Genomic DNA, 114,074 nt, shown 5'->3' on the forward strand with positions numbered 1-114,074 from the left:
GGTGGGGGGTGGGGCGGGTGAGGTCGCGAGCAGGCGGCGAGGGTACCCGTGGCGCGGTAGGGAACTCCCGGCTACCCGATCCGGCGTCAAGTGGCTCGCGAGGCGTAGTGCTGCAAGTCTTCGGAGGAAATACTGGCTCCCGGGACAAGTTGGTAGTGCCGCTCGTCGACTACTTTGATGTCGCCGGACTTCACTGTCAATTCAAAGAGGGCGATGCGCTCTTCGGTCATGAACTGTGCCGATACTGCGCGGCAAATCAGGTGCGGAAACTTCTCGGCGCAGCACAGGATATCTTGCTGAGTTTGAACCACGCCGTGCTTGTCGTTACCGCCTTTTGCCTGAACCGGAACTACAAATTGCCGACCATGGCGGTCGAGACCAACGTAGATTTCGTCGATCTCGATTTGTCCGACGTTCTTTACGGTAGTTCTCAAGTGGTTCTGGAGGGAAAAGGCGGTAATACCCAAGAACACGTCGACCAAACGGTTATACCGCACCTTGGCCAGTAGGGCCTGTTCGTCGCTCAATGCGTAGGCGGCGATGATTTCGGGCGTCGCGTCGGGAACTTTGATCGTGAGCAGTTCCTCACGCGGGACGATTCGATTCAGTCGTACCTGCTTGAATCGATAGCGTGCTCGCCCGGCGCCTTCAATGATCCATTCGAGGTCTTTTGCGGCAGTTTTGCGGATAGCTTCAGGTAATTCGCATCGGTAACGGAACGAGTAAATCACGTCGCCGACGTTCTTCGGCAGCGTGATCGTCAAGGATGCTGCGATAGCGACGAACTCGTCGCGAGTGAACTCAAACTCGGTTACGTTCCGGGCGTAATGGTCGCGAAATACCCGCTCGATAATGGCTCGGTATCGATTCGGTTGCCGTTCTGCGGTATGTTCGTCAGACATGTGCCTCGTTCCAAAAATCTTGTTGGTTTGGATTCGCGCCGCGGGCGCGTTGTGCGATGGTGTTTCGCGGCACACGGAAATGATGAGCCGCATCTCCCATATCGAAAGTCAGTAGGTCGGAAGCGCCAAGAGGAACGACTTGCCGTGGTTTTCGTGGTTTGACACCAAGCGCCTTGGTAATCTCGCTCGCGATGGCACGAGCTAACAACGGCGGGACGCTGTTGCCGATCTGGCGGAAACCATGCCACTTTGTCGAATGGAACCGGAACCAATCGGGGTAGGAATGCAAACGAGCGGCCTCGCGTACAGTTACGACGCGAGGAAGGTATGGGTGAATCGGGCGGGGCGAGGTGAACGCTCCACGTGCGCTGTCGGTGCCTGCGCGTAGGGTATTGCACAGACCGTCGGGCGGGAGCTTGCGGAAGCGACTAATGGGCTCGGTCTGGCCGTGTTCGGTTGCCATAAAGCGACTCTTGGAAAGCTCGGTATGCTCGGTGCGAAGGCTTGAGGTGAGCGCGTTTGGGTCGAATTCGCGCCTGTAACCGTAGTCCGTTGGGTCGCGTTCAAGGCCCCTTAGTCGGAGGGCGTAGGGTGCCGTGGTGGTCCAGGCTATTTGAATCGAATCGCTCGTGTTCAATTCGTCGAATCCATCGGCATCCGGTAAGTCCCCAATCGCCTCCCAAACGGTTGTTCGCGATTCGATTCCCGTCGGATATTTCGGCAAGGTTAAACCGCGCCGTGCGCCGACAACGAACAAGCGCTTGCGGTCTTGTGGTACGCCAAAATCGGCGGCGTTGAGTACTTGATATGGAGATACCACGTCGTAACCGGCGCCACCTAATGCTGCTATCAGCTCATTCAAGAATGCGACGTGTTTGCCAAGCGTTAGCCCCTTCACGTTTTCGAATACGAAATACTTCGGCTGCAACTCGGCCACGATGCGGACATAGTGGAGAACGAGCTGGTTCCGTGGGTCGTCGAAGGCGCGCTTACCAATTAGCGAGAAGCCTTGGCATGGAGCACCACCAAATACGACGTCGATTTCAACGTCCCCGAGATTGGCTCTGCGGCGGATGTCGTCGCCGCCAACGTCTACTACGCTCGCGCAGATCGTTTTCGCGTATGGGAAATTGTGTTCGTGAGTCGCACAATGGATGGGGTCTATTTCTACCGCGGCCGCGATGTCGAATCCTGCCTGCTCGAAACCGAGCGACAATCCGCCCGCACCGGCAAATAAGTCGATTCCGATTGGGCGTCGTTTAGTCGAATTCGAGAAAGTCATATAGTTTGTTCGCCAAGGCTTCGATGGTCTTCAGTTCGCACTGCCAGACGGTAAGAACGGTCCAACCGCTGGCTTCCAATAGGGCAACGTTTCTTCGATCTCTGGTACGGTTGTTCTCGATCTTGGTTCGCCAGAAATTCACCCTCGTTTTCGGTAGATGTGCATATCGGCAGCCTGTGTGACCATGCCAGAAACACCCATTGACAAAAACTATTTTACGTCGGCCCGCAAACACTAAATCTGGCTTTCCGGGCAATCGCTTGTCGTGCAATCGATAGCGATACCCCATGCCGAAAATTAGCCGCCGCACAGTCAACTCAGGCGTGGTGTCCTTCGATTTGACGTGGCTCATAAGCCAGCCGCGATGTTCAGGACTCAGTCTATCCACACCGCCATCTTACCTTGCCGGGAACCGGCTGCGCCCTTGACGCCCAACGATCCGCGTTTACCGCGCGCACCTGGACGAAGATTGAAGCCATGATTGCCTCCCGCGCAAGATAAACCAGGTTCGACCGACCCGCCTGTGGAGGCAGTCACGATAGGGTTTGAAAGCGGTGGCCCCTTGCCGCAGCCGTGCCAGTGCAATGCCCAATCCGCCATGGTCGAATCTCCCAGCGGTCAAAACCGTCGCCGCGTCCAGGCATTGTCCAGCACCCTCGCAGCCTATGCGCTGTCCTTCTTTCAGCGCGTTGCACCAACCGGGACTGCAAGCGCCGCCGAATTGTTCGCAGCTGTTTGAGCCTGTCCGGTGGCCTCGCTAAACCGTATCAGACTGCACCCGCTTTCCTTGGCCTTGTACATCGCTGCATCGGCCCAGCGCAGAAAATCTTCCTGCGTGCCTTCACTGTCGATGAAGACCACAACGCCGATGCTGGCGCTGCACCGGTGCTCGACCGTGTCAATGGCCTTGTCATCGTGTTTGACCGGTAGAAGATAGGGCGCGGACAAGGCATTCTGGATTTTCCTGGCGATGAAGCCGGCCTGGATCGTGGATTCGGCCTTGTCCTTGCTCAAGTCACCCACCACAACCACAAACTCATCGCCGCCCAGACGCGCCACGGTGTCTATTTCGCGGACGCAGTTCCGCAGTCGATGGGCCACCTCAACAAGGAGCAAATCGCCGGCGCCATGGCCATGCGTGTCGTTGAGGGATTTGAAGTTGTCCAAATCCAGGAACATCAGCGCGCCATGGTAGCCACTGCGCTTGGTCGCGGCAATCGATTGGCCCAGATGCTCGTACAGCAGGCGACGGTTGGGCAGCTTGGTGAGCGGGTCGTAGAAGGCCAGTTGGCGCACTTCCTCTTCTAGTTGCTTGCGCTCGGTGATGTCGAGGTAGGCGGTGACAAAACCGCCGCCGGGAACCGGCTCGCCATAGATCTCAAGCACTCTACCGTTGGGGCGCTGGCGTTCGAACTTGTGCGCCTCGAATTTCCTGGCGCGTTCGACGCGGGTTGCCACCTGCGACTCGATATCGCCGGGACCGTACTCACCGCGCTGCGCGTTGAAGCGCATGATGTCTTCCAGGTTCAGATCGGGTTTCTCGAACAGCGCGTCGGGAAATTCCAGCATCTGCTTGAACTGCTTGTTGTAGGCCGTCAGGCGCAAGTCGGCGTCCATCATGGAGATGCCGCCCGGAAAGTTTTCGATGATGGCGGACATCATGTTGTCGTGTTGCAGCAGTGTTTTTTCCGCCGTCTTGCGTTCGGTGATGTCGATGATCACGCCGATCAGTCCGTGCTCGGTGCCGTCGGCGTCGGTAAAGCGCTTGCCGCTGAGGTGGCCCCAGAACTCGGTCTTGTCGGCGCGCCAATAGAGCCGATCCGCTTCCACCGCCGGAATGTCACTGGCCAGCAACGCCAGCATTTTTTGCCGGGCCACTTCACGCTCCTCCGGGTTGACCAGGGCGACGTACTCAAGCCCCAGCAGGGTTTCCATGGGGTAGCCGAACATCTCGGCCATGCGTTGGTTGGTTTGCGTGACGCGGCCCTGCAGATCGACCAGGAAGATGGCCACGCTGGAGGTATTGAGGACTTGCTTGAACAGTGCCTCACGGCTGGCCAGATCCGAATTGGCCACGGCCAGCGCCTTGGTGCGCTCGGCGACTTCTTCTTCCAGCTTTCCCTGGTGTGCCCTGAGCCGGGTCACCAGCACCGCCACGTAGGCCAGCAACAGGCTGCTGGACAAACCAATCAGCGCCTTCAGTCCAAGCCCCAGCGGGTCGCCCCAACCTTTGACCGGTGCGGCACTTAGGGTCCAGTTGCCGTAGGGCAGTTCCAGCAAGACATTGACCGGCTCGTTCAGCGCAGTGGAAGACGAGGCGGCGATAGTCTGCTTCCTTCCGGTCCGTGGGTGCGCGCGCCAAAGATCGTAATTGAAGCCGCCGTTTTCCAACTGCGGCAGCCGGGCGCCCACCAACGCATCGGGAAAGCGAATCACGACGCAGGTAAAACCCCAAAAGAAAGGTTTGTGATCGGCAGCGTCGAGAAACACTGGCAGCACAGCGATGGCGGCAAAGCCAGCTTGTGCCAGTTGAAGCGGGCCGGCGAGAACCAGGTTGCCAGTGTCTCGCGCCAGGGTGGCCTCCCGTTTCGTCGCCGGGTCGGTCAGCAGATCGAGGCCAACGGCTTTCTCGTTGTCGGCCAGGGGTGCGATGTGGCGGATGATGCCGGCGGGCGCCATGGTCAGGATGGTGGCCGCCGGGTAATGCGGCAGCAGGTTGCGGGCCACTGCATCAAAATCGGGCAGGCTGCCATGACCATGACGTACCAATGCCGCCAGGGCATAGGTCGCAGACAGGGATTGTTGAATGTTCTGCCGTAGTGCTTGCGCATGGCCACTGACCCGGTTCAAGGCTTCGGCTCTCTCAAATTCCCGCCGATGTTGTTCCTGGTTCCAGATGACGGTCGCCGCCACAACCATGCAGAGCAGAAAGACGCACAAGCCTATCAGCCGCGCCATGGAGGCGCGTAGCGTGAATTTTGTTGAGGGCGGAGTCATCTCGGCGCGGACGGTTGCTTGATTATTGCGCGAAACACCAGCGGATTCGCGTACTGTCGCCGTGTCGGTGCGATACTCGATGCGCCATGGTTGAATCACCCAGCGTTCAGCAGCGTCGCCGCATCCTGGCCTTGTCCAGCGTCGTCGCGGCGTATGCGCTGTCGTTCTTCCAGCGCTTTGCGCCGGCCGGGATTGCCAGCGATCTGGCGGCGGCGTTCAATACCACCGCTTCGTCACTGGGCGCGCTGGCGGCCACTTATTTCTATGTCTACACGCTGATGCAGGTGCCCACCGGCATCCTGGTCGATACCCTGGGGCCGCGCCGCATTCTGCTGATCGGCGGCCTGGTGGGCGGCGCCGGCAGCCTGCTGTTCGGGCTGGCGCCCGGGCTGGAACTGGCGCTGGTGGGGCGCACCCTGATCGGGCTGGGCGTGTCGGTAACCTTCATCGCCATGCTCAAGATCATCGCCCAGTCGTTCGAGGAACGGCGCTTCGCCACACTGATGGGACTGGCCATGCTGATTGGCAATCTGGGTTCGGTGCTGGCCGGCGCGCCGCTGTCGTGGCTGGCGCAGGTCACCAGTTGGCGCGGCATTTTTGTCGCCCTGGCGGCGGTCTCCGTGTTGCTGGGCGGCGCTTGCTGGCTGCTGGTGCGCGAGCGCCCGGCCGTGGCCGGCAAAGCGGAGCCCAAGCCGCAGTTCGACCGCGCGCTGGTGCTCTCCGGACTGCGCTCGGTGCTGAAGAACCGCGACACCTGGCCCACCGTGTGCGTCAATTTCGGTCTGTGCGGCAGTTTCTTCGCTTTCGCCGGCTTGTGGGCGGCGCCGTTTCTGATGCAGGCACGCGGCCTGACGCGCGACGTGGCGGCCAATCACGTCAGTCTGTATTTCGTCGGTTTCGCGTTGGGCTGCGTGCTCATGGGCGCGCTGTCGGACCGCCTGGGCAAACGCAAGCCGGTGCTGATCGTCAGCAGCCATCTGTACCTTTTGTGCTGGCTGCTGTTGCTCACCAGCCTGCGGTTGCCGCTGACGGCAAGCTATTGCCTGTTCACCGCGATGGGCCTGGTCACGGCCGGCTTCATACTGACCTGGGCTTGCGCCAAGGAAGTCAACGCGCCGCAACTCTCGGGCATGTCCACCAGTGTCACCAACATGGCCGGCTTTCTGGCCGGTGCCGTGCTGCAGCCGCTGGTCGGTTGGGTGATGGACCGGGCCTGGCAGGGCGGCCGCACCAGCAGCGGTGCGCGTCTGTTCAGCCCGGAGGATTACCAGGCCGGTCTGCTGCTGCTGGTGGCAGTGGCGGCGTTCGGCACCATCTCAACATGGTGGATTCGCGAAACCGGTTGCCGCAATATCTGGAAGCCGCCGGTGTAGCAGCCTTGGGGTTCGCGCTCAAGCAAATACCAGCATCAGATGCCCGACGGGACGGGCTGTTGGCTTGACTTTGATTTCGATGTCGTAGCCCAGCCGGTTCAAACAGTCCATCAGTTTTCGTTCCGACAAGTTGGCAAAGTCGCCACGCAGCATGGCCGAAACCTTGGGTTGAGGAATACCCATGCGTTGAGCCGCCGCCTGTTGTGTCAGGCCGAGCTGGCGTATCGCCTTCGTGATCTCGATGACCAGACCCGATTTGATTTTGAGCTTGTCGGCGTTGGGCAGTTCCAGGTCGGCAAAAACATTGCCAGACCCGATTTCAACCTCGACGCCGTTAACGTTGCGTTTTTTCATCTCTCAATTCCTTTGCCAGGGCCTCGGCTACCTTCAGCCGTGTGCGAATAACATTCATATCTTCCTGCGGCGTCTCGATTCCGCGCTTGCTCTTTTTACTGAAACAGTGCAAAACAAACACGGCCTCAACAAACTTCACCGTGTAGACCGCCCGGTAGGTGCCATCCTGGTCGCTTTCCACAAGCTCCAGCACGCCGGCGCCACCGAAACCCTTGAGTACCTTTGCCGCGTCATGTTTTTCGCCACGCTGCGCGAAGTCCAGGGCATGGCCGAAGAATTTGCGCACCTCCACCGGCAACGCCATCAAGTCCTTCTTGCTGCTACCTATCCATCCCAGTGGCTTGTCTTTATCGAGCATGCCCGACTATACCCGAACAGATATATTTTGTCAGATGTTGTTGCACGGGACGCCGGGCTATGAACAGCGTCAGTGCTTGAGCCGCAAGATAGGTCAGCCGCGGGCCTGGGCTTTGGCGTGCAGTTGCGCGTCGGGGTTGACGGCGATGGCGCGCTCCACGGCCTTGAGCAAGGGCAGATCTTGATCGAATCGCTGTAGGCGGTGCCGCCGAAAGCTTCAGGTATCACGACAGGGTTGCAGGGCCGTACAACTGGTATCCGACCACCACCGCGTTGTAAATGGCATGGGTCAACATGGGCGCCATCAAGGCTTTGGTGCGCTCGTAAGCCAGGGCGGTGCAAATGCCCAGTGCAAAGACCGGCAGGATGGCCATTGGCGGATGCACCACCGCGAATATCGCGGCGCTGGCAACCACCGCCGGAAGGATGCCGACGGAGCGCCGCATGCCGCCAAAAATGAGGCCCCGAAAAATGAACTCCTCGAAGATCGGCGCCGCCACGATGGTTAAGGGAAGCAACCACGCGGCAAGCGACGGGTCCCTGGTATTGCGCATGGGCGGAAGATCAAGCACGCCGAAGCGCTGGACCGCCCAGACATAAGCAACGCCGACCAGCGCTGCGATGGCACCCGCATAAATTCCGGCGCTCCAGGGCGAATGCTGCGCGCCCTTGAGCATCGTGGGAACCTGGGTGGTCTTGCTGCGCCAATAGACCAGGCGAACCAACAGATAGGTCAGCGCGCCCGAGCCGCAAAAAGAGATCAGCACACTGGGCCCGCCGACCTTGTGCTTGGTGATAACCCCCAGCAGGACCACGATCATGATCTGGACGACAAAGAACATCATGGCGGCGATCAGGCCGTCCGAGGTCGAGACGCGGGCTGGCGGTGCCGCCGCAGGGTCCAGCAGAAACGGCAATTGATCCGCCGCCTTCTGCCACAAGGCCAGTGCCAGCAGGATGGCGAGGACCACAAAGACCAGCGATTGCCACCAGACCGCCGCTGCGATGGCATAGATGTACATGCCCGACAGAAGCATGAACAGGTACAGGTAGCTGGGGCGCACCTTGGCCCCCTGTTCCTGGGCCAGAGGATTGCTGGCAAACACTCCCAGCGCCACCGCGATGACGGCATAGATAGCGACGCCCAGCAGCGCCAGCGCCGAGTACCACAGGTAGCGCAACGCAGAGTCAGCGTTGAAAAATGCGCCGGCGAGCAGGATCAGACCCGGATAGGCCAGCGCCAGCACCGCCCAGAGTTGGGCTTTCTCCTTGAGAACGCTGGCAATGCTGCGCGGAAAAGAAAACAACAGCCACAGGGCCGCGCCTTCGGTGTTCAGGTTTTGAAAGGCGGAGAGCATCAGCATGTAGGCGGCGATGCCGAACGCCACCGAAGCCGTGGTCGACGTGCTGCTCCAGATGTAGGCCAGCGAGTCCAGCCGGCCGTTCATGGCGATCTGCCCGCCGACGATGACAAGGGGCAACAGCAAGGTCTGAACCATGAAATTGCGGTCGCGACCCAGCAGCGTCAACTCGCGTCGCTGCACCGCCGATTTGAGACGCCAACCGCGCCGGCTTGATGCTGGCGCGGAGGCACTTGGCGCATGGCGCGCGCTTTCCCGCGATCCGCTAGCCACCAAGCCGTGGCGCAACTGGTGGCGCAGCCAGCGCACGCCCAGGCTCAGGAGCAAAAACAGTTGGGCGGCGAGCAGCAGGCCGTACCCTAAAGTGGCGCCAAACTCTTGCGCGTTGAGGCTGCGCACCAGCAAGCCTGGCGCCAGCCAGGTGGCCCATTCAGGGAAAACACTCGCCAACTCCATGCCGTAGCCGCCTTGACTGGACCCCACCGACAAGGCCAGGTAGAGCCCCAACATGCCAAGCACCGACATCACGGCTTGCAGGTTGCGCAGTTGCGGCGGCGACAGTGTCAAGCGAAACCCGACATCGACCATGGACCGTCCCAGGGCCGCCATCAGCAGCAAGGGAATCATGGCCACGGCGCCTGCCAGCAAGGACCACCAGCCGTAGCCGGAGTACCAAGCGATCATTCCACACAGGGGCCAGAACGCGATCAGTCCGAAGGCACTGCTGGCACTGCGCTCCACGATCCGGCCCCATAGCAAGGTGTCGATGCGGATAGGCAGCGTTACCAGCCATTCCATGTCCCAATCCGCTTTGGCCAGTTCCCTGGCACCGATATCGGAAAAAATGCTGACGCACAACAGCAGCGACAACATCATGGTCAGTCCGGTCGTCAGCGCCGGACTGAAGGCGCCGGGCGTCAAGTTTGAAACATGAAGGTGGGTGTTGCGGGTGTCGGCTGGGTCCGCCGCGCGTTCCTGCTGAAGCAGCGGCGCATCCAGCTGCGTGTGCAGGTTAAGCACGCCTTGGCGCGCCATGGTGGCAAACGAAAACAGCATCATCAGCAGCACCAGGACGGCGACCAGCGGCCCGGTCTTCGATTTGGTGGCGCTTCCCTGCCGGCCCTTGCCCTTTCGAAACGCCGAAAAGCGCATTTGTGTTCCGGTGATATTGAGCAGCCTGACCAGGCGTAGCCGGGTCAGGAGCCAGAACATCCTGGCCGCACCGGGGGCGGCGTTCATGTGGCCGCCCCGGAGGCACCGTCAGCGCTGGAGTTGGATTGTGCGGTGATTTGCAGGAAGGCGTCTTCGAGCGTGCCGTCGTTGCCCTCGGAAAATTTCTGTTTGATCTGTTCCGGGGTGCCCGAGGCGGCCAACTGGCCGCGGTGGATGATGCCGATGCGACTGCACAAGCGTTCCGCCATGTCCAGCAAGTGGGTGGAGACGAAGATCGTCCGGCCTTGTGCTGCGATGTCGCGCAATCGGTCCTGCACGTCCCGTGAGGCGCGGGGATCGAGTCCGTTGATGGGCTCATCCAGAATCAACACCTGCGGCTCATGAATCATGGCACAGGCCAGCCCGAGCTTCTTCTTCATGCCCATGGAGTAATTGACCGCATACTCCTGCGCCTCTTCGGTCAGTCCAAATTCTTCCAGCATGCGGTCGGCGCGGGCGATGGCGTCGCGGCGCGACCAGCCGTGCATCTCGGCGACAAATTGCAGGATTTCCCGTCCCCGCAGGTAGTCGTAGAAGATCGGATTGTCAGGCAGGTAGCCGACCCGGAGCTGCACCTGCGCGCGATCCACATGGCAATCGATGCCGTCGATCGTGACCGTGCCGCTGCTGGGCACCAGGATTCCCATCATCATGCGAATGGTGGTGGTCTTGCCGGCGCCGTTGGGGCCCAGGAAGCCAAAGACCTCGCCCTTCTGAACTGTCAGCGACAGATTCTTGACGGCATCGAATTGTCCATACGTCTTGGACAGCGCGTGAAAGTCGATCAAAGAGTGTTCTCCCCGAAACTATTATTTGTATCGGATGATACCCACAAGGACGCCACGCGGTCATCCACTGGATGACAGTTAGCTGCCTTTCCCCGGCGGTCCGCCGCTCACTCAGTGCTTGAGCCGCAAGATGGGCCAGCCGCGGGCCTGGGCCTTGGCGTGCAGTTGCGCGTCGGGGTTGACGGCGATGGCTTGGTGCACGGCCTTGAGCAGCGGCAGGTCGTTGATGGAATCGCTGTAGGCGGTGCTGTCGAAGTCCTTGAAGCGGTGGCCGCAGCCCTTGAGCCAGGCGTGCAGCCGGGTCACCTTGCCTTCGCGCATGTTGAGGGTGCCGGTGGTGCGGCCAGTGAAGCGGCCTTCCTCCATCTGGGGCTCGGTGGCAATCAGGTGCTCGATGCCGAAGTAGATGGCGGTGAGCTCGGTGATGAAGCGGTTGGTGGCGGTGGTCATCACCACCAGGTCGGCGGCGTCCAGGTGGCGGTTCACCAGGTCCAGCGCCGCCGGCCCGATGCGCGGCACGATGGTGGTGGCCAGAAACTCCTGGCGCAGCGGCTCCCAGTCGCGCCGGGTGCGCCCGGCCAGGGTGCCGACGTAGAAGTTGGCGAACTCTTCCAGCCCCACGGTGCCGGCCTGATAGCGCTGGTCCATGTCGGCGTTGCGCGCGGCAAAGCTGGCGTGCTCCAGCACCCCCTGCCTGATCAGGAAGTCGCACCACAAGACATCGCTGTCGCCGTTGAGCAGCGTGTGGTCGAGGTCGAACAGGGTTAGCTTCATCGTTTACCTGGCGCCACTGCGTCCGGTCAGCCGGCGCTCCGCAGATGCCAGGCTTTCGGTCGCGTGAAGGTCTGGATGCCGTAGGTCGACAGGGTCAGGCCGACGCCGGAGTCGCCATGCCCGCTCCAGGGCAGGCGCGGGCTGACGCGGTCGCAGCAGTTCCAGTAGACGCTGCCGGCATTGACCTGCGCCAGCAGGCCTCTGGCGCGCGCCTCGTCAGGCGTGAAGACGCCGGCGGTCAGGCCGTAGCGCGTGTCGTTCATGAGCTTGACGGCCTCGGCGTCGCCGGAGACTTTCTGGATGCCGATGATCGGACCGAAGCTTTCTTCCCGCATCAGTTCCATGCTGTGGTTGACGTTACTGAAGACGGTAGGCGCAAACCAGTTGCCGGGGCCCGGCAGGCGCGTGCCGCCGCACAGCAAGGTGGCGCCCTTGGCCTTGGCGTCGGCCACCTGGGCCTCCAGCACGGCCAGTTGCGGCGCGCGCGTGACGGCACCGATGTAAGTGTCCTCGTTGGTCGGGTCGCCGACCTTGAAGCCGCGCACCGTCTCCAGGAAAGCGGCAACAAAAGCGTCGTGAATCTTCTCGTGTACGTAGATGCGCTCGACCGAGCAGCAGCTCTGTCCGGTGTTGTACATGGCGCCGTCGGCCAGCGACTCGGCGGCGGTTTTGGGGTTGGCGTCTTCGCAGACGTAAGTCGGGTCCTTGCCGCCCAGTTCCAGTTGCAGTTTGACCATGCGCGGGCCTAGCGTCTGGGCAATCCGGGCGCCGGTGGAGTAGGAGCCGGTGAAGAAAAGGCCGTCGATTTTTTGCGCCATCAGTGCGGCGCCGACTTCGCCGCCACCGACGACGGCGATGAAAACATCTTTCGGCACACCGGCCTCGTGCAGCAGGCGTGCCATTGCCAGTCCGGTCAGGGTGGCGTATTCGGACGGCTTGTAGAGCACCGCATTGCCGGTCAGCAGGGCCGGGATATAGACGTTGCCGCCAACGAACCAGGGGTAATTCCAGGCCGAGATGTTGACCACCACGCCCAGCGGTATGTGCTGGATCTGCTCGGTCATGCCGCCCTCGGCGAAGACGGTTTCGGTGACCAGTTGCGCGTCCACCTCTTTCAGGAAGAAGTCGATGCGCCCCAGCAAGCCGTTGAGCTCGTTGCGCGACATCTTGATTGGCTTGCCGGTCTCGCTGGTCATGATGGCGGCCAGCGACTCCAGCTGGGCCACCACGGCAGCGCGAAAGCGAACGATGCATTCCTTGCGCTGGGCCAATGGCACTGCCAGCCAGCCGGGTTGCGCGGCGCGCGCCTGGGCCGTCTTGGCGGCGACCGAGCCGGCATCGTCGGCCGGCACCTGGCTGATCAGGGCCGCCGTCGCGGGGTTGTAGATCGATAGTTGGTTCATCAGGTAAGTCCTTTTTTCGTTTTGGCGGCCTGCGCCGCATTTAAAAAATCGGTCAGCAGGGGCGTGTCGTCCAGCGTGCCCAGCTCCGGTTTGTGGAACTCGGGATGCCACTGCACGGCCGCCACATAAGCCGGCCCGCTATGGCGGATGGCCTCGATCACGCCGTCGTCCGGGCAGCGCGCCTCCACCACGAAGCCGCTCGCCAGGTCCTTGATGCCCTGGTGATGAATGCTGTTGACCTTGCAGCTCTGGGCATCCGCCAACAGGGTTTGCAGCCGCGTGTTGGGCACGATTTCAAGCTGGTGAAAGTTGTGGTCGTAACGGTCCGCGTCGCGGTGCACCAGGGCCTCCGGTTGTTGCGTGGAAATGTCCTGCAACAAGGTGCCGCCAAAAGCCACGTTGATCAGTTGCAGGCCGCGGCAGACGCCGAACACCGGTTTGCCGGCGGCCACAAAAGCTTTCACCAGCGCCTGCTCGTACTCGTCGCGCAGGCGGTCGCCGCTCCAGCGCTCCTGCAGCGGCGTTTCGCCGTAGCTGCCGGGCCAGACATCGGCGCCGCCGTGCAACACCAGGCCATCGAGCCACTGCGCGTAGTCGTCGAAATGGACTTCGCCGCGCGCCGTCTCGCCGGCCGGCGACGGAATCATGACCGGCAGCGCGCCGGTCGACATGACCCAGTGCGCCATCGACTGCTCAATGTATTGCAGCGTCTTCTTGGCGAATACCGTGCGCGTCGGGTCCGGGTGCAAGAAGCAGGCGCTGATGCCGATTTTCAGGCGTTGAGGTGAGGACGTCATGACATCGCCTTCAAGGTCATGGAATTTTCCGACGGGCCGCCCCTAGGAAAATTAGCCCCCATGGGGGGCAGCGCAGCACACGAAGTGGCAAGCGTGGGGGTCATATCACATCGCTGCCTTGAACAGCGCATCGAAGTCGGCCGCCGTGCAGGGCCGCGGATTGGTCTGGTGGCAGATGTCGGCGGTGGCAATCTGCACCAGACGCGGCAGCTGTTCCGGCTTGACGCCATGCGCGGCCAGGCCGCCCGTGATGCCCACGCTGGCTTTAAGTTGTTTCAGCCAGGGCACGAAGGCCTTGCCGCCGCCCGCCACCTTGCAGACATGGGCCAGTTCGTCGAACTTGGCCGGCACTGCCTCGAAATTCCAGGCCATCACGGTGTCAATCATCAGTGCGTTGGCCAGACCATGGTGCAGGTCGCACACGGCACCCAGCGCATGGGCGCAGGAGTGCACCGCGCCCAGGTCTTTCTGGAATGCGATGGCGCCCATCATGGAGGACATCATCATGTCGCTTCTGGCCTGCAGATTGCCCGGCTCCTTGACCGCGCTGAGCAGCGCCGCGGCGGCAATGCGCGTGCCCTCCAGCGCGATGCCGTCGCACAGCGGGTGGTAGGCCGGCGACAGGTAGCTCTCGATGTTGTGCGTCAGCGCGTCCATGCCGGTGGCGGCGGTCACGGCAGTGGGCAGGCCCAGCGTCAATTCGGGATCGGCGAACACCACCTTGGCCAGGATCTTGGGGCTGAACACGACGCGCTTCAAATGCGTGTCGTTTTCGCTCACCACGCTGGAGCGGCCCACTTCGGAGCCGGTGCCGGAGGTGGTCGGCAAGGCGACGAAATAAGGCAGTTCGCCCGCGATCGGGCGCACTTGCGGGTGGTCCCAGACGTATTCCAGGATGTCACCCGGGTGCGTGGCGGCAATGCCCACCACCTTGGCCACGTCCAGCGCCGCGCCGCCGCCAAAGCCGATGATGCAGTCGGCTTTGTGCGCCTTGTAGGCCGCGCCGCCGTCCATCACCTGGCTGCAGGTCGGGTTGCCGAAGACGCCGGCGAAGACGGCGACGTCCAGTCCGGCCAGATGGCTCTTGAACTCGGCCAGCACCGGCAGCGCGGCGAGCGCCCGGTCGGTCACGATCAGCGGCCGCTTGAAGCCGAGTTCCAGCAGATGGGCGGCCACCAGCTTGCGCGCGCCGGCGCCGAATTTGATCGGAGTGGGGAAGGAAAAAGAGGTAATGCTCATAGTGGACTCAGTTGAAGGTACATATGTGTTTTATCGAAGGCGTGATTGTCGACCTTGATGGCACCGGGTTCAATGCCAAATGGCACAAAACCGGCACGCCGGTACAGTTTTCCTGCATGTTGATTGACGCTGGTAAAGGTCAGCACCAGCAGTTCGATGCCGCTGGCGCGGGCTTCGGCGATCAATGCCGTCAGCAAGGCTTGCGCCACACCCTGTCTGGCATGCTCGGACGGCACGTACATGCCCACCACGGTGGCTTTGTGGCGGTTCTTGATGCGCGTCTCCCGGTCCAGTCCGACCGTGCCTATCAGTCTTGCGTCCGGTCCCTCGGAAAACGCACCCCAGAACTTGGCGTCGGGGGCGCCACTCAGGCGCTGCTGTGCCGCCGCCAGCGGTTTCTGCGATTCGGTTTCGTAGTCCGAGGTGAAGGCTTCCGGGTGCTCGCGAAAAGCGCGCAGCCGCAATTCGCGGTAGGCCAGCGCATCGCTGGCAGCCAGACGCCGGATTTGCATCTCAGATGATCTCGAAATAGCGCTTCATTTCCCAGTCGGTGACGCCGTCCAGCCACTGGCGCCACTCCCAGTCGCGGGTGGCGGCGAAATGGTCGACGAAGCCGTCGCCCAACCAGTCGCGCGCGATGCGCGACTGCTGGAAGATGCGCGTGGTTTCGATCAAGGTGCGCGGCGCGCGCGCAATGTGCTCGGCGCCGACGTTGGTGCCGGTGATGGCCGGCGTGGTCAGCTTCAAGCCCTTCTCGACGCCGTCCAGGCCGGCCGCAATCACCGCCGCCATCGCCAGATAGGGGTTGACGTCGGCGCCGGGGCAGCGCGTCTCCAGCCGGGTCGCCTTGGGGCTGCCGGCAATCACCCGGAAACTGGCGGTCCGGTTGTCTATGCCCCAGGTCGGTTTGACCGGTGCCCAGAAGCCGTCCACCAGGCGCTTGTAGCTGTTGATGGTGGGCCAGATCATGGGCGCGAAGTCCATCATGCAGGCGATCTGGCCGGCCAGATAGCTCTCGAACAGCTTGCTCATCTTGCGCGGATTCTTGGCGTCATAGAAGAGATTGGTTTTGCCGTCCGACAGGCTCTGGTGGATATGCCCGCTGCAACCGGGCAGCTTTTGATTTGGCTTGGCCATGAAGCTGGGCATGATGCCGAAGCCGGCGCCTATCTCCTTGGTGCCGGTCTTGAACAGGATGGCCCGGTCGGCCTGCTCCAGCGCCTCGCTGAAACCGATCGCCGCCTCGTAGACGCCAGGGCCGGTTTCGGTGTGCAGGCCCTCGATCGGCACGCCGAAGGCCAGCATCTGATCCATGATGGCGTTGAAAAACTCCTGGTTCTGGTTCATGCGCAACAGCGAGTAACCAAACATGCCGGGCGTCAGCTGGGTCGGCGCCACGCCTTGCTTGGCGGCCCAACTCTGTGGCGTTTCCAGAAAGTTGAACCACTCGAACTCCATGCCGGTCATGACCGTAAAGCCCATTTTTTCGGCGCGCCTGAGCACGCGCTTCAAGGTCTGGCGCGGGCACTGGGCGTGCGCCGTGCCATCGGCGTTGACGAACTCGCCCAGGAAGAAGGGCACGTCGTTATCCCATGGCACATAGCGCGCGGTGTTGAAGTCGAGCCGCGCCAACGCATCGGGAAAGCCGTGCTGCCAGCCGGTGGCGGTGGTGTTGTCGTAGGTGTTGTCCATCATGTCCCAGCCCAGCACCACGTCGCAAAAGCCGAAGCCGCCCGCCGGATAGGGTTCCGCCGCACCGAGGAATTTGTCGCGGTGCAGGTACTTGCCGCGCAGGATGCCGTCGATGTCGCTGACCGCCACCTTGACCTTGGGCGCCAGCGACCTTTGAATGGCCTGCACTGCCGGGTGCAGGGTGCCTATCGTCTTTGCTTTGCTTGTCACTTTTCAATCTCCTTGCTTGTGTTCCTGAATGTCCTGCCCTCAGGCCGGTGCACCGGACGCAATACCCATGTCTAGCAGGGCCAGCGCCATGGCGTGTACCGCCTGCTCGATCTCGAACGAGGCAATCGCGCCAATGCAGCCGACGCGGAAGGTTTCCAGCTGCGTCAGCTTGCCGGGGTAGAGGATGAAACCCCGGGTCCGGGCTGCCGCATAAAAAGTCTTGAAGTCGTATTTCGGGTCGGCTGGGGCATGAAAGGTGACGATGATGGGGGCCTGGATCGCCGGGTCCAGAAACGGTTTGAAGCCCAGTCTTGCCATGCCCGAAATCAGTGTCTGGTAGTTGCCGGTGTAGCGCGCCAGGCGGGCCGGCTGGCCGCCCTCTTGCTCGAACTGCGCGATCGCCTCGTGCAAGGCCACCACCACGTGCGTCGGCGGCGTGAAACGCCATTGCGTGGTTCTCTCCATGTAGACGTACTGGTCGTGCAAGTCCATGGCCAGCGACTGGCTGCGCCCGGCGCAAGCGTCCAGCACCGCTTTGCGGATGAACACAAAACCCATGCCCGGCACACCTTCCAGGCACTTGCCGCTGGCCGCTACCAGGGCATCAAAGCGGGTCTTGCGGGCATCAATTTCAAGGGCGCCAAAGGAACTCATGGCGTCGACGATCAAGCCCTTGTCATGCGTCGCGCAGACGTCGGCCACCGCTTGCAGGGGATTAAGCACGCCGGCGCCGGTCTCGCAGTGGATCAGCACCACGTGCGTGATGGACGGGTCGTATTTCAACTGCTGCGTCAGGACGGCCGGATCGACTTGAACTGCATCGTCGAAACCCAGCACGCTACAGCGCCGCCCCATCAGTGTCGTCAGCTTCGCGGCGCGCTTGCAGTAAGCGCCGTTGTCCAGCACCAGCACGTGGCCATCGTGCGGCACCAGGGTCGCCACCGCCGCCTCGACGCTGAAGGTGCCGCTGCCTTGCAGGGGCACCACCACGTGGCTGTCCTGGCCGTGCAGAATCGCCAGCAGGCTCTTGCGCACGCTGGCCGTGACGGCGTTGAAGTCGGCGTCCCAGGAACCCCAGTCCTTGAGCATCGCCAGCTTGGTGCGCAGCGTGGTGGTCAGCGGCCCGGGGGTCAACAGGATTTTGTCGCGGTCCATTGCATTACATCCTTCAATTATTGAGGGTTCCGAAATTTACGAGACCGTTGTAGCCATGCCTGCCCGATGCAGATTGCTTTCGCGAGTCCAAGTCCAAGCCCAAGTCTCAAGCGTCGGTGGTTTGCGCTGCTCGCACACCAACCCTGCTTGCAGGATCTTGCTGGTGGGGCGCTCAGCGCAGCGGCATAAAGGAGGAGGCCGAAGGCCGGGGGACAGCCGCGGAGCTGAGTGCCCCGGCAGCAAGATCCACTCACGGCATGTTGAACGCAAGGGGGCCTCATCTCCCTCTCCAGGCTTGGGTACGCCGGTTGGTCCACCAGGCCAGCGCCATGAACAGCAGCGTTGCGATCGAGGAGGACAGCGCAATCAGCACTGCCATGGCCGCCGCCGCGCCCATCTCGCCGGCCTCGTCCAGGTTCAGGATCGCAATGGAGGCCACCTTGGTCTCGGGCGAATACAGGAACACCACCGCTGAAATAGTCGTCATGGCGTTGATGAAGAAGTAGCGTGCCATGTCGATCAGGGCCGGCGCGCAGACCGGCAGCGTGACGCGCCAGAAGGTTTTGTAGAACGGTACTTTCAGCGAAGCGCTGACGGCCTCGAACTCGCCGTCCAGCGCCTTCAGCGCCGTCACCGCGGTCAGGTGGCCGGTGGTGTAGAAATGGACGATGGTGCACAGGGTCAGCAAGGTCAGGCTGTGGTACAGGGCGTTCAAGGGGTTGTCCGCCGCATTGAAGAAGAAGATGTAGCCCAGGCCCAGCACCAGGCCCGGCACCGCCATCGGTAGCATGGCCAGCAGCCGCACCAGGGCGTGCAGGGTTTCCATGCCCTTGGTTTTTTCCAGCAGGTAGGCGCCGGTGAATACCAGCAGGGTGCCGAACAGCGCCGTCCCGGCCGCCATCTTGAGGCTGTTGAAGAAGGCCACGCCGACCTCGGCATCGAGCAGGCCCAACTGGTAATGACGCCAGCTGGGCGTCAGGTTGTAGGGCCAGAACGAGGCAAAAGAGGCGAACACCGCCATCCCTAACATGGCCAGTACCAGGGCAGCGATGATGGCGCAGTAAAGGGTCATCAGCCGGTCGTAAGCCGGTGCCGCCTTGGGCGAGTAAGGCACGGCGCGCGCCGTCAGCATGGCGGTCTGGCGCCGGCTGACATAGTGGTCCACGCCGAAGGTCAGTATGGCCGGTGCCAGCAGCAGGATCGCCACCACTGCGCCCCTGGAAAAATTCTGTTGGCCGATGACCAGCTTGAAGACGTCGGTGGCCAGCACATTGAAGTTGCCGCCAATCACCTTGGGAATGCCGAAATCGGTCATGACCAGGGTGAAAGTGACCAGCGCGGCCGAGATCAGGCCGTACTTGGCGCCGGGCAGGGTGATGGTGAAAAACTTGCGCCGCAGCGTCGTGCCCATGGCGTCGGCGGCTTCGTACAAGCGCGCATCGGACAGGCTCAAGGCGGTCACCAGAATCATCAGCGTGTGCGGGAAAACGGCCAGGCACTCGGCCAGCACAATGCCCGGCGCGCCGTAGATCTGGTCGATGCCAACGTCCTGCATCCAGTCCTTCAGCACGCCCTGATTGCCGAACCAGTAGATCAGGGAAATGGCGGACAGCAGGGAGGGCGCCAGCAAGGGGATCAGGGTAATGCCGCGGAACAAGGCCTTGAAGGGCATGCAGGAGCGCGTCAAGGCATAGGCAAAGGTAAAAGCCAGGGGCAGCACGATCAGTGTCACCGCGCCCGAGACCCAGACGCTGTTCCACAGGCTGCCCAGCAAGGCCGGCGTTTTGGCGTAGGCCACAAAGTTGTCGAACCAGACGAATTCGCCCTCCCGGCCTTGCAGCGCCTGCAACAGGATGGAGAGCAGCGGCGCGGCCAGGAAGGCGATCAGGATCAGGGCGATCAGCGCAATGAAAACATGGGCCAGCCGATCGACCCAGTGTTGCTTGAGTTTCACGGGGCGAGCCGCCGATGACCGGGACAGTACAGCTGACATCAGGGCGCCCTCAAAACACCTTGATGCGTTCCGGCAGCAGCCTCAGCGTGATGCTGGAGCCGACTTGCAGCGATTGTTCGGACAGGAAGTTGAGCGACAGGTAGACCATCAGCTTGTGCCCGTCCAGCGCCGGCGAGCTCACATGCACATGGCAGTAGGAACCCAGGAACTCGATCTTGTCGATGTTGGCGTCGAACACGTGCGGGTCGCCCGCCGCGATGGGACGGGCCAGTACGTCTTCGGGCCGCAGGTAGACCCGCACGTCGCGGTCCAGGCCGTCGCCGGCCAGGCACATGCTGCCAAAGCGCAATTCGCCCTGCGTCACGCGGGCCGGCATGATGTTGATCTTGCCGACAAAATCGGCCACGAAGGGCGAGGCCGGTTCGCGGTAGACCTCCAGCGGCGTGCCGACCTGTTCGATGACGCCGTGGTTCATGACCACGATCCGGTCCGCCACGCTCAGCGCCTCCTCCTGGTCGTGCGTCACCATGATGGTGGTGACGCCCAGCTGCTGCTGCAAGGCCCGGATCTCCTGGCGCAGGCGGATGCGCTCCAGCGCATCGAGCGCCGACAAGGGCTCATCGAGCAGCAGCAGGCCGGGCTTGGTGGCCAAGGCGCGCGCCAGCGCGATGCGCTGCTGCTGTCCGCCCGAGAGCTGCCCCGGGAATTTGGCTTCGCAGCCGGGCAGCCCCACCAGCTTCAGAAGCTCGGTGACGCGCTGCTTGATCTGGGCGCGCGGCGTCTTGCGGTTGACCAGGCCGTAGGCCACGTTGTCGGTCACGTTCAGGTTGGGAAACAGGGCGTAGCTCTGGAACACGATGCCATAGTCGCGCAGCGCCGGCGGCAGCAGCGAGATGTCGCGGCCGTCTTGCGTCAGTTGCCCGGCAGTCTGGACTTCGAGCCCGGCGATGATGCGCAGCAGCGTCGTCTTGCCGCAGCCGGAAGGGCCCAGAAAGCAGACGAATTCACCCTGGCGGATCTCCAGGTTGATGTCCTGCAAGGCGGCGAAGCTGCCGAATTCCTTGCGGATATGACGCAGTGCCAGAAAACAGTTTTGACTCATGCCGGGAATTGAAAAGAGCCGCACAGTCCGGTCATGCGGCTCAGGGGTTGCACAAACAATCAGCGTTTTTCGGTCTTCACGTTGTAGCGCTTGGTCCACTCGTTCAGGATGCGCTCGCGTTGCTCGGCGGCGTAGTTGAAGTCGAGCTTGACCAGCCGTGCTTCGTAGTCCTTGGGCACGTTGGCCAGCGGCGCGGCAACGCCCGGTTGCGCGGTAATGGCGAAGTTCTTGCCGTACAGCAGCATGGCGTCCTTGCTGGAAGCCCAGTCGGCCAGTTTCTTGGCGGCGTCGAGTTTCTTGGTGCCCTTGTGGATGGCAAACGCTTCCAGATCCCAGCCCAGGCCTTCTTTCGGGAAGATCAGGTCGATCGGCGCGCCCTTGGCCTTGTTGGTGTTGCCGCGGTACTCGAACGAGATGCCGACCACAAACTCACCGCTGGCGGCCATGTTGCAGGGCTTGGAGCCGGAGTGCGTGTACTGCGCAATGTTGTCGTGCAGGCCGTCCATGTATTTCCAGCCGCCGCCCTTGCCGTCCTTGTCGCCAAACAGCGTCAGCCAGGCGACCACATCGAAGTAGCCGGTGCCGCTGGAGGCCGGGTTGGGCATCACGATCTGGCCCTTGTAGGCCGGCTTGGTCAGATCCTGCCAGCTCTCGGGCTTGGGGATGTTCTTCTTTTTCGCCTCTACCGTGTTGAAGCACACGGTGGCACCCCAGACATCCATGCCGAACCAGGCCGGCGGATTTTTCTTGTCGCGGTACTGGCTCATCAAGGCATCCAGGTTCAGCGGCGCGTAGGGCACCAGCATGCCCTGTTTGTCCAGCAGGGCCAGACTGGAGGCTGCCACGCCCATCACCGCATCGGCCTGCGGATTGGATTTTTCGGCCAGCAGCTTGGCCGTGATGACGCCGGTGGAATCGCGTACCCACTTGATTTCAATGTCCGGGTAGGACTTGTTGAAACCCTCCTGGTAGGCCTTGACCTGATCGGTTTCCAGCGCGGTGTAGACCAGCAACTGGGTTTTCTGCGCCGACGCGGCAGCGGCAATCGCCAGCAGGCCGGACAAGACAAGCGACTTGGACAATATCGACAAACGCATGCGAAGCTCCTTCAAGTAAAAATGGCGATTTTGTGACCTGACAGTGACAGTGTGATGACGGATGGCCGGGAACAGACTGGGTACTTACCCGCACGCAACTGCATTTTTATTTGACGCCGACCCTTGGCGCTTGTCAATTGTTTTTTGCAGATTGTTGACAATTTAACTGGTTGTGCTTCAATGCGGGGCATGAGTGTTGCGCTCCACCCCACCATCGCCCTGCTGCAAACCAGCTCACTCACCACCGTGGTGCAGCAGGAGATCGAGCGCGCCATTCTGGTGGGCGAATATGCCCCCGGTTTCAAATTGAACGAGGCCGCGCTGGCCAAGAAAATGGGCGTTTCGCGCGGGCCGGTGCGCGAAGCCTTTCGCATGCTGGACGAAGCCGGACTGGTGCGCACCGAGAAGAATCGCGGTGTCTTCGTGCGCGACATTCCGGTCGACGAAGCGATCGAGATCTTCGATCTGCGCGCCGCCATGGACGAACTGGTCGGCAAGCAACTGGCGGTCCATATCACGCCGCCCCAGCTGAAGGAAATCCGGGCCCTGGTGAGCGCCATGGAAAAAGCGGTGAAGGCGCTGGACGCCCACAGCTACCACCTGCTCAATCTCAAATTCCATGACCGGCTGGTCGAGCTGGCGGGCAATCGCAAACTGACCGCGATCTACCGCAAGCTGATCAAGGAGCTGTCGCTCTTTCGGCGCCTGAATCTGGCGGACGGCTGGCTGATGCCGATCTCGGCCGGAGAGCACCGCAAAATCGTCACGGCGATTGCTTCGGGCGACGCCGAGAAGGCCGGGCGCGCCATGTTTGATCACGTGATGGACAGCAAGCAGCGCACCATTGCCAACGATTTGCGTCGCCAGTCGCGCGCCGACGGCGCCGCCCCGGCGGCCTGACGGCCGCTGCCTGGTCATGGCATGAACTGTCACAATCAACCAACCGGGTCAATCAACTGCAAGGAGATCGCATGAACTTTGGATACAAGCGCAGCTACCAGGGGCCGATCGAGGCCGTGTTGCTGGACTGGGCCGGCACGACCATGGACTACGGGTGCATGGCGCCGGCGCACGTGTTTGTGGAAGTTTTCAAGCGCAAAGGGGTGCCGATCACGATAGCGGAAGCGCGCGCGCCCATGGGCGCCCACAAGCGGGTGCACATACAGCGCATCAGCGAACTCGAATCGGTGCGCGCGCGCTGGCAGCAACACTACGGTCGGCCGCCCAACGACGACGATGTCAGCGCCATGTTCGCCGAGTTCGTGCCGCTGCAGGTGGCCTGTCTGTCGGAGTATTCGACGCTGATTCCGGGCACCCTGGAAGTGATCGGCGAGCTGCGCCGGCGCGGCATGAAGATCGGCTCGACGTCCGGCTACCTGCCCGAGATGATGCGGGTCAACCAGGAGGATGCCAAGCGCCAGGGCTACGAGCCCGACGCCACGGTCTGCGCCGGCGACGTGCCGGCCGGGCGCCCCTATCCCCATATGTGCCTGCTCAACGTCATCAAACTGGGTGTCAGCACGGTGCAGGCTTGCGTCAAGATCGACGACACGGTGCCCGGCGTCGAAGAGGGGCTGAACGCCGGCATGTGGACCATCGGCCTGGCGATCAGCGGCAATGAAGTGGGCATGCCGCTGAAAGACTGGCAGGCGCTGCCGGCCGCCGAGCAGCAGGCCAAGCGCCAGCGCGCTTACGGCCGCATGCAGCAATGCGGTGCCCACTACACGGTGGACAGCATCGCCGACGTCATGCCCTGCATCGACGACATCCAGGCGCGCATCCGGCGCGGTGAAGCACCCTGACCGGGGGGCACCTCAGCCATGTTCTTGAGCTGGCCCATCGTGGCGGCGGTGCTGTTTGGCGCGCTGCTGCACGCCAGTTGGAACGCGCTGGTCAAGTCCAGCAGCGACAAAGACCTGGACATGGCGGTGATCCACCTGATCGGCTCTTTCCTGGCCATCCCGCTGGTGGCGCTGGTCGGTTGGCCCGAGCCCAAAGCCTGGCCCTACATTGCCACGTCGGTGCTGATCCACATCGGCTATTACCTGGCCTTGACCGGCGCTTACCGGCATGGTGAGCTGGGGCTCACTTACCCGCTGATGCGCGGCGTGGCACCGCTGCTGGTGGCCTTGTCAGCCACCTTCACGCTGGGCGAGACGCTGTCGCCGCTGGCCTGGATGGGCGTGCTGGGCATCAGTTGCGGCGTGCTGGTGCTGGGTCTCCATCCGCATGCCTTCAGGGTGCCCAAGGCGCTCGGCTTTGCGCTGGCCAACGCCGTCATCATCGCCATCTACACCGTCGTCGACGGCCTGGGCGTGCGCGCCTCCGGCAACGCGCTGCAATACGTCGCCACCTTGTTCATGTTCGACGGCTGGCCGTTTGCGCTGTTGATGTTTGCCACCCGCGGCCATGCGGTCGGTCGTTACGCGCGCCGGCGCTGGCCGCTGGCCACGCTGGGCGCCTGCGCCTCGCTGGGTTCCTACGGCATTGCCTTGTGGGCGATGACGCGGGCACCGGTCGCCACGGTGGCCGCGCTGCGCGAAACCTCGGTCCTGTTTGCCGTGCTGCTGGGCGCCTGGTTCCTGAAAGAAGCTTTCACGCCCAGGCGGGTGCTGGGAACCTGCGTGATCGCGGCCGGCGTCATGGCATTGCGTTTGGGTTAAGCCTCAGTCAGTTGGGGACAAAGCTAAAGATCTGGCCCGCAAACCGCTAAAAAAGGAGTTGGAAATGAGTCTTCCAAAACAGGCACAAATGGTGATTGTGGGTGGCGGCATTGTGGGCTGCTCCACGGCCTACCACCTGGCCAGGATGGGCCGCACCGACGTCCTGTTGCTGGAGCAGGGCAAGCTGACCAGCGGCACCACCTGGCACGCCGCCGGCCTGGTCGGGCAGATGCGGCCGAATCGCAACATGACGCAGATGAGCAAGTACGGCATCGAGCTGTACGCCGCGCTGGAGGCGGAAACGGGGCTCTCCACCGGCTGGAAGCAGTGCGGCAGCGTCAACGTGGCGCGCACCCCGGAGCGCATGCAGGTACTGAAAAAACAGACCGCCATGGCCAACAGCTTTGGCGTCGAATGTCGCCTCATCACGCCGTGCGAGGCTGGCGAGCTTTACCCCATCATGCGCACCGACGATTTGCAGGGCGCCATCTGGCTGCCCGGCGACGGCAAGGTCAACCCGGCCGACCTTTGCATGTCGCTGGCCAAGGGCGCGCGCAACCGCGGCGTGAAGATGCTGGAAGGCATCGAGGTGACCGGCGTCATCATCGAGCGCGGCCGGGCGGTGGGCATCCAGACCACACAGGGTGAAGTGCGTTGCGAGGTGCTGGTCAATTGCGCCGGCCAATGGGCACGCCAGTTCGGCCGCCTGGCCGGCGTCAATGTGCCGCTCTATTCGGCCGAGCATTTCTACATCGTCACCGGCAAGATAGCCGGCGTGCTGCCCAACCTGCCGGTGATGCGCGACCCGGACGGTTTCATCTACTACAAGGAGGAAGTGGGCGGCCTGGTGATGGGTGGCTTCGAGCCCAAGGCTAAGCCCTGGAAGATGGACCCGATCCCGTCGACCTTTCAGTTCGAGCTGCTGGACGAGGACTGGGAGCAGTTCGAGCCCTTGATGACCAACGCCATGCACCGCACGCCGTGCCTGGAAACGGCAGAGATCAAGATGCTGCTCAATGGCCCGGAGAGCTTCACGCCGGACGGCAACTTCATCCTCGGCGAAGCGCCCGAGCTGCGCAACTATTTCGTCTGTGCCGGCTTCAATTCGGCCGGCATCGCCAACAGCGGCGGCGCCGGGCGGCTGATGGCCGAGTGGATCATCGGCGGCGAGCCGAGCACCGATTTATGGGACGTGGACATTCGCCGCTTCGGCGCTTTCACCGGCAACCGCAAAGCCCTGGCCGAGCGCACCGGCGAGACGCTGGGTCTGCACTACGCCATGCGCTGGCCACGGCAGGAACTGGAGACGGCGCGGCCGCTGCGCACCTCGCCGCTGTACGACCTGCTGGCAGCAAAAGGTGCCGAGTTCGGCGCCAAGAATGGCTGGGAGAGGGTGAACTATTTCCGGCCAGGGAATCAGGCCCGGCCTCAGCATGTCTTGGGCAAACCCGGCTGGCTGCCCTGGATGCAGGAGGAGCAGCGTGCCACGCGCGAGGCGGTGGCGCTGTACGACCAGACTTCTTTCTCCAAACTGCTGCTGCAGGGGCGCGACGCGCTGGCCGTGTTGCAGCGCCTGTGCGCCAACGAGGTCGATGTGCCGGTCGACAAGATGGTCTATACCGCCATGCTCAATGAGCGCGGCGGCTTCGAGAGCGATCTGACCATCATCCGCCAGCCGCCCGGCAGCATGGGGGAGAGCTTTCTGATCGTCACCGGTTCCGCGCAAACGGTGCGCGACTTCGACTGGATCGCGCGCCACATTGGCGCCGGCCAGCATGCGCTGCTGACCGATGTCTCCGCCCTGTACTGCGTGCTGTCGGTGATGGGCCCCAAGGCGCGCGAGCTGCTCGCGCGCGTCAGCCCGGACGATCTTTCGCCGGCCGGGCTGAAATTCTCCTGGACCAAGACGATAGAGCTGGGCTTTGCCCGTGTGCGTGCCGCGCGCATGAGTTATGTCGGAGGGCCCGGCTTCGAGTTGTATGTGCCGGTGGAAATGGCACGCCACGTCTATCTGGCGTTGATGGCGGCCGGTGCCGATCTGGGGCTGCGGGATGCCGGTTACTACGCGCTGGACGCCTTGCGCATAGAGCAGGGCCGGCGCGCCTGGAGGGCCGAGTTGGGGCCCGACGAGACGCCGTGGGAAGCGGGCCTGGCGTATGCCGTCAAGCTGGACAAGCCGGCCGACTTCATCGGCAAGGCGGCATTGCTGGCGAGCCGGGACAAGCCCTTGCGCAAGAAACTGGTGACGCTGGTGTTCGAATCACCGGACGCCTACGCCTGGGGCGGCGAAGCAATCGTGGTGCAGGGCGAAGCGGTGGGCGAGATTTCATCAGTCGGCTGGAGCCCGCTGGCCGGAGCCTGCGTGGCCCTCGGTTATGTGCGCGGTGCGGCCGCCAATCAGAGCCATGCCGGCACCCTGGAGGCGATAGAGCTGTGGGGCGAACGCGTTCCGGTGCGCCTGTACGACCAGTGGCCGGTGAAACCCTGATTCCTGTGTTATTCCTGCCTGATTCCGGGATTCTGGATACCGTTTCAGCCAAGCCCGGCTGATATCCGACGTGCGTGGGTCGAGGGCGCTGGGGTGGGTAGCTCCGCGAATGTCCTCCGGACTTCGGCCTCCCCCTTGATTTGGCAAAACCCCAAGTCCACGCTACGCCACCCACCCCAGCACCCTCGGCGGCGAGCGTCGGTGGTTTGCGTTGATCGCGCACCAATCCCGCTTGAAGGATCAGGCTGATGGGACACTCAGCGCAGGTAAAGGAGGAGCCCGCAGGGCGGGGGACACGGAGCTGAGTGCCCCGTCAGTCTGATCCACCCACTATGCCGAACCAGGTTTGGCATGTGATCATTTCGTGAAAGCTCCATAGACCGTTGGCGTTGTCCGCGTCGATCAGGATTTTTTCAGGCTGAGGGCCAATTCGTAGAGGGTGTTGCGTGCCTCGCCGGTGATCTCGGCGGCCAGCTTGACGGCGGTCTTGAGCGGCAACTCCGCCAGCAGCAATTTCAGCACGCGGCTGTCGGGTCCGGCTTGCGCCGCGGTCTGCGCCGGGTGCAGCACCAGCACGAACTCGCCGCGCAGGCGATTCGCGTCCTGCGCCAGCCAGGCCGGTAGGTCAGCCGCGCCGACGGTGGCAATTTCCTCGAACTGCTTGGTCAGCTCGCGCCCCACGGTGACCGGCCGCGCGCCCAAGGTGGCCAGCGCCGTGGCCAGGGCTTCGATCCGGTGTGGCGCTTCCAGCATGACGACGGCCCGTGGCTCAGAGCGCAAGGCCTCGACGGCGCTGGTGCGTTCGCTGGACTTTGAGGCCAGGAAGCCGGCAAAAACGAATTCGCCGTGCTGCGCGCCTTCGCCCCAGATGCCGGCCACGCTGAGGGCAGTGGTGACGCTGCTGGCACCCGGCAGCGGAATCACAGTCAAGCCCTCCTGGCGCACCGCCGCCACCAGGCGCGCGCCGGGGTCGCTGATGGCCGGCGTGCCGGCGTCGCTGGCGTAAGCCACCCGTTCACCCCGGCGCAGCCGTTCGATGACGGCCTGCGCCGCCTGCGCTTCGTTGTGCTGGTGCAGCGCCAGCAGTTGTGCCGGCGACTTGTCGATACCGTAGGCGCGCAGCAAAGCCTGGCTGTGGCGCGTGTCCTCGCAGGCGATGCTGTCGGCAAGCTGCAGCACATGCAGCGCGCGCAATGTGATGTCGGCCAGGTTGCCTATCGGTGTCGCCACCATGTATAGGGCGCCGGGCGGATAATTCTGACCGGCCGCCGCCTCGCTGGCGGCGCGCAGCGCAGAGGCATAAGCAACAGCATAAGTGGCAATCAATGGTATTCCCTCAAGTCAAGGCCGGCACGCTGAGCACCAAGCAGCTCGGCGACGCGGCGGAAGACGCCGCCCTACAGCATCTGCAAGCGCATGGCTTGCGCCTGCTGGAGCGCAATTATCGGACGCCCGGACGCGGCGGTGGAGAAATCGACCTGATCATGCGAACGCCCGATGGCACGCTGGTGTTTGTCGAAGTGCGCAGCCGCAAGAGCGCCAGCCATGGCGGCGCCGGCGCCAGCGTGACGGCCTTGAAGCAACGCCGCATTGTCTTTGCCGCGCGCCATTACCTGCTGCGCCTGCGTACGCCGCCGCCCTGCCGCTTTGATGTGGTGGTGTCGGAGCCGGCCGGCATCGAATGGTTGCAGGCGGCGTTTGATGCCAATTAGGACTTTGTCGGCAGGAAACTCTGAGGCGCCAACATGATCAGGAAATTCGAATTTGGCCCTGGCAGCGTGCGCCTGCTGGGCGCCCTGCTGCTGGTGCTGGGCGGCTGCGCGACCCCGCTGCCGCCGCCAGCGGACCTGACGCCTGACCATCCTACCCACTCCATTGCCAAGCTGCCGGCCAGGCAGGCCGCAGTCACGGCTCATCCGCTGGCGACCCGTGCGGCGCTGAAGATGCTGGATTTGGGCGGTAGTCCGATCGACGCGGCGATCGCGGCGCAAATGGTGCTGGGGCTGGTGGAGCCGCAATCGTCCGGTCTGGGCGGCGGCTCCCTCATCATGAACTGGGATGCCGCGAGCGGCAAGCTCACCAGCTATGACGGGCTGGCCGCGGCGCCGGCCAGAGTGACGGCCGGGCTCACCATCGATGTCGACGGCAGCGTGCTGAAATACCAGGACGTGCAGCGCGGGGGACGCTCGGTGGGGGTGCCTGGCACGCTGGCGGTGTTGCAGCAAGTGCACCAGCGCTACGGCAAACTGCCCTGGGCTGCGCTATTTGCCCCGGCCATCGAGCTGGCCGAGACCGGCTTCCCGATGCCGGCCTACCTGCACACCGTTCTCTCGGCGGCCAACGCCGCCGCCGATCTGCCCGACATGCGGGCGCTCTATTTCGATGCCGCCGGCAAGCTGCGACCGGTGGGTGCCACGCTGACCCATCCGGCTTATGCGTCAACGCTGCGGCGGGTGGCCGCGCACGGCCCGGCGGCCCTGTGGCAGGACGGCGCCGGTGGCGAGCTGCTGGCGGCGCTGCAGCGCGGCGCTCACCCTTCGCTCATGACCGAGGCCGATCTGGCCGCCTACCGCGCCCAGCCGCGCGACCCGGTCTGCGCGCCGTTTCTGGCGTATTCGGTCTGTGTCATGGGACCGTCCTCGTTTGGCGGCGTCGTGGTGCTGCAGATACTGCAGATGCTGGAGGCGCGAACGCCGCCGGTCAAGGAGGCGCAGCGCTTCGATTTCGATGACCCGGAGTTTGTCCATTACTACGCCGAGGCGGGCCGGTTGGCGCAAGCGGACCGTTTTCAGTACCTGGGCGACCCCGCCTTTGCAGCGGTGCCGACGGCCGAGTTGGTGGCGCCTGCCTATGTGCGGGAGCGCGCCCGGCTAATCGATCCTGAACGCAGGACCCGGGAGGTCAAGGCGGGAGTGGTGAAAACCGGGACCGCCGCCGCGCTGTCTGGCGCCGCGCCGGTGTCGGACACGGCGGATGCCACCAGTCAGATCGCCGTCGTCGATGCGGCCGGCAACGCGCTGAGCATGACCACCACCATCAACCTCAATTTCGGCTCGCGCCTGATGGTCAACGGTTTTGTGCTGAACAACGCGCTGACCAACTTTTCCGTCGCACCCGGCCCCGGCCAGGCGGCGCCCAACCGCATGCAAGCCGGCAAGCGGCCGGTCACCTCGATGGCGCCCACCATCGTGTTCGATCAAAGCGGCAAGCCGGTGGTGGTCGGGGGCTCGGCCGGCGGCGGGCAGATCGTCGACTACATCAGCATGAGCCTGATCGAAATGCTGGCCAACCAGCGCGCTCCGGTCGAGGCGTTGGCGCGCGGGCACGTTTCCACCGCACTGGCCGGCAAGCTGCAACTGGAGAAGGGCAGCACCGCGGTGTCGCTGGCGGCGGCCCTGGCCGCGAAAGGGCACGCGCCTGAAATTGTGCCCCTGACCAGTGGCCTGGGATTCCTGCTGTGGCGTGACGATGGCTGGCTAGGTGCCGCCGATCCGCGGCGTGACGGCGTCGCGCAAGGGCGGTAGTTGGCCCCCACGCTCGGCACTGCGTGTCCTCGCTGCCCCCCGAGGGGGCTGATCCGTCTTGGGGCGGCCCGGCGCCGGATCTGCGGTAGCTGCACGCAGCTTAAGTAGCGGCCGGGTATCATTGACGCATGCTTGAGCAACGTATTGAACAACACTTTATCGACAGTGCCGACCTGAAGTACCAGGCGGCACAGGTTTTGAGCAAACCGATTGCGGCGGCGGTGCAGGCGATGCTGGCTTGTGTGACCAGCGGCGGCAAGGTACTGGCCTGCGGCAATGGCGGCTCGGCCGCCGACGCGCAGCATTTCTCTGCCGAATTTGTCGGGCGCTACGAGCGCGAGCGGCCGGAACTGGCGGCCATTGCGCTGACCACCGACAGCTCCATCATCACGGCGATTGCCAACGACTACGACTTCAACAGCATTTTTTCGCGCCAGGTGCGGGCCCTGGGGCAACCCGGCGATGTGCTGCTGGCGATCTCCACCAGCGGCAATTCGGCCAATGTGCTGGCGGCCATCGAGGCGGCCCACGAGCGCGAGATGGTGGTGGTGGGGCTCACCGGTCGTGGCGGCGGCAAGATGAGCCACGCCTTGCGCGATACCGACGTGCACATCTGTGTGCCGCATGAACGCACGGCGCGCATTCAGGAAGTGCATATTCTGTCCCTGCATTGCATTTGCGATGCGGTCGATGCCCAGTTACTCGGAGACCAGGAAACCTTAACATGAAATTTCCAACCCAAAAACTGCTGACGATGCTGGTCTTGACCGCTTGCCTGGGCGCTTGCGCGCCGGTCATGCTGGGCGGTGCCGTGATGGGCACGATGATGGCGACGGATCGCCGAACCTCGGGCACGCAGCTGGAAGACGAGGGCATTGAACTCAAGGCCGCCAACCGCGTCCGCGATAACCTGGGCGAGCGTGGCCACTTCAACGTCACCAGTTACAACCGGCAAGTGCTGGTGACCGGTGAAGTGCCCAGCGCACAGGATAAACAGCTGGTGGAGCAGGTGGTCTCCAAGGTTGAAAACGTGCGTTCCGTGATCAACGAAATGGTCGTCATGGAGAACAGCTCGCTGTCGCAGCGCTCCTCCGACGTTCTGATAACCGGCAGGATCAAGGCCAGCCTGGTGGACGCGCAGGACTTGTTCGCCAACGCCTTCAAGGTGGTGACCGAGCGCGGTACCGTTTATTTGATGGGGCGCGTGACGCAGCGCGAAGCCGGTCGCGCCACCGACATTGCGCGCAGCATCGACGGCGTCAAGAAGGTGGTTCGGGTGATGGAAATCATCAGCGAGGAAGAGTTGCAGCGCATGCTGCCCAAACCGGCGCCGGCAGAACCCAAGAAATAAGGTCAGGGCAGACGCATTCGGCACCCGTAACCCATGGATCCCGGGTCAAGCCCGGGATGACAATAGAGGCACCAGCCCGGGATGACAAATTGATGGTCAGCGCAGCCGCTTGATCAGGCTGGAAGTGTCCCAGCGCTTGCCGCCCATGTGCTGCACGTCGGCATAAAACTGGTCTACCAAGGCCGTTACCGGCAGGCGCGCGCCGTTGCGCTTGGCCTCGTCGAGCACCAGCCCCAGGTCTTTGCGCATCCAGTCCACGGCAAAGCCAAAATCAAACTTGTCCGCCACCATGGTTTTGCCGCGGTTGTCGAGCTGCCAGCTTTGGGCCGCGCCCTTGCCAATCACATCCAGCACTTGCAGCATGTCGAGCCCGGCCTGCTGGCCGAAAGCAATCGCTTCGCTCAAGCCCTGCACCAGGCCGGCAATACAAATCTGATTCACCATCTTGGCCAATTGACCGGCACCACTCTGGCCCAAATACGTAAAAGCCTTGGAAAATGCCATCGCTACCGGCTGCGCCAGTTCGAACGCCGCTTGATCGCCACCGCACATCACCGTCAGCAAACCGTTCTGCGCACCGGCCTGGCCGCCCGATACCGGGGCGTCGACAAACTGCAGGCCCAGGTTTTTGGCCGTGCCGTACAACTCGCGCGCCACGTTGGCCGAAGCCGTGGTGTGATCGACCAACAGCGCGCCCGGCTTCATGCCGGCGAAGGCGCCATCGCTGCCCAGGGTGACGCTGCGCAGGTCGTCATCGTTGCCGACGCAGCAAAAGACAATATCCGCATCCTGCACCGCCAGCCGTGGCGTGAGGGCGTGACTCACAGTCGAGGGCTGACCGTCGGGTGGTGCGAACTCCGCGCACCAGGCGGCGGCCTTGCTGGCAGTCCGGTTGTACACCGCGACCTGGTGGCCGCTGCGGGCCAGGTGTCCGGCCATCGGGTAGCCCATCACGCCCAGGCCTAGAAAGGCAACTCGGCGGGCTGGCGTGGCTGGGTAATTTTTGCTGTTGATGGCGTTCATACGATGGCAAAGTTCTCGGTTCCGCTGTTGAGGTCCTGTATTTTGCCGCGTTTGCTGTTGAGCTTGATTTGCAGGCGCAGGTCGTTCAGGGAATCGGCATTGCGCAAGGCGTCCTCGTAGGTGATCAGCTTGCCTTCATAGGCGTCGAACAAGGCCTGGTCGAAAGTCTGCATGCCCAGATTGCGGCTCTTCTTCATGATCTCCTTGATCTCCGAGATGTCACCCTTGAAGATCAGGTCCGAGATCAGGGGCGAGTTGAGCATGATTTCCACCACCGCCACCCGGCCCCGGCCGTCCTGCTTGGGAATCAGGCGCTGTGACACCATGGCCTTGATATTGAGCGACAAGTCCATCAGCAACTGCGCGCGCCGCTCCTCGGGAAAGAAATTGATGATGCGGTCGAGTGCCTGGTTGGCACTGTTGGCGTGCAGGGTGGCCAGACACAAATGTCCCGTTTCGGAAAAGGCGACCGCGTGCTCCATGGTTTCGCGGTCGCGGATTTCACCCATCAAAATCACATCCGGGGCCTGGCGCAAGGTGTTCTTCAGGGCGGCGCCCCAGCTGTCGGTGTCGATTCCCACCTCGCGCTGCGTGACCACGCAATTCTTATGTGCATGGACAAACTCGATCGGGTCCTCGATCGTGATGATGTGCCCGAACGAGTTCTCGTTGCGCCAGTCCACCATCGCCGCCAGGGTGGTCGACTTGCCGGAGCCGGTGGCGCCCACCATGATGCACAGGCCGCGTTTCGCCGTGACCACTTCCTTGAGCACCTGCGGCACGCCCAGACCGTCAATGGTGGGCACGGTCATGGGGATCACCCGCAACACCATGCCGACCTTGCTTTGCTGGATAAAGGCGTTGACGCGAAAGCGCCCTATGCCCGGCGGCGAGATGGCGAAGTTGCACTCCTTGGTGCGCTCAAACTCGGCGACCTGCTTGTCGTTCATGACCGAGCGCGCCAGCGCCATGGTGTGCGCCGCGTTGAGTGGCTGGGGTGAGACCTTGGTCACCTTCCCATCGACTTTCATGGCCGGCGGAAAATCCGCCGTGATGAACAGGTCGCTGCCGTTGCGGCTGATCATCAGCTTCAACAGGTCGTTGACAAACTTGGTGGCTTGATCGCGTTCCATGACGTGTAGTGCTCCCGGGAATCAATGTGTTTCGCTGAGCCGGGCGCTGACACCGCGCAGTCGAAGCGACAGCTTGCGGGCCAGCAAGGTGACCAGATTGGCGGTCAGGGTCGGGTCGGTGCCGAGCATCTGGTCCATCGCATCCGCGCTGAGAACGGCGATTTGGCAGTTGCTGAGCGTGCTGCAGACGGAAAACCGGATGCCGCCATCCAGCAGCGACATCTCACCCAGTATCTCGCCAGCGGCCGCCTCGGCCAGACGCAGGCGCTCGCCCCAGGGTTGCAGGCGGTCGATGGCAATCGTGCCGCTCAGCAAAACCAGCATGAAGTTGCCGCGTTCATCCTGGCGGATCAGATCGCGGTCGGCGGCAATCGTGGCGAAATCCAGAAAGGGCTGCATGCGACGGATCGTTTCCGGGTCCAGCCGGCGCATGTACTTGTCCTTGCGCCACAGTGCCTGCAACAGCTTGATGCCCTTCTCGGGATCGAGTTTCGTGGCTCCCACCTCAACCGCCCGCGCCTCCCACGGCACCAGCAGATTGGGGTCGGCATCCGCCTCTGACAGGGTGGAACTGAACAGCTTGGAGTCAGGATCGTTTGCATCCGACCCGGCCGGCTTGTTTTGCCGCTGGACTCCGAACATTCCTTTCATTGCGTGCTCCATGGATGGGCCGGGTCAGGTTCAGCCGGGGAAGTTCTCGGGAATCTTGGCTTTGGAGCGTGCCTCGGCCGGGCTGATGATGTTGCGTTTCACCAGATCCGTCAGGTTCTGGTCCAGCGTCTGCATGCCGACGCTGTTGCCGGTCTGGATCGAGGAGTACATCTGCGCCACCTTGGCCTCGCGAATCAGGTTGCGGATGGCACTGGTGCCGAGCATGATCTCGTGCGCCGCGACGCGGCTCTGGCCGTCCTTGGTTTTGCACAGGGTCTGCGAGATCACGGCCTGCAGCGACTCCGACAGCATGGCGCGGACCATCTCCTTTTCTTCCGCTGGAAATACGTCGATGATCCGGTCTATGGTCTTGGCGGCGCTGGAAGTGTGCAGGGTGCCGAACACCAGGTGGCCCGTTTCAGCCGCCGTCATGGCCAGGCGGATGGTCTCCAGGTCGCGCATTTCGCCCACCAGGATGGCGTCCGGGTCCTCCCGCAGGGCGGAACGCAGGGCGGCGGCAAAGCTCAGCGTGTGGGGCCCGACCTCGCGCTGGTTGATCAGGCATTTTTTCGATTCATGGACAAATTCGATCGGGTCTTCCACCGTCAGGATGTGGCCAAACTCCGTTTCGTTCAGGTAGTTGACCATCGCCGCCAGGGTGGTGGACTTGCCGGAGCCGGTCGGACCGGTGACCAGCACCATGCCACGCGGCTTCAAGGCCAGATCGGCAAAGATTTTGGGTGCATGCAGTTGTTCCAGCGTCAGAATCTTGCTGGGAATGGTCCGGAACACGGCGCCGGCGCCGCGGTGCTGGTTGAAGGCGTTGACCCGAAAGCGCGCCAGCCCCTCGATCTCGAACGAAAAGTCGATTTCCAGAAACTCCTCGAAGCTCTTGCGCTGCGTATCGTTCATGATGTCGTAGACCATCGCATGCACCTGCTTGTGGTCCAGCGGCTCGACATTGATGCGCCGTACGTCGCCATGCACCCGGATCATCGGCGGCAGGCCGGCCGAGAGGTGTAAATCCGAGGCATTGTTCTTGACGCTGAAGGCCAGCAGTTGGGTAATGTCCACGAGGTCCTTGATCGTTTGTTACGCTTGGGGTAATTATGACCATGATTGAGAAGAATTTACAAACCGTTCGGGCGCGCGTGGCAGCCGCTTGTAGCGCGGCCGGCCGCGCGCCCGGCGAGGTCACCTTGCTGGCGGTGTCCAAGACTTTTGGCCCGGCGGCGGTGGCGGCTGCCCACGCCGCCGGACAAACCGCGTTCGGCGAGAACTACATCCAGGAGGCGGTGCAAAAGATCACGCAATTGCGCCAGTTGCCTCTTCAGTGGCATTGCATTGGTCCGATCCAGAGCAACAAGACGCGCCTGGTGGCGGAACATTTTGACTGGGTGCACACGGTGGACCGGCTGAAGACCGCGCAACGCCTGAGCGAGCAGCGCCCGGCCCATTTGCCGGCGTTGCAGGTTTGCATCCAGGTCAATGTCGACGGCGGCGCAGCGAAGTCGGGCGTGCTGCCGCAAGAGGCGCTGGCGCTGGCGCAGCAGGTGGCGGCCTTGCCGCGCCTGCGCCTGCGCGGCGTCATGAGCATCCCCGAGCCGGTGCCTGATTTCGCGGCAGCCTGCGCCCTGTTTGCCCGCGTCAAGGCGGTCTTCGACGCCTTGAAGGCGGAAGGTCTGGAACTCGACACCCTGTCGATGGGCATGAGCGCCGACCTGGAGGCCGCCATCCATGCGGGCAGCACCATGGTGCGGGTCGGGACGGCCATTTTTGGTGGGCGGGCCAAGGTGGTCTGAGCCGGAAGTTTCGTTTCTTGCTGTCTGGGCTGCACGCGGGCAGCCACTCAGTTCAGCAGCGTCATCCCCGCACCGCGCACTGCGGCCCTGTCAAAGGTCACCGTGTGCGTGCAGCCTTCGTTCTCGGCCATCTGGGCGCCCAGGAAGCTGGTGTCAAGGCTGCTCAACTCTGGCTTGGCTGGTTGCGCGCAGCCGCGCCAACGGCGATGGCTTCATTCATGGTGTCGATGTTCACCGGTTGTTTGACCCGATCAGCAAAGCGACCCGTCAAGACGTTGGTGTCTCCCCCCGGTAGCATCGCCCAAAGGGGCGCCGCCTCTATCCCGTCGGCTAGCTTGAAACGGTGCAGGCCCGGGTGGACAACGTACAGCGCATCGAGCTTCAGGTCATGCATGGCGATGCGCATGCTGGCGGTCACACGGGGAACGTCGGCGCGCTTGAACTCCACGCCTACCCGCTGGCTCCCTTTGAACAACAGAAGATCGAGCTCGGCGCCCTGGTGCGTGGCCCAGAACCAGGCTTGATCGGGTTGGGCGATGCGCAGCACCTGCTCCAGTGCAAAACCTTCCCAGCTGGCGCCACTTTGCGGATGGGTAAAGAGTTCAGTCACGGTCTTGATGCCCATCAGCGCGTGCAGCAGCCCGGTATCCCGAAAATAAATCTTTGGGGCCTTGACCTGGCGTTTGCCCAGATTTTCATGCCAGGGTTGCAATTGGCGGATCATCAGCGTCTGTGTCAAGGTATCGAGGTAGCGGCGAATGGTGGGTTCCGAGACGCCCATCGACTGCGCGGATGGCGCCGCTGACCAGACTTGTCCGTGGTAGTGCGCCAGCATCGTCCAGAAACGCAGCATGGCGGGCGCCGCGATGTTGATGCCAAACTGGGGCATGTCCACGCGCACATGGTCTGCCACGGCCTGGGCGCGCCATGCGAAGCTGTCCTCGTCCGAGGCCGCCAGATAGGAACGTGGGAAACCGCCGCGCAGCCACAGACGCGTTGCAGCGTCATCGCTGTAGCCCCCTTCATGGGCGCTAACCTCCGCCAGATCGAAACCACCTACCTGCACGGTTTCGACGCGGCCCAGCAGGGACTCACCGGCTTGGTGCAACAAGGCCGGTGACGCGCTGCCGAGCAGCAGGTACTGGCCCGGCGCATCGGAGCGGTCCATCAGCACGCGCAGCAGGGGAAACAAGTTGGGTTGGAGCTGGACTTCGTCAATGACAACCAGACCCTTGAGTTGCTCCAGCGTCTGGACGGGTTGTTCCAGGCGTTGCGCGTGAGGCGGGTATTCGAGATCGAAATAATTGGGCGACTGGCGACTCAGAAACCTTTGGGCCAGCGTGCTTTTTCCGGATTGCCGGGGGCCGCTCAAGACGACACCGCGCGAGCGGCCAAGGGCTTTGTGGATGGAGAGTTCGAGGGCGCCGCGGTTCAGCATCGCTGGATGTTAGCATAAATCCATGAAATTCGAACATCAAATGTTGGAATTTCATGGTTAATGTGCGCAATGACTTGCCTCTGCGAGATGGCTCCCTGATCGGGTGCTGCATGAAAAACCCCGCCGAAGCGGGGCTATCTGAAGGCCGCTGAGTTGGCTCAAGCGGCAGCAACGTCTTTCGGTTGCCTGCGGCCCCGAACGTAACCCAGCAGGCCAAGGCCGGCCAGCAGCATGGCATAGGTTTCGGGTTCGGGGACGGCTGCCGCGAAAACCTGGACGTTGGCGTCGGAGTTAGGGAACCCGCCGCTACCCCAACCACTGGTCCCGCCGCCGGTTCCTGAATTCCAAGTCAGGGCGGTGCCGCTGGGTGACAGATACAGGAAGCTGCCGTCTGCCCCCTCTTGCGTTGATCCACTCTGGCTTGCGTTCGATGCGTGCAGAAAAGCGTTGGTGTAGCCAGTACCCCCGGTAAAAGGACGAATCGCCCCATCAAGGAAAAATTGATAGGTCTGGCCACCGTTTAGCCCGATGTTGACGTTGAAATCGATCTGGTAAACGGGAGAATACCCGCCTGAGCTACCTTGGTAGCCCAAGCCTCCCCCATACCCCGCAACCAACGTCGAAGTGAACGAAGTCGATTGCAAGGCGATCGGTCCCCCGGCCAAGCCACCCAGGAGGCTGAGCCCGGTGCTGTCGGTCGACCAGACGCGGATTGTGTTGATGTTGTAGGCGCCAGTCCCCGCCAGCGTGAAGTCATCCCCGGGCTGATAGAAGGTGGCGGGATTGGTGGTTGATTCGTTATCGGCCCACTGGACGTTGCTGCGGTTGGCGTCGCCAGAGTTGACGTTGGTGGTGGGAAGTCCGCGATCAAAGACCAATGTTGATTGAGCTTTGGCACTCGTTACCCCGGTCAAGCCAGCCAGCGCCAGTGCGGTTGCGCCAGCGCAGAACGCCGCTTTGGCCCGCAACCGGGAACCGATACCGGATCTCAATCCAGCTACCACACCAGTGGTCAATTGCTTTTCCATTGTCTTTGCCCTTTCCCGACCCATGCAGGTCAGCCGCGCTAGCAGTTTTTAAATAACCACAAATAGAGAAGGGCAATAGTGCTCCCGAAAGTGCAGCCTGTGAATAGCCCGTTCGGACTAACCGTTCGTCATACCAGAGGAAAACACTGCTGCCTCAGCCAAGACGCACATGCGGAATGAGCTGTCGCCGACCCTGCGCCAGCCGCGTTGGCTTTTCCCACCGCAGTGTCAATGCGCGTTTTGCGAACCTACGACAGGCGATAGGTTTGCAGGTGAATGCTGGTCTCGGTGCTGCTGATGGTGCGCACCAGCCGGATGCGCTCCAGGATCTTGGACAACTCGGCCAGATTGGCCGCCCGCAGCTCGGCCAGCAGGTCCCAGCGGCCGTTGGTGTCGTGCAGGCTGGCGACGCCGGGTTCGCCCAGCAGGCTGGCAATCACCGAGCGGGTCTCGTTGCCCTCCACGGCGATGCTCATCCAGGCACAAATTTCCGACGGTTGCGCGTCGGGCCTGAGCTTGACGGTGTAACCGACGATGATGCCGGCGTCTTCCAGTTTGGCGACCCGGTTCGTCACGGTGCCGCGCGACACGCCCAGCTTTTTTGCCAGCGTGGCAACACTGGTTCGGGCGTCCTTGCGCAACAGCGACAGCAATTGTTGATCGGTGGCATCCATGTTGCCATTTTGACATTCATATCTATCTATATGACAAATATTTGCCAAAAAGCAAGCAATATTGCTGATTTACATTGTCATGCCCTCTTGAGACACTGCTTCGCACTTCTCCGAGTACCGCATCATGAAATCGAGTTCAACCGTTCAAACCCACTTTCTAAGCGCCCAGGACGTGGCCTTGATCGTCAACAAAATAGGCCCGGCGGCGGCCCTGCGCGGCATGGCCGACTACATTCGGCAGGATTTTCTGCGCTGGCAGGACTTTGACAAATGCGCCCGTGTCGCCAGCCATTCGGCCGGCGGCGTGATCGAGCTGATGCCGATCGCCGATGCCCAGACCTATGCCTTCAAATATGTCAACGGCCACCCCAGGAACACGCACATCGGTCTGTCCACCGTGATGGCGTTTGGCGTGCTGGCCGATGTTGCCACCGGGGTGCCGCGGCTGCTCAGCGAGCTGACCCTGACCACCGCCTTGCGCACCGCCGCCATGTCGGCGGTGGCGGCGCGGGCGCTGGCCCGACCGGGCAGCAGACGCATGGCGCTGATTGGCAACGGCGCGCAAAGCGAGTTTCAGGCGCTGGCTTTTCATCATCTGCTGGGCATTGAGGAAATCCGGCTGTTCGACACCGACCGCGCCGCCACTGCCAAGCTGATGCGCAATCTGCGGCACACGGCGCTGCGCCTGATCGCCTGCGAAAGTATTACCCAAGCGGTGCTGGGAGCCGATATAGTGACGACCGTGACCGCCGACAAAACCAATGCCACCATCCTGACGCCCGACCTGATCGCGCCCGGCATGCACATCAATGGCGTCGGTGGCGACTGCCCCGGCAAGACCGAGCTGCACCCGGATGTGCTGCGCGGCGCTTCGGTGTTCGTCGAGTACGAGCCGCAAACCCGCATCGAGGGCGACCTGCAACAGTTGCCGGCCGACTTTGCCGTGACCGAACTCTGGCAAGTGCTGGGCGGCAAGGCAGCCGGCCGCAGCACGGAGAGTCAAGTCACCGTGTTCGACTCGGTCGGCTTTGCGCTGGAAGACTATTCGGCGTTGCGCTTCATGCGCGATGCGGCCAGTGAACTGGGGGTCGGTCAAGCGCTGTCGCTGATTCCGGAACTGGGCAACCCGAAGGATCTGTTCAGCCTGATTGGCCCGGTTGTCGAAGAGTTGGCGCTGGCAGCATGAACCAGCCGCCCGCCGCCAATCCGGTCGCTGGCGGTGTCAGCCTGATTGGTGTCCCGACCGACATCGGCGCCGGCACCCTGGGTGCCCGCATGGGGCCCGAGGCTTTGCGCGTGGCCGGCATTGCCCAGGCGATTGCCCGCTTTGGCGTGGACGTCAAGGACTGCGGCAACTTGACCGGTCCGGCCAACCCATGGCAGGCGGCCGTCAACGGCTTTCGCCACCTGCCCGAAGTGGTGCAATGGAACCGCCTGGTGCATGACGCCCTCTACGCCGAACTCAAGGCCGGCCGCCTGCCCATCATGCTGGGCGGCGACCACTGCCTGGCGATCGGCTCCATCAGTGCCGTGGCGCGCCATTGCCGCGAGCGAGGGAAGAAATTGCGTGTCCTGTGGTTCGACGCGCATGCCGACTTCAATACCGCCACGCTGACACCCAGCGGCAACCTGCACGGCATGCCGGTGGCCTGCCTGTTCGGTCAAGGCCCGCGGGAGTTGATCGAAATGGGCGGTCAGGTGCCGGTACTCAAACCCAGGGAGATCCGTCAAATCGGCATTCGCAGCGTCGATGCCGGCGAGAAACGGCTGGTGCACGACATCGGTATCGAGGTTTTCGACATGCGCTACATCGACGAGATGGGCATGCGCTTGGCCATGGAGCTGGCCTTGGCGCTGGTCGACGCCAACACCCACTTGCACGTCAGTCTGGATGTCGATTTTCTGGATCCCGCCGATGCGCCGGGGGTCGGCACCACGGTGCGCGGCGGCCCGAGCTACCGCGAGGCCCAGTTGTGCATGGAGATGATCGCCGATACCGGCCACCTGGCCTCGCTCGACGTGGTGGAACTCAACCCGGCGTTGGATCTGCGCAACCAGACGGCGGAACTGGCAGTTGATCTAATCGAGAGTTTGTTCGGAAAAAGCACGCTGATGCGCAAAGCCGGCGAGAAAATCGGATCCGGCATTCGATAATCAAAAGTTGACGGCGAGTTTGCCGTAGCCGAATTTTTTTGCTCAATCAACCACAACAGGAGACTGCGATGAAACGAATCAAGAAATGGGCCTTGCTGGGCTTGCTGCTGGCCAGTGCCTTCACGGCACAGGCCCGAAGTCTGGAGGACGTCAAAAAAGACGGCAAGATCAATATCGCCACCGAGGGTCAGTTCGCCCCCTTCAATTTTTTTCAGGGTGCCAAACTGAGCGGTTTCGAAGTTGAGCTGGCCGAGCTGGTGGCAAAGAAGATGGGTGTCACCATCGAGTGGAAGGCGCTGGGCTTCGATGCCTTGCTGGCCGGCTTGCGGCAGGACCGCTGGGACCTGGTGATCGCCTCGCATGGCATCACGGAAGAGCGTGCCAAGGCCGTCACCTTTGCCGATCCGCACTACTGCTCGGGCGGCGCCATCGTGTCGCTGGACCCGGCCATTCACCGGGTGGCGGACCTGAACGGCAAGACCGTCTCGGTGCAAACCGGCACCACTTACCTGGATAACGTCAAGAAGCTCACCGGCGTCAAGGAAGTGAAGAACTTTCCGCAGGATACCGACGCCCGCGGCGCCTTGCTGACCAAGCGCGTCGATGCCTGGGTGACCGACAAATTCGTCGCCGCCATTGCCATTGCTTCCAATCCCAACGCCGGCATGAAGCTGGGCGACTTCGTGTTTGTGGAACGCATTGCCGCCGCTGTCGGCAAGGGCAACAGCTCGCTGGTGCAAGGCTATAACAAGGCCCTGGCCGAAGTCATGGCGGATGGCAGTTATGCCGCCCTGTCGAAGAAATACTTCAACGAAGACGTACGCTGCCGCTAAGCGGCGCGCGAACCTTGCCCAAGCCGGATCAGCCAAGTGAAACTCGCTCTTCCTGAATGGCCACAGAGCTGGAGCCGCCAGCAGCGCTCCAGCGCCACCATTGCAGTGGCCAGCGTGCTGCTGGTTTTGCTGTTGTGGTTGATGGCCATCCCGATGGCCATGGCACCGGAGCCGATCGGCAACAACGCCCAGTACTTTGCCGATGGCACGCGCGTCACGGTCGAGCTGACCTTGGTCGCCGGCCTGTCGGGCATCCTGATCGGCGTGCTGGCCGCGCTGGGGCGCACTTCGCGCGTGATGCCGCTGCGCTGGCTGGCTTCCCTGTACATCTGGATCATGCGCGGCACACCGTTGCTGGTGCAGATCCTGTTCGTGTTCCTGGCGTTGCCGACCTTGGTGCCGGCGCTCAGGCTGGACGATTTCACCTCGGCCTGCGTCGCGCTGGCGTTCAACGTCGGCGCCTACAACGCCGAAGCCATCCGCAGCGGCTTGCTGGCGGTGCCCAAAGGCCAGATCGAGGCGGCCCGCTCGCTGGGCATGTCGAGTTGGTATACCTTCCTGGATGTGACTTTTCCGCAGGCCTTCAAGGTCGCCCTGCCGCCGCTGGTCAACAACACGGTGGCCTTGCTGAAGGACTCTTCCCTGGCCTATGCCATCGGTGTGGTGGAACTGACCAACGTCGGCAACCGTATTCAGGCGGCCACCTTTCAGCCCCTGCCGACGCTGATCACGACCGCCCTGGTGTATTTGATTCTCACCACCGTCATGACGCAGATCTCCGGTGCCGTCGAGCGGCGCTACGACGTGGAGGGGCGCCAGCCATGAGTTCAGCCCTGATCACGATCGAGAAGGTCAACAAGCACTTCGGCCCGCACCATGTACTGCGCGACGTCAGCACCCACTTCACGGCCGGTCAGGTGAGCGCCATTCTGGGCGCTTCGGGCTCCGGCAAAAGCACCTTGCTGCGCATGCTCAACCGGCTGGAACGGCACGACTCGGGCCGCATCGTGGTCGACGGCATCGAGGTCGACGACGACCTCAAGCATCTGGATGCCTTGCGGCGCGAGCTGGGCATGGTGTTCCAGCAGTTCAACCTGTTTCCGCACCTCTCGGTGCTGGACAACGTGTCGCTGGCACAGCGCCGGGTGCGCAAGACGCCGCGCGGCGAGGCCAACCAGCGCACCATGGAACTGCTGACGCGCGTCGGCATGGAAGAGCATGCGCACAAGTACCCGTTTGCGCTGTCCGGCGGGCAGCAGCAACGAGTGGCGATTGCACGGGCGCTGGCGATGAGCCCCAAGGTCATGCTGTTCGATGAGCCGACCTCGGCGCTGGACCCGGAAATGGTCAAGGAAGTGCTGGACGTCATCAAGCAGTTGGCCCAGTCGGGCATGACCATGATCATCGTCACCCATGAGATGGGGTTTGCCCGCGAAGTGGCCGACCGCATCCTGTTTCTGGACCAGGGGCAGGTGGCGCAGGATGCGCCGCCCGAAATCTTTTTTGGCGCCCAGGAGAGTGCCCGCGTGCGGGCTTTCCTGGGCCAGGTCAGTCACTGATTTTTAGTTTATTTTTACTGGAGACAACAATGAAAGTATCGACAACCACCCTTGCGCTATTGGCTGCCGGCGTGCTGAGCCTGCCGGCTTTTGGTCAGACCAAGGCCGACTTTGACGAGATGCGTCAGGAAATCCAACGCTTGCGCCAGGAACTCAATGCGCTCAAGGCGCAGTCCGCAACACCTGCTGCTGCCACCGCGGCGCCGGCCGCCAGCAACGCCGTCACGGAGCGCATCGAGCAGCTCGAAATCAAGCAAAAAGATGCCGTGGTGCTGGGCGACATCGGCAACAGCTTCCGCTTGCCGGGGTCCGAGACCTCGCTGCGCATCTATGGTTTTGCCGAGCTCAATGCGGTGAAGGAATTCAAGGGTGACAACTCGGGCAACGATTACTCCACCGCCATCCAGTACGCGCCGATCAACGGCAGCACGACACGCAACGGCGTCAGCTACCTGACGGCGCGCACCACCCGCTTCGGGCTGGAAGCCTCCACCCCAACCGCTTACGGCCCGCTGGGCATCAAGATCGAAGGCGACTTCAACAACGAGCCGCGCACCGGCAACTCCGCCGTGAACGGTTCCGCCGGCAATATCTACACCCAGGGTTGGACCAACTCCTACAACTTCCGTCTGCGCCAGGGCTATGGCCAGTTCGGTGGCTTGCTGATCGGGCAGACCTGGTCCACCTTCATGGACTTGGACAACTCGCCGGAGACCGTCGACTTCAACGGCCCCATCGGCTCCACCTCCATTCGCCAGCCGCAAATTCGCTACGCCTACAACACCAAGGATTCCGGCACCTTTACCGTGGCGCTGGAGAATTCGGTCAGCTACATGCTGGACAACACCGGCAGTCCGGTGCTGCAAGGTTTCTCCAAGATGCCGGATCTGGTGGCACGCTGGGACAAGAGCTTCGACTGGGGTGCCATGAGCCTGCGCGGCATCAGCCAGGAGTTCCGGGTCAACGACGGCGCCGGCATGGATCTGTCCAAGCGCGGCTATGGCCTGGGCACCACCGCTTTCGTGAAAATGCGCGATGCCAAGGACTTCCTCAGCCTGGCTCTGACCTACGGCGAAGGCATTGGCCGCTACTTCAACGGCGTCGAGGGCGCCGCCTTTGACGGCAGCAACATCCTGCTGGAAAAAGTGCTGGGCCTGGTGGTCGGCTACCAGTACAAGGCCAGCGACAGCTGGCGCGCCAATTTCGTGCTGGGGGCGCAGCGCAACTATGACAACGCCTACACCGCGTTTGCCACGGCCAATGGTCTGGATGTGGGCCAGTACGGCATCAACCGCAGCATCTACCAGGCGCATGTCGGCTTCATCTACAACCCGATCAAGAGCGTCGATTTCGGTGCCGAGTACATCTTCGGGCAACGCGAAACCCTGGCCGGCCAGAAAGGCGACCTGTCGCGTGTGAACCTGTCGGCCAAGTACTACTTCAACTAGGTGCTGGCGGGCGTTCGGGCGCGCCGGCTGGGGCTGGCCGCGCTGCTGCTGGTGACGCTGGTGTGGGGCACCACCTTCCCGGTGATGAAGCAGATCAGCGCTCAGTTTGGCGCGCTGGAGATCATTCTCTTGCGCTTCGCCATCGCCAGCCTGGTGCTGTTGCCCCTGCTGCGCGGACTGAGCTGGGCCGAGCTGCGCTGGGGCCTGGCGATCGGCAGCGTGCTGTTTTGCGCGTTCTATCTGCAGGTCTCGGGGCTGGCGCAAACCAGCAGCAACCGCAATGCCTTCGTCACCGGTCTGAATGTTCTGATCGTGCCCCTGCTGGCTTATTTTCTGGGGCAACGCCTGGCTTGGCCCTTGCTGCTGGGGGCTGCGCTGGGGGTGCTGGGCCTGGGCGGTCTTTTCTACGAACAGGCGCCCTGGTCGCGCGGCGACAGCCTGACCCTGCTGAGCGCTTTCGTCTATGCCGTCTATGTGCTGATGTTCGAGTTCAGCGCCCGCGCCAAGACGGCGCTGCGCCCGGCCCGCATTGCACTGGTGCAGTCCGGCGTCATGGTGTTGCTGGCAAGCCTGGGCTTCAGCACGCTGGAGCCGGCCTCCTGGGGCGACCTGTGGTCGCGCAGCCAGAATCACGGCTGGGTCTTGCTGTACCTGGGGGTGCTGGCCAGTGCCGTGATGGTCTGGCTGCAGGCCTGGGGCCAGCACCGGGTGCGTGCGGTGGAGGCGGCCATCGTCTATGGCCTGGAGCCGGTCTTTGCCGCCCTGACGGCGGTCTGGTGGATCAATGAGACGATGAGCGGACGCGCGCTGCTGGGCGGTGCGCTGATCGTCTCAGGCGTCGTCATCTCGCAAATCAAAGCGGCTTGAGGCCCAGCAGGGCGCGCGCCTCGCTGGGCGTGGCGACTTCGCGACCCAGCTCTTGGCTGATGCGGGCCATGCGCGCCACCAGCTGGGCGTTGCTGCTGGCCAGTTCGCCCTTGCGGTAATAGATGTTGTCCTCGAAGCCGACGCGCACATGGCCGCCCAGCAGGATCGCCAGCGTGCCCAGTGGCAACTGGGCAGGGCCGATGCCAGCGACGCTCCAGCTTGAGCCGGCCGGCAACTGCTGGGTCAGGTACAGCAGCGCTTGCGGCGTGCCGGCCATGCCGCCGGCCAGACCCAGCACAAAGTCGACATGCAGTGGGCTTTTGAGCAAGCCTTTTTTCAGCCAGCGGCTGGCGGTGCTGAGCATCCCGGAGTCGAAGATTTCGAGTTCCGGTTTCACGCCCATCTCCTGCATGGCCCGGGCGAAGACTTCCATGTCGGCCGGATGGTTCATGAAGACGTCGTCGCCGAAATTCACCGAGCCCATGGACAGCGTCGCCATCTCGGGCGCCAGCGTCACCGGTGCCAGGCGCTCTTGTGGCGTCATGCCGACGGCGCCGCCGGTGGAGACCTGAACGATGACGTCGCAGCGCCGGCGAATGGCGGCGATGATTTGCCGGTAGGTTTCCTTGTCCTGCGTCGGGCTGCCGTCGGCATGGCGGGCGTGCAGGTGCACCATGGCGGCGCCGGCCTTCACGCATTCCTCGGCGGCGACGGCAATCTCCTCCGGCGTGATGGGTAGCGCCGGTTGCTGCGCGCGGGTGACTTCGGCGCCGGTCAGCGCCGCGGTGATGATGAGTTTTTGCATGATGAGTGAGCTTAGCGCTTGATGCGTTGGCAGTTCGCCGGCACCACGCAGGTGCCCGACGCCCGGCAGACCATGATGGGCGCGGCCAGCAGGTCGGCGGCCGAGGCCTGATCTGCAATGCCAGCAGACTGGATCACCTTGCGGGCCTCGAACACCATCTTGCGCGAGGTCTGGCCCATGGCCACGATGCGGCCGCTGGCCTCGATGTAGTCCCCGGCATGCACCGGCGCCAGAAACTCGACGCTGTCGTAGGCCACGAACAAGCCCTCATCGCCATCGCTGCGGATCAGCAGCTCGGTGGCGACGTCGCCGAACAGTTGCAGCATCTTGGCGCCATCAACCAGGTCGCCGGCGTAGTGGGCGTCGTGCGCGCTGATGCGCAGACGGATCAGACTGCTGATTTCGGGGGCTGTGGTCATTTCAGTTCTCCAGGGGCAGGCGCCAAAGGCGCCACAGGGGTGCCTCGTCTATTTATCCATTCGTGGATGGCAAAGGATGCCACATCCTCGGCGTAGGTCTTGCTGCCGAAGCCCGCGTCGTAGCCCAGTTCCTTGGCCAGTTCGTGGCTGATGCGCGGTCCGCCGACGATCAGGATCACCCGGTCGCGCAGTCCCTCGGCCTCCAGCAGGTCGCACAGCTTGGTCAGATTGTCGAGGTGGATGTTCTTTTGCGTCACCACTTGCGAGACCAGGATGACGTCGGCTTGCTCCTCGATGGCGCGCGCCACCAGGTCTTCCGAGTCGACCTGGGCCCCCAGATTGATGGCCCGCATCTGGTGGTAGCTCTCCAGGCCCTTGTGGCCGTTGAAGCCCTTCATGTTCATGATGGCGTCTATGCCCACCGTATGGGCGTCGGTCTCTATGGTGGCGCCGATGACCACCATGCGGCGGCCCATTTCTTCCGCAATCAACTGGTCGATGGCGTCCTTGTCCAGCACTTCATAGTCCGGCTTGGCGACCAGCAAAGTGGACAGATCAATCTGGTGTTTGCATTGCCCGTAGAGCACAAAAAAGCTGAATCCCTGGCCCATGTCCTCGGCGTGCACCACGGCCGGCTCCTCCAGACCCATCTGCGCCGCCAGCCGCTTGGCACCTTCCTTGGCGGTTTCATCCAGGGGCACCGGCAGCGTGAACGAAAGCTGTACGCGGCCGTCGTTCAGGGTGTCCCCGTAGGGTTTTACCCATTGTTCGGGCCGTTCGAATTCAGACATTGGAAGCTCCTTCCAACATCAGTTGCGGGAACGGGTTGTAGTAGTCATCGGCTTTTTGCAGCACGCCGTCCAGCCCCTTGCCGCCGGTGGGTGTGCGCGAGATCTCGGCAAACATGCCCTTTCCGATCGCCGCCGCCAGTCCCATGCGCTCGATCTCGGCCAGCATCTGTTCGGTCTGCGTCAGCACGTATTGCGCCCGCTGTTCGATCTGGCCGCCGCGTTTGAACTCGATCTCGCTGTGCAAGTCCTTCATGGTGCTGAAGACGTACCTGGCGTTCTGGATCGCCAGGAAGCGGTCCTGGATGAACGGCGTATGGATCGCCTCGGTCATCATGCCCAGCAGGTGGATGTTCTGCTGCGTGACGCAGCTGGCGACGTTGAACAGCGCGTCCTGCACCTGGCCCTTGAAGATGTTGCCGGTCATGTGCTTGGTCGGCGGCATGTACTTGAGCGTCGCCTGCGGAAAGACCTGGCGCGCCAGTTGCGCATGCGCCAGTTCCCACAGGAAACCATTTTCCATGCCGGGGTCGATCTCGAAGGCGTGGCCCAGGCCCATCTGCTCCGGTTTCAGTCCCGACAGGTAAGCGAACTGTTCGTTGATCAGCTGCGAGGCCAGCACCGTGTGCGCCGCCTCATAGGCGTCGGCGGTGGTCAGGTAGTTGTCTTCGCCGGTGTTGATGATGATGCCGGCAAAGGCGTTGACCATGCGCGAGAAGAACTGGTCGATGAAGGTGCGCTGCATGTTGATGTCGCGAAAGATGATGCCGTACATCGAGTCGTTGAGCATCACGTCGAGCCGCTCCATGGCGCCCATGGCGGCGATTTCCGGCATGCACAGGCCCGAGCAGTAATTGGTCAGCCGGATGTAGCGGCCGACTTTGGCGCCGACCTGGTCCAGTGCGGCGCGCATCAGGCGGAAGTTCTCCTGCGTCGCGTAGGTGCCGCCGAAGCCCTCCGTGGTGGCGCCGTAAGGTACATAGTCCAGCAGGCTTTGGCCGGTGGAGCGAATCACCGCAATGATGTCGGCGCCCTGTTCGGCGGCGGCGCGCGCCTGCACCACATCCTCATGGATGTTGCCGGTGGCGACGATCAGGTAGAGCCAGGGAAAGCGGCCCTGGCCCAATGACTTGAGTTGGGCAGCGCGCTGGGCGCGCTGGGCGGCGATCTGCTGGCAACTGGCGTGGGCCAGCGCTTGTGCCGTGCCGCGGGCGGCGGTTTCATCTTTGGCGCGGGTCAGTGTCAGTGTTCCGCCCGCCACCGCCTCGGCCACCTGCTGCGCGGTCCAGCCCCTGTCCTGCATTGCCTGGACCAGCGCCGTAGTGGCACCGTGCTGCAGGATCTTCTGTTCCTGCAAGTGAGCGATGACACGGTTCGGCAGCGGCACCCCCATTTCATCCACGCCATCGATGCCCAGCAGGCGCAAGGTGGCGCGCTCCACGGTGGTGGTGGTGAACTGGCTCATCTCATCGAACACCTGACGCGCAATACGCCGCGCCGAGTCGCGCGCGCGCTCGATCTGGGCCTGGTCCAACAGCAACTGACTCATCTGATTTCTTTCAATGGAGTGCGGACTGAGCTGTCCGGCACGGTCTTGTTTTCTTCCCATACGACGTCGCTGACCGCATGGCCCGCAAACGCCTGGCGTGCCGCCACCAGAAACTGTTCCGCCGCGAAGCTGGCTCCCAGCGGGGAGCAGGGGTTGAGGGTGATGCCGACGATGTGGATGCCGCGCCAGGCCAGCAACCGGCCCCCCAGTTTCTGGAAGGCGAGCAGATCGGCATGTTCGATGAACAGCTTGCTGCCGTCGGCCACCACCACCGTCAGGCCCGGATGACGCGTTGCCAGAATCCGCAGGGCCTGCCAAAGCACGCGCCCGACGGCGCCGCTGAGCGCGATGGTGCCGAGTTCGGCATCGGCATGTTGCAGCAGCGTCGCGGCGGCGCTGAGGGTGGCGATGGGGCGGTGCAACAGCAGTTCGCCCTGCCGGTTCCAGAGCGCCACGCCAGCGCTGGCAAAGAGCGGCGCGCAGCGAGCCCGCGTTGCCTCGTCCGCCGGCGCAATGCCCAGGATGGCGAGCCGGTTGCGCGTCTTTCGAATCACGTCCAGCATGCCGCCACCGATGGCGGCGCCGGTGGCCAGGACTACGCCATCGGCTATGGCCGGCGAGGCATGGTGGCTGCGCCCCAGCGCTCCGTCCAGCAGCACCAGGGCCGCGCCGCATTGCTGCAGTTGGCTGATGACTTTGCGCTGATCGGTGCCATGGCAGGCACCGGCGATTTCCATTTCGCCGCGGTCCAGCACCTTGACGATGACGATCTCGCCCATGGCGCTGGCGATGCCGGTCGAGGCCAGCCGCTGGCAGCGCACTTTGGCGCGAGCCAAGGTGGCGCTGGCGGTGGCGACCAGGGTTCCCGGCCAGACCCGGATCGGTGGTTTGGGAATGAAGAAGACCTGATCGCGGTCTTCGCCGTCGCGTCCGATGGAACTCACGCCGACCGTCGTCCCGGCGTTGGCGGCCAGCGCCAGCAAATGGTTCAGCGCCACGGTCTTGCCGGTGTTCTTGCTCATCCCCATGACCGAGACGGTGCTCAGCCCCTGAGTTTGAATGGAGTGCCAAAGTGGGTTTGTCACGGGGTGTCATTGCGGGCTCGACCCGCAATCCAGTTCACCGCCGTGGATGCCGGATCATGTCCGGCATGACAGCGGGAGCGCCCAGGCTATTCACACAGGCCACACAGGCGGCACTTTCGCTATGACTTGCTTCCCTAAACATAGCGCTCCTGGAACAACTGGCGCAGTGTCACGCTCTCGCGCAGCAAAGCCAGCGCGAATTCCGCGTGGCCTCTGGCATAGCCGTTGCCGACGATCATTTCCACGTCCTTGCCGACGCCTTCGGCACCCAGTGCGGCGGCCGTGAAACTGGTGGCCATGGAGAAGAAATAGATTTTTCCGCCTTCGCGCGTGCTCAGGATGCTGCCCATCTCGGTGTTCGGGATGTTGACGCAGTTGATCACCACATCGGCCATCCGGCCCTGCGTGACGGCGGCAACCGCCTGCATCAAGGCCAAGGCGTCGGTGGCATCGACCTGCAGAGCGTGGTCGACCCAGCCCAGCGCTTTCATGCGCTGGCAATCCTGCTCGAACGGTGAGGCGCCGATGACGCAGCCGCTTGGCCCGGCGTGTTTGCGGGCCTCAAAAATGCACAACGTGCCGGACTTGCCGCCACCGCCGATCACCAGCACCGTGTCACCGGGCTGCACCAGACGGGCGGTTTGCGCCGGTGCGCCGGCAACGTCCAGAATGGCCAGCGCCAGGTTCTCGGGAATGTCCGGCGGCAGTTTGGCGTAGAGACCGGTTTCGAACAGGATGGCCCGGCCCTTGATCTCGATCCGATCCTGGTGCAGCTGAACCTTGCTGATCCGATCGATGCGCAAGGGGGTGAGCGACAGCGACACCAGCGTGGCGATCTTGTCGCCGACCCGGAGGTCGCATTTCGTCGCCAGTGCCGGGCCGATCTCCAGCACCGTGCCGATCAGCATGCCGCCGGAGCCGGTCACCGGGTTGTGCATCTTGCCGCGCCGCGCCACGATGTCCAGCACGATTTCCGCGACCCTGGCCGCGTCCCCGTTCGCCTCCTGCTTGATCTGCGTGAAGCTGGCGGCGTCGATGTTGAGCGCCGCGACGTCGATCAAAACTTCGTTGTCGAAAATTTCCATCGTGTTGTCGATCTTCCAGGCGCCCTGCGGCAGCACGCCCTGCGGTTCCAGCACGCGGTGCGTGCCGTAGGGGGATCCTTGTTTCATGGTGTCTCGATGTTACGGCCGGTTCCGGTCATTTTTAGCCAATGCGCACGGGTCGCCCGCCTTCAATTGCTTTGCGTCGGCAGGCTGAAGTCCTGGCCTAGGCCCGGCATCTCCACCGTCATGCCTTTGTAGTTGCGGCATTTGATGGTGGTGCCGCTACCGTCCGGCAGCACTTCCTCGCGCACATAACTGGGAATGATGGGCAACTTGCCCAGGCCGCCCATGCCGTCGACGATGAAGGTCGGCACCGCCGGCCCGCTGATCCAGCCGCGCAGGCCTTCGTAGAGTTCCAGCATGCGCCGGTGCGGCACGATGAAGTGGTGCGCGCCTTCCACCATGTCGGTCGAATAGACGTAGTAGGGGCGCACGCCCATCTCGATGCTCTGCATGAACAGTTCGCGCATCACCTCGACACTGTCGTTGATGCCTTTCAGGCAGACCGTCTGCAGACCCATCATGACACCGGCCTTCTGGATCAGCTTGACGCGCTGGCGCAGCAACGGCGTGATTTCCTTGGGATGGTCGATGTGGATATTGAGCATTTGCACCCGGTGCTTTTCCAGCACGGCACACAACTCCGGCGTGACGCGGGTTGGCAACTGCACCACCATGCGCGAACCGATGCGCAGGAAGCGCACGTGCGGGGCGCGCCGGCGCAGCTCGCCCAGGATGTAATCGAGACGCTCGTCGGTGAAGGTCAGCGGGTCGCCGCCGGACAGCAGCACGTCGTCGATATTCTTGTTGCCGGCAATGTAGGCGATCGAGGCCTCGATCTGGTCCTTGGCGACCGAACCGGCCGGCTGCGAGACCATGCGCTTGCGGGTACAGAAGCGGCACAGCGTGGCGCAGGTGTTGGAAACCAGAAACAGCACGCGGCGCGGATAGCGGTGCACCACGCTGGTTCCGGGGATGGTGTCGCCTTCCTCGCCCAGTTCGTCCAGCGAGGTGGCAAAGCCGGCTTTGCTTTCTTCATGGTGCGAGGGCAGGTACTGCATGCGGATCGGGCAGTTGGGGTCGTCGCGGTCCATCAGCTTGGCCATGTAGGGCGTGATCGAGACGGCGAACTTGTTGTAAACGGTTTCGTTGACGTTTTCGATTCTGTTCAGTACGCCGCTGAGTTCCCCGTGGTGGGTGTAGCGGCGGGCAAACTGCTTTTGCCAGGATTCCGCTTCCGGGTCGTAGGCGTCCAGGGCCTCGCGCGTCAGCAGTTTCCTGGCCGGATTGAAGTCGACTTTTTGCAGCATTTGATTTCCCCAGGGGCGGTGTGGTCGAGGTCAAGTTTAGGAACCGGTGCGGCCGACGGAAATTGGCAAACTGACTGAATTTGCATGTCAATTTAAGTCACAATGCTGGTCTTTGATGCAAATTGCCTGACACGCCCATGGCCACCTCTCTGGACACCCTGGATCGCCAACTGATAGCGCTGCTCAAGGTCAACGCCCGCCTGCCGGTGGTGCGCCTGGCCAAGGCGCTGGGCTGCTCGCGCAGCACGGTCCAGTTGCGGCTGAAAGCGCTGGAAGACGGCGGCATCATCACCGGCTACACGGTCGGTGTGACGCGGGCCCGCTCGGCGCCCGACATCCGCGCCATGGTGTTGATTTCGATCGAGTCGAAAATGGAGCCCGAGGTGGTGCGGGCGCTCTCCAAACGCCACGAAATCTTCAAGCTGTATTCGGTCAGCGGCCGCTACGATCTGTGCGCCATGCTGTCGACCGAATCGACACACGAACTCGATGCCGTGCTGGACCGGGTCCGCGCCGTCAAGGGCGTGGTCGATACCTTCTCGACCATCCTGTTGTCGACCAAGCTGGAGCGCCCGGAGTAAGCTTTCGGTCACCGCGATCAGGCCCGACTGTCGAATAAATGGCTATAAATTCACACTTATTTGGCGAGTAATTCGCTGATTAAGGCGAGATCATAGCGATCTATATCAATTTGCCGGAGATCAACTTGCGCCTGCCTATTCCCTACCGTCCCGAAGCCGAAGTCGTCTCCAGGTGCCTTGGCTCCCTCGCACACGCCCTGGACTGGGCCGCCGCCGCCCGGGTCGCGACACCCTGGGTGCAGGCCGTGCGCAGCAACCCGCCGCCGTTCTGGGCGCTGGAGAGCCTGCTCCAGGAGTACCCCATCTCCAGCGCCGAGGGCCTGGCCTTGATGCGTCTGGCCGAAGCCTTGCTGCGCGTGCCCGATGCCGAGACCGCCATTGCCCTTACCGCCGATCAACTGGGGCGGGCCGACTTCCACAGTGCCGGCGACAAGACGCTGGCGCGCCTGTCCAGCACGGCGATTGCGATGAGCAAGAAGTTTTTGCCCGACAGCGAAGCGCCGACCGGCCTGTTTGCCAAGTTGGGGGCGCGCTCGGTGGTGGCCGCGACCCTGCGCGCCGTGCAGTTGCTGGGGCGCCAGTTCGTGCTCGGTCAGACCATGGCCGAGGCGATGGACGAAGCCGCCAGCGCCAAGCGCAAGATGAACAACCTGCGCTACAGCTATGACATGCTGGGCGAGGGGGCGCGGACCACGGCCGATGCCCTCAAATACCTGAGCAGCTACCAGAACGCCATTGCGGCCATCGCCGCCAACAGCGACAAGAGCGTGGCCTGCGAGTCCAATGACGGCATCTCGATCAAGCTCAGCGCACTGCATCCGCGCTACGAGGACGCGCAAATGGAGCGCGTGCTGGCGGAGCTGGTGCCGCGCGTCTGGGGGCTGTGCCAGCAGGCGGCGCGCGCCAACATCAACTTGACGATGGACTCGGAAGAAGTCGACCGGCTGGAGTTGTCGCTGGTCGTGTTCGAGGCGCTGGTGGCCCAGGTGGCACAACACTTTCCGGCGTGGGGCGGCTTTGGCCTGGCGATGCAGACCTACCAGACGCGCTCGCTGGAACTGATAGACCACGTGATCGCCCTGGCGCGGCGCCACAAGATCCGCTTGATGTGCCGCCTGGTCAAGGGCGCTTACTGGGACGCCGAGATCAAGCGCGCGCAAGAGTTGGGCCTCTGCGCCTACCCGGTGTTCACCCACAAGCACCACACCGACGTTGCCTACCTGGCCTGCGCCAGCCGCCTGCTGGACGCGCCCGATGCGATCTACCCGCAATTCGCCACGCACAATGCCGGCACCATTGCCGCCATCGTGCAAATGGGTGCCAAGAGCGGCGCACCGTTCGAGTTGCAGCGCCTGCACGGCATGGCCGAGGGGGTCTACCGCGAAGTCCTGAAGAACCCCTTGCTGGCCTGCCGCGTCTACGCCCCGGTCGGCGCTCACAAGGATTTGCTGGCCTACCTGGTGCGCCGCCTGCTGGAAAACGGCGCCAACTCGTCCTTCGTGCACCAACTGGCCGACGCGTCGGTGGACACGCACGATTTGCTGATTTCCCCGCTGCGTCTGGAGCCCGACTCGTCGTTGCCGCTGCCGCCCAAGCTGTTCGGTGCCGCGCGCCAAAACAGCGCCGGACTCGATCTGACGGTAGAGCCCATGCGCGCTCCCCTGCTGAGCGCTTACCAGACGGTGCCGGTGCCAACGGTTCCCGCCTTCGACACCGCCTTGCTGGGCAGCGTCATGGCGACCAGCGCCGATGGTTACAAAACCTGGCGCAAGACAGCGGTGAACGAGCGCGCCGCCATGCTGCGCCGTGCCGCTGACGCGCTGGAAAACCAGTTGCCCCAATTCAGTGCCTTGTTGGTCAAGGAAGCGTTCAAGACCTGGGGTGACGCGGTCTCCGAAGTGCGCGAGGCGGTCGACTTCATGCGTTACTACGCTCACGAGGCCCAGCGCATCATGGCGCCCATCGCGCTGCCGGGGCAGTCCGACGGCGTGACGCTTGGCGTCACCGGCGAATCGAACGAGTTGCGCCTGATAGCGCGCGGCCCCTGGGTTTGCATCAGCCCCTGGAACTTCCCGCTGGCCATTTTTGTCGGGCAAGTGGCGGCGGCCCTGGTCACCGGCAACAGCGTGCTGGCCAAACCGGCCGAGCAAACCCCAGGCGTGGCGCTGGAAGCGGTGAAATTGCTGCACGCGGCCGGCGTGCCCGAAGGCGTGCTGCAACTGCTGCACGGCCCGGGCGAAACAGTGGGTGCCGCGCTGGTGGCGGCTCCCGGTGTCGCCGGCGTGGTCTTCACCGGCTCCACCGCGGTCGCCAAAATCATCCAGCGTGCGCTGGCCGCCAAGGACGGCGCCATCGTGCCGCTGATTGCCGAGACCGGCGGCATCAACGCCATGCTGGTGGACAGCACGGCGCTGCCCGAGCAGGTCAGCGACGCCGTCATGCAATCGGCTTTTCGCAGCGCCGGCCAGCGTTGCTCGGCGCTGCGCCTGCTGTGCCTGCACGCCGAAATTGCCGACCACGTGATCGAGATGATCCGCGGCGCCGCCCAGGAACTGGTCAGCGGCGACCCGGCCGACCTGGCGACCGACGTCGGCCCGGTGATCGACCGGGAAGCTTTTGACGGCATCGGGCAACAGCTGCTGCGTTTGCGCAAGGAGGCCAGACCGCTGCTGGCTGCCGGCAATGCTGCGGTGGCGGCCACCGGGCCAGTCCCCAATCTGATCCCGCCGCAAGCCTTCGAGATCAACGCTATCGCCGACATGCGGCAGGAGATCTTCGGCCCGGTGCTGCACATCGTGCGCTGGAGCGGCGACCCGATGGCGGTGATCGAGCAGATCAACGCGCTGGGCTATGGCCTGACGCTGGGCATCCAGAGCCGCATCGACAGCCGCGCCCAGGCACTGGCGCGCCAAGCCCACATCGGCAATGTCTACATCAACCGCAACCAGATCGGCGCTGTCGTGGGCGTGCAGCCGTTCGGCGGCGAAGGCCTGTCGGGCACCGGCCCGAAAGCCGGTGGCCCGCACTACCTGTACCGCTTCTGCGCCGAGCAGACCATCACCGTCAACACCACGGCGGCAGGGGGCAACGCGGCGCTGCTGGCGGGGTGAACTGGCTTTAGAGCACGTCGGTTACCGCCGATTGTCCTGCAATTGAAGGTGTATCAAGTTGCGGTCCGCACGGCTGTTTTGAGCCGATACTTGTCCAACTGGTCTGCAAGGTTTTCTAGTCCCTTACGTTCTTCCCTGGCCAACGTGAGCAGCGTCCTGTTTCCTGGCTCTGTCCTGAGAATCCGCAATACGTCGAATATCGCGTCTAGGGCTTTGCGGTTGAACTTTTCTTGAATAGATGCGTCTTCAAAATCCTTTGGGAGAGTTTTGGGGTCCAGGCGTGCTTGCCCGGCGCGTTTCATTGTTGCTCTGAGTACACTGATTGAACCTCTGACCCAGGCGACGCTTGTATTGTTGCTGACGGAGTCGAATTCTTCTAGAAGTTGGAAGATCTGTATGGGGCCACCGTTTTGGATGGCAATTTCCAGTGCCTTCTCAATCACAACAGTTTTTGGGTCGGAACTGGGGTCACAGGCCAGCGTCAGTGCTCTTTCCAAGTGCCTTTTCTCAACCAATCTTAGCGTCGCAGGGTTTCTTAACAAGGTTGCCAGTTCCGTTGTGGTATACCAAATCCGCAAAAAATCGACAAACAGACTGATCGGTTCACCGCGCTGCTTCTTCACCTCCATGCACAGTCGCATAAGCGGCTCGCAGAGTTCGTAATAGCTCTCGCGTCCTTGCTCGATGGAGCGCACATAGCGCTTCTCCTTGAGTTGCTTGAGCTGGCTGGAGCAAGTCTGTTGCGTGATGAAGCAGGACTTGGCAATTTGCTTGACCGGCGCGGCACCCCGGTAGTTCACCAAGTACTCAACGATCTTACGTTGCTGGCCCGACAGCTCTTTCATGCGTGCCTGGTAGTAGGGCGTCAACTCATCCAGGGTGTGCATGAAAGCCGGGACCAGCTCATCCAATGCTTCCCGGCTCAAAAATTGGGCGAAGATGATGTAGATGCGGGGGTTGCCCTCGGCAAGGTGGTGCACGGCTCTGATACGGGCGCGGCCCTCTGGTGCGTCAATGAAGGCGGCCAGATTTGCGTCGCCCCGCTCCACGGCAATTTTTCCCAGCAGGCTGACGACGTCTTCAAACTCCAATTCCTTCAGTGGCTCAATATCAAAGAAGCCATAGAAAGCGGACTTGTGCAAACTCACGCCCGCAAACAGGGACGGCGTTGTGCCCACCAGCACCATATTGTTGTGGTTCTGAATGAAGGCGCGCCAAGCCTTTTGGCCTTGGTCACCGAGTTGCTCGAAGAGGTCGTCCAAGTTTTCCAGTAAAACGATAAGGCGTTTTCTGCCCAGCACATCCAGCAAGATGGACTCCGCCAGTTTTTCCGCCTCTTTCAGAGGCAGTTCATAGAGCGGACTGGTGCGTTCATCGATTTCTAGTTGGGGATAGCTGGCGTCCAGCGTGCGCAAGATGCGCAGCACGAGTTCAAAAAAACTCGTCACACCCCACTCCTCTTCGCGCATCCAGGCGATCAGGGTTTTGGCGTTGGCTTCCTTGCTCTTTGTCAAGCGGTGGTGCAGCAGAGAGATCAGGTGGGTTTTGCCGATGCCCCTGGGTCCGACAAACAAGGTGTGATGGCTGCTGCCGGTGCGAAGGCTCTCGATCACGTTGTCCAGGCAGCGGGTAAGGAGGGGTTCGCGCTGCACCAACATGGTTTCCAGAGTTTCCGGGGCCATCAAGCTGGGTGTGAAATGCGACAGATACAGAGTCTTCTGGGTCAGTGTGGGGATGCTGGTCTTGGCTCTTGTTGAGGTACTCATTCGTCAGCTCCAGTCAGGGTGATCGCAAGACTGCGATGCCACACCCACCAACGCTTGACGACAGTGAACTTGAAGCCAAACTCGCCATTCGCATGGCGCAAAAAATAATGGTCGCGTTCCAGTAGGCGCAACAGTTCCATCCACTGCTGCTGCTCAACCAGGGGATAGGCAGCTCTGGCGCGTTTGACAGTTTCGGCGATTGACTGTGGGCCTGCGCTGGACGCCACAACATCGAGCAGGGCCAGACACTTGGCACGCTGTTTTCCGTAGTAGGCCAGGGTCCGCTCCTCATAGTGCTGTAAATCCCAAGGGTTGTCGCTGGAGTGAATGCCATGGCTGATCACTGCGTTCACAGTTTGCATATCGACAGCTTGCCCCCACGATGCCGGGTTTTTCAGCAGCGCTGAGACGACGTGGTGGATGTAAAAAGGAATGCAGTCCAACGCACTGGCAGTCTCCTCAAAGAGGTCTTGCGCTGCTGCTGTCAGGCTGTTGTCGGTGAACAGGCGTTGCACCAGCGCAGTCGCGTCGACCAGCGCGAGCGGCCCCACTTCGATCGATAGCATGTCGTTTACAGGCGTGTTGTTGTAGCCCTGTTCCTTGAGATCCCGCACAATGTGGTGCAAGCCCAGTGAACCCGTGAACACCATGCGGATTTTGTTCGCATGCTGCTGTCGCAGGGCGCGCAAGGTGTCCAGCAATTCCATGGCTTCTTGGGGGTTTGTCTTGGCAATGATCTCCAACATCCAGGGTAGTTCGTCCCACAGGAAGACAACCCGCTCGATGGCGCTGATATCGTCAAGATGCGCAATGGCATCTTCTAGCACCTGCTTCCATTGCCTGGCTGCAAAATTGGGCAATTTGATGGGGCCAATTTGTGTGCCACCCAGCTGTTCTCCCAGTCCTTGCAACCAGTTTCGGAAATTGGTTTTGGTTTCCAGGTGCGGGTAGATGTCTGCCATGACGTAATGCACAAACTCGGGCGCACTGCGAATGGCGCCAATGTCGCGTTTGATGACGGCCCAGTTGGCTGGCGCGGTGGCTTTAAATTTTTCGAGGACGTGGGTTTTGCCTGTTCGCCTCTCCGCCGTAAGCAAAATGCTTTGCTGGTCAAGAGTTGATTGCAAGTAAGCAACGACTGACTCACGTCCGACGATGTCGTCGAGCTGAAGAATGCCACCTGGATTCGGTTTCATAGTGCGACGGCTTTGATATACGGAAGTGTCATTGTACGTGTATTTCAACGTACGTCAATAACAACGTATTTGTTTCCGATGCCACAATCCTCCCACAACTACTCACGCGCCAATTGGGGGATAGGCAGCGGGGGATTCATGTTCCCTTCCGGGCCGGTTGCGAATGAAATTAACCGGGTAGGGCGACTGGATAGAGTGTTTTGTGGTGCTTTATTTTTCTATCCGCGAGGCGCTATTGCCTTGAGGGCCGTAGCGTCTGTTTTACGGCGTGAAGCGCAGCTGGTAGTCTTTCGCGAAGTCGGCACAGGCCGCCATCATCCGGTCTCTTTGCCGCGCCACATCGGAAGGTTTGCTGCAAGTGAATTTGGCTTCGTCGCGGCCATAGCGGTACAACGTTTCGGAGACGCGCCTGGCATCTTCGGCCGTGGCCGGAGCGACCGGGCGCAGTGCCGGATAACTGGTGGCGCGGCGGTAATTTGTCCAGCGTGCCAACCGGTTCGCCAGCGCCTTGGAGCGGCGAATGGTTCTGACCAGTGGCCGGTCCATCACCAGGGGCGCGAAGGGGCGCTGCACCGTGTCCAGCCAGTCTTTCCATTTGAAATCGTTGAAGCGATGCGCCAGCACGCAGGCGGACCAGGGAATACCCATGGCGTCGGCGCAGACCGCGCCGTGCAGCGATTCGGACAGGATGCGCGAACAAGCGCGCATTTGTGCCGTGACCGCGGCCGGTGCCTGCCTCGGATTGATGGCGACCATGCCGGCGTCGGCCGCCACGTCGGCCCAGTCGTAGCTGTCCCAGGTGGCGTAGTGCGGTATCAGCCCGATGGCCCCCTGTCCGTCAGCACCGGCTTGCAGCTCGCGCCAGAGCCAGGCCGGGTCACCCAGCGCGAGTTCCTTGGAGAGTTTGAATTCGCGCGCCGAACGCGGGCCGCGGACCCAGCGGAAATCCCAGTTGGGGTCGGACAGGGCGCTGTTGGCCTCCCCGATGCCACTGCCCAGCACCACCTTTTTCTTGCGCTTGTCGTGCCGGCCGTCGAGCAGGGTGCCGACGCCGTAGAAGACGGTTCTTCCCTGCAGCTTGGCCAGATCGGGAAACAGGCTGGGCCAGATCAGGGCATTCAGATCGTCGCCGAAATTGCCACCGGCAATGTGACAGTATTTCAAGACCATGGCTTACCTCCCTGGGTCGGCGGGGCCACGTTGGCACGGGCCGCAAAATGAACAGCGTGTTTTCTTGTTGTTAACTGCATGCCGCCAGTGTCAAAAGGCGACGTTGCGCTCAGGTGTCCGGTCTATAAAGCCGGGGTAAAGATTGAAATTGGTAGAAGCCGAAGCGCCAGTCGGGCCTTCGGTCGCCAACAGCGCTCAGAACAGACCAGAGGCAATATTGATGGTCAGTGCGACCAGGGTGGTGTTGAAGAAGAATGCCAGCACGCAGTGCACCGTCCCGGTTCTGCGCATCTTGCGGCTGGTGAAGCTGACATCGGCGGTTTGCCCCGAGGTGCCGATGACGCTGGCGAAATACAGGAAGTCGCCGTAGTCCGGCCGGTGGCCGCCCGGAAAGTCCAGCCCGCCGTGCTCGCCATGAATTTCCGTGGCGTAATAGTCATGCGCATAGTGCAAGGCAAACATCACTTGCGTGAAGGCCCAGGATGACACAATGGTGAGCGCCGCCAGCGCCATGTGCAGATAGCGCAGCGAGCCCTGCATATTCTTCACCACGGCCAGTTCGGCCACGATGGCCCCCAGGCACATCAGCGCTGCGCTGACCACCAGCACCAGCACCAGAATCCGGCCTTCGTCCTGTTGCAGGGCGCGCACGCGCATCCTCTCGTGCGTCGACCAGAACATCATGCGGGCCGCCAGCAGCAGGTACAGACAGGCACCTACGTTCCAGCCGATGATGGCTTTTGTAATTGTTTGTTGCGCCAGCGCCGGCGGCAGCAGCCATGCCGTTGCCAGGCCAATGACGAGACACAGCAGAAGTCGGGGACGAGCCAGCACCAGACGCACCAGCAAGGGTTTCGACTGGTGCGGATGAACAGGGGTTTGTGGCATGGCGTGGTCCAGGGGTGGCGGGTTTGGCGCTATCGTACACACTGCCGCGGGGCCGGTTTCCGGCGCAACCGGTGCTTACATATTTGGCACAAAGGTTTTACATTTACCCCTCAGAATCGCGCCTCAAGACGTCAACCAACCTGAGGAACGAAATGAAATACCACCATCTTGTTTGGGCCGTTTCCGCGAGTCTGCTGCTGGCGCTGGCCGGCTGCGGCGGCGGTTCTTCCGTCGCTGTCGACGCCACCCCGTCCGGTGCCAATCCCGGCGCCACCTCTTCCGGCGTGATCACCGCCTTTGGCAGCGTGTTCGTCAATGGCCATGAGTTCTCCACCGTCAACGCCAGAGTCATGGACGACGACAGCGGCAATGCAGTGAGCTCGACCGTCGGGCTTGAAGTCGGCATGGTGGTGGATGTCAAGCCCGCCATGGCCAGCTCCACCAGCCACCCCGAGGCCAGCGAATTGCATGTGCACCCGCTGGCGCGGGGTTACGTCGATAGCTCGGACAGCGCGGCTGGCACCCTGACCGTGATGGGCCAACGGGTACAGCTCACGTCCGCCACCAATTTCAGCGATCACCGTGCCTGTGTTGCCGCCACCCTCAATCCGTGCAGCGCCGTCACCGGCCAGTCCGGACTGCTGGCCACCAGCGGCGCCGGTGTCAGCGCCGTGGCCGGCAGTTACGTCACGGTGCATGGCTACCTGTTCGGCACCACGCCCGGCACAGCCAACATCGTCGCCACCCTGGTCGCGCTGGCCGACGCACCGGCCAGCGGCGCGTCGGATGTCAATTTCAAGGCCGAAGGCGTGGTCACGGCGACCGCCAGCTCCGCCCTCACCATCGGGGGCTTGAGTGTCAATCTGTCGAACGCGGTGTGCCGCGTGGCCGGCGTTGCCAGCGACTGTTCCAGTGCCTTCAGCAGCGGGCAAGTGGTGGCCGTCATGGCCGCGCTGGCGCCCAGCCTGCCGGCCACGACGTTCATGGCCGAGAAGGCGCGCAAGGGATCCAAACTGGCCGTTGACGCAGTCGGCGCGACGGTTGAAGTCGAAGGCAGTGTCGCCAGTGTCAGCACTGCGCCCGCGGCGTTCGTCGTGCGGGGCATGAAGATCGACGCCTCTGCCCTGCCGGCCGGCAGCAGCCTGCCGGCCGTGGGTGACATCGTGCGCGTCGTCGGCACGCTGGCCAGTGGCGGCCAGTCGGTCACTGCCAGCAGCGTGACGCTGCTGCATGCGGCGGCCAGCGCCAGCGTCGGCCTGGAGGGCGATGCCAGCGCCGTGGCGGCCGGAGCCAGCGCCAACAGCTACCTGCTGACGCTGCTGGGCCAGCCGGTTGCCGTGACGGCGCAGACCCGGCTGGCGGATCGCTCGACGCGGGACTGGGACCACCGTGATCCGGCCAGCAACCCGTTCAACATCAGCACCTTCCAGACCTATCTGGCGGCCAGCCCATCGCAGCACCTGATGGTGCGCGCGCAGTCCGACGCCAGCGGCAAGCTGAGCGCGCTGTCGGTCACCATCGTGCCGGCTTCCAGCCTGACCGGCGTCGCCGGCGTGGTCGATGCGACACCGGCCCCGGTCAACAGTGCCGCCACCGGCAGCGCCAGCACGTTTTCGATCCATGGCATTGCCGTCAGCGCCGATCCGGTGGCCATTTTCCGGCCCCGCGGCAATGCCATGCAAAGCGTCGCGGCGGGCGATGAAGTGCTGGCACTGGGGACTTTTGCCGCTGGCCAGCTGAGCGTTGCGGCAGCGGCCAGCCGGAGCAACCTGGTGCTTGATTTTGGCGTGCCAACGCGGCGCGATCATGACCGCTTCTGAGCGCGGCAGGGGTTCACATGAAGGTCCATGAAATGCCGCTGCCGCCCACTGCGCCGGCGTCCGAGACGGCGCTGGCGCAACTGGTGGCTGAAGTCTATGAGACGGCACCCCCAGCCGAGCGCAGCCGCCTGCTGGAGCATCTGCTGCGGCCCTTGGGCGTGCTGGCGCTGGTGGTGATCGCCGATGGCATCTTCGCGAAAATCAGGTTTCGCGGCGGCTGGCCGGATCTGCGGGTTCGCTTCGAAGACGCGCAGCACGTGCGGGCCAGTCATGTCGTCGCCCTGGTTGAGCGGGTCCAGCAAGTCAGCGTCGAATCGCTGGACGGCCTGGCCCAGCTACTGCTGGCCTCGCCCATGATGACCAGCTCGGCCGCTGCCGTGTTGCTGGTAAGCGTGCTGCTGCAGCGCGCCAGAAACCGGGGCGCCGTTGATTGAGAGACAGGCAGTTGGGAGAAGCTGGCCCGCGCCGGGCCTATTGGCTCCTACACTCGGGCCGGAATTTTCCTTCTTCGAAACCACAGTGAGGTCATGCGGATGCCTTGTTATCGTGTCTTGCGCGCAGTCGTCGCCAGCGCCCTTGTCGGTGCCCTGGCGGCTTGCAGCGTGCTGCAACCGGATGCGCCGCTGGAGGCCTTCAGTACCCAACTGACGGGCTTGAACCAGGTGCCGCCGGTGGCCACACCGGCGACCGGCTATCTGGCCGCCGTGCTGAATAAGGACACCTTGCTGTTGCGCTGGAAGTTGTCCTTCAAGGGCCTCGGCGGGCCGGCCACGGCCGGCGATTTTCGAGGCCCGGCCGGCATTGGGGCCAATGCCAACAGCATCCTGGCCTTCAAGGGCCCGGTCCGTAGCCCCCTGGAGGGCCAGGCCACCTTGACCCCGGCGCAGGCGGCCGACCTGATGGCCGGAAAATGGTACGTCAGCATTCACACTGCGGCCCATCCCGGCGGCGAGATTCGAGGGCAGATGATTTTGCGGCAGTAAGAACTTGACATGCGCTGATCGGGGCGACAATGGGCGCTCACGCCTTGCCCCGATTCTCTGAAAGCGCTCACCGATGGCCAGTAGCCTGCTTGCCCTGATTGACGATATTGCCAGCGTCCTGGACGATGTGGCGCTGTTGACCCAGCTCGCAGCGAAGAAAACCGTGGGCGTGCTGGGCGACGATCTGGCCCTCAACGCGCAGCAGGTGGCCGGTGTCAAGGCAGACCGTGAACTGCCGGTGGTCTGGGCCGTCTGCAAAGGCTCGTTTCTCAACAAGGCCATTCTGGTGCCGGCCGCCCTGCTCATCAGCGCCTTGATCCCCTGGGCGGTGATGCCGTTATTGATGCTGGGCGGTGCTTTTCTGTGCTTCGAGGGATTCGAAAAACTGGCGCACAAGTTTTTCACCAGCCAGGCCGAGGACGCGCTGCACCACGCGCAACTGGTGCAGGCGCTGGCCGACCCCAGCATCGACCTGGCGGCGCTGGAGCAGGAAAAAATCAAGGGCGCGGTGCGCACCGATTTCATTTTGTCGGCCGAGATCATCGTCCTCACGCTGGGCACCGTGCAAGCCAGTTCGTTTGCCACGCAAGTGGCCGTGCTGGCCGGCATTGCCGCGCTGATGACGGCCGGCGTATACGGCCTGGTGGCTTGCATCGTCAAGCTGGACGACGCCGGACTCTATCTCAGCCAACAGCCTGGTGACGGTCTGGCGGAGCGTCTTCTGCGCGGCATCGGGCGGGCCATTCTCCGGTCCGCGCCTTATCTGATGAAAGGCTTGTCGGTGGCCGGAACGGCGGCCATGTTTCTGGTCGGGGGCGGCATCTTGCTGCACGGCATTCCGGTGGCGCGCAGCCTGATCCAACCGTTGAGCGCGGGCTTGGCTGTGGCACTGCAACCCTTGATGGTGCTGGCGCTGGACGCCGCTGCCGGCATTCTGGCGGGCGCGCTGGTGCTGGTGGGTGTGACTTTGATGAAACGGCTGCGGCAGTATTTTCCTTAGGCCTGCCGTTCACCCGATCAGGGTTCCAGGTACTTGAAGAAGGCGCTGTTGAGTTTGGCCTCGGCCGCTATCAACCCGGCGTTGCGCTGGGCCAGCCAGGTCTGGTCACGCGCCAGCGATTCACCTGCCAGGGCCAGCATGCGTTTGACCTCGGCCGGTTGCGGGCCGCCGATACCGACCCGGCTGCGCACCATGTCGTCGGGCGCTAGCGTGGCCCGGAACACCGGCTCGCTCAGGGGCAAGCGGCTGTCCGTCAAGCCGTCCTGTCGGATTGCCTGGGCGTACAGTTCGACCGCCCTGGCATAGGGGAACTGGCTGGGGCTCAGGTTATTCTTGCGGGCATCGGTGACCACCAGACTGGCAAAGTGATGGCCTATGCGGAACGGCACCTGGTGCAGGCGCTGCAGCGTTTCGGCCAGCTCCATGGAGGTGGTCCAGTCGCCGTTGAGTTCCTCCAATGAGCGCTGGGGGTCCACCTTCAGCGCCTTGAGCACAGCGACGAACTGGTTCAGCATTTCCACCGCCGACAGATAGGTGCGGGGCACTTCTTCCTTGTAGTCGGTCATGCCCGGCGTCACATTGTGGGCGTGCAGGGTAGCCCACTGGGCCAGCGCCACCACATCCGAGGCCTTGGTCCGGGCGCCCATGATGAGACCCGGATTCTGCTTTTGCGGCATGGCGCTGCTGGTGTAGGTCTGGCTGGTGTCGAGCAGAATCCAGGGCCGGCTCTGGTGGTACTGGGTGTGCAGGTCCTGCATCATGGCGCCGATCCGCAGCGCCACCGAGCCGACGATGTTGGCGGCCTCGATCGGCACGTCGTAGGAGATCACCTGGCCCGCGTCGTAGGAGTTCAGCACCAGGCCGTCAAAACCCAGCAACTCCGCGAGCCGGTTGCGGTTCAGCGGCCAACTGGAATTGGCCAGCACGGCGGTCCCCATGGGGCTCAGGTTCAGGCGTGCATAAAGTTCCCGGATGCGCTGGCTGTCGCGGGCAAACGAATCGGCAAAAGCCAGCAGGTAGTGCGCGTAGCTGACCGGCTGCGCTTGCACGCCGTTGGTGTAGGCCGGCACGTAAGTGTCCACGTTGTGGCTCGCAAGATCGAGCAGCGCCAGCCGCGCTTGCAGCAACGCCTCGGCCGTGTCCAGCACGGCGGTGCGCAACTGCGCTACCCGGTAGGTCGCCAGCATGTCCTGGCGGCTGCGGCCGGAGTGGATCAGGGTCGCTTCGGGGCCGGCTTTTTCGGAGATTATTTTCTCGATTTGCAGCACGTCCCTGGGCCGTTTGCCACCCGGCTGATCGGCCTGCCGGATCGAATAAATGACCCCTTCGGCAATCGGCCGGGCCAGCCGCGCGGGAATGATGCCTTCTTCCAGCAGCATGACGGTGGAGGCCATGTTGATGCGGCCCAGCCAGTAAAACTGATCCTGCGCTTTGGCCCGGGCGCTGGTGGCGTCCTTGCTGACGCTGCCGCGCAGGCGGTTGGCCTCGGCCTCGCATTGGGCGGTGGTTCGGCAGGCCGTATCGCGGATGTCGGCTACCGCGGCGCACAGCGGGGCCAGCGTCAGCGCCAGCAGCGCCGTCAGTTTCAGGTCAATCGCTTTCATGTCACCGACTCCTTGCGAGGTTTGTAAACAACGGCCCGGCGCTTGCTACAGCTTGAGTTCCAGCCGCACCTGCAGGCTGGGCCAGGATGGCGAACTGGTGCTGCCGGTCTCGCGCAAGGCCTGGCCGGCAGCGTTGCTCGATTCCAGCGTGTTGGTCGTCACGTAGTCGCGCGCCGCCAGGTTGCCCAGCGTGACGCGCAGTTGGCTGCTGGTGCTGAGGGTCCACAAGACAAAGGCGTCGAGCACCAGCTTGGCGCCCTGGACGATGCGTTGGTCGTCGCTCAGGCGGGTACTGTAGCCGGGGGTCCAGTTGAGGTTGCCGCCAAACGTCAGTGGCAGTTCGCGCAAGCGGTAGTCGGCGCCCAGGTTGAGGGTGCCGTCGGGTTGCTGTGAGAGCCGGTTGTCGGGCGCCGGCACGCCTTGCACGCGCGATGCGAACAGGCTGGCATTGGCCCGCACGTCGACCCTTGGCGCGTTGGGCCACAGCTCGCTGGCGCGGAACTTGGCCTCCAGCTCCAGCCCCTGGGTGATGGCGTCGCCGATATTCTGCAGCCGCGCCACCCAGCGTGGCTGGTCGGCCCAGGAGACCGTCTCCAGTGTGGTCTGACTGCGCATCAGGTTGTTGATGTGGCGGTAGAACAGATTGGCGCTGAGCATGCCGCTGCCGGGCAGATAGCGCTCGATGGCCAGGTCCAGGCCGCTGGCCAGCTCCGGCTTGAGGGCCGGATTGCCGGCCCGATCGGGATGGATCTCGTCGTTTGCGCCACGGCCGGGGAACATGGGGTTGATGCTGGGCCGGGCAATCAGGTCCTGCAAATTGGGCGAGCGGTAGCTGCGCGTCAGGCTGGCCCGAATCTGGTCCCGGCCCTCGGGATCGAACTTCCACACCGCATGCAGCAGCGGCGTCCAGACGCTGCTGCGGTTGCTGATGTCGGGCGTCCCGGCCGTCGGCGTGCCCTGAGTGCTGATGCCTTCCCAGCGCAGGCCCGCATGGGCCGCGAACTGCGGCGTGATCGACCATTCGTCCTGCGCATAGAGCGCGGCGCGCAGGCTGGCGGCCGTCAGATTGCCATCGAACTCGGTCAGCGGCGACTCGCCATCGAGCAAGGTGCTGGCGGTCTCGCGGCGCCGGTTGTTCTGCAACTCGGCGCCGCCGACCAGGCTGTGATCGTTGGCCAGGGTGGTGGTCAGCTTGGCGCTGGCGCTGAAAGACAGGTCGTGCTGGTCCGACTGATTGTCGAAGCGGCCGACCGAGGGACCGGAGCCGAAGTTCTGCCGCGTGGAAGTGTTGTCCCAATCGCTCTGGCCCAGGTTGGCGCGCAGCAGCCAGTTGCCGCCGTCTTCCAGCCGGTGCGTCCACTGGAGGCCCAGGCGCCGGCTGCTGAACTGGCTGGCGCCGGAGCCGGTCGTGCCGTCATAGGGCGCCACGCCGCCCGTTTGCTGCAGGCTGCTGCTACTGCTGCTGCTGCCCTGCGAGTGCAGCAACATGGGCGTCAGTACCAGGGTGTCACCGTTGTCGCCGCGCCATTGCAGCCGGGCGTTGGCCTGCATGCCGTCGCGCTGGCCCATGGACTGGGTGCGCTCGGTCTGGTCAATCAGCTCGCCGCTGACCAGGTTTTCGGTCAGGTTATGGCTGCTGTAATCGTTCTTGCGCTCGCTGTGCTGGGCCGACAGCGAGAAGTTGTAGATCCAGGCGCCCACCGCATCGTTGCGCGTCCAGGACAAGCCCGGTTGCCGGTTGCCGTTCTCCAGGCCGACGCCGACCCGAAGGTCGTTGAGCTTTTTGCTGTAGCCGCCCCGGGTGATGATGTTGATGGTGCCGGCAATGGCGCGGGCACCGGTTTCGGCGGTCGGCGCGCGCAGGATTTCGATGCGCTCGATTTGTTCCGGCGAGAGCTCGTCCAGCGAGAAACCGCGCGGCGCCGGTTCGCCGTCAATCAGGATCTGGGTGTAGCCGCCGCCCAGGCCGCGCATGCGCGGTGCGCCGCCGCGCCCCGGGCGCCCCGGCATGGTGACGCCCGGCAGGCGTTTGAGCAGTTCGCCCAGGGTGCTGTCGCCAAAGCGCTCGATGTCGTCACGCCCGACGATGATCTTGCTGGCGGTGGCCTGGCGCCGGCTCTGGGTCTCGTCGAGCGCCGTGCCGGTAACGGTTACGCGCTGCAATTCGCCAGCGCTGCGGCGTGGCGCCGCTCGGGTCTGCGGGCCCGCCTTGGGCCCGCCGTCCGGCGCCGCGGCGGGCGCTGTGTCGTCGACTGCCTTGGCCGCTTCCCGCGGCTCGGTCTGGGCCTGCACACAGGGCACAGCTGCCACTACCGACAGACCTAGCAACAGGCCCTTTAGCAGCCCGGATGGAGGGCCGACGAGGTAGGTTTTGGCAAACATGCGGGCGATTATCCGAGGCCTGTGTAAAGCCACGGTAACTTATGTGCCTTGGCGTACAGACCGCCACAGTCAATCAGCGGATATTTCCATTTCCGGTCGCTCAATTGACCGTGCTCCGTACAAGGAACAAGATGAAATCGGTCCAACCCGCGCTCGTCAAAGTGCCCGCCAAAGCGCCTACCGGCATCACCGGTTTCGATGCCATCACGGGCGGTGGCTTGCCGCGTGGCCGCAGCACGCTGCTGGTGGGTGGATCGGGCTCCGGCAAGACCGTGCTGGCACTGCAATTCCTGGTGCATGGCGCGCACCATTGCAAGGAGCCGGGTATTCTGGTCGCTTTTGAGGAGAGCGCCCAGCGCATCCTGGCCAACGCTGCAAGTTTCGACTGGCAGTTGACCGAGTTGGGACCCAAAAAGCTGTTCTTCATGGACGCCCAGCCGCCGCCCGATCTGGTTCGGTCGGGCGATTTCGATCTTGGCGGCATGTTGGCGGTGCTGGCCAGCCAAGCCCGAAAAATGGGGGCGCGGCGCATCGTCTTCGACGCCCTGGATGTCGCCTTGGCGTTGCTGCCCGACGCGCTGGCGAAAAGGCGCGAAGTCTACCGCCTGCATGAGTGGTTGCTGGCGCGCGAACTGACCGGCCTGATCACCTTGAAAGCGGGCCCGGAAGAGGCCGTCGCCATCAGTCCGCAGCCCTTCGGTTTCATGCAGTTCATGGTCGATTGCACCGTGCTGCTCAGCCACGGCGTGGTGCTGGGTGTGTCGCAACGCAATCTGCGCGTGCAGAAGTACCGCGGCTCCAGCTTCGACGAGGATGAATCGCCGTTCGTGATTGGCAAAAACGGCTTCGAGGTCGCTGCCGCGCGCGCGCCGGGCCGGGCACTGGACAGCAAGGTCAGCAACGAGCGCATTTCCAGCGGCGTGGAGCGGCTCGATACCATGCTGGGCGGTGGTTATTACCGCGGTGCCAGCGTGCTGATCACCGGCTTCTCCGGCACCGCCAAGACCAGCTTGAGCGGCGCTTTCGCGCAGGCCGCCTGCCAGCGCGGCGAGCGCACCCTGTTCGTCAGTTTTGATTCGACCGGCAGCGAGTTGATCCGTAACCTGGCCTCGGTCGGAGTGCGTCTTGACCGTTATGTCAAAAACGGCTGCCTGCGCATCATCTCGGCACGCGCCATCAGCGGCAGTGCCGAGAGCTTTCTGGTCGCTATCAAGACCCTGGCACGGGAGCAAGGCGCCCGTTGCCTGGTGATCGATCCGGTGTCCACCTGGTCCAAGCCGGGCAATGCCTTGACCGCGCGCAGCGTGGCGGAGCGCCTGATCGACTGGGCCAAGGCCGACGGCACCACCCTGCTGTGTACCAGCCTGCTCGACGAAATGTCGAGCCAGTCGGAAGGCAGTTCCTCGCTCCAGATATCGAAGATCGCCGACACCTGGATTCACCTCAATTACTTGTTGCAGGCCGGCGAGCGCAACCGCGGCCTGTCCATCATCAAGTCCCGCGGCACGGCGCATTCAAACCAGGTGCGCGAACTGATCCTGAGCACCACCGGGGTGACGCTGGCCGATACCTACACCGCCGGGGGTGAGGTGTTGATGGGTGCGCTGCGCTGGGAAAAAGAACGCGCCGACCGGGTTGCGACCGAGGTCAACGAAGTCGCCGGCAGGCTCAAGCGCGTCAGGCTGGATGCCGAGGAGGCCGAGCTGGAGGTGCGGGTCAAATCGCTGCAAACCGAGTTGTTGGCGAAACAGGTCGAGAAAGAGTTGTTGGTCCGCAGCACCGAGAGCCGCAAGGGGGAACTGTCGCGCGGCCTGACCCGGATGGAACAGTTGCGCGGCGCCGATGCGGCCAAGCCGGCGCGCTGAACTCGGCGCAGGCGCGTAGCAACCTGAACGCACTGTGCCGGACGCACTTGGCCGGTCGCTACGAAATCGAAGTGGTGGATGTGTTCCGGCAGCCCCAGCGGGCCTTGGCCGACGCCGTCTTCATGACGCCGACGCTGATCAAGCTGGCACCGCTGCCGCAGCGAGCCATCGTCGGCACACTGAGTCAGACGCAGACCGTGTTGCAGGCCTTGGGGCTGGAAGCGGTGCTTCCATGAAGCTGCCGCAACCGGTCGCCGCGGTGCATGAGACCAGGGAAATCACCGGGCTCATCCAGACCCTGCACGACACCGATCAATCACTGGAGCAACTGACCGCCGGCGAGGTCGATACGGTGACCGACCGGCGCGGGCGCACGATGCTGTTGCGTCGCGCCCAGGATCACATGCGGCACAACGAGGCGGCCAAACAGGCCGCCATTCTCAACGCACTGCCGGCGTCCATCGCTTTGCTCGATGCCCAAGGGAGCATTGTTTCGGTGAACCAGGCGTGGCGCAACTTTGCCAGCGCCAACGCACTGCAGGGACCGGACTATGGCGTCGGCCTCAACTACCTCGCGATCTGCGACAACGCCCAGGGCGCCGAGGCGGCGCAGGCACAGCAGGTGGGCGCCGGCATTCGCGCGGTGTTGGCTGGCGCCAGCGATAGCTTTTCCCTCGAATACCCGTGTCATTCGTCCTCGTCCCAGCGTTGGTTCCTGCTGCTGGCGACCCCGCTGGCCGGCGACTCGCCGCATGGCGCCGTCGTGATGCACCTCGACATCACCGAACGCCACCAGGCGCAAGCCGGGGTCATCTACCTGAACCGGGTCTATGCCATGCTCAGCGGCATCAATACGCTGATCGTGCGGGTACATGACCGTGACACCTTGTTCAAGGAGGCCTGCCGCATCGCGGTCGAGGCAGGGGGCTTTCGCATGGCCTGGATGGGCATCATCGATCAGAGCGGAAAGACGATGGTCCCGGTCGCTTCGGTCGGCGTCGATGAGGCGGTGCTGAGCGCCCTCAGGCAACACTATTCAAGGACCGAAGACTGGCTGTCGGGCGACAGTCTGTCCGGACAGGCACTGAGGGAAAAAAAGCCCACGGTGTCCAACGACTTGCAGCACGACGCCAGGGTCATGCTGCGCGCGCAGCACGTCCGCAACGCAATCCGGTCCATGGTTTTCTTGCCACTGCTGGTGGCGGACAAGGCCGTCGGCGTGCTGGTGCTATACACCAGCGAGATCGGATTCTTCCGTGCAGAAGAGTTGACGCTATTGACCGAACTGGCGGGCGATGTCGCCTTCGCGATCGATCATATCGACAAGCAGGAGCGGCTCAATTACCTGGCCTACTACGATGTGCTCACCGGGCTTGCCAACCGCACCCTGTTTCTGGAGCGCGTGGCGCTGTATCTGCGCAGTGCGGTCAATGGTAGGCCCCAGCTGGGCTTGTTCCTGATCGATCTGGAGCGCTTCAAGAACATCAACGACAGCCTGGGACGGTCCGCCGGCGACGAGCTCTTGCGGCAGGTGGCGCAGTGGCTGACGCGCAACGTGGCGGGGGACGCCAACCTGTTGGCGCGCGTTGGGGCGGACCATTTTGCCGTGGTCATGCCGGCGGTCAGGGTCGGAGGTAATTTGCCGCAGCTTTTGGAGAAATGGATTGCCGCGGTTCAGAGCCATCCGTTCCGCCTGAATGACGCGGTGTTCCGGATCGCGGCCAAGGTAGGCGTGGCGCTATTCCCGGATGACGGTGCCGACGCCGACACCTTGTACGAGCATGCCGAGGCGGCGCTCAAATCAGCCAAGGCCAGCGGCGAGCGCTACCTGTTTTACACGCAGCGGATGAGCGCGGCGGTGGCTGGCAAGCTGACTCTGGAAAACCAGCTGCGTCAGGCCCTGGAACTGGGTGAATTCGAACTCTACTACCAACCCAAGGTGAACCTGGCGAGCGGCCAGGTGACCAGCGCCGAGGCGCTGATCCGCTGGAACAATCCACGCACCGGCCTGGTATTACCCGGGCATTTCATTCCGATTCTGGAAGAAACCGGACTGATCCATGACGTCGGACGCTGGGCGCTGCGGCAAGCCGTCAAAGACTACCAGCGCTGGCGCGCCGCCGGTCTGAGCGCCGTGCGCATCGCGGTCAACGTGTCGTCGCTGCAACTGCGCAACCGCGCCTTCGTGGCCGAGGTCAGGCAGGCCATCGGTATTGACCCGCAGACTGCGGCTGGGCTGGAACTGGAGATCACCGAGAGCCTGCTGATGGAGAATGTGGAGCACGGAATCGCCAGCTTGCAGGCGATCCGCGCCATGGGCGTGAGCATCGCCATCGATGATTTCGGCACCGGTTTTTCCTCGCTCAGCTACCTTGCCAAATTTCCGGTCGACCGGCTCAAGATTGACCGCTCGTTCGTGCTCCAGATGACGCTCGCGTCGCAGGGGCTGGCGCTGGTCGCCACCATCATCAACCTGGCGCACGCGCTCAAACTCAAGGTGGTGGCGGAGGGCGTCGAAACCGAGGAGCAGGCGCGCCTGCTGCGCGTGCTCGACTGCGACGAAATGCAGGGCTTTTTATTCAGCCAAGCGGTCCCCGGTGCGACCTTCGAGGCCAAATATCTGGCAGGCCCGCGGCCGGGTGACCGATAATGCGCTAGATGCTGATGGTGGCCAGCCATGGGTCAAGTGGATGGGTGCCATGCCTCTGTATTCAAAAGATGTTCATCCCATGAGTCCAGCCCTGCGCTTGGCGCCTTGTTTTCTCAAACTGCGGCGCGCGGTTTGTCTTGCCGGCAGCGGCGCCATCCTGCTGATGACGACGCTGGCGGTGCAGGCCGATGCCATCAAGATTGGCGGTACCGGCACCGGTCTGGGTGCCATGAAGTTGCTGGCGCAGGAATTCAATAAATCCCGCCCCGATGCGCAGCTGATTGTCACGCCCAGTCTGGGCAGCACCGGCGCCATCAAGGCAGTGTTGGCCGGAGCCATCGACCTCGGCATCAGCGCCCGGCCCCTTACGCCGGATGAGCAGCGCCAAGGCGTCTCGGCCTGGGCCTATGCCCGAACGCCGTTCATGCTCGTCACCGGAGCCCGGAACAAAAGTGCCGGCCTGAGTCTGAGCCAGCTGGTGCAAATCTATTCCGGCAAAGTCAGCCAGTGGCCCGACGGCAGTCCGATACGCCTGGTGGTGCGCCCTGACGCCGATATCGATAGCCAGTTGTTGCGCGCTTTCTCGGCCGAGATGAGCCGCGCGGTCAGCCTGGCGCTGGCGCGACCGGGTCTCAGGATGGCCGATACCGACCAGGACAATGCCGATGCGCTGGAGCAGCTCCCGGGTTCGCTGGGAACGGCCACGCTGAGTCAAATCCTGACCGAACATCGGGCTCTCAAAGCGCTGTCCCTGGACGGGGTTGTGCCCACGCTAGAGTCGTTGGCGGCCGGACGCTATCCTTATTACAAGACGCTGCACCTGGTCAGCGCTGCCAAGCCCTCTGCGCTGGCAAGGGACTTTGCCGCCTTCGTACGTTCGCCGGCGGGCCAGGCGGTTCTGGCCCGGGCCGGCAATCTGGCACTGCGGGAGTAGTTGATTCGATGTCGGCAGCAGAAATCGGCTTGGCCAGAACCCTGCGCTGGATCGCCGCCGGCATCGCGATCCTGCTGGCGGTTTCCCTGCCGCTGGGTTACTGGCTGGTGGTCTTCAGTTTTGCGGCCGAAGCAACTGCCAACGATGCCGCAGCCGGTGCCGAACTGGTGACCCAGAGAATCAATGTCAACCCCGAACTGTGGCGCTTCGAGGTACCCAGGCTGGACGCCGTTGCCGCCAACCATCACGCCGATGGCCCGGCGCAGCAGCATTGGATCTTCGACGAGCGCGGCAGCGTGCTGGCCCAAAACCAGCAGAACCTCGATCCGCCGCTGCTCAGCCGCGCCGCGCCGCTGCTGGATTCGGGGCGGCTGGTGGGCCGCTTTGTCAGCAGCCGCTCGCTGCTGCCGTTGTTGCAGAGTACGGCGCTGGTGGGCTTGTTCGCCCTGCTGCTAGGGTTGGCGATTTACCTGAGCCTGAATCTGCTGCCCCTGCGCGCACTGAAGCGCACGCTGGGCGCCTTGGGTCAGGAACGGGAGCGCCTGGCCACCATCGTGGACAACGCGGTGGAGGGCATCATCAGCTTCAACGCGGACGGCCTGCTGCAGTCCCTGAACCCGGCGGCGGCACGCATGTTCGGCTACGACAGAGCCGAAGCGCTGGGCCGCAGCGCGGCCGACCTGCTGCCCGGGATCGATATCGTGCGGGCCGGTCTGCCGGACTGGCAAGCGCCGCTGGGCACGCTGGAAGCCGACGGCCAGCGCAAGGACGGCCAGCACTTCCAGATCGAGCTGGCGCTCAGCCAGGCGCTGCTGGACGGCAAGCCGCAGTGGATTGCCATCGTGCACGACATCACCGAGCGCAAGCGCATGGACCAGGCCTTGCACGAGAGCGAGGCGCGTTTTCGCAGCCTGACCGAGATGTCGTCCGATTTCTACTGGGAGAGCGACGCCCAGCACCGGCTTTCGCAGCGCTACTGGGTCGACAAGAAGTTGAGCAGCGCGTCGGTCTTCGGGCACGGCACGCCGATCGGCAAACGGCGTTGGGAACTACCTTATCTGTCGCCCGACGAGGCCGGCTGGCAGGGCCACCGGGCGGTACTGGAGGCGCGGCGGCCATTCCGCCGGTTCGAGTTCTCGCGCCGCGGCGCGGATGGCAGCGAGCGCTACCTGTCGATCAGCGGCAATCCGATGTTCGACCCGTCCGGCGCTTTCCGGGGCTACCGCGGCGTCGGCACCGACATCACGGCGCGCAAGCGGCTGGAGCAAGCCTTGCGCGAAAGCGCGCAGGAACTGCGCCTGTTCGCCGACAACGTGCCGGCCATGACCGCCTCCTGGGACCAGAACCTGTGCTGTAGCTTCGCCAACAAGATGTACAGCGAGTTTTACGGCTTTAGCTCGGACAGCATTCTGGGCCGGCACGTGCGCGAGGTGGCCGGGGAGGAGGCCTACCCGGAGATCGAAGGCTATTTTGCGCAGGCCTTGCAGGGACACCCCGTCACCTACCAAAGGACGCGCAAGCTGGCCAATGGCGAGGCGCGTTACCTGGCCGTCAAACTGCTGCCGCATGTCGGCGACAAGGGGAAGGTGCTGGGCTGTTTTTCGGTGACCATCGACATCACCGAGCACAAGCTGGCGGAGCAGCGCATGCAGCGGGTGGCGCATCACGACAGCCTGACCGGTTTGCCGAACCGCCTGCTGTTCAACGACCGCTTGCAGCAGGCGGTCAGTCTGGCCAAACGCGACCTGCGCCAGTTCGCCTTGCTGTACCTCGACCTGGACCGCTTCAAGCAGGTCAACGATAGCCTGGGGCACACCGCCGGCGACGAATTGCTGCAAGCCGTGGCCGCCAGAATCCGCCGTCAGGTGCGCGAATCGGACACCGTGGCGCGCATCGGCGGCGACGAATTCACGGTCATCCTGTCCGACGTCACGCGGCCCGAGGAAGCGGCAACGGTGGCCCGGAAAATCATCGCCGCGCTGGCGAAACCGTTCCAGCTCGACAGTCAGAAGCAGAGCGTGGAGATCGGCAGCAGCATCGGCATTGCCATCTACCCGTCGGACGCCGGCGACGCCGACGCGCTGGTCAGGGCCGCCGACAGCGCCATGTACAGCGCCAAGCAGCAGGGCAACAGCTGTCGGTTTTGCGGCGCCAGTTAGGTGGAGTGGGCGCTCTCCACAGCCCCGCTTCAAGCCAGTTGCGACAAGGTCTCGGCCAATTCGCGCACGCCAACCGCTTCTATGTTTTCGCTGATCGGATAACGTTCCATCCCGGCATGGACGACGAAGCGCTTGGCGGGTTTCAAGTCTTCGCAGGCTTCATAAAAGCCTCGTGCCGGTTTGGCGGCGCGACTGCGCTTGATTTCGATGGCCCAGCGTGCGCCGCCGGGCAGTTCCAGAAGCAGATCGATCTCAGCCCCACCCGAGGTCCGGTAAAAGCCCGGCACCGTCAAGGTGGGCGCGGCGTTGATCAGGTTTTCGATCACAAAACCTTCCCAACTGGCGCCGACCACGGGGTGCCCCAGCAAGGCGTTGTGGTCCACCAGATTGAGCAGCGCATGCAGTAAACCGCTGTCGCGGATATAGACCTTGGGTGATTTCACCAGACGTTTGCCAACATTGATGTGGTAGGGCTGGAGCCGGCGCACCAATAACAAATCAACCAGCAAATCGGTATAGCGACTCACTGTCTGGCTGCTTACCTCCAAGCCGGCGGCCAGGCGCGAAGCGTTGATCAAGGCGCCCTGGTTGTGCGCCAGCATGGTCCAGAAACGGCGCAGGGTTTCTGCTGGAATGCGCGGGCCGAACATCGGCACATCGCGTTCCAAGTAGGTTCTGAGCAGATCTTTACGCCAGTCCAGACTTTGTCGCTCGTCTGGTGCCAGGTAGCTGTCCGGAAAGCCGCCGCGTATCCACAATGTTTCCCGGGCCTCGGCCGGCAGCTCCAACACGCTCAAAGGTGTCATGTCGATGTAGCTGACGCGCCCGGCCAAGCTTTCACCGCTTTGACGCATCAGGTCGAGCGAGGCGGAGCCCAGCAGCAGGAAGCGGCCCGTGCGCAGTCCCTTGCGGCGGCCTTGGTCAATCAGGCCGCGCAAGGTCAAAAACAGGTCAGGTGCGCGGTGAATTTCGTCTAGGATCACCAGCCGGTCTTCATAGGCGGACAAAAAGACGGCTGCGTTGCTCAGCTTGTCCCTCTCCTGAACGTCTTCCAAATCGAGGTAGAGGGCGTTTTGCAGTTCGCCAATTTGCAGTGCCAAGGTGGTTTTTCCAACTTGGCGCGGGCCGATCAGGACTACACAGGCTTGGCGCGATAGCGCCTGGCGCACCGTGTCAAGAGCTTTTCTGTCTAACATCCTTGCAAATTTACCACGACGTGGTGAATTTGCATAGATATTTTTCTATAAGCGCGCTACATCATCCCCAGCAGCCGCGGGAACCAGGTCGACAGGCCCGGCCAGTAAGTCACCAGCATCAGGAAGCCCAGCATCGCCAGCAGCCAGGGCCAGACCGCCACCGTCAACTCGGTGATGCCCATCTTGGTGATGCCGGAGGCGACGTACAGGTTCAGGCCCACCGGCGGGTGGCACATGCCCACTTCCATGTTGACCACCATGATGATGCCGAAGTGCACCGGGTCTATGCCCAGCTTCATGGCCACCGGGAACAGGATGGGCGCGAAGATCAGCACGATGCTGGACGGCTCCATGAAGTTGCCGGCCAGCAGCAGCATGACGTTGACCGCCAGCAGGAAGGTGATCATGCCCAGGCCGTTGCCCAGCATCCAGTCGGCCAGCGCCTGCGGGATGTTTTCGTTGGCCATGATGAAGGAGAACAGCACCGCGTTGGTGATGATGTAGAGCAGCATGGCCGACATATTGGCCGAGTTCAGCAGCACCCGCGGCACGTCCTTCAACTTCATGTCCTTGTAGACAAAGACCGCCACCACAAAGGCGTAGACCGCGCTCATGGCCGCTGCCTCGGTCGGCGTGAACATGCCGGTGTAGATGCCGCCCATCACGATCAGGATCAGCAGCAAGCCCCAGGCCGAGGTCTTGAAGGCCTTGAAGCGCTCGGCCCAGGTCGCCTTGGGCAGGCGCGGATAGTTGAATTTGCGGGCGCGGTACCAGGTGACGCCGCCCAGCACGCAGGCCAGCGCGATGCCCGGCACGACGCCGGCCATGAACAAGGCGCCGACCGAGGTGTTGGTGGCCACCGAGTACATCACCATCACGATCGACGGTGGAATCAGGATGCCCAGGGCGCCCGAGGTGGTGATGACGCCGGCGCCAAAACTCTTGGGAAAACCGGCCCTGACCATGGCCGGCATCAGGATCGAGCCGATCGCCACCACCGTCGCCGGCGAGGAGCCCGACACCGCCGCAAACAGGGCGCAAGCCAGCACGCCGGCCAGACCCAGGCCGCCGTACCAGTGGCCCACCATGCTGGAGGCAAAGTTGATCATGCGCCGCGCCACGCCGCCGTGCGTCAGGAAGTTGCCGGCCAGGATGAAGAACGGGATCGCCATGATCTCGAACTTCTCGATGCCGGTGAATAGTTTCAGCGCCACCGACTCCAGCGGCACATGGGTAAAACCGAACAGGAAGGTCAGCACCGTCAGACCGAGCGAGATGGAGATCGGCATGCCGGTCAGCATCAGCACCAGCAACAGCACAAAGATGACGGCGGCGTTCATTTCGTGCCCCCTTCGCTGTCCGGTGTCTCGTCCGGGTGCAGGTTGTCCTGCATGCCGTAGGGATTGAGGTCAACCGGGGGCTTCGCCATTTCTTCCTCCAGCCCATCGACGTGGCCATGGTCATGGTGCGGCAGCTCGCCGGTCTTGATGAAACTGACCATCACCTGCAGAAAGCGGAAACACATCAGGCTGCTGCCTAGCGGCACGGCGCTGTAAACCATCCAGGTGGGCCATTCCAGATCCGGCGTGGTGGGGCCTTCCGGAACCCCGTCCAGCGGCAGGCCCAGGATTTTCAACCAGGCGTAATGCGCGCCGTTGTCCCAGACAAAGCCGCTGGCCAGGGCCGCCACGATGCCGGTGAAGACGGCGCCGGCGCAGAGTCCAAAAATGATGAACTTGCCGCGCATCTTGTCGTTCATGCGGTTGATCAGCACGTCGACACCGACGTGAATGCCGGTGCGCACGCCGTAAGCGGCGCCAAACTTGCACATCCAGACGAACATGATGATGGTCAGCTCCTGCGCCCAGCTCATGCTGAGCGACAGCAGCCAGTCCTGCAGGCCTGGTATCGGCAGGCCCGCCGCATAGCGGTGCACCACCGCCACAAAGATGATCAGCGTCGCGGCGCCCATCAGGAAGGTGACCAGCCACTCTTCCAGGTGATCAAGAAATTTCATGCTTTGAACTCCGAACCTGCCCAGGGGTATGAAGAATTTGTCATGCCGGACTCCGATCCGGCATCCGGTGCCACGCACAGACTGGATTGCGGATCTGGTCCGCAATGACAACCGGCTTAGAGCTTGGTCGGATCAAAGCCGGTGGCCTTGTAGAACTCCTTGAGCGTGTCCTTGCCGACGCGGTCCGCCATCTTGATGTGCACCGGGGCCATCGCCTTTTTCAGCGCCATGCGCTCATCCTTGGTCGGTTCGTAAATCACGGTCTTGCCGCTGGCCCTGACGCCGGCCAGCGATTTGTCGTTTTCTTCCTGCGCAATCTGGTTGGCGTAGACAGTGGCTTCCTTCATCGCCTGCTCCAGTTGGCCGCGCACGTCGGCCGGCAGGCCGTCCCAGAATTTCTTGTTGACGATGACGGCATAACCCAGGTAGCCGTGGTTGGTGAGCGAGAGGTGCTTCTGCACTTCATGCATCTTCTGCGTGTAGAAGTTGGAGATCGGGTTTTCGGTGCCGTCCACCACGCCCGTTTGCAGCGCCTGGTAGACCTCGGAGAAAGCCATCACCTGCGGAATGCCGCCGACCGAACGGATCTGCTCTTCCAGCACCTTGGACGACTGGATGCGGAACTTCTTGCCCTTGTAGTCGGCCGGCATCTTCAGCGGCGTGTTGGCCGAGAACGACTTGAAGCCGTTGTCCCAGTAAGCCAGACCCTTGATGCCCTTGGGCTCCAGCTTGGCCAGCATGGCGGCACCGACCGGACCTTGCGTGATCTTGTGCAACTCGGCGGTGTCGTCGAACATGAACGGGAAATCGAAGGCCTCGAACTCCTTCACGCCCAGCGGTCCGAACTTGGCCAGTGACGGCGCCAGCATCTGCACCGAGCCGATCTGCAGGGCTTCCATTTCTTCCTTGTCCTTGTACAAGGCGCTGTTGGCATAGACCTCGACCTTGACCTTGCCCTTGGTCAGTTCGGCCGCCTTCTTGGCAAAGAACTCGGAGGCCTTGCCCTTGGGTGTGTCGGCCGCGACGACGTGGCTGAACTTGATGATGGTTTGCGCGCCGGCGCTCAGGCCAAGCGCCAGCAACATGGTGGCGAGCAGGAATTTCAGTTTCATAGAAGTGTCTCCAAAACGAGGGTTGGTCAAGCTAACGGGCGAAGCTTAAACAGCATTCGACTGTGCGCCAACTGTGGCGTTCAACAGCTAGGGTTAACCCTTGACGCTTTGCTTCAAGGCGTCGCGCATGGCGTCCATCCAGGGCAGACCGATGCGATTGGCCAGCGCCTTGTGCACCGGCTCGACGGCGTGGCGCAGGCGCTCACGCTGGGCCTCGCTCAGGACATGGATGCGGGTGGTGCCGGCCTGGCGCAAGGCCGCCAGCGCTTTCTCGTTCTGGGCGTCCGCGATCTGGTTGCCGTAGCTCAGGGCTTCGCTCAAAGCCTGCCCCAGCAGCTCGCGGTCGGCGGCTGCCAGGCTGAGCCAGAAACGCCGGTTCGCCACCACCGCATAACCCAGATAGCCGTGCTCGGTCAGGCTGAGATCGGATTGCACCTGGTGCATGCCCTGGGTCCAGAAATTGGAGACCGGGTTCTCGGTGCCGTCGACCACGCCGGTCTCCAGCGCGCGCCGGGTCTCGCTGAACGCCAGCGTCACCGGCTGCGCGCCCAAGGCCCGCATTTGCGCCGCGATCACGCGCGAGGCCTGCACCCGCATGCGCAAGCCGACGAAATCCTCCGGTGCCAGCAAGGGGCGGTTGGCGCTCATCTGCTTGAAGCCGTTGTCGAAGTAACCCAGGCCGGTCAGTCCCTGACGGCCCAGGCCTTCCAGCAAGCGCTGCCCCAGCGGGCCCTGCGTGATGCGCCGCACGTCGGCCACCTGGCCGAACAGGAACGGCAGGTCGAACAGCTCGAACTCGGGAAAGCCGATGCGGCCAAACTTGGACAGCGACGGCGCCAGCATGTCCACCGCGCCCAGTTGCAAGGCCTGCATCTCGTCGTCGTCGCCATAGAGCTGGGCGTCCGGGTAGAGCAGCACCCGGATGCGTCCGCCGGAGCGTTGCGCCACCAACTGCTGGAAGCGCAGGGCGGCCAAGCCCTTGGGCGTCTGCTGCGCCACCACATGCGAAAAGCGCAGCGTCACCGGTCGGGTCCGGCCGCGTGCGCCCGTCGGCCAGGCCAGGGTCGAACCCAATGCTGATGCCGTCAGACCGCGCAAGCACAGACGGCGGCGGCTAAGGGCGGGCAAGTCGGGCGCTGGCATGCTGGCTATTATGCGAGGACTTGTTTGCCTCAACAATGGCCAAAACCGAATCCACCGCCGCCGACCAGTCGCTCGACTTTGCGCTGCTGCAACAGACCATGCCCGGGCACGCCAGCCGCAACCGGCGCGCCTTGTTGTGGCTGCTGGGCTTGCTGCTGCTGCTGCTGGCCTCGGTGGTCGCGCTGGTCTTGTACCTCAACACCTTCGAGGCCGACGAGGAGGCACGCAGTCGCGCCGCCGACGCCCAGTGGCTGGAGCAGAGCGTGCAGTTTCATTTCCGCCGGCTGGAAGACGATTTGCTGCTGCTGGCGCGGCAAAGCGTGCTGGGCGCCAGCCACGCCGACAGCGCCCCGTTGCAGGGCGGACTGTTGTGGCGCGAGCCGGGCGTGCTGCTGGCCCATGGCTGGCTGGCAACGGGCCAGGGCAGCGGTGCCCGCGTCGGACTGGCGCGCTGGCAGCAGGACTGGTCGGCGCACCCCGCCAACGCCCAGGCGCTGGCCACCTTGCAGGACACCACCCGCGGCCTGCGGCGCTCCGCCTATGCCGGTTTGATGCTACAGCCCGATGGCCAAGCGACCGATGTGGTCTGGCTGGCCGTGCCTTTCTTCGACCGCGGCCAGTTTGTCGGCAATTACCTGGCCGCCCTGTCGCTGGAGCGCTCGACGGCGGCCCTGGTGCCGACCTGGTTCACGCAGAACCATGCGGTGCATCTGGCGACCGACGAGGCCAAGCCGCCGGCCGACGACACGCGCAGCAAACCACCTTACCGGGCCGCCATGAACCTGGCCGGTACCGATCTGTTCCTGGAAGTGACGCCGCTGGGCGTCCATGCGGCCACCGTGCCGCGCATCTTCTTTCTGGTGGCGCTGCTGTTTTTGTCGGGTATGCTGGTCAGCCTGTGGGCTCTGCGCCGCGACATCGTCAAACGGCAGCAGGTGCAAGCCCTGTTCCAGGCCCAGGTGGCGCTGCGCACGGCCATGGAAAACTCGGTCACCATCGGCTTGCGGGCCTGGGACCGCAGCGGCAAGATCCTGTACGTCAACGAGTCGTTTTGCCGGCTGGTCGGGTACACGGCGTTGGAACTGGTGGGCCGGTCGACGCCGCTGCCCTACTGGCCGGCGGACCAGGCCGACGAACTCGAACTGGTGCACCGCGACATCATCGCCCAAGGCACCCACGAGGACGGGGTGGAAGTGCAGTTCCAGCACCGCGATGGCCACTTGCTGGATGTCTTGATTCATGAGGCACCGCTGACTACCGCCGACGGCCAACAGATCGGCTGGATGAGTTCGGTGCTGGACATCAGCGAGCGCAAGCGCGCCGAGCGCCTGGCGGCGCGCCAGCAGGAGCGGCTGCAGGCCTCGGGCCGGCTGGTGGTGGTGGGGGAGGTGGCCTCGACCCTGGCGCACGAACTCAACCAGCCGCTGGGCGCGCTCAGCAGCTTTGCCAACGGCTTGCTCAACCGCCTGCGCGGCGGCCGCATCACCTTGCCGGAGGTGGTGCCGGTGGTGGAGCGCATGGAGCGCCTGTCCGACAAGGCCGGCCACATCATCAAGCGCGTCAACGCTTTTGTGCGCCGGCGCGAAATGTCGCGCCAGCGGCTGGAGCTGGTGAGCTTCATGCGCGGCACGCTGAGCCAGCACCCGCTACAGCGTCAAGTCGATCTTGAGCTGGCGCTGGGTCCGGCTCCGGTGTGGGTCGAGGCCGATGCCTTGCTGCTGGAGCATGCGCTGCACAACGTGGTCGGCAACGCCTTGCACTGGGCGCCACTGGCCGGCCGCCCGGCGCGCGTGCAGGTGCGCATTGAGCTGGACCAGGGCCTGGCCGGGATGGTGGTGGGCGACAGCGGCCCCGGCGTCGGCGAGGAGCACAAGGAGCAGATCTTCGGCGCCTTTTTCAGCGCCTCGGCCGACGGCATGGGCATGGGGCTGGCGATTTGCCGCTCGGTGCTGGAGGCGCATCACGGCCGCATCGACGTCGGCCGCGATCCGCTCCTGGGCGGTGCCCGCTTCACGCTCTGGTTGCCGCTGTCGGTGGAGGATGCACTCGGTGGCTCGGCGGCGGACAATAGGCCATGAACTGCGCCATTCACATCGTTGACGACGACGCCGATTTTCGCGACGGCCTGGCCTGGCTGTTCGATTCGCGCGGCCACAAGGCCGCCACCTGGGCCGGCGGCGACGTCTTTCTGCAAGCCGTGCGCGCGCGCCTGCCGGACTGGGGCCAGGCCGTGGTGCTGCTGGATATCCGGATGGAGCCGCTGTCGGGCCTGAGCACCTTCGAGGAACTCAAGGCCCTGGGCTGCCCCTGGCCGATCCTGTTTTTGACCGGCCACGGCGACGTCAGCATGGCGGTGGCGGCGGTCAAGAACGGGGCCTGGGATTTTCTGGAAAAACCGTTTCAGAACAACGTGCTGGTGGATAAGGTGGAGCAGGCGTTGGCGGCGGCCTCCGCCATGAGCGACCAGCAGCGCCAGGCCCAGCGTCTGCGCCAGGCACTGGCCAGCCTGAGCCTGCGCGAACGCGAAGTGCTGGACGAGCTGATCAAGGGCAACTACAACAAGACCATCGCCGACCACCTGGGCATTACCCCGCGCACGGTGGAGTTTCACCGCGCCAACATCTTCAAGAAAATGGAAGTCAGCTCGGCCATCGAGCTGGCGCACAAACTGGGCCGTTACGAGGCTTAGAACTTGTCCGTAAATAATTGGGGGTCGCGCCGGGGCCGGAACATATCCGGTTACCAGTCTTGCATCTGCGGTGCAGACTTTCACCAGCGTGGCCCGTACCATGAGTCTTTAAAGGAAGTCCCATGGCGATCACACCTCATTTCTTCAACAAACGCGAACCCCTGAACCCGGTGCGCCAAGGCACTCCCGCGAGCCATCCCGCCAGCGGCGTTGCCTCTGGCGGCGCCAGTGCCCCACCGACCGTGATGCCCGTCGCGGCGAATCCTGTGGCGCCCAGTGCGCCGGCCAGGGAGAGCGGCAGCAAACTGACGGTCGGACCCAACATCAAGCTCAAAGGGGTGGAAATTACCGATTGCGACACCTTGCTGGTCGAGGGCATGGTGGAGGCGACCATGGATTCGCGGCTCATGCAGATTTCGGAACAGGGCGCCTTCAAAGGCTCGGCCGAGATCGATCTGGCCGAGATTCATGGCCAGTTCGAGGGCAACCTGACGGTGCGCCAGAAGCTGGTCATCCATGCCACCGGCAAGGTCACCGGCAAGGTTCGCTACGGCAAAATCGTGATCGAGGAGGGCGGCCAACTGACCGGCGACATCCAGTCGGGTGCCGTCGCCGTGGCCAGAGCCGTCAGCCCGGAAAAGTCGGGTTTGTCGGTGGTGGCCTGAGGCGGGTCGGGTCGGGCTCCGGAGCGGCCGGCGCCCGGCCGCGCCTCAAGGCGTCTGCAATTTGAAAACGGGCAGCCGTTCGCCGACCGGCATGCCGCGCGCGTTGACGATGGCCTGCGCGCGCCAGGGCTTGAGTTCTTCGCGCTGCGCCGCGTCGAGCCAGCCCAACTGGTCCAGCACTTCGACGCTGGCGGCAAACAGGGCCGGCTTGTTGGCATCGATGATCTTGATGGCAAAAGCCTCGCCGCGGCTCTTGCTGCCTATGACCTGCACGCCGTCGGCGCCGATCTTGCTGACCCAGTCGCCGCGCCCGGCGCGCATGAAAGCCAGGTCGTTGCGGCCAGTGCCCGACACCAGGTCCGGATGCGCCGTCATGGCTTCGCTCAGAGCGGCAAAACTTGCGCCGAACTGGGCATCTTTCTGACCGCTGGCCAGCCGCGCGTAGCCGTAGGCCAGGCGTGACAGCGGCAAGGCATAGTTGGGTGCCGAGCAGCCGTCTATGCCCATCTTGAAGTCGTTGGCGTCCATGCCGACGGCGCGTGCCACGTCGCGCCGGATCGCCTGCTGCAGCGGGTGCGCCGGATCGGTGTAGTCGTCCTGGCTCAAACCGTGCTGCACGCAATAGGCCAGAAAGCCGGCATGCTTGCCGCTGCAGTTGTTGTGCCGTTCGTCAAACGCCATGCCGGTCAGCGGCGCCGCGTCGCTCAGCGTGAACGCCATCGGCACATGGCAGCCGCAGCGCAGCGCCTTGTAGCCCAGGCCGGCTTTGTCCAGCATGCCCTGAACCACCGCCACGTGTTGCGGCTCGCCGTTATGGCTGGCGCACAGCAGCGCCACCTGCTCGGCGGCAAAACCGAACTGGCGCGGTCCGTCGGCCTGCATGAAAGGCAAAGCCTGCAAGGCCTTGAGGGTGGAGCGCGAGAAGGTCAGCCAGTGCGCATCGCCGGCTTGCGCCAGCAACTTGTTCTGGGTGTTGACAACCGCCACGGCACCGAAGTGCAGACACTCCAGGGTGCCGCCACGGTTGAGTTGGATCAGGGGGACAAGGTTCATTGTGAAAAATTCTTTCGCTCAACGTTGGCGGGATTTCCAGCTCACGTATTTCATCATCAGGCGCTCCAGCAGGGGTGTCTTGCCGTGCGCCGCGTCCGGCTCGGTGCCGGCATTATCGACGCTGGCCGACAGATCGATGGCACCACCGCCGGGCGCGTACATGGCGGCAAAGATGTCCAGCACGCGGCGTTTGACCAGGCCGCGCAGCGGCACATGCGACAACATGCCGTAGGTGGCGGCGCTGCCTTGCTGCGCCAACTCCGGGTGCGAGCGCACCGTGGCAACAGCGGCTTGCAAATCCGCCAGATAGGCATCGACCACGGCCAGATGCTGGGCCGTCACCATGGCATGCAGGCCGTCCGGATTCTGCAACCGGTTGATGCTCCAGCCCCGGGCGTCCATCTGGTCGCCGACGGCAAAAATATTCACCGCCGGGTCGATGGAACCATAGGCCAGCAAAGGCCCTTGCGGTGCCACCAGCAGCTTCAGGCCGGCGATGGCTTCGATGCCGGCACTCAGACGGTCCACCGCTTCGCAAGTGCGCGCCGCCAGCTCGCGGTAGCCCGACTGGCCGAAATACTGCAGCGTGGCCCAGGCGGCGGCGTAGGCGCCACCGGGTCGCGTGCCCAGCAGGGCCGGTGAGGCAAAGACGCCGCCCGGCCAGTCCTGGTAAACAAACATCTGGTGCTTCAAATAGTCCAGGTTGCGGTAGCTTATGGTGGAGGCGCCCTTGGCGGCAAAGCCGTATTTGTGCAGGTCGGCCGAGATCGAGGTGACGCCGGGGACCCGGTAATCCCACAGCGGCAGCGCTCGCCCGTTCAGCTCCATGAAGGGCAGGATGAAGCCGCCGACGCAGGCGTCCACATGCAGCGGGATAGCGTGCCTTTGTGCAATCTCGCCCATCGCCTCTATCGGGTCTATGGTGCCGTGCGGGTACTCCGGCGCCGAGCCCAGAATCATCACCGTGTTGCGGTTGATCAGGCCTTCCAGCCGGCTCACGTCGGCGCGCAGTTGCGCGTCCAGCGGCAGCAGGCGAAGCTTCACGCCAAAGTATTCCGAGGCCTTGAACCAGGCCACGTGGGCGGTCACCGGGATGATCATCTCGGGCTTTTTCACGCGGCGTTGGCTGGCCGCCAGATCGCGGTAGGTTTTCACCGCCAGCAGGCAGCTCTCGGTGCCGCCGGAGGTCAGCACACCGCAGGCCTCTGCCGGGCCGTGCAGCAGGTGGGTGGTGATGCCGATGATCTCGTTCTCGAAGCGCTTGAGGCTCTTGAAGGCGCTCGGGTTCAAGCCGTTGGCGCCGGAGAAGGCCTGGTAGGCCTGGCCCAGAAACTTCTCGAAATCCTCGTCCAGGTAATAGCTCAGGCTCCACAGGCGGCCTTCCTTGTACTTGGGGTCGAGGCTGGCGAAGCCCTTGAGTTCGTCCAGAATCTGCGCCGCGGCGCGGCCGCTTTGCGGCAGGCTGTTACTCATGACCGAACCTCTCTGTCATCGCCCTCACGCATGCGCCAGCTCAGCAGGCCCATGGTGACAGAAGCCGCGGCCGCCGCCACCACAATGGCCAGCAAGGCATGGTCGAAATTGCCGCTGGCCGAGACGATGGCGCCCGGCACCACGCTGCCGATGACGCCGCCGATCACCAGGCTGATGCCGTTGTAGGTGCCGGTGGCGGCACCCACCTCGGAGTCTCTGGCCAGCTTCTGCACGGTGGCGTGCTCCTGCGCCTGGAAAGCACTTTGGCAGAAGACCGCCAGCGCGAACAGCGCCACCATGCTGCTCAGCGACTGGGCCGCTATCGCCTGGTACAGCACCAGCGCCGCCAGCAGGAAGCCGATGCTGGACAGCAGCACGCGGCGCCGCAATCTGTCGCCCAACCAGGCCAGTGCCAGGGTGCCGACGATGCCGGCGCTGAAGACCAGCGTCAGCGGCCAGCCCAGGGCTGCGAAGTCTATGCCTTTGGCGCGCACGAAATAAGTCGGCAGCCAGCCCAGGATGCCGAAGCCGCAAAACGCATTGAGCACGCCGCACAGCACGTACAGCCAGTAGTCGGGACGGCTGCGGAAACTGTGCTCGCCGCGAGCCGCCGCCGGCGCGCCGGGCCGGCCGTCCGGCACAAAGATCAGCACCAGCGGCAGCGCCACCAGCAGGCCCGCGGCGCCGATGATGACAAAGCTGGCGCGCCAGCCGTAGGCGCTGATGATGGGCACGGTGATCAGCGAGCCGATGGCGGTGGCAATGATCAGGCCGACGTTCCAGGTGGCGTTGGCGCGAGCGCGCACCGCGCTTGGAAAATGCCGTGCCGTAATCACGCCCATCATCGGCACGTGCACCGATTCGGCCAGCCCCAGCAGCAGGCGCAGGCCGATCAGGAGCGCCAGCGAGCCGCCCAGCGGCCCCATCGCCATGCTGACGCAGGAAAAGCCCAGGATCACGATCAGCAGGCTGCGCTTGGCGCCGAAGCGCTCGGCAAGGCCCGCCAGCAACACTTGCGCCAGGCCGTAGCTCAGGAAAAACGCGCCCAGCAGGTACTGGCCGTACTCACCGAGCTGCTGGTCGCTCCAGCGCAGCTCGTTGGCCATCTGCGGCAAGGCAAACGAAATCGCATTGCGGTCCAGATAGTGGATGACAAAGGTCAGCGCAAAGATCAGCGGAATGTGCCAAGGCAGTTTGGTGGCAGGAGCTGGCATGTGGAGTTTCCCGGAGCTGCCGGGAATACTACTTCACTTGAAGACCTTCGGTATATATTGTGGCTGTGCGAGGGCTAGGCCTTACCCAGCAGGCGGCGCGACAGCAAAGCCTGCATGTCCCGGCGACCGTCGACAATCAGATGGATATAGACCTTGAGGTCCTGCACCCGGTAAATAACACGATAGGGCTTGAACGAAGTCTGCCGGTAATCCCGAATACCCAGTTCGAGCAACTCCCTGGGGTAGGTACCGCGCTCGGGAAACTGCGCCAGACTTTGTGCCACTTCGAGCAGGCGATCCAGCACACGGTTGGCATTTGCAGCGCAGTCAAACTCTGCGATGTAGTCGTAGAGATCCTCCAGATCCTGCTCCGCACCCTCGGTGAGCAGGACCTCGTGGCGATGCGATGACATCAAGGCGCTGCCAGTTTTGCCCGCAGTCGTGCCACAACCTGAGTCACCGGCTTGACCTTGCCCGCCTCGATCTCCTGCTTGCCCAGGGCAAGAATTTTTAGCAGTGCCAGGGTTTCCTGGGTTTTGTCATAGGACGCAATATCCTGAATCACCGCCTTGGCCTCGCCATTTTGCGTGATGATCATGGGCTCGCGTTGCTCGGCGAGCTGAAGTAGCACCTGTGCTGCGTTGGCCTTCAAGTAGCTGATAGGTTGGATCTGGGTGCGATAGCGCATGGGGTTTCCGTGATTGGTAAGTGAACCAAATATAGTCTTTATTTGGGCCGACCGCAACACAAAAAATTCCCCCAAGACGTCCCCAAGAACGACTCTATTGCGGTCGCACCATCTTGCACTGGGTGCCTTGCGCCAGCTCGTTGCCGCTGTAGACGGCGTCGGTGCGGAAACCGTAGTTGGTGCCTTCCCAGCCGACCTTCACCGCCTTGCCGTCCACCGGCGCAATGGTGTTGACCACTTGCGGCAGCAGCAACTGGTGGTCTTCGGCGCGCATGCGCACCGGCCCCACCACCGACTCAAAAGTCAAGTCCTCCAGGGCGTGGGCGATTCTGCCGGCGTCCAGCGACTGCGCCTTGTTGATGGCCATCGCCAGCAGCAGCGGCGTGAACTCGATGCGCGGCGCCAGGAAGTCCTTGCCGGTCTTGGCTTTATAGGCTTTGGCCAGGGCTTCGGCCCTGGGTGCGTCGGCCTGCCCCGGGTGCCACTCGGCGACCCAGGTGAGCTGCCCCAGCTTGGCCTGCGACACCGCCAGCACGGTGCCCGGAATGGAGCCGGCGCTGTGGTTGAAATAACGGAAGTTGGCGCCAGCGTCGCCGCCCGCTTTCAGCAGCAGCGTCATGTCCTGGCCCCAGTTGCCGCTGATCACGCTATCGGCGCCAGTCGCCTTGATCTTGGAGATGTAGGGCGAGAAATCCTTGACGCGGCCGATGGCGTGGAAATCCTCGCCGACAAACTTGATGTCGGGGCGCGCCAGCGCCACCATTTCCTTGCCGTAGGCGGCCCACTGCCGGCCATGCGCGTAGTCCTGGTTGAGCAGGTAGATGTTCTTGATATCGGGTTGCTTCTTGATGTAGTTGGCCAGTGCCTTCATCTTCATCGCGGTATTGGCTTCGGTCTGGAAATGCCAGAAGTTGCAGCGCTTGCCGGTCAGGTCCGGGTCTATCGACGAATGGTTCAGCACCAGCACGGCCTGCTCCGGGTGGCGCTCGTTGTGCTTGGCCACGGCGTCCACCAGGGCCGCCACCACCGACGAGCCGGAGCCGCCGGTGACGATGGCGCGCGCGCCCTGGTCGATGGCGGCCTGCAGGGCATTCTGGCTTTCCTGCGCCGACAGCTTGCTGTCGAACTTGAGCAACTCCAGCTTGGTGCCCTTGAGCACGCCACCCTTGGCATTGACCTCGCCGACGCCGTACTGCACGTGGCTCAGCATCAGCTCGCCGACATTGGCGAAGGGACCGCTCAAGGGGTCGATATAGGCCAGCTTGAAAGTCTGCTGGGCCTGGGCCGCGCCGGCCACCAAGCCGATGGCCAGGGCGATGGGGGTGATCAGTTGTCTCTTCATGGTTTTTTCCTTCGGGTTGGGGAATCTTTTGCGGATGGGGCGGCTTGCCGCAGGCCGATCACGCGCCACGCCAGGCGGGAGAGTTCGCGCACCATTTCCTCGGGGTTCAGGCGGCCGTCGGGCCGGTACCAGGCGTAGAGAAAACCGGGCAGGCTACAGGCCGCCAGGGCGGTGATGCGGGTCTCCATAAAGTCGAAGCTGCCGTCGCGCCGGCCCTGCTCCAGCAGCGCACACAAGCGGTCGTAAAAATGGTGCGCCAGCTTTTTCTGCGCCGCCAGGTATTCGGGGCGATAGACCTGCGGTTCGCGGTACGGGAAAAAAGCCGCCGGGTAATGGCTGATGGTGGCGCGGATCAGCCGCTCCAGGCCCTCGGTCACCTTCACCTCGGCCGGTCGCACATCGTCGTCTGGGAAGTCCATGGCCGTGAAGCAGGCCACCGTCGGGCGCCAGGACAGGGTCTCGAAAATTTCCTGCTTGTTGTGAAAGTAGTAGTAGACAAACGGCTTGGTCAGGCCCAGTTCGCGCACGATCTGTTCGATCGTGGTGTTGGCGTAGCCTTGACTGGCGAACAGGCGTTCGGCCACCTTCAGGATGCGCTCGCGCTTTTCGTCGGTGCCGGGCGTGGCGGCTTTTTGTCGGTGGCCGCGGGGTCGGGCAGGGGATGCGGTCATGGTTGGCTTGTCACCTTTGTTCTACCAGTTAGTAGAATTATTCTACCGATTGGTATATATTGGCAAGCGCCCGAACCCTTGCAACCTTACGTACTTACCCTGAAAGTGACACCATGGAGACAGCACAAACCCCCAAGCTCGACGTCCCCCTGCACGACTACCTGCGCGCCCATGCCCGCCAGCAGCCCGACAAAGCCGCTTACCTGTGGTACGGGCGCGCCATCAGCTACGCCGAGCTGGACCGCGCCAGCGATGCCTTCGCGGCCCGGCTGGCGGCGCTGGGCGTCAAGCAGGGCGAGCCGGTGGCGCTGTTCCTGAACAACTGCCCGCAGTACGTGATGGCGCATTACGCCATCCAGAAGCTGGGTGCCATCGTCTGCCCCTGCGGCCCGCTGAACAAGGAGCACGAGCTGCTGTACCAGCTGGACGATCTGCAGGCGCGCGTCATCATCGCCGCCGACAACCTGCTGCCGGTGGTGGCGCAGGTGCGCCCCAAGACGGCGCTGACGCACGTGTTTGGCGTGCGCTACGGCGACTTGCTGCCGGAGCAGCCCAGCGTCGACGTGCCGGCCGAACTGCTGGCGATGAAAAAGCAGGCGCAGCCGCTGCCCGCCGATGTCGAGGATTTTTTGCTGGCGACCCAGGGCCACGCGAAGCCGCCGGCGGTCAAGATCGAGATGGACGATGTGGCCTTGATGACCTACACCTCGGGCACCACCGGCCTGCCCAAGGGCGCCATGCTGAGCTACCGCAATGCCCTCTACAAATCGGCGGCGGCGGCCAACTGCAACGGCGTCGCCCAGGGCGATGTGCTGCTGGCGGTGGCGCCCCTGTACCATATCGCCGGCATGGTGATGGGCATCAACGTCACCGTGTTCACGGGGGCTACCTCGGTGCTGCTGTTCCGCTTCGATCCGGCGGCCACCTTGCAAGCCATCGCACGGCACCGCGTCACCTGGTGGTACAGCATCGCGCCCATGAATGTGTTTGCCATGCAGGTGCCGGGCGCCAAAGACTTTGATCTGTCTTGCCTGCGCATGAACCCGGTGACCAGCTTCGGCATCGTCTTTACCGAAGCACTGGCCAAGCAGTGGCAGACTTTGGCCCCCAACTGCAAGTCGTTCGAGGCCGCTTACGGCCTGAGCGAAACGCATACGGTGGACACTTACATGCCGCACGACGCGATCCGCTGGGGCACCCAGGGCAAGGCGATTCCGGGCAACCAGATCCGCATCCTGGATGCCGACACTGGCCATGCCTGCGCCGTCGATGAAGTCGGCGAGATCGTGCTGCGCAGCGCCGGTGTTTTCAAGGGCTACTGGAACAAGCCGGAAGCCACCGCCAAGACCTTGCGCGAGGGCTGGGTCTACACCGGCGACATGGGCAAGCTTGACGCCGACGGCTACCTGACTTTCATCGGCCGCTTCAAGGAGATGATCAAGGTCTCGGGCTACAGCGTGTTTCCGGAAGAGGTGGAAACTATTCTCGTCAAGCACCCGGCGATTGCGCAGGCGGCGGTGATCGGCGTGCCCGACCCGGACAAGGGCGAAGTGGTGAAGGCCTTCGTTGTGCTGAAACCGGGCCAGAGCGCCAGCGCCGCCGACATCGTGGCCTGGTCGCGCGACAACATGGCCACCTACAAGGCGCCGCGCGAGGTGGCGCTGATCGCCGCCCTGCCCACCACCGGTGCCGGCAAAGTGCTGCGCCGTTTGCTGAAGGATCCGGCCTGAGCCGAGGCTGCCAGTACCTCAACAGAAAACAAGTCAATGATTGAAATCCGTTCCCCCCTGCAAGCGCAGATCGTCCGTTGGCAGGTGCCAGCCGGCACTGCCGTCAACGCCGGCGACCTGCTGCTGATCCTGGAAGCCATGAAGATGGAGCACGAGGTGCGTGCCGAACAGGGCGGCCGCCTGGTCGAACTCTTTTTTGACGCCGGCGCCCTGGTGGCCGAGGGCGAACTGCTGGGCAGTCTGGAGCGGGTCACGCAAAGTGCCCCGCAGGCGCTACCCGCCGCAGCCGCGCTGGCGGCGCCGCAGCAAGTTACCGCCAGCGTCCGGGCCGACCTGCAACGCATGCTGGAGCGCCATGCGCCTACGCTGGACGTCAACCGTCCGGAGGCCGTCGCCAAGCGCCACGCCTTGGGTCAGCGCACGGCGCGCGAGAACATCGCCGACCTGTGCGACGCCGACTCCTTTCTGGAATATGGCGCGCTGGCCGTGGCGGCGCAGCGCAGCCGCCGCTCGGCCGAAGACCTGATCAAGAACACCCCGGCCGACGGGATGGTGACCGGCATAGCCAGCATCAACCGGACGCTGTTCGAGCCGGAGCGCAGCCGCGCCGTGGTGATGGCCTACGACGCCAGCGTGCTGGCCGGCACGCAAGGCATGCGCAACCACCAGAAGACCGACCGCATGCTGGGCATTGCCCTGCAACAGAAGCTGCCGGTGGTGTTGTTTGCCGAAGGCGGCGGCGGCCGGCCCGGCGATGTCGACATGCCTATCGTGGCCGGCCTGCATGTGGCCACCTTCGCCAGCTTTGCGCGCCTCAATGGCCAGGTGCCGGTGCTGGGCATCGTCGCCGGGCGCTGCTTTGCCGGCAACGCGGCGCTGCTGGGCTGCTGCGACGTCATCATCGCCACCCGCGCTAGCAACATCGGCATGGGCGGCCCGGCCATGGTGGAGGGCGGCGGCCTGGGCGTCTTCAAACCCGAGCAGATCGGCCCCAGCGACGTGCAGCACGGCAACGGCGTCATCGATATTCTGGTGGCCGACGAGAGCGCGGCGGCGGCCGCGGCGCGGCATTACCTGTCGTTCTTCCAGGGCCTGGTCAAGGACTGGCAGGCGCCCGATGCGGCGGCCTTGCGCGACGTGGTGCCGGAAAACCGCTTGCGCGTCTACGACACGCGCGCCGTCATGACGGGCATCGCCGATCAGGGCAGCCTGCTGGAACTGCGCAGCGGCTTCGGCAAAGGCATACACACCGCGCTGGCGCGCATCGAAGGCCGAGCGGTGGGCCTGCTGGTCAACAACCCGCTGCACCTGGGCGGCGCCATCGACGCGGATGCGGCCGACAAGGCGGCGCGCTTCATGCAGCTGTGCAACGCGCACGGCCTGCCGCTGGTCAGTTTGGTGGACACGCCCGGCTTTATGGTGGGGCCCGAGATCGAGACCCGGGCGCAGGTGCGCCATGTCAGCCGCATGTTCCTGGCGGCGGCGCATCTGCGCGTGCCCTACTTGAGCGTGGTGCTGCGCAAGGGCTACGGCCTGGGCGCCATGGCCATGACGGCGGGCGGCTTTCATTCGCCCCTGTGCACGGTGGCCTGGCCCACCGGCGAGTTTGGCGCCATGGGCCTGGAAGGCGCGGTGCGCCTGGGCTTCCGCAAGGAGCTGGAAGCACAGCCGGAAGGCGCGCAGCGCACGGCCTTGTACGAGCAACTGGTGGCCCAGCAGTACGAAAAAGGCAGCGCCCTCAACATGGCCGCCACGCTGGAAATCGACGCCGTGATAGACCCCGCGCAAACCCGCGCCTGGCTGCTGGGCGCCCTGCAGACGCAGCGCGAGTTGCCGCCGGCGCAGGGGCTGGCGATTGACGCCTGGTAGGGCGGCCGTTGCGCTGGCGTGCAGCTACAAAGTTGTCATCCCGGCGCCGGCCGGGATCCATGTTTCTTTGCCAAATACGTTCTGGGCAACGCCGGGTTGCGCAGACTAATAAAGCATCCGTTTGTTCACACGAACTGCATACGCAAAACCAGCAGGTACACCATCCTCCAGCTTGATACCCGTCGTGTACTCGGGGTGGTAGAACGTAGGCTGCGTGTAGAAGACTTGGGCGTTCATCTTTATTGCTTGTAAACACATTGCAATGGAGTGCGCCTTTGGCCCGTAAGGCGCAAAAACAGTCCCGATCGATCCATTCCTTGTAATGCAGTCAATGCGATCAAAACACCCCGACACATCATTCGCACCCACTCGGGCAAGCTGCCGTTCATCTGTCAACTTTAGTCCCAGCTCGATTTGCCGAACAAATTCCCAAGAGCGCTTGATGTTGGCTGGCGCAGCTGGGAATGGGAACAGCACGGACACCTGGATGCTGCTTTCGTTGTAATCCTTTTTTAGCCAATCAGGTAGGCTGAATGGAAGGAAGCCCGCGCCAACAACAACTCGCTTGACGGGCTTCTCTGGACCTTCAGACGCAGGGCCAAATGTTTGGATATGCGCCCAGTCGTCCGGGTCGTATGCCAGATCCTCCTCTGTATATCTCTCTGGCGACATGCAGGTAACGATCAAATTCTCAACATCAACAGAATCAACAAGCCACCGAATCATGGGAAAGAAGAATCGTTCCGGAAGGCATGTCACGTCCAAGATAACGCTCTTTTTGTGCTCACCTGTAGCCCACTGTCCAACCTGTTTTTGCAAACGCCGAACCGGATCAAGAAGCTCAAACTCAAGGAGTTCGTGCGAATAACTTGCCACATCCGCTTGCCAAAGCAATCTATTCGCCTTGCGGCGCGCATCACTTTGAACACGAAACTTCGACTGTTCATCAACAATTTCTAGAAACGCAGCGTGGCCTAACGTAAACGAATGGGCGCTGTGGCGCAGCATCGATAGACAACGATCTTGTGTGCTTATGGCGCCAATCAACAGCCACTTTTCAGCTCGCAAAGCATCCATCTGCAGAAGCCACTTCGGCTTCCCCCATGGTCGAAGTGCGCCATTAATCACCATCCAACTCCGACCACAAACCCGGTTGTTGCAATGATGAGGTGGCGGCAACGATGCGAGTATTGCCATTGAGCCAATTCCTTATTTGTGCACTCTTGACGTATTCGGGCTCTTTGGTATGGATGGCTGGTATGCGAAAGTAAGGACTCAAAATTGGCGCTAGGTAGTACTTAGTGCGCTTCTCGCCCTTCTTTTTCGACGTATGTGATGTTTCGAAAAGATCGCCAAAACTCGCCGCTTCCCGCAGGAACAAGCGAATGTCTTGCTCGTTTTCGAGTTCAACGTCTGAAATTGATATCCCATTTTCACCGGGATAAGACATGGACTTGTCATTGATCAGGTTTGAGTAAAAGTGCTCACCCAGAACGTCTACAAATTTTTTTCTCTGCCGTGCATTTGGCCCTTCGATTTGCTTACTCCGCCATTCAATGCTCGCCTCCATGACGCCTTGACTCTGCACATCCCCATCAATCGGGAATGTGAATTCATCATCAGCTGCCCCTCGGTTATCACGCAACCAGGCATCCCAAATGTGTTGGAGCAAAAACAGAAAAATTAGAAGGTGTCCACCACAAAGATTCAGGACGTCATCCTCGCCACTCCACAACAGCGCCTGCCTGTGCGCCGAAGCAATTTGCATCAGTGCTTGATGGTTGCGTTCCTTTTGCCAGTAGGGTTGCTTGGCCCATGGGACCGTACCCGCAACTGGGACTGGCGGCATAGCGCCAACTTTTTTCTTGTCTGAGCCAATCTTTTGACGAAGCCACGCACAGCATAGCCAAGCCTGTAACACGTCAAATTGTCCAACCCGCGATATGTATTCCTTCCACTCATCCGTTACAGCGGCTGGCAAATCATCAATTGCCTTGCCGATAATCGCACGCATGCCGGTTTCGGTGGAGAAATACTTTTTCGCTCTCTCCGGTGGTTTGAGGCTTTGACCCATCGCCGCTGATAGGTCAATCGCTACCCCGCCTCGGCAATACTCGCTTCGCTTCAATCGGCGCTCAAAGATATCGCGAGCAAACTTCGGGAAGATCCACGTTCGCGAATTCTCACGACGACGAAAAGTCTCTTCCATATCGACCACGTCAAAATCGCGTTTCAATTCCAAAACATCGTCTGTTTTAAAAATCCTGGGAGGGGAGGGCCAGCCGTGCTTGCGCGTACCGATGCGATAGGAAACTCGCCCGTCACGCGCCGCTAGGGCCTTATGAATCAGTTGCTGGCACCCGGTTCCAAATGCCTTGTCAAGCACATTGAGCGTTGTTAACTGCTCATATTGATCAATGCGGATGAAAACCTTGACATCTTCTTCCAGCACTCCGGCATTTCGCAACGCCTGTGCAGCTTTCAGGACTGGGTCGCCAATGACGGTTTTAGTTTCGCTGATATTGGCAGGTACTTGCGTGGTATTCAAGTTTATAAACAAGCGGTAGTGCTTAATACGCGTGGCTAATTTTTGATTGAGTTGCGCAATGCTTTCAACACCGTTCAACGCGCCAAACCAACAGGGCTCTGCCGCAAGCTGTTTTGCGAACTTGTCTAGATTTCCAACATTCGAGTTAACGCCAACTTCATTCAAAACCTTTGTATTTCCAGAATCAATCAGCTCTTGCACAGATGCAACCATGTCAACGACGATCAAGCAATTAATAAAGTCTGCGAAAAGCAGTTGCAACTCTTGAACCTCCCGTCCACTAGTCTCTTCCTCCAAGTGTTGGGCAAATTCAAGGGCTCCGCACTTGCGCAAGTTAATCCCCGCACCGATGAAGCGAGAGAGATTTTTGGGAACTGGGAAATCTAGCTTTGCCCTGGCATACGCCAAGCGTGATTCTGGACGCAACAGGTTAAGCAGCATCGTCTTACCTGTGCCTTGCGCGCCCAAGACGATGACGTTCCCTGGCTCGAACATTACGTGCGAGTAATCGACGATTATTGGACTAAACAACTCCACCAGTGCATCTTCGGAAATCGTTTCGCTGAGATAGAGATCGTGAAAAGGATTGCTTGCCATCGGTTACCTTTACACCCGACTATGCCGGGGGAAAATGGGGTGCCAAGTATTCTCGGGCGGACGCCAATGAATGAGGGGTAGCGTGTTGTCAGGTGTGTTGCTGTACATCACCACGAGACCTCCGGTTGGATCGGAATGCGGGAAGCCAAACGGGTCATATGGCTTCTCCAAACCTGGTAGTCGACCACCACTGACTTTGGAGTAACTCTTGTTTATCAAATTCCGCAAGGGACTGATGTATGGGTTGGGTTCGGCATAAGGGCTTTGGTTGAGGGTCAGGAAGGCGTCGTTTGGCAACTCCATCGCAGCTTCATACCGTAACGACCCAGCCCTTTGTGCGCACAGCTCAGCCTCGAGTTGGCGCGCGCTCACAACGCCTTTTGGGCAAATAACTAGGGGTACAAAAAGTACCTTCAAATCATGTACCTTGGTCGCGGCAAAGCGCACTGCAGATAGTGATTGAGAACCACCACCGACAAAGTCTTCAAGTAAAACTAGTCGTTTAATGTTGTTATTTGCGCAGTATGCATTTATTTTGTCGGTGTCTCCGAGCTTTAGAAGCGAATGCCAATCAGGGCGCAAATTCGCGCCGGCTGCTAGATTGTTTACGTGAAAGAATGCATTGACTCGGAAGCTGTCAGTAACCGGGCAAAACCAGGTTTCGCCAGCGGCAGCACTCAACTTTTCTTGCCCATCGGGTGCAAATACATCTATCTGACTTGTATCAATCAACCATCGGGCAATAGGGCCTTGGTAAGCACTTCTGTACAGCTCTTCAAACTCGACTGGGCCTAAGTACAAAATCTCCACAAGCAGTTGGAATAGCAACTGCTTCTCAGCATCCAAAGGCACGTTATCTAGCCAATGCTTCAATCTCGCCCAGAAGTCTTCAGGACCAAACTTATTGGGTTCATAAGTCTTATATAGCCATCGCTCTAGGTGGTTGATTTTCTGGTTGACCTTTGTGAGATCCCTATTTATTGACCAACTGCGTACTAGCTGCTCTATTGACTCGTGCATGGCTTTGCTCTCACAAAAGACGACGCACTAACCCTGCAACTGCATGGGCAACGGGTGGCGGGACAGCGTTGCCTATCATCCGGAATTGCTGCACTGCAGTCCCGCTGAAAATGAAATCGTCGCCAAAGCCTTGCACTCTGGCTGCTTCGCGGACAGTAAATGCGCGGTTTTCAGTAGGATGAAGAAACAGCCGATGATCACCGAATCGGGTGTCTACCGTGCGCGTTGGGGAATCCAAACGCTGGCGCCGATACTTACCGTTAAAGGTGTGTGTCAGATCGACGTACGGGCCGACTTTGCGCAGATAACCTTTCGCTAGCAGCCGTTGTAACACCTCGCCTCCAAATTGCCTCTTTAGCAGCGCGACACTGACTGGGTCTGCATCACCGAAATCCCTGCGCCGTAGCTGTCGTCGCAACTTTAACGTCGTATCTAAAACTTCCCGCTCTAGTTTGTTTGTGCGACCAAAAACACCCGGAATGTGCCAAGTGTGTATTGACAAGTCTCCGCCGCGAGAATTTGTAAGTTTTTGCCCTTGGCCAATGCGGCTAGCGATCTTGAAGTCATTCGAATCGGGACTTAGAAGGATTGGCTCATGATTTGCCACGCCGTCGAGGTTTGCAAGCGCATCAGACAGCACCTTTTTAGTCTTGGACTCAAGGACAAGCTCCTGCGTAGCGTTGGTGCGCCACGCGATAAGAAAGATGCGTTGCCGCTTTTGAGCAACACCAAAATCAGAACTGTCAACTCGCAGGTCGCCGGTACGATACCCCAAAGCACGTAGCTGCTGATGCAGCGTATCCCAGAAAGTAGCGTGAGATCCCGAAATTGCGCCGAGTACATTCTCCGCAACAATTACCTTCGGCTGCAACTTTTTAGCAATGCGGGGCGCAACAAGTAGCAATGAGTTTCTTGGATCATCGACTTTTCGCAGTCCAGCAGTAGAGAACCCTTGGCACGGTGACCCAGCAAGCAAGATATCGATTGGTTCAGTCAATGTCGGATCACCGCAAGACAGGTCGAGCTCCTGCACGTTTAGCTTCAAATTTCGCTTCAAGACAGCAAGAGCAGCAGCATCAATATCGACGCTCAAAATCCCTTTGAAACCTGCTTGTTCGAAACCCAGGTCAAGTCCACCACAGCCCGAAAAGAGACTTAAATAGACGGGCGCTTTGTGAGTTGACATTGTTCAAGTTTACAGAAAGGTGGGCGGTTTCAAGTGCAATGCGTAACTGGTTGACTCGGAATAGCGAATTTTGAGTCAGGAAAGTTGAACACCGTACGCTACATTCAGCTCCATTTTTGATAGCTTCCTGCACAAGATCCAAAGGGACTATCGCCCAATTTGGCATAAAGCCTCTGGCAAATACATGCCCGGCAACGCTTGAAAGCGACAAAGGTGGTGGAGTGCGCGTTTATGCGCCTGTTGGTTCCATTGCTCTCCTTGCTCCGAAAGCTTTCGCAAAATGGGAAGCAGAGAGCCATCGATTACCATCCTCACGATTCAACTTTGCCCACAACCGGGCTCCAACGGAGAAAACGATGTTCAGTCATGTGATGGTCGGTGTGAATGACCTTGAGGTCTCAAAGAAGTTTTACGACGCGCTCTTGGGCACGCTGGGCATTGGCCCTGGCGTGGCCAACAAGAACCGCTATTTCTATCGCAGCCCGACCGGCACCTTCGGTATCACGACGCCCATCAATGGCCAGCCCGCGACCCACGGCAATGGCAGCACCCTCGGGTTCACCATGCAGTCGCCGGAACAAGCCGATGCCTTCCATGCGGCGGGCGTGGCCAACGGCGGCACCACTTGCGAAGACCCACCGGGCTGGCGCGAAGGCGCGACCGGCAAGCTCTACCTGGCGTATCTGCGCGACCCCGACGGCAACAAGCTCTGCGCGCTGCACCGCCCCGCCAAGTAAGGCGTGCTGCGCCTGCGGCCCACGCTGTCAAGCGGCGGTAGGCCCGCCGAGATCATGCTTATAGCCAGACTCGCGCTGGGCCCGCAACATCGCCGCCACGCAGGAAATCGACCCCGTGCAAACTCGCGCCTGGCTGCTGCGCTGTCAGCAAACGCAGCGTGAACTGCCGCCGGCGCAAGGGTTGGCGATTGACGCTTGACAGCTGGATATCTTATACGCCTTAGGAGTACAATCCAACGGTGCTAACCGTCATCGAAACGCCACTGTTCAGCAAGCTGTGGCCCTCTTATTGGAGCGAGGATGAGCGCGGCGCTTTTGCCGCTTTCATAGCCGAGCATCCTGATGAGGGTGACGTGGTGGTGGGCTCTGGTGGTGTGCGCAAGGTGCGCTGGAGCCGTGCCGGTTCTGGCAAATCGGGCGGTGTGCGGGTGGTTTACTTTGTGCGCAATGAACTGGGTGAACTGGTATTGTTGTTTATGTATGCCAAGAGCAAGCTCGATACGCTCAAGGCCAGTACTTTGAAAGAGATGCGTGATGCCGTCAAATAAGTCGTTGAAGACCACTTCAAAAAAACCGATGACCGATGAGCAACTTGCTGCCTGGGAAGCTGGCCGCGATCTTGAGGCTGAGCTTGTCGAGTCGGTGCGGCAGATGAAGCGTGGTGAAGGCACGGTGGTGCATTCGCCGGTAATCGCCGCCCGGCAAAACTCCAAGTTGTCGCAGGCGCAATTTGCGCAGTTGTTGGGCGTGTCGGTGCGTACCTTGCAGGGTTGGGAGCAAGGGCGCAAGCAACCGTCGGGCGCGGCGCGCACATTGATCACGCTGGCGCAGCGCAACCCAAAAGCCTTGCGGGATTTGGCCCGTGCCTGAATCTTCGCTTCCAGTGGATAGCCTGGACTCTGCGTCTGACGACTCTCCCCAAGCGGTGGCTGCCGCATGGGATGAGGAGATTGCGCGCCGAATTGAAGATTGCGACGCCGGACGCACCAGGGGCATTCCAATCGAACAGGTTCAGGCCGAAATACAACTTCTGTTGCGTCAACATGCCAAGGCATGAGAATTCTCTATTGAAGCGATTCCCGTACACACTGCATTACAGGGTGGTTGGCGAAGTGATCGACATCTTGGCTGTGGCACATCAAAAACGTCGCCCAGGGTATTGGCGCAAGCGGTGACTCAATGATCACGCCGGCCCGGTAGTGCCCCCCGCCACCTCGGCCAGCATCCAGCTGCGCAGTGCCTGCAGGGCCGGCAGCTGTTTCTTCTCGGGCGGATAGCAAAGGTAGTAGCCCTGGCGCGCCATCACGGTTTGCGGGAACGGCTCCACCAGCGTGCCGCGCGCCAGCTCGTCGAGCACCAGGCAGCGCGGCACCATGCCGATGCCGAAGCCGACCAGGGTCGATTTGATGATCAGTGAAAACTGGTCGAAGCGCGGCCCCATGGTGCCGTTGAGGTCGCCCACCCCCTTGGCTTCAAACCACTCGGGCCACAGGGACGGCACCAGCAGGTGGTGCAACAGGGTTTGCGAAGCCAGCGCGGCCGGTGTTTTGGGTTTGAGCCGGCGCGCCACGTCGGCGCGGCAGACGGCGGTGATTTCGCGCCCGCTGATGTAGTCCGCCATCGCATTCGGCCAGACCCCTTCGCCGTACTGGACGGCGGCATCGAGTTCGGCCATCGCGAAGTCGTGCGCCCAGGCGTAGCGCGTGAAGTTCAGCGTCACCTCCGGGTGCTGCGCGTTGAAACGGTGCAGCCGCGGGATCAGCCAGTTGGTGGCCAGGGTCGGCGGCATCGACAGGCTGAGCACACCGCCACGGCCCCGGTGCGCCAGCAACTCGGTGGTGGCCGACTCCAGCAGGTTGAGGCCGGCGCGCACCTTGCCCAGATAGCTCTGGCCGGCGTCGGTCAATACCAGTTGGTGGTGCAGGCGCTTGAACAACTCCAGGCCCACCTGCTCCTCCAGCGCGCTGACCTGGCGGCTGACCGCGCCCTGGGTCACGCACAGCTCGGCCGCGGCGCGCGTGAAACTGCTGTGCCGCGCCGCCGCCTCGAAGCATTGCAGCCCGGTCAGGCTGGGGCAGATGCGGCGCATGGCAAGACCGGCAAAACGGTTGTGTTTTTCATGGGAAAGGCCATTGTCCACTTTCCACGGACCGGCATAGCGGGTGGGCCTCAGGTGTTGTGGTGCGTGCCTAAGTACAGCTCCGTCATGCGCGCATCGTCCAGCAGCGACGCAGCCGGCCCCGACAGCACGATGCGCCCCTGGTCCAGGATGTAGCCGCGCTGGCTGATGGCCAGCGCCTGGCGCGCCCGCTGCTCCACCATCAGGACCGACACCTGCTGTGCCGGCAGGGTGGCCACCAGGTCGAAGATCTGCTGCACCAGGGCCGGCGCCAGCGCCGCCGTCGGCTCGTCCAGCACGATCAGCCGCGGCGCCGCCATCAAGGCCCGGGCAAAAGCCAGTTGCTGGCGCTCGCCGCCGGACAGGGTGCCGGCCAGTTGGCGCAAGCGCGGTTTGAGCGCACCGAACAAGTCCAGCATCTGCACTATCCGCGCCGGATCGACACGGCGCCCCGCCACGCGCAGGTTTTCCTCTACCGTGAGGCTGCGAAACACATTGGCCACTTGCGGCACGCAGGCCAGGCCGGCCTCGACGCGGGCTTCCGCTTGCAGGCCGCTGATGTCGCGTCCCTCCAGCAGCACGCTGCCCCGGACGCGCGGCAGCAGCCCGACGATGGCCTTCAGCAAGGTCGACTTGCCGGAGCCGTTGGTGCCGGCAATGGTGACGATCTCGCCGGCCGCCACCTCCAGCGTCAGGCCATGCAGGATGTCGGTTTCGCCATAGCCGCCATGCAGCTCGCGCACCGCAAGAACCGTAGTCATGACTGCCCCACGCTCATACAACGCCCCCCATGTAAGCGGCCTGGACCTTTGGGTCGGCCAGTACCTGATGCGGGTCGCCGTCGGCCAGCACGCGGCCCTGGTCCATCACCACCAGGCGCTGCACCAGCGACTTGAGCGCTTGCAGGTGATGCTCCACCACCACCAGCGCGATGCCGCGCCCATGCAGATCGCGCAGCACTTCCACGATGGCGCCTATCAGCACCGGATTGACGCCGGCGAAGGGCTCATCGAGCATGATCAGTGAGGGTTTCAGCATCAAGACGCGGGCCAGCTCCAGCAGCTTCTTCTGGCCGCCCGACAGGCCGCCGGCCAACTGGTCGCGCACCGGTGTCAGGCGCACAAAGGCAAGAATCTCATCGGCCTGCGCCGTCAGTTCCTGCTCGTGGCGTTGCCAGCCGGGCCGCCCCAGCCAACTGGCCAGCAAGGATTCGTGGCGCCGATTGGGCGCCGCCGCCAGCAGGTTTTCCAGCACCGTCAGGCGGGCAAATTCGCGCGGCGTCTGAAAGGTGCGCGCCAGGCCCAGGCGCGCCCGCGCAAACACCGGTTGGCGTGTCACGTCGCTGCCGTGAAACAGGATGCGCCCGGCGCTGGTGGCCTGCTGGCCGGCCACCGCCGCAAACAGGGTCGACTTGCCAGCGCCGTTGGTGCCGGCAATGCCCAGCAGCTCGCCGGCCGCCACGCTCAAGGAGACGTCGTTGACGGCGCGGAAGGCGTCGAAATCGACGCTGACTTGTTGTACCTGCAGCATCATGGCAGACGCTTTCCGAACATGCCTTGCGGCCGGTACAGCACGAACAGCACCAGCGCCAGGCCGATCAGGGCCAGCCGCACGTTGGCCATCTGGACTTCCGCGATGCCCGGCAGCAGATCGCGCAGGAAGCGCGAGCCCTCCAGAAAGAACACCAGCAGTGCCGTGCCCACCAGGGCGCCGCGCAGCGAACCGATGCCGCCCAGGATGATGCTCATCCAGACGTAGAAGGTGACCAGCGGGATGAACTGCTCGGGCGTGATGAAGGTGATGAAGTGGGCGTAGAACGCGCCGGCCAGGCCGGCCAGCGCGGCGCCCACCATGAAGACCCTGATCTTGAAGCCGGCCGGGTCCTTGCCCAGCGCCAGCACGGCCGCTTCGTTGTCGCGGATGGCGCGCAGCATGCGGCCGAACGGGCTGCGTTGCAGCAGCGACACTGCCAGCGCCGCCGCCGCCGTCAGCGCCAGCAGCGTCAGGAAGATAGCCCAGGCGCGCCAACTGCCCGACAGCCCCGTGTACAGGCCCGGGATGCCCGGCAGGCCTTGCACGCCGCGGGTCAGCCACTCTTCCTGCTGGATCACCAGGCGCACGGTTTCGGAAAAGCCCAGCGTGACGATCGCCAGGTAGTCCTCGCTCAGGCGCAGCGCCGCCAGCCCCAGCGGCACGGCCGCCAGCGCGGCGACCGCGGCGGCGGCCAGGAACGACAGCGGCAAGGGCCAGCCGCGCAGCGCCAGCAGGGCCGAGGTGTAGGCGCCCAGCGCAAAGAAGGCGACATGGCCGAAATTGATCAGGCCGGTCTCGCCGTACTGCAGGTTCAGCCCGATCGCCAGCAGCACATAGATCAAGACCACGGTGGCGACGGCCAGCAGGTAAGCGTCCATCAGCGCACCTTCTCGACGTGGCCCAGCAAGCCGCCCGGACGCACCAGCAGCACCAGCAGCATGGCGACAAAAGCGACCGCGATCTTGTAGCTGGGACCTACCAAAGGCACTGACAATTCCTGCGCCATTCCCATCAGCACGGCGCCCAGCACGGCGCCAACGGGATGCCCGATGCCGCCCAGAATCATGGCGGCAAAAGCCGGCAGCAGCATCTCCCAGCCCATGTCCGGCGTCACCACCGCCTTGACGCCCAGCAGCACGCCGCCGGCGGCGCACAAAGCGCCCGACAGCAGCCACAACAACCACATCAGTCGGCGCGAGCGGATACCGCTGAGACGGGCCAGATCCGGGTTGTCGGCAATGGCGCGCAACTGGCGCCCGCTGGCGCTCAGTTGCAGCCAACAAAACACCAGCGCCAGCAGCACCAGAGAGGCGGCGGCGATTTGCAGGTCGGTCGGCAGCACGCGCACGCCGCCCCAGTTCCAGGCCCGCGTCAGGGGCAAGCCAAAAGTGTGCAGATCCTGCCCGGCCACGATCCCGATGACGCTGCGGATCATGAAACCGATGCCGATCGCTGCCAGCAGGCTGGCCACCATGGGCGCGCGCGCCAGGCGCTGGAACACCAGGCGGTAGGACAGCCAGGACAGCAGGGCGCCGGCCGCCAGTGCGCCCAGCACCGCCAGCGAAAAGAAGGCCACCCCCACCTGCTGCAGCCCCAGCACCGCGTAGGCGCCCAGCGTCATGGTGTCGCCGGCCGCCGCGTTGGGGAAGCGGTTGATGCCCATGATCAGCGTCAGCGCCAGCGCCGGCAGCGCAATCACCAGGCCCTCGATCAGGCCGTTGATCAGCAGGTTGAGGAAATCAGCCAACATCAGGCTCAGGGCTGGGGCGCCACCGCCACCACGTCACGGCGCACCAGTTGGCCTTTTTCGATCACGTAGACGCCGAAATCGGGGTTGGAGTCGCCGTACTTGTCGAAGTCGAGCTTGCTCGATGCGCCTTCGTAATTGACCTTCTGCTTTTTCGCCAGCAGCGCCTTGCCTTCGGCGAAGGTGTAGGTGGCTGTGCCGGGCGGATTGGAGACCTCGCGCAGCTTGGCGTTGATCTGCTCCACGGTCGCGTTGGGGCCGGCTGCTTCCATTGCCAGCGCCAGGCAGATCACCATGTCGTAAGTCATGGCGGCGTAGACGTTGGAGGACGCCGGTTTGCCGGTGGCCTTCAGGTACAGCGCGTCGAAGTGTTTGTAGGAGGGCGCCGTTTCGCTGGAGACGGTGTCGACCGAAATAATGCCTTCGGTCACCTCCGGGCCTAGCACCTTGATCAGTTCCGGGTTGGCGGCCCAGCCGGGGATGATCCAGTGGGTCTTCTCGCCCGACTGGAACCACTCGCGCAGGATGATGGTGGTGTCGGGCAGGTAGGAGCCGGTGACGATGACGTCGGGTTTTTCGGCCAGCACTTTTTGCAACTCGCTGCGGTAGCTGGGGCGGTTCGGCTCGTACACCACGCTGGCCACCACCTTGCCGCCGGCGGCCGTCCAGGCCTTGGTGAAGCCCTCGGTGTTGCCGCGGCCGGACGCGTTGTTGAAGGCCATGGTGGCCGGGCGCGTGAACTTGCGCTTCTTGGCGATCTCGGCGAAGGCGTAGCCGAAGCGGTCGTTGGTGGCCTGGAAGCGCCACACCAGATCCTTCTTGTCCTCGGTGGAGATGGCCGGCGCGCCCGACACGTTCATCTGGATCAGGCCGGCCGCATCGGTCAGCGGCAGCACCGCCAGCGTCACGCCGGAGGCCCAGGTGCCCAGGATCGCCTGCACCTTGTTCACCTCGATCAGCTTCTTGGCCGCCAGTACCGCGGCCTGCGGCTGCGTCTGGCCGTCCTCGGCAAACACTTCGAGCTTGCGCCCACCGGCGCCGCCGGCGGCATTGACTTCTTCCACCGCCAGCAGGATGGCTTTGAGCATGCCCGGGCCGTAGGGGCCGCCGGCGCCGGTGAGCGGGGTCAGGGTGCCGATGCGAAAAGTGCCCTGGCCCTGGGCAAACACCAGACTGGGCACGGCGCAGGAGGCGGCGGCCAGGCCGGTGGACTGAAGGAAACGGCGGCGATCAATGGACATGGCGGGAACTCCTCGGTATAAGAATTTAAGAATCAAACAAGAGACTTGTGGAACTGGCCGTCTTTCATGATGGCCAGCATATGCTCACCCTGACCCAGCAGAACGCCGATGTCGGTCAGCGGGTTGGCATCGAGTACCAGCAGGTCGGCCGCCGCGCCCGGCGCAATCGCGCCCAAGCGGCCAACTGCCATCAGGATTTCGGCGGCGTAGCTGGTGGCCGAGCGGATCACCTCCAGATTGCCCAGCACCTGGGCGCGCAGCCGGAACTCCTCGGATTGCAGACGCTGCGACTGGCCCAGCAGGTCGGTGCCGAAGCCCATCTTGACGCCGGCCTGGGCCAGGGTTTCGAGGGCGCGCAGACCGGGCTCGCGCACGGCATTGATCTTGGCCACCGCCTCCGGCGGAAAACCGAACGCAGCGCCTTCGCTGAACAGCGCTTCGTAGGTGATCAAGGTAGGCACCGCGTAAGCGCCGTGCGCCGAGAGCACCGTGGCCGCTTCCAGATCCGCCAGGTTGCCGTGCTCTATGGTGCGCACACCGCACTCCACGGCACGGCGGATCGCCGCCGAGGTGTAGGCATGCGCCATCACATAGGTGCCGGCATTGCTGGCCTCCTCCGTCATGGCGCGGATCTCGTCGCGGCTGTAGCCCAGAAAATGCACCGGGTCATTGGGCGAGGCGACTCCGCCCGAGGCCATGATCTTGATCTGCGTGGCGCCCTTCTGGATTTCCTCGCGCACCGCCAGCCGCACGGCGTCGATACCGTCGGCCACGCGCGAGATGGAACCCGCCTTGTGCGAGCAGAAGCACGGCTCCATGATGTCGTTGCGCGGGCGGAAATCGCCATGGCCGCCGGTCTGCGAAATGGCGCGGCCGGCCGGAAAAATGCGCGGCCCCTTGATCACGCCAGTGCGGGTGGCCTCGGCCAGCGCCCAATCGGCGCCGCCGGCGTCGCGCACCGTGGTGAAGCCGCGGTTCAGCATGCCCTCGATGATGGGCACTGCGCGCAGCACCGCCAGCACATTGGGCAGCTTGGCATTGGTGCCCAGGTTGAGGTGCGAGGCCATGCAGTGCACATGACAATCGATCAGGCCCGGCATCATGACCTTGCCCTGCAGATCGATCACCTGGGCGGCGTCCGCCGTCAGCGGCGTCTCCGACACCTGCACGATGTCGCCGCCGTCGACCAAAACATCGCGGGGCGACAGAAGGCGCCCCAGCTGGGGGTCCAGAATGGCTGCGTTGCGAAAAATAATCATGATTTTGGGGCCAGCGCCGAAAGCGCTTTATAGCAAAGAATTCAATTTATACGGTTCATTCTGGACGGCCCGTTGCGGCACCGCAAGCGAGTAAATTGCATGACAGCATGAGAAATCCGCATGCTCCGGCCGATTTGACCGGGATGGCCCAAGCGGCCAGTTAGCCCAACTTTTCCGTGATTCCCGGCCGCTGCGCCGCGCTGTCGGCCGCCGGAAAGCGCAGGGTGACACTAAAGCGTTGCTGGGTGCCGCGGCCAAAGCGCATCTCGCCGCGGTGGGCGCGCATGACTTCGGCGACGATGGACAGACCCAGGCTGGCGCCATGGCGTTGGCCGTCGCGCGCCGAAAACGGCTTGCGCACGCGCTCCCAGTGGGCCTCGGCAAGGCCAGGGCCGTCGTCCTCCACGCTCAGCTCCCAGCCGGCGCCAGCGCGGCGGATGCCGATGTGCAGCAAGCTCCTGGCGCCGTACTTCAAGGCGTTGTCCAGCAGGTTCCTGACCGCCTCGCGCACGGTCACGGGGTCGCCGTCGATGAGGCAGGGCGCCTGTGGTGCATCGAGCGCAATGTCCAGATTGCGCTGCGCCTGATGCGACAGCATCTCGGTCATTTCCTGACGGGCCAGGTCGACCAGGTCGATCCGCTCCATGGCCACCGAGTCGGCCCGGTGCTGCACCATCGCATGATTGATTAGCTGATTCACCAGCTCACCCAGGCGCTGCGTCAGCTCGCCCAGGCGCTGGAGGTGCCGGGCGCGGCCTTCGTCGTCGGCCTGCATGGCCAGCAATTCCATTTGCGACAGCAGCGCCGCCACCGGCGTGCGCAACTGGTGCGCGGCGTCGCCGATGACGCCGCGCATCAGCGCGCGGTGCTCGGCCAGGCGGCGCATGAATTCGTTGATGGAGTCCACCAGCGCGTGAATTTCGGCCGGCACTTGCTGCGTCAGCGGCGACAGGTCGTGCGGATCGCGGCGCTGCATGGTGTCGCCGATCTGCTTCAACGGCGCCAGTGCCTGGTACAGGGTGAAAAGCGCCGCCAGCACCGTCAGCAAGCCCGTCACAACGATCACCAGCGACGCGTTGCTACCGAGGTTGCCGGCAAACGAGGCGCGGGCGTTGTTGGTCTGCGCCAGCATCACCACGGCCCACGGGTTGGGGCCGGCCACCGGCATGCGCCGGCCGACGATGGCGATGCTGACCGGCAGCTCCAGGTAGCTGCCCTGGACGACCAGCGGCCCCTCGGCCAGTTTGTCCCACGGGATGTCGGGCTTGAAATCGGCATCGCCGGCGACCAGGCGGCCCGCCGGATCGACGACGGCGTAAAACACCTGGTCATTGGCGGTCAGCATGGAGAACGCCGAGATCGGCACATCCACGTTGACGCTGCCGTTCTGGTACCAGGTGTTTTCGGCAATCTGCAAGGCGCTGCCGGTCAGGATGCGGTCATAGGCGTCGTTGGCGGCCAGCCTTGTGGCCAGCACGATGGCAATCAGCAACACCACCCCGCTGAGGGTCAGCACCAGCGCCAGCCGGAGGGCCAGCCGGGTATAGAGCGACCCGCCAAGGAGCGTCATCCCGGCACCACTTGATACCCCAGCCCGCGCAGCGTGCGGATCTCGAAGTGGGCGGCGGAGAGCTTTTTGCGCAGGCGGGCAATGTACTGCTCTACCGTGTTGGCGTTGGGCTTGTCGTCCAGCGTGAACAGCTTGTCCATCAGCTCGTCCTTGCCGAAGATGCGCCCCGGTCGCGAGATGATGATCTCCAGCAGCGTCACCTCGCGGCGCGTCAGCTCCACCGGCACGCCGTCGATGCGCACCGTGCGGCTCTTGCGGTCGAGCGTCAGGTTGGCGCAGCCCAGCAGGTTGGTTGAGTCGCCGCCGGCATGGCGCATCAGCACGCGAATGCGGGCCTCCAGTTCGCGGTAGTCGAACGGCTTGGTCAGGTAGTCGTCGGCGCCCAGATCCAGCGCCTTGACGCGCTCCTCGATTTCGGCGCAGGCCGTCAACATCAGGACCTGGGTGCGCAACTGCGCGCCGCGCAGCCGCTGCAACAGGGCGTAGCCGTCGAGGCCCGGCAGCATGATGTCCAGGATGATCAGGTCGTAGTGGTCGGCGGTCACCAGGGCGGCGGCCTTGGCACCATCGGGCTCCCAGTCGACCATGTGCCCCAGGCGCAGCAGGTGGGCGTTGATGGCTTGCGCGACGTCTACCGAGTCTTCGACCAACAGGACGCGCATGTCGCAGGCCTTCGCAAGTTCAGGTTCATTACAGCTTCAAAGTCTAGCATTGCAAGGCACAACAAAAAGCCGCCAAGGCTTCAGGAGACCTGCATGAACCGTGACGACACCGTCGCCCGCCCGGGCGCTACCGCTGCCCCCCCGAAGGCGGCCCCGCTGCTGGAAATCGACAACGTGACGCTGCAATACAAGACCAGCGAGCACCTGGTGACGGCGACCCGGCAGGTCAGCTTCAAGGTCTACCCGGCGGACCGCTACATCCTGCTGGGCCCGTCGGGCTGCGGCAAGTCGACCCTGCTCAAGGCCATTGGCGGCTATATGGCGCCGGCGCAGGGGTCCATCCGCCTGAAGGGCCGGGAGATCACGCAACCGGGGCCGGATCGCATGATGGTGTTCCAGGAGTTCGACCAGTTGCTGCCCTGGAAGACGGTGCGCCAGAACGTGGAGTTCGCGCTGCACGCCAGCGGCCGGCTGCGCGGCGCGCAGGCCACCGAGCGCGCCGCCTACTACATCGACAAAGTGGGGCTGACGCAGTTCATCGACAGCTATCCGCACACGCTCTCAGGCGGCATGAAGCAGCGTGTCTCGATTGCGCGCGGCATGGCCATGGAGCCCGACGTGCTGCTGATGGACGAGCCGTTCGCCGCGCTGGACGCCTTGACGCGCCGCAAGATGCAGGAGGAACTGCTGCGCCTGTGGGACGACACGCGCTTCACGGTGCTGTTCGTCACCCATTCGATCGAGGAGGCAATCCGCATCGGCAACCGCATCCTGTTGCTGTCACCGCATCCGGGCCAGGTCAAGGCCGAGCTCAACAGCGTTGCCACCGGCCAGCTCGGCACGGCCGCCCAGGCGCAACTGGAAACCCGCATCAACGACCTGCTGTTTGCGCACTGAGGACAGAACATGGCAACACCCACCACCGCTGCTCCCGCCGAGCTCCACGTCCGCCCCGAATTCGTGTGCGACACGCACAGCGCCGACCAGGCCGAGATCCGCCGGCCCCTGTCCACTTTCGAGACCTTGTACGGTCTGGGCTGGCTGCGCAAGACCGTGATCCTGATCGCGCTGGCCGCGATCTGGGAGGTCTATGGCCGCTGGCTTGACAACGCCTTGCTGTTCCCGAGTTTTTCCGCCA

The 114,074-nt window shown here is 63.0% G+C and carries 102 protein-coding genes and 1 pseudogene (1 of these 103 running past the window's edge); 39 read left to right on the forward strand and 64 right to left on the reverse strand.

Annotation, left to right across the window (positions count from 1 at the left end; genetic code table 11):
- Nucleotides 1–86 precede the first annotated feature (86 nt).
- The 4 genes from PHS32_RS05440 to PHS32_RS05455 form a co-directional block, all read right to left on the reverse strand.
- Entirely contained in the window at nt 87–902 is an 816-nt protein-coding gene (locus tag PHS32_RS05440) for a hypothetical protein (protein WP_301077860.1), read from the reverse strand.
- The gene (locus PHS32_RS05445) at nt 895–2,184 is read right to left on the reverse strand and encodes a DNA cytosine methyltransferase (RefSeq protein WP_301077861.1); all 1,290 of its coding nucleotides are present in this window, start codon (nt 2,182–2,184) and stop codon (nt 895–897) included. The genes PHS32_RS05440 and PHS32_RS05445 overlap by 8 nt, the downstream gene beginning before the upstream one ends.
- Nucleotides 2,162–2,572 (reverse strand): very short patch repair endonuclease, encoded by a 411-nt coding sequence (locus PHS32_RS05450; RefSeq protein WP_301077862.1) that lies wholly within the window; start codon nt 2,570–2,572, stop codon nt 2,162–2,164. Before PHS32_RS05450 ends, PHS32_RS05445 begins: the two co-directional genes overlap by 23 nt.
- A 293-nt stretch (nt 2,573–2,865) precedes the next feature.
- Nucleotides 2,866–5,181 (reverse strand): PAS-domain containing protein, encoded by a 2,316-nt coding sequence (locus PHS32_RS05455; RefSeq protein ID WP_301077863.1) that lies wholly within the window; start codon nt 5,179–5,181, stop codon nt 2,866–2,868.
- An 86-nt stretch (nt 5,182–5,267) separates the two neighbouring features.
- Between PHS32_RS05455 and PHS32_RS05460 the strand changes: the two genes are divergently transcribed.
- The gene (locus PHS32_RS05460) at nt 5,268–6,554 is read left to right on the forward strand and encodes an MFS transporter (RefSeq protein ID WP_301077864.1); all 1,287 of its coding nucleotides are present in this window, start codon (nt 5,268–5,270) and stop codon (nt 6,552–6,554) included.
- Between the two features lie 18 nt (nt 6,555–6,572).
- Here PHS32_RS05460 and PHS32_RS05465 read toward each other — a convergent pair whose 3' ends face one another.
- The 14 genes from PHS32_RS05465 to PHS32_RS05530 all read right to left on the reverse strand — a co-directional run bounded on the left by PHS32_RS05465 (nt 6,573) and on the right by PHS32_RS05530 (nt 22,049).
- The gene (locus tag PHS32_RS05465; RefSeq protein ID WP_301077865.1) at nt 6,573–6,908 is read right to left on the reverse strand and encodes a helix-turn-helix transcriptional regulator; all 336 of its coding nucleotides are present in this window, start codon (nt 6,906–6,908) and stop codon (nt 6,573–6,575) included.
- Nucleotides 6,889–7,266, reverse strand: a complete 378-nt coding sequence (locus tag PHS32_RS05470) for a type II toxin-antitoxin system RelE/ParE family toxin (protein ID WP_301077866.1) — start codon at nt 7,264–7,266, stop codon at nt 6,889–6,891. The genes PHS32_RS05465 and PHS32_RS05470 overlap by 20 nt, the downstream gene beginning before the upstream one ends.
- Before the next feature lie 223 nt (nt 7,267–7,489).
- Complete coding sequence (locus PHS32_RS05475) at nt 7,490–9,865, reverse strand: CPBP family intramembrane glutamic endopeptidase (RefSeq protein WP_301077867.1); 2,376 nt, start codon at nt 9,863–9,865, stop codon at nt 7,490–7,492.
- Nucleotides 9,862–10,626, reverse strand: coding sequence for an ABC transporter ATP-binding protein (locus PHS32_RS05480; RefSeq protein ID WP_301077868.1), 765 nt, complete (start codon nt 10,624–10,626; stop codon nt 9,862–9,864). The genes PHS32_RS05475 and PHS32_RS05480 overlap by 4 nt, the downstream gene beginning before the upstream one ends.
- A gap of 111 nt (nt 10,627–10,737) precedes the next feature.
- Nucleotides 10,738–11,400 carry an HAD family hydrolase gene (locus PHS32_RS05485; RefSeq protein ID WP_301077869.1) on the reverse strand — a complete coding sequence of 221 codons (663 nt, stop codon included), beginning with the start codon at nt 11,398–11,400 and terminating at the stop codon, nt 10,738–10,740.
- Between the two features lie 26 nt (nt 11,401–11,426).
- Nucleotides 11,427–12,803, reverse strand: a complete 1,377-nt coding sequence (locus tag PHS32_RS05490; RefSeq protein ID WP_301077871.1) for an aldehyde dehydrogenase family protein — start codon at nt 12,801–12,803, stop codon at nt 11,427–11,429.
- The gene (locus tag PHS32_RS05495) at nt 12,803–13,600 is read right to left on the reverse strand and encodes a type 1 glutamine amidotransferase (protein ID WP_301077872.1); all 798 of its coding nucleotides are present in this window, start codon (nt 13,598–13,600) and stop codon (nt 12,803–12,805) included. Before PHS32_RS05495 ends, PHS32_RS05490 begins: the two co-directional genes overlap by 1 nt.
- A gap of 105 nt (nt 13,601–13,705) precedes the next feature.
- Nucleotides 13,706–14,839 carry an iron-containing alcohol dehydrogenase gene (locus tag PHS32_RS05500; protein WP_301077873.1) on the reverse strand — a complete coding sequence of 378 codons (1,134 nt, stop codon included), beginning with the start codon at nt 14,837–14,839 and terminating at the stop codon, nt 13,706–13,708.
- Complete coding sequence (locus PHS32_RS05505) at nt 14,836–15,351, reverse strand: GNAT family N-acetyltransferase (protein ID WP_301077874.1); 516 nt, start codon at nt 15,349–15,351, stop codon at nt 14,836–14,838. The genes PHS32_RS05500 and PHS32_RS05505 overlap by 4 nt, the downstream gene beginning before the upstream one ends.
- A gap of 1 nt (nt 15,352) precedes the next feature.
- A complete protein-coding gene (locus tag PHS32_RS05510; RefSeq protein WP_301077875.1) occupies nt 15,353–16,741 on the reverse strand; it encodes a glutamine synthetase in 1,389 nt (462 codons plus the stop codon).
- 39 nt (nt 16,742–16,780) lie between these two features.
- A complete protein-coding gene (locus tag PHS32_RS05515; RefSeq protein ID WP_301077876.1) occupies nt 16,781–17,896 on the reverse strand; it encodes a 2-aminoethylphosphonate--pyruvate transaminase in 1,116 nt (371 codons plus the stop codon).
- 277 nt (nt 17,897–18,173) lie between these two features.
- Entirely contained in the window at nt 18,174–19,889 is a 1,716-nt protein-coding gene (locus PHS32_RS05520) for a putative 2-aminoethylphosphonate ABC transporter permease subunit (RefSeq protein ID WP_301077877.1), read from the reverse strand.
- Nucleotides 19,890–19,899: 10 nt separating this feature from the next.
- Nucleotides 19,900–20,952 (reverse strand): putative 2-aminoethylphosphonate ABC transporter ATP-binding protein, encoded by a 1,053-nt coding sequence (locus PHS32_RS05525; protein WP_301077878.1) that lies wholly within the window; start codon nt 20,950–20,952, stop codon nt 19,900–19,902.
- 59 nt (nt 20,953–21,011) lie between these two features.
- A complete protein-coding gene (locus PHS32_RS05530; RefSeq protein ID WP_301077879.1) occupies nt 21,012–22,049 on the reverse strand; it encodes a putative 2-aminoethylphosphonate ABC transporter substrate-binding protein in 1,038 nt (345 codons plus the stop codon).
- 189 nt (nt 22,050–22,238) lie between these two features.
- Here PHS32_RS05530 and PHS32_RS05535 point away from each other — a divergent pair, with 189 nt between their 5' ends.
- From PHS32_RS05535 to PHS32_RS05550, 4 genes are all read left to right on the forward strand, one after another.
- A complete protein-coding gene (locus PHS32_RS05535) occupies nt 22,239–22,949 on the forward strand; it encodes a phosphonate utilization associated transcriptional regulator (RefSeq protein WP_301077880.1) in 711 nt (236 codons plus the stop codon).
- 71 nt (nt 22,950–23,020) lie between these two features.
- Nucleotides 23,021–23,851, forward strand: a complete 831-nt coding sequence (gene phnX / locus PHS32_RS05540) for a phosphonoacetaldehyde hydrolase (RefSeq protein WP_301077881.1) — start codon at nt 23,021–23,023, stop codon at nt 23,849–23,851.
- An 18-nt stretch (nt 23,852–23,869) separates the two neighbouring features.
- Nucleotides 23,870–24,712, forward strand: coding sequence for a DMT family transporter (locus PHS32_RS05545; RefSeq protein ID WP_301077882.1), 843 nt, complete (start codon nt 23,870–23,872; stop codon nt 24,710–24,712).
- A gap of 64 nt (nt 24,713–24,776) precedes the next feature.
- Nucleotides 24,777–27,200, forward strand: a complete 2,424-nt coding sequence (locus tag PHS32_RS05550; RefSeq protein WP_301077884.1) for an FAD-dependent oxidoreductase — start codon at nt 24,777–24,779, stop codon at nt 27,198–27,200.
- Between the two features lie 402 nt (nt 27,201–27,602).
- On the opposite strand, the gene rsmI is transcribed toward PHS32_RS05550, so the two are convergent.
- Nucleotides 27,603–28,523 carry a 16S rRNA (cytidine(1402)-2'-O)-methyltransferase gene (rsmI, locus tag PHS32_RS05555; RefSeq protein WP_301078001.1) on the reverse strand — a complete coding sequence of 307 codons (921 nt, stop codon included), beginning with the start codon at nt 28,521–28,523 and terminating at the stop codon, nt 27,603–27,605.
- A 2-nt stretch (nt 28,524–28,525) separates the two neighbouring features.
- Between rsmI and PHS32_RS05560 the strand changes: the two genes are divergently transcribed.
- From PHS32_RS05560 to PHS32_RS05575, 4 genes are all read left to right on the forward strand, one after another.
- Nucleotides 28,526–28,912 carry a YraN family protein gene (locus tag PHS32_RS05560; protein ID WP_301077885.1) on the forward strand — a complete coding sequence of 129 codons (387 nt, stop codon included), beginning with the start codon at nt 28,526–28,528 and terminating at the stop codon, nt 28,910–28,912.
- Between the two features lie 33 nt (nt 28,913–28,945).
- A complete protein-coding gene (locus PHS32_RS05565) occupies nt 28,946–30,724 on the forward strand; it encodes a gamma-glutamyltransferase family protein (protein WP_301077886.1) in 1,779 nt (592 codons plus the stop codon).
- Between the two features lie 128 nt (nt 30,725–30,852).
- Nucleotides 30,853–31,452 (forward strand): phosphoheptose isomerase, encoded by a 600-nt coding sequence (locus PHS32_RS05570; RefSeq protein WP_301077887.1) that lies wholly within the window; start codon nt 30,853–30,855, stop codon nt 31,450–31,452.
- Nucleotides 31,449–32,075, forward strand: a complete 627-nt coding sequence (locus tag PHS32_RS05575) for a BON domain-containing protein (RefSeq protein WP_301077888.1) — start codon at nt 31,449–31,451, stop codon at nt 32,073–32,075. Before PHS32_RS05570 ends, PHS32_RS05575 begins: the two co-directional genes overlap by 4 nt.
- Before the next feature lie 96 nt (nt 32,076–32,171).
- On the opposite strand, the gene PHS32_RS05580 is transcribed toward PHS32_RS05575, so the two are convergent.
- From PHS32_RS05580 to PHS32_RS05595, 4 genes are read right to left on the reverse strand one after another with little or no spacing between them, the layout of a single operon-like run.
- Complete coding sequence (locus PHS32_RS05580) at nt 32,172–33,098, reverse strand: NAD(P)-dependent oxidoreductase (protein WP_301077889.1); 927 nt, start codon at nt 33,096–33,098, stop codon at nt 32,172–32,174.
- Nucleotides 33,095–34,231, reverse strand: a complete 1,137-nt coding sequence (locus tag PHS32_RS05585; RefSeq protein WP_301077890.1) for a PilT/PilU family type 4a pilus ATPase — start codon at nt 34,229–34,231, stop codon at nt 33,095–33,097. The genes PHS32_RS05580 and PHS32_RS05585 overlap by 4 nt, the downstream gene beginning before the upstream one ends.
- A 21-nt stretch (nt 34,232–34,252) precedes the next feature.
- Nucleotides 34,253–34,882, reverse strand: coding sequence for a cyclic nucleotide-binding domain-containing protein (locus PHS32_RS05590; RefSeq protein ID WP_301077891.1), 630 nt, complete (start codon nt 34,880–34,882; stop codon nt 34,253–34,255).
- A gap of 30 nt (nt 34,883–34,912) precedes the next feature.
- Nucleotides 34,913–35,956: a type IV pilus twitching motility protein PilT gene (locus PHS32_RS05595; protein WP_301077892.1), complete on the reverse strand. Its 1,044-nt coding sequence runs from the start codon at nt 35,954–35,956 to the stop codon at nt 34,913–34,915.
- Nucleotides 35,957–35,991: 35 nt separating this feature from the next.
- On the opposite strand from PHS32_RS05595, the gene PHS32_RS05600 reads away from it, so the two are divergent.
- Nucleotides 35,992–36,684, forward strand: a complete 693-nt coding sequence (locus PHS32_RS05600; protein ID WP_301077893.1) for a YggS family pyridoxal phosphate-dependent enzyme — start codon at nt 35,992–35,994, stop codon at nt 36,682–36,684.
- A gap of 163 nt (nt 36,685–36,847) precedes the next feature.
- On the opposite strand, the gene PHS32_RS05605 is transcribed toward PHS32_RS05600, so the two are convergent.
- The 3 genes from PHS32_RS05605 to PHS32_RS05615 all read right to left on the reverse strand — a co-directional run bounded on the left by PHS32_RS05605 (nt 36,848) and on the right by PHS32_RS05615 (nt 39,824).
- Complete coding sequence (locus tag PHS32_RS05605; protein WP_301077894.1) at nt 36,848–38,122, reverse strand: ATP-binding protein; 1,275 nt, start codon at nt 38,120–38,122, stop codon at nt 36,848–36,850.
- A 158-nt stretch (nt 38,123–38,280) separates the two neighbouring features.
- Entirely contained in the window at nt 38,281–39,150 is an 870-nt protein-coding gene (locus PHS32_RS05610) for a PEP-CTERM sorting domain-containing protein (RefSeq protein ID WP_301077895.1), read from the reverse strand.
- 248 nt (nt 39,151–39,398) lie between these two features.
- Nucleotides 39,399–39,824 (reverse strand): Lrp/AsnC family transcriptional regulator, encoded by a 426-nt coding sequence (locus tag PHS32_RS05615; RefSeq protein ID WP_301077896.1) that lies wholly within the window; start codon nt 39,822–39,824, stop codon nt 39,399–39,401.
- A 124-nt stretch (nt 39,825–39,948) separates the two neighbouring features.
- Between PHS32_RS05615 and PHS32_RS05620 the strand changes: the two genes are divergently transcribed.
- From PHS32_RS05620 to PHS32_RS05650, 7 genes are all read left to right on the forward strand, one after another.
- Nucleotides 39,949–41,010 (forward strand): ornithine cyclodeaminase, encoded by a 1,062-nt coding sequence (locus tag PHS32_RS05620; protein WP_301077897.1) that lies wholly within the window; start codon nt 39,949–39,951, stop codon nt 41,008–41,010.
- On the forward strand, nt 41,007–41,978 hold the full coding sequence (rocF, locus tag PHS32_RS05625) for an arginase (protein ID WP_301077898.1): 972 nt from the start codon (nt 41,007–41,009) through the stop codon (nt 41,976–41,978). The genes PHS32_RS05620 and rocF overlap by 4 nt, the downstream gene beginning before the upstream one ends.
- A 68-nt stretch (nt 41,979–42,046) precedes the next feature.
- Nucleotides 42,047–42,811: an ABC transporter substrate-binding protein gene (locus PHS32_RS05630; RefSeq protein ID WP_301077900.1), complete on the forward strand. Its 765-nt coding sequence runs from the start codon at nt 42,047–42,049 to the stop codon at nt 42,809–42,811.
- A 36-nt stretch (nt 42,812–42,847) separates the two neighbouring features.
- The gene (locus tag PHS32_RS05635; protein WP_301077901.1) at nt 42,848–43,636 is read left to right on the forward strand and encodes an amino acid ABC transporter permease; all 789 of its coding nucleotides are present in this window, start codon (nt 42,848–42,850) and stop codon (nt 43,634–43,636) included.
- Nucleotides 43,633–44,370 (forward strand): amino acid ABC transporter ATP-binding protein, encoded by a 738-nt coding sequence (locus PHS32_RS05640; protein WP_301077902.1) that lies wholly within the window; start codon nt 43,633–43,635, stop codon nt 44,368–44,370. Before PHS32_RS05635 ends, PHS32_RS05640 begins: the two co-directional genes overlap by 4 nt.
- A gap of 29 nt (nt 44,371–44,399) precedes the next feature.
- The gene (locus PHS32_RS05645; protein WP_301077903.1) at nt 44,400–45,818 is read left to right on the forward strand and encodes a DcaP family trimeric outer membrane transporter; all 1,419 of its coding nucleotides are present in this window, start codon (nt 44,400–44,402) and stop codon (nt 45,816–45,818) included.
- Entirely contained in the window at nt 45,819–46,685 is an 867-nt protein-coding gene (locus tag PHS32_RS05650; protein WP_301077904.1) for a DMT family transporter, read from the forward strand.
- Here PHS32_RS05650 and PHS32_RS05655 read toward each other — a convergent pair.
- The 7 genes from PHS32_RS05655 to PHS32_RS05685 all read right to left on the reverse strand — a co-directional run bounded on the left by PHS32_RS05655 (nt 46,672) and on the right by PHS32_RS05685 (nt 53,747).
- Nucleotides 46,672–47,490 carry a 3-keto-5-aminohexanoate cleavage protein gene (locus PHS32_RS05655; protein WP_301077905.1) on the reverse strand — a complete coding sequence of 273 codons (819 nt, stop codon included), beginning with the start codon at nt 47,488–47,490 and terminating at the stop codon, nt 46,672–46,674. The two genes, PHS32_RS05650 and PHS32_RS05655, sit on opposite strands and share 14 nt — an antisense overlap.
- 11 nt (nt 47,491–47,501) lie before the next feature.
- Nucleotides 47,502–47,909 carry a hotdog domain-containing protein gene (locus tag PHS32_RS05660; protein ID WP_301077907.1) on the reverse strand — a complete coding sequence of 136 codons (408 nt, stop codon included), beginning with the start codon at nt 47,907–47,909 and terminating at the stop codon, nt 47,502–47,504.
- Nucleotides 47,906–48,700, reverse strand: coding sequence for an OAM dimerization domain-containing protein (locus tag PHS32_RS05665; RefSeq protein ID WP_301077908.1), 795 nt, complete (start codon nt 48,698–48,700; stop codon nt 47,906–47,908). Before PHS32_RS05665 ends, PHS32_RS05660 begins: the two co-directional genes overlap by 4 nt.
- A complete protein-coding gene (locus tag PHS32_RS05670; protein ID WP_301077909.1) occupies nt 48,693–50,246 on the reverse strand; it encodes a lysine 5,6-aminomutase subunit alpha in 1,554 nt (517 codons plus the stop codon). Before PHS32_RS05670 ends, PHS32_RS05665 begins: the two co-directional genes overlap by 8 nt.
- Nucleotides 50,243–51,331 carry a hypothetical protein gene (locus tag PHS32_RS05675; protein WP_301077910.1) on the reverse strand — a complete coding sequence of 363 codons (1,089 nt, stop codon included), beginning with the start codon at nt 51,329–51,331 and terminating at the stop codon, nt 50,243–50,245. Before PHS32_RS05675 ends, PHS32_RS05670 begins: the two co-directional genes overlap by 4 nt.
- A gap of 134 nt (nt 51,332–51,465) precedes the next feature.
- A complete protein-coding gene (locus PHS32_RS05680) occupies nt 51,466–52,503 on the reverse strand; it encodes a zinc-binding dehydrogenase (protein WP_301077911.1) in 1,038 nt (345 codons plus the stop codon).
- Nucleotides 52,504–52,565: 62 nt separating this feature from the next.
- Complete coding sequence (locus tag PHS32_RS05685; RefSeq protein ID WP_301077912.1) at nt 52,566–53,747, reverse strand: KamA family radical SAM protein; 1,182 nt, start codon at nt 53,745–53,747, stop codon at nt 52,566–52,568.
- A gap of 137 nt (nt 53,748–53,884) precedes the next feature.
- Here PHS32_RS05685 and PHS32_RS05690 point away from each other — a divergent pair, with 137 nt between their 5' ends.
- Both PHS32_RS05690 and PHS32_RS05695 read left to right on the forward strand, forming a co-directional pair.
- Nucleotides 53,885–54,328 carry an Lrp/AsnC family transcriptional regulator gene (locus PHS32_RS05690; protein ID WP_301077914.1) on the forward strand — a complete coding sequence of 148 codons (444 nt, stop codon included), beginning with the start codon at nt 53,885–53,887 and terminating at the stop codon, nt 54,326–54,328.
- Nucleotides 54,329–54,453: 125 nt separating this feature from the next.
- A complete protein-coding gene (locus PHS32_RS05695) occupies nt 54,454–57,438 on the forward strand; it encodes an L-glutamate gamma-semialdehyde dehydrogenase (protein ID WP_301077915.1) in 2,985 nt (994 codons plus the stop codon).
- A 53-nt stretch (nt 57,439–57,491) separates the two neighbouring features.
- Here the strand turns inward: PHS32_RS05695 and PHS32_RS05700 are convergent, their stop codons facing one another.
- From PHS32_RS05700 to PHS32_RS05715, 4 genes are all read right to left on the reverse strand, one after another.
- Complete coding sequence (locus PHS32_RS05700) at nt 57,492–59,204, reverse strand: AAA family ATPase (protein ID WP_301077916.1); 1,713 nt, start codon at nt 59,202–59,204, stop codon at nt 57,492–57,494.
- On the reverse strand, nt 59,201–60,448 hold the full coding sequence (locus PHS32_RS05705) for an AAA family ATPase (protein WP_301077917.1): 1,248 nt from the start codon (nt 60,446–60,448) through the stop codon (nt 59,201–59,203). Before PHS32_RS05705 ends, PHS32_RS05700 begins: the two co-directional genes overlap by 4 nt.
- A 213-nt stretch (nt 60,449–60,661) precedes the next feature.
- The gene (locus tag PHS32_RS05710) at nt 60,662–61,570 is read right to left on the reverse strand and encodes a polysaccharide pyruvyl transferase family protein (RefSeq protein WP_301077918.1); all 909 of its coding nucleotides are present in this window, start codon (nt 61,568–61,570) and stop codon (nt 60,662–60,664) included.
- A gap of 195 nt (nt 61,571–61,765) precedes the next feature.
- Complete coding sequence (locus PHS32_RS05715) at nt 61,766–62,458, reverse strand: DUF1345 domain-containing protein (protein ID WP_301077919.1); 693 nt, start codon at nt 62,456–62,458, stop codon at nt 61,766–61,768.
- A gap of 152 nt (nt 62,459–62,610) precedes the next feature.
- On the opposite strand from PHS32_RS05715, the gene PHS32_RS05720 reads away from it, so the two are divergent.
- The 4 genes from PHS32_RS05720 to PHS32_RS05735 all read left to right on the forward strand — a co-directional run bounded on the left by PHS32_RS05720 (nt 62,611) and on the right by PHS32_RS05735 (nt 66,261).
- Complete coding sequence (locus tag PHS32_RS05720) at nt 62,611–64,278, forward strand: DUF5666 domain-containing protein (protein ID WP_301077921.1); 1,668 nt, start codon at nt 62,611–62,613, stop codon at nt 64,276–64,278.
- A gap of 17 nt (nt 64,279–64,295) precedes the next feature.
- Complete coding sequence (locus tag PHS32_RS05725; protein ID WP_301077923.1) at nt 64,296–64,712, forward strand: hypothetical protein; 417 nt, start codon at nt 64,296–64,298, stop codon at nt 64,710–64,712.
- Nucleotides 64,713–64,811: 99 nt separating this feature from the next.
- A complete protein-coding gene (locus PHS32_RS05730; RefSeq protein ID WP_301077924.1) occupies nt 64,812–65,261 on the forward strand; it encodes a CHRD domain-containing protein in 450 nt (149 codons plus the stop codon).
- A gap of 73 nt (nt 65,262–65,334) precedes the next feature.
- Entirely contained in the window at nt 65,335–66,261 is a 927-nt protein-coding gene (locus PHS32_RS05735) for a DUF808 domain-containing protein (RefSeq protein ID WP_301077925.1), read from the forward strand.
- A gap of 17 nt (nt 66,262–66,278) precedes the next feature.
- Here the strand turns inward: PHS32_RS05735 and PHS32_RS05740 are convergent, their stop codons facing one another.
- On the reverse strand, nt 66,279–67,865 hold the full coding sequence (locus PHS32_RS05740) for a lyase family protein (protein ID WP_301077927.1): 1,587 nt from the start codon (nt 67,863–67,865) through the stop codon (nt 66,279–66,281).
- Nucleotides 67,866–67,910: 45 nt separating this feature from the next.
- Nucleotides 67,911–70,247, reverse strand: a complete 2,337-nt coding sequence (locus tag PHS32_RS05745) for a TonB-dependent receptor (RefSeq protein ID WP_301077928.1) — start codon at nt 70,245–70,247, stop codon at nt 67,911–67,913.
- Between the two features lie 131 nt (nt 70,248–70,378).
- Between PHS32_RS05745 and kaiC the strand changes: the two genes are divergently transcribed.
- The 5 genes from kaiC (at nt 70,379) to PHS32_RS05770 (ending at nt 77,855) form a co-directional block, all read left to right on the forward strand.
- Complete coding sequence (kaiC, locus tag PHS32_RS05750; protein ID WP_301077929.1) at nt 70,379–72,112, forward strand: circadian clock protein KaiC; 1,734 nt, start codon at nt 70,379–70,381, stop codon at nt 72,110–72,112.
- 47 nt (nt 72,113–72,159) lie between these two features.
- Complete coding sequence (locus tag PHS32_RS05755) at nt 72,160–72,348, forward strand: circadian clock KaiB family protein (RefSeq protein WP_301077930.1); 189 nt, start codon at nt 72,160–72,162, stop codon at nt 72,346–72,348.
- The gene (locus tag PHS32_RS05760) at nt 72,345–74,762 is read left to right on the forward strand and encodes an EAL domain-containing protein (RefSeq protein ID WP_301077931.1); all 2,418 of its coding nucleotides are present in this window, start codon (nt 72,345–72,347) and stop codon (nt 74,760–74,762) included. The genes PHS32_RS05755 and PHS32_RS05760 overlap by 4 nt, the downstream gene beginning before the upstream one ends.
- Before the next feature lie 79 nt (nt 74,763–74,841).
- Nucleotides 74,842–75,696: a substrate-binding domain-containing protein gene (locus tag PHS32_RS05765; protein ID WP_301077933.1), complete on the forward strand. Its 855-nt coding sequence runs from the start codon at nt 74,842–74,844 to the stop codon at nt 75,694–75,696.
- 8 nt (nt 75,697–75,704) lie between these two features.
- Entirely contained in the window at nt 75,705–77,855 is a 2,151-nt protein-coding gene (locus PHS32_RS05770) for a sensor domain-containing diguanylate cyclase (protein WP_301077935.1), read from the forward strand.
- Nucleotides 77,856–77,884: 29 nt separating this feature from the next.
- On the opposite strand, the gene PHS32_RS05775 is transcribed toward PHS32_RS05770, so the two are convergent.
- From PHS32_RS05775 to PHS32_RS05795, 5 genes are all read right to left on the reverse strand, one after another.
- Nucleotides 77,885–79,051 carry an ATP-binding protein gene (locus PHS32_RS05775; protein ID WP_301077937.1) on the reverse strand — a complete coding sequence of 389 codons (1,167 nt, stop codon included), beginning with the start codon at nt 79,049–79,051 and terminating at the stop codon, nt 77,885–77,887.
- Nucleotides 79,052–79,107: 56 nt separating this feature from the next.
- Nucleotides 79,108–80,391, reverse strand: coding sequence for a TRAP transporter large permease subunit (locus PHS32_RS05780; RefSeq protein ID WP_301077938.1), 1,284 nt, complete (start codon nt 80,389–80,391; stop codon nt 79,108–79,110).
- Nucleotides 80,388–81,068: a TRAP transporter small permease gene (locus tag PHS32_RS05785; protein ID WP_301077939.1), complete on the reverse strand. Its 681-nt coding sequence runs from the start codon at nt 81,066–81,068 to the stop codon at nt 80,388–80,390. Before PHS32_RS05785 ends, PHS32_RS05780 begins: the two co-directional genes overlap by 4 nt.
- Nucleotides 81,069–81,184: 116 nt before the next feature.
- The gene (locus PHS32_RS05790; RefSeq protein WP_301077940.1) at nt 81,185–82,180 is read right to left on the reverse strand and encodes a TRAP transporter substrate-binding protein; all 996 of its coding nucleotides are present in this window, start codon (nt 82,178–82,180) and stop codon (nt 81,185–81,187) included.
- A gap of 93 nt (nt 82,181–82,273) precedes the next feature.
- The gene (locus tag PHS32_RS05795; RefSeq protein ID WP_301077941.1) at nt 82,274–83,323 is read right to left on the reverse strand and encodes a TRAP transporter substrate-binding protein; all 1,050 of its coding nucleotides are present in this window, start codon (nt 83,321–83,323) and stop codon (nt 82,274–82,276) included.
- A 35-nt stretch (nt 83,324–83,358) separates the two neighbouring features.
- Between PHS32_RS05795 and PHS32_RS05800 the strand changes: the two genes are divergently transcribed.
- The 3 genes from PHS32_RS05800 (at nt 83,359) to PHS32_RS05810 (ending at nt 86,677) form a co-directional block, all read left to right on the forward strand.
- Entirely contained in the window at nt 83,359–85,401 is a 2,043-nt protein-coding gene (locus PHS32_RS05800; RefSeq protein WP_301077942.1) for a PAS domain S-box protein, read from the forward strand.
- Entirely contained in the window at nt 85,398–86,012 is a 615-nt protein-coding gene (locus tag PHS32_RS05805; RefSeq protein WP_301077943.1) for a response regulator, read from the forward strand. The genes PHS32_RS05800 and PHS32_RS05805 overlap by 4 nt, the downstream gene beginning before the upstream one ends.
- A gap of 122 nt (nt 86,013–86,134) precedes the next feature.
- On the forward strand, nt 86,135–86,677 hold the full coding sequence (locus tag PHS32_RS05810) for a polymer-forming cytoskeletal protein (RefSeq protein ID WP_301077944.1): 543 nt from the start codon (nt 86,135–86,137) through the stop codon (nt 86,675–86,677).
- 45 nt (nt 86,678–86,722) lie between these two features.
- Here the strand turns inward: PHS32_RS05810 and PHS32_RS05815 are convergent, their stop codons facing one another.
- From PHS32_RS05815 to PHS32_RS05845, 7 genes are all read right to left on the reverse strand, one after another.
- Complete coding sequence (locus PHS32_RS05815; protein WP_301077945.1) at nt 86,723–87,730, reverse strand: asparaginase; 1,008 nt, start codon at nt 87,728–87,730, stop codon at nt 86,723–86,725.
- Between the two features lie 18 nt (nt 87,731–87,748).
- Nucleotides 87,749–89,203, reverse strand: a complete 1,455-nt coding sequence (locus PHS32_RS05820) for an aspartate aminotransferase family protein (protein WP_301077946.1) — start codon at nt 89,201–89,203, stop codon at nt 87,749–87,751.
- The gene (locus PHS32_RS05825) at nt 89,200–90,417 is read right to left on the reverse strand and encodes an MFS transporter (RefSeq protein ID WP_301077947.1); all 1,218 of its coding nucleotides are present in this window, start codon (nt 90,415–90,417) and stop codon (nt 89,200–89,202) included. The genes PHS32_RS05820 and PHS32_RS05825 overlap by 4 nt, the downstream gene beginning before the upstream one ends.
- A 74-nt stretch (nt 90,418–90,491) precedes the next feature.
- Nucleotides 90,492–90,830: a type II toxin-antitoxin system RelE/ParE family toxin gene (locus PHS32_RS05830; protein WP_301077948.1), complete on the reverse strand. Its 339-nt coding sequence runs from the start codon at nt 90,828–90,830 to the stop codon at nt 90,492–90,494.
- On the reverse strand, nt 90,830–91,105 hold the full coding sequence (locus PHS32_RS05835; RefSeq protein WP_301077949.1) for a type II toxin-antitoxin system Phd/YefM family antitoxin: 276 nt from the start codon (nt 91,103–91,105) through the stop codon (nt 90,830–90,832). Before PHS32_RS05835 ends, PHS32_RS05830 begins: the two co-directional genes overlap by 1 nt.
- 94 nt (nt 91,106–91,199) lie before the next feature.
- Complete coding sequence (locus PHS32_RS05840; RefSeq protein ID WP_301077950.1) at nt 91,200–92,447, reverse strand: branched-chain amino acid ABC transporter substrate-binding protein; 1,248 nt, start codon at nt 92,445–92,447, stop codon at nt 91,200–91,202.
- Nucleotides 92,444–93,118 (reverse strand): TetR/AcrR family transcriptional regulator, encoded by a 675-nt coding sequence (locus PHS32_RS05845; protein WP_301077952.1) that lies wholly within the window; start codon nt 93,116–93,118, stop codon nt 92,444–92,446. The genes PHS32_RS05840 and PHS32_RS05845 overlap by 4 nt, the downstream gene beginning before the upstream one ends.
- A 113-nt stretch (nt 93,119–93,231) precedes the next feature.
- On the opposite strand from PHS32_RS05845, the gene PHS32_RS05850 reads away from it, so the two are divergent.
- Together PHS32_RS05850 and PHS32_RS05855 are read left to right on the forward strand one after the other, a co-directional pair.
- A complete protein-coding gene (locus PHS32_RS05850) occupies nt 93,232–94,848 on the forward strand; it encodes an AMP-binding protein (protein WP_301077953.1) in 1,617 nt (538 codons plus the stop codon).
- 45 nt (nt 94,849–94,893) lie between these two features.
- Nucleotides 94,894–96,717, forward strand: a pseudogene (locus PHS32_RS05855) (carboxyl transferase domain-containing protein); the annotation flags it as partial.
- A gap of 105 nt (nt 96,718–96,822) precedes the next feature.
- Here PHS32_RS05855 and PHS32_RS05860 read toward each other — a convergent pair.
- Genes PHS32_RS05860 through PHS32_RS05875 form a run of 4 tightly spaced genes read right to left on the reverse strand, consistent with a single transcriptional unit; the run spans nt 96,823 to nt 102,068 of the window.
- On the reverse strand, nt 96,823–97,794 hold the full coding sequence (locus PHS32_RS05860) for a hypothetical protein (protein WP_301077954.1): 972 nt from the start codon (nt 97,792–97,794) through the stop codon (nt 96,823–96,825).
- A 43-nt stretch (nt 97,795–97,837) separates the two neighbouring features.
- A complete protein-coding gene (locus PHS32_RS05865) occupies nt 97,838–99,862 on the reverse strand; it encodes a hypothetical protein (RefSeq protein ID WP_301077955.1) in 2,025 nt (674 codons plus the stop codon).
- A gap of 9 nt (nt 99,863–99,871) precedes the next feature.
- Nucleotides 99,872–100,882 (reverse strand): hypothetical protein, encoded by a 1,011-nt coding sequence (locus PHS32_RS05870; protein ID WP_301077956.1) that lies wholly within the window; start codon nt 100,880–100,882, stop codon nt 99,872–99,874.
- A 10-nt stretch (nt 100,883–100,892) separates the two neighbouring features.
- Complete coding sequence (locus PHS32_RS05875; RefSeq protein WP_301077957.1) at nt 100,893–102,068, reverse strand: DNA cytosine methyltransferase; 1,176 nt, start codon at nt 102,066–102,068, stop codon at nt 100,893–100,895.
- Between the two features lie 356 nt (nt 102,069–102,424).
- Between PHS32_RS05875 and PHS32_RS05880 the strand changes: the two genes are divergently transcribed.
- The 4 genes from PHS32_RS05880 (at nt 102,425) to PHS32_RS24205 (ending at nt 103,862) form a co-directional block, all read left to right on the forward strand.
- Nucleotides 102,425–102,805 carry a VOC family protein gene (locus PHS32_RS05880; RefSeq protein WP_301077958.1) on the forward strand — a complete coding sequence of 127 codons (381 nt, stop codon included), beginning with the start codon at nt 102,425–102,427 and terminating at the stop codon, nt 102,803–102,805.
- Between the two features lie 239 nt (nt 102,806–103,044).
- The gene (locus PHS32_RS05885) at nt 103,045–103,353 is read left to right on the forward strand and encodes a type II toxin-antitoxin system RelE/ParE family toxin (protein ID WP_301077960.1); all 309 of its coding nucleotides are present in this window, start codon (nt 103,045–103,047) and stop codon (nt 103,351–103,353) included.
- Between the two features lie 28 nt (nt 103,354–103,381).
- Nucleotides 103,382–103,675 (forward strand): helix-turn-helix domain-containing protein, encoded by a 294-nt coding sequence (locus PHS32_RS05890; protein WP_301077962.1) that lies wholly within the window; start codon nt 103,382–103,384, stop codon nt 103,673–103,675.
- A 13-nt stretch (nt 103,676–103,688) separates the two neighbouring features.
- A complete protein-coding gene (locus tag PHS32_RS24205) occupies nt 103,689–103,862 on the forward strand; it encodes an addiction module protein (RefSeq protein ID WP_366143465.1) in 174 nt (57 codons plus the stop codon).
- A gap of 126 nt (nt 103,863–103,988) precedes the next feature.
- On the opposite strand, the gene PHS32_RS05895 is transcribed toward PHS32_RS24205, so the two are convergent.
- The 9 genes from PHS32_RS05895 to PHS32_RS05935 form a co-directional block, all read right to left on the reverse strand.
- Complete coding sequence (locus PHS32_RS05895; RefSeq protein ID WP_301077964.1) at nt 103,989–104,894, reverse strand: LysR substrate-binding domain-containing protein; 906 nt, start codon at nt 104,892–104,894, stop codon at nt 103,989–103,991.
- 80 nt (nt 104,895–104,974) lie between these two features.
- Nucleotides 104,975–105,685, reverse strand: a complete 711-nt coding sequence (locus PHS32_RS05900; protein ID WP_301077966.1) for an ABC transporter ATP-binding protein — start codon at nt 105,683–105,685, stop codon at nt 104,975–104,977.
- Between the two features lie 13 nt (nt 105,686–105,698).
- A complete protein-coding gene (locus PHS32_RS05905) occupies nt 105,699–106,457 on the reverse strand; it encodes an ABC transporter ATP-binding protein (protein WP_301077967.1) in 759 nt (252 codons plus the stop codon).
- Entirely contained in the window at nt 106,454–107,335 is an 882-nt protein-coding gene (locus PHS32_RS05910; RefSeq protein WP_301077968.1) for a branched-chain amino acid ABC transporter permease, read from the reverse strand. The genes PHS32_RS05905 and PHS32_RS05910 overlap by 4 nt, the downstream gene beginning before the upstream one ends.
- Nucleotides 107,335–108,207, reverse strand: a complete 873-nt coding sequence (locus tag PHS32_RS05915; RefSeq protein ID WP_301077969.1) for a branched-chain amino acid ABC transporter permease — start codon at nt 108,205–108,207, stop codon at nt 107,335–107,337. Before PHS32_RS05915 ends, PHS32_RS05910 begins: the two co-directional genes overlap by 1 nt.
- Nucleotides 108,208–108,212: 5 nt before the next feature.
- Nucleotides 108,213–109,445, reverse strand: a complete 1,233-nt coding sequence (locus PHS32_RS05920; RefSeq protein WP_366143463.1) for an ABC transporter substrate-binding protein — start codon at nt 109,443–109,445, stop codon at nt 108,213–108,215.
- A 32-nt stretch (nt 109,446–109,477) separates the two neighbouring features.
- Nucleotides 109,478–110,704 (reverse strand): amidohydrolase family protein, encoded by a 1,227-nt coding sequence (locus PHS32_RS05925; protein WP_301077970.1) that lies wholly within the window; start codon nt 110,702–110,704, stop codon nt 109,478–109,480.
- A gap of 160 nt (nt 110,705–110,864) precedes the next feature.
- Entirely contained in the window at nt 110,865–112,274 is a 1,410-nt protein-coding gene (locus PHS32_RS05930; protein WP_301077971.1) for a sensor histidine kinase, read from the reverse strand.
- Nucleotides 112,271–112,936 carry a response regulator transcription factor gene (locus PHS32_RS05935; RefSeq protein ID WP_301077972.1) on the reverse strand — a complete coding sequence of 222 codons (666 nt, stop codon included), beginning with the start codon at nt 112,934–112,936 and terminating at the stop codon, nt 112,271–112,273. The genes PHS32_RS05930 and PHS32_RS05935 overlap by 4 nt, the downstream gene beginning before the upstream one ends.
- Nucleotides 112,937–113,029: 93 nt before the next feature.
- Between PHS32_RS05935 and PHS32_RS05940 the strand changes: the two genes are divergently transcribed.
- Together PHS32_RS05940 and PHS32_RS05945 are read left to right on the forward strand one after the other, a co-directional pair.
- Nucleotides 113,030–113,833: an ABC transporter ATP-binding protein gene (locus PHS32_RS05940; protein WP_301077973.1), complete on the forward strand. Its 804-nt coding sequence runs from the start codon at nt 113,030–113,032 to the stop codon at nt 113,831–113,833.
- Nucleotides 113,834–113,842: 9 nt separating this feature from the next.
- Nucleotides 113,843–114,074: the 5' portion of an ABC transporter permease gene (locus PHS32_RS05945; protein WP_301077974.1), read on the forward strand. 656 nt of this gene lie beyond the right edge of the window; the window shows 232 of its 888 coding nt (coding positions 1–232); it begins with the start codon at nt 113,843–113,845; the stop codon falls past the right edge of the window.

The organism is Rhodoferax sp. (assembly GCF_028714215.1).
In the GTDB taxonomy this organism is placed as follows: Bacteria; Pseudomonadota; Gammaproteobacteria; order Burkholderiales; family Burkholderiaceae_C; genus Rhodoferax.

Coding starts and splice junctions, on each gene's coding strand:
- PHS32_RS05700 (WP_301077916.1), bottom strand. CDS start 59,204: ATGAGTACCTCAACAAGAGCCAAGACCAGCATCCCCACACTGACCCAG.
- PHS32_RS05575 (WP_301077888.1), top strand. CDS start 31,449: ATGAAATTTCCAACCCAAAAACTGCTGACGATGCTGGTCTTGACCGCT.
- PHS32_RS05720 (WP_301077921.1), top strand. CDS start 62,611: ATGAAATACCACCATCTTGTTTGGGCCGTTTCCGCGAGTCTGCTGCTG.
- PHS32_RS05830 (WP_301077948.1), bottom strand. CDS start 90,830: ATGTCATCGCATCGCCACGAGGTCCTGCTCACCGAGGGTGCGGAGCAG.
- PHS32_RS05900 (WP_301077966.1), bottom strand. CDS start 105,685: ATGACTACGGTTCTTGCGGTGCGCGAGCTGCATGGCGGCTATGGCGAA.
- PHS32_RS05570 (WP_301077887.1), top strand. CDS start 30,853: ATGCTTGAGCAACGTATTGAACAACACTTTATCGACAGTGCCGACCTG.
- PHS32_RS05795 (WP_301077941.1), bottom strand. CDS start 83,323: ATGCCAGCGCCCGACTTGCCCGCCCTTAGCCGCCGCCGTCTGTGCTTG.
- kaiC (WP_301077929.1), top strand. CDS start 70,379: ATGAAATCGGTCCAACCCGCGCTCGTCAAAGTGCCCGCCAAAGCGCCT.
- PHS32_RS05875 (WP_301077957.1), bottom strand. CDS start 102,068: ATGTCAACTCACAAAGCGCCCGTCTATTTAAGTCTCTTTTCGGGCTGT.
- PHS32_RS05440 (WP_301077860.1), bottom strand. CDS start 902: ATGTCTGACGAACATACCGCAGAACGGCAACCGAATCGATACCGAGCC.
- PHS32_RS05890 (WP_301077962.1), top strand. CDS start 103,382: ATGACCGATGAGCAACTTGCTGCCTGGGAAGCTGGCCGCGATCTTGAG.
- PHS32_RS05870 (WP_301077956.1), bottom strand. CDS start 100,882: ATGCACGAGTCAATAGAGCAGCTAGTACGCAGTTGGTCAATAAATAGG.
- PHS32_RS05475 (WP_301077867.1), bottom strand. CDS start 9,865: ATGAACGCCGCCCCCGGTGCGGCCAGGATGTTCTGGCTCCTGACCCGG.
- PHS32_RS05445 (WP_301077861.1), bottom strand. CDS start 2,184: ATGACTTTCTCGAATTCGACTAAACGACGCCCAATCGGAATCGACTTA.
- PHS32_RS05745 (WP_301077928.1), bottom strand. CDS start 70,247: ATGTTTGCCAAAACCTACCTCGTCGGCCCTCCATCCGGGCTGCTAAAG.
- PHS32_RS05640 (WP_301077902.1), top strand. CDS start 43,633: ATGAGTTCAGCCCTGATCACGATCGAGAAGGTCAACAAGCACTTCGGC.
- PHS32_RS05905 (WP_301077967.1), bottom strand. CDS start 106,457: ATGATGCTGCAGGTACAACAAGTCAGCGTCGATTTCGACGCCTTCCGC.
- PHS32_RS05465 (WP_301077865.1), bottom strand. CDS start 6,908: ATGAAAAAACGCAACGTTAACGGCGTCGAGGTTGAAATCGGGTCTGGC.
- PHS32_RS05935 (WP_301077972.1), bottom strand. CDS start 112,936: ATGCGCGTCCTGTTGGTCGAAGACTCGGTAGACGTCGCGCAAGCCATC.
- PHS32_RS05915 (WP_301077969.1), bottom strand. CDS start 108,207: ATGTTGGCTGATTTCCTCAACCTGCTGATCAACGGCCTGATCGAGGGC.
- PHS32_RS05530 (WP_301077879.1), bottom strand. CDS start 22,049: ATGCGTTTGTCGATATTGTCCAAGTCGCTTGTCTTGTCCGGCCTGCTG.
- PHS32_RS05775 (WP_301077937.1), bottom strand. CDS start 79,051: ATGTTAGACAGAAAAGCTCTTGACACGGTGCGCCAGGCGCTATCGCGC.
- PHS32_RS05860 (WP_301077954.1), bottom strand. CDS start 97,794: ATGGATGCTTTGCGAGCTGAAAAGTGGCTGTTGATTGGCGCCATAAGC.
- PHS32_RS05560 (WP_301077885.1), top strand. CDS start 28,526: ATGGTATTCCCTCAAGTCAAGGCCGGCACGCTGAGCACCAAGCAGCTC.
- PHS32_RS05785 (WP_301077939.1), bottom strand. CDS start 81,068: ATGAAATTTCTTGATCACCTGGAAGAGTGGCTGGTCACCTTCCTGATG.
- PHS32_RS05845 (WP_301077952.1), bottom strand. CDS start 93,118: ATGACCGCATCCCCTGCCCGACCCCGCGGCCACCGACAAAAAGCCGCC.
- PHS32_RS05495 (WP_301077872.1), bottom strand. CDS start 13,600: ATGACGTCCTCACCTCAACGCCTGAAAATCGGCATCAGCGCCTGCTTC.
- PHS32_RS05460 (WP_301077864.1), top strand. CDS start 5,268: ATGGTTGAATCACCCAGCGTTCAGCAGCGTCGCCGCATCCTGGCCTTG.
- PHS32_RS05740 (WP_301077927.1), bottom strand. CDS start 67,865: ATGAAAGCGATTGACCTGAAACTGACGGCGCTGCTGGCGCTGACGCTG.
- PHS32_RS05910 (WP_301077968.1), bottom strand. CDS start 107,335: ATGGACGCTTACCTGCTGGCCGTCGCCACCGTGGTCTTGATCTATGTG.
- PHS32_RS05880 (WP_301077958.1), top strand. CDS start 102,425: ATGTTCAGTCATGTGATGGTCGGTGTGAATGACCTTGAGGTCTCAAAG.
- PHS32_RS05580 (WP_301077889.1), bottom strand. CDS start 33,098: ATGAACGCCATCAACAGCAAAAATTACCCAGCCACGCCAGCCCGCCGA.
- PHS32_RS05505 (WP_301077874.1), bottom strand. CDS start 15,351: ATGCAAATCCGGCGTCTGGCTGCCAGCGATGCGCTGGCCTACCGCGAA.
- PHS32_RS05520 (WP_301077877.1), bottom strand. CDS start 19,889: ATGTCAGCTGTACTGTCCCGGTCATCGGCGGCTCGCCCCGTGAAACTC.
- PHS32_RS05790 (WP_301077940.1), bottom strand. CDS start 82,180: ATGAAACTGAAATTCCTGCTCGCCACCATGTTGCTGGCGCTTGGCCTG.
- PHS32_RS05780 (WP_301077938.1), bottom strand. CDS start 80,391: ATGAACGCCGCCGTCATCTTTGTGCTGTTGCTGGTGCTGATGCTGACC.
- PHS32_RS05710 (WP_301077918.1), bottom strand. CDS start 61,570: ATGGTCTTGAAATACTGTCACATTGCCGGTGGCAATTTCGGCGACGAT.
- PHS32_RS05490 (WP_301077871.1), bottom strand. CDS start 12,803: ATGAACCAACTATCGATCTACAACCCCGCGACGGCGGCCCTGATCAGC.
- PHS32_RS05615 (WP_301077896.1), bottom strand. CDS start 39,824: ATGGATGCCACCGATCAACAATTGCTGTCGCTGTTGCGCAAGGACGCC.
- PHS32_RS05815 (WP_301077945.1), bottom strand. CDS start 87,730: ATGAACCTTGTCCCCCTGATCCAACTCAACCGTGGCGGCACCCTGGAG.
- phnX (WP_301077881.1), top strand. CDS start 23,021: ATGAACTTTGGATACAAGCGCAGCTACCAGGGGCCGATCGAGGCCGTG.
- PHS32_RS05630 (WP_301077900.1), top strand. CDS start 42,047: ATGAAACGAATCAAGAAATGGGCCTTGCTGGGCTTGCTGCTGGCCAGT.
- PHS32_RS05925 (WP_301077970.1), bottom strand. CDS start 110,704: ATGATTATTTTTCGCAACGCAGCCATTCTGGACCCCCAGCTGGGGCGC.
- PHS32_RS05920 (WP_366143463.1), bottom strand. CDS start 109,445: ATGTCCATTGATCGCCGCCGTTTCCTTCAGTCCACCGGCCTGGCCGCC.
- PHS32_RS05535 (WP_301077880.1), top strand. CDS start 22,239: ATGAGTGTTGCGCTCCACCCCACCATCGCCCTGCTGCAAACCAGCTCA.
- PHS32_RS05515 (WP_301077876.1), bottom strand. CDS start 17,896: ATGGACCGCGACAAAATCCTGTTGACCCCCGGGCCGCTGACCACCACG.
- PHS32_RS05765 (WP_301077933.1), top strand. CDS start 74,842: ATGAGTCCAGCCCTGCGCTTGGCGCCTTGTTTTCTCAAACTGCGGCGC.
- PHS32_RS05590 (WP_301077891.1), bottom strand. CDS start 34,882: ATGAAAGGAATGTTCGGAGTCCAGCGGCAAAACAAGCCGGCCGGGTCG.
- PHS32_RS05660 (WP_301077907.1), bottom strand. CDS start 47,909: ATGACCACAGCCCCCGAAATCAGCAGTCTGATCCGTCTGCGCATCAGC.
- PHS32_RS05825 (WP_301077947.1), bottom strand. CDS start 90,417: ATGCCAGCTCCTGCCACCAAACTGCCTTGGCACATTCCGCTGATCTTT.
- PHS32_RS05820 (WP_301077946.1), bottom strand. CDS start 89,203: ATGAGTAACAGCCTGCCGCAAAGCGGCCGCGCCGCGGCGCAGATTCTG.
- PHS32_RS05565 (WP_301077886.1), top strand. CDS start 28,946: ATGATCAGGAAATTCGAATTTGGCCCTGGCAGCGTGCGCCTGCTGGGC.
- PHS32_RS05655 (WP_301077905.1), bottom strand. CDS start 47,490: ATGCAAAAACTCATCATCACCGCGGCGCTGACCGGCGCCGAAGTCACC.
- PHS32_RS05930 (WP_301077971.1), bottom strand. CDS start 112,274: ATGACGCTCCTTGGCGGGTCGCTCTATACCCGGCTGGCCCTCCGGCTG.
- PHS32_RS05725 (WP_301077923.1), top strand. CDS start 64,296: ATGAAGGTCCATGAAATGCCGCTGCCGCCCACTGCGCCGGCGTCCGAG.
- PHS32_RS05940 (WP_301077973.1), top strand. CDS start 113,030: ATGAACCGTGACGACACCGTCGCCCGCCCGGGCGCTACCGCTGCCCCC.
- PHS32_RS05865 (WP_301077955.1), bottom strand. CDS start 99,862: ATGGCAAGCAATCCTTTTCACGATCTCTATCTCAGCGAAACGATTTCC.
- PHS32_RS05770 (WP_301077935.1), top strand. CDS start 75,705: ATGTCGGCAGCAGAAATCGGCTTGGCCAGAACCCTGCGCTGGATCGCC.
- PHS32_RS05810 (WP_301077944.1), top strand. CDS start 86,135: ATGGCGATCACACCTCATTTCTTCAACAAACGCGAACCCCTGAACCCG.
- PHS32_RS05485 (WP_301077869.1), bottom strand. CDS start 11,400: ATGAAGCTAACCCTGTTCGACCTCGACCACACGCTGCTCAACGGCGAC.
- PHS32_RS05760 (WP_301077931.1), top strand. CDS start 72,345: ATGAAGCTGCCGCAACCGGTCGCCGCGGTGCATGAGACCAGGGAAATC.
- PHS32_RS05735 (WP_301077925.1), top strand. CDS start 65,335: ATGGCCAGTAGCCTGCTTGCCCTGATTGACGATATTGCCAGCGTCCTG.
- PHS32_RS05680 (WP_301077911.1), bottom strand. CDS start 52,503: ATGAAACAAGGATCCCCCTACGGCACGCACCGCGTGCTGGAACCGCAG.
- PHS32_RS05455 (WP_301077863.1), bottom strand. CDS start 5,181: ATGACTCCGCCCTCAACAAAATTCACGCTACGCGCCTCCATGGCGCGG.
- PHS32_RS05600 (WP_301077893.1), top strand. CDS start 35,992: ATGACCATGATTGAGAAGAATTTACAAACCGTTCGGGCGCGCGTGGCA.
- PHS32_RS05730 (WP_301077924.1), top strand. CDS start 64,812: ATGCCTTGTTATCGTGTCTTGCGCGCAGTCGTCGCCAGCGCCCTTGTC.
- PHS32_RS05685 (WP_301077912.1), bottom strand. CDS start 53,747: ATGCTGCAAAAAGTCGACTTCAATCCGGCCAGGAAACTGCTGACGCGC.
- PHS32_RS05550 (WP_301077884.1), top strand. CDS start 24,777: ATGAGTCTTCCAAAACAGGCACAAATGGTGATTGTGGGTGGCGGCATT.
- PHS32_RS05800 (WP_301077942.1), top strand. CDS start 83,359: ATGGCCAAAACCGAATCCACCGCCGCCGACCAGTCGCTCGACTTTGCG.
- PHS32_RS05895 (WP_301077964.1), bottom strand. CDS start 104,894: ATGCGCCGCATCTGCCCCAGCCTGACCGGGCTGCAATGCTTCGAGGCG.
- PHS32_RS05500 (WP_301077873.1), bottom strand. CDS start 14,839: ATGAGCATTACCTCTTTTTCCTTCCCCACTCCGATCAAATTCGGCGCC.
- PHS32_RS05805 (WP_301077943.1), top strand. CDS start 85,398: ATGAACTGCGCCATTCACATCGTTGACGACGACGCCGATTTTCGCGAC.
- PHS32_RS05585 (WP_301077890.1), bottom strand. CDS start 34,231: ATGGAACGCGATCAAGCCACCAAGTTTGTCAACGACCTGTTGAAGCTG.
- PHS32_RS05620 (WP_301077897.1), top strand. CDS start 39,949: ATGAAATCGAGTTCAACCGTTCAAACCCACTTTCTAAGCGCCCAGGAC.
- PHS32_RS05525 (WP_301077878.1), bottom strand. CDS start 20,952: ATGAGTCAAAACTGTTTTCTGGCACTGCGTCATATCCGCAAGGAATTC.
- PHS32_RS05470 (WP_301077866.1), bottom strand. CDS start 7,266: ATGCTCGATAAAGACAAGCCACTGGGATGGATAGGTAGCAGCAAGAAG.
- rocF (WP_301077898.1), top strand. CDS start 41,007: ATGAACCAGCCGCCCGCCGCCAATCCGGTCGCTGGCGGTGTCAGCCTG.
- PHS32_RS05715 (WP_301077919.1), bottom strand. CDS start 62,458: ATGCCACAAACCCCTGTTCATCCGCACCAGTCGAAACCCTTGCTGGTG.
- PHS32_RS05645 (WP_301077903.1), top strand. CDS start 44,400: ATGAAAGTATCGACAACCACCCTTGCGCTATTGGCTGCCGGCGTGCTG.
- PHS32_RS05840 (WP_301077950.1), bottom strand. CDS start 92,447: ATGAAGAGACAACTGATCACCCCCATCGCCCTGGCCATCGGCTTGGTG.
- PHS32_RS05545 (WP_301077882.1), top strand. CDS start 23,870: ATGTTCTTGAGCTGGCCCATCGTGGCGGCGGTGCTGTTTGGCGCGCTG.
- PHS32_RS05605 (WP_301077894.1), bottom strand. CDS start 38,122: ATGCTGAACCGCGGCGCCCTCGAACTCTCCATCCACAAAGCCCTTGGC.
- PHS32_RS05835 (WP_301077949.1), bottom strand. CDS start 91,105: ATGCGCTATCGCACCCAGATCCAACCTATCAGCTACTTGAAGGCCAAC.
- PHS32_RS05610 (WP_301077895.1), bottom strand. CDS start 39,150: ATGGAAAAGCAATTGACCACTGGTGTGGTAGCTGGATTGAGATCCGGT.
- PHS32_RS05670 (WP_301077909.1), bottom strand. CDS start 50,246: ATGAGTCAGTTGCTGTTGGACCAGGCCCAGATCGAGCGCGCGCGCGAC.
- PHS32_RS05665 (WP_301077908.1), bottom strand. CDS start 48,700: ATGTCTGAATTCGAACGGCCCGAACAATGGGTAAAACCCTACGGGGAC.
- PHS32_RS05850 (WP_301077953.1), top strand. CDS start 93,232: ATGGAGACAGCACAAACCCCCAAGCTCGACGTCCCCCTGCACGACTAC.
- PHS32_RS05690 (WP_301077914.1), top strand. CDS start 53,885: ATGGCCACCTCTCTGGACACCCTGGATCGCCAACTGATAGCGCTGCTC.